The organism is Kistimonas scapharcae (assembly GCF_039540975.1).
Taxonomy (GTDB): Bacteria; Pseudomonadota; Gammaproteobacteria; order Pseudomonadales; family Endozoicomonadaceae; genus Kistimonas; species Kistimonas scapharcae.
Window position 1 is genome coordinate 1 of record NZ_BAABFL010000081.1, and the last position, 110,156, is coordinate 110,156.

General features: G+C 52.6%; 99 protein-coding genes, 1 other RNA gene, 1 pseudogene and 1 riboswitch. Of the genes and pseudogenes, 73 read left to right on the forward strand and 28 right to left on the reverse strand.

The genetic code is table 11. From position 1 onward, the window contains the following. Positions 1 to 89: 89 nt before the first annotated feature. The 11 genes from ABD892_RS04505 (at position 90) to der (ending at position 11,159) form a co-directional block, all read left to right on the forward strand. Positions 90 to 968, forward strand: a complete 879-nt coding sequence (locus ABD892_RS04505; protein ID WP_345194173.1) for a hypothetical protein — start codon at positions 90 to 92, stop codon at positions 966 to 968. Between the two features lie 39 nt (positions 969 to 1,007). Further along, positions 1,008 to 2,027, forward strand: a complete 1,020-nt coding sequence (locus tag ABD892_RS04510; protein ID WP_345194174.1) for a hypothetical protein — start codon at positions 1,008 to 1,010, stop codon at positions 2,025 to 2,027. A gap of 414 nt (positions 2,028 to 2,441) precedes the next feature. After that, entirely contained in the window at positions 2,442 to 2,882 is a 441-nt protein-coding gene (gpt, locus tag ABD892_RS04515; RefSeq protein ID WP_345194175.1) for a xanthine phosphoribosyltransferase, read from the forward strand. 189 nt (positions 2,883 to 3,071) lie between these two features. After that, a complete protein-coding gene (gene ndk, locus ABD892_RS04520; protein WP_345194176.1) occupies positions 3,072 to 3,503 on the forward strand; it encodes a nucleoside-diphosphate kinase in 432 nt (143 codons plus the stop codon). Positions 3,504 to 3,541: 38 nt separating this feature from the next. After that, complete coding sequence (gene rlmN / locus ABD892_RS04525) at positions 3,542 to 4,693, forward strand: dual-specificity RNA methyltransferase RlmN (protein ID WP_345194177.1); 1,152 nt, start codon at positions 3,542 to 3,544, stop codon at positions 4,691 to 4,693. A 10-nt stretch (positions 4,694 to 4,703) separates the two neighbouring features. Further along, positions 4,704 to 5,486 (forward strand): type IV pilus biogenesis/stability protein PilW, encoded by a 783-nt coding sequence (gene pilW / locus ABD892_RS04530; RefSeq protein ID WP_345194179.1) that lies wholly within the window; start codon positions 4,704 to 4,706, stop codon positions 5,484 to 5,486. After that, positions 5,479 to 6,438: a RodZ domain-containing protein gene (locus ABD892_RS04535; RefSeq protein WP_345194180.1), complete on the forward strand. Its 960-nt coding sequence runs from the start codon at positions 5,479 to 5,481 to the stop codon at positions 6,436 to 6,438. Before pilW ends, ABD892_RS04535 begins: the two co-directional genes overlap by 8 nt. Before the next feature lie 57 nt (positions 6,439 to 6,495). Beyond that, positions 6,496 to 7,764: a histidine--tRNA ligase gene (gene hisS / locus ABD892_RS04540; RefSeq protein ID WP_345194181.1), complete on the forward strand. Its 1,269-nt coding sequence runs from the start codon at positions 6,496 to 6,498 to the stop codon at positions 7,762 to 7,764. A 24-nt stretch (positions 7,765 to 7,788) separates the two neighbouring features. Beyond that, the gene (locus tag ABD892_RS04545) at positions 7,789 to 8,472 is read left to right on the forward strand and encodes a YfgM family protein (protein WP_345194182.1); all 684 of its coding nucleotides are present in this window, start codon (positions 7,789 to 7,791) and stop codon (positions 8,470 to 8,472) included. After that, a complete protein-coding gene (gene bamB, locus ABD892_RS04550; RefSeq protein ID WP_345194183.1) occupies positions 8,469 to 9,632 on the forward strand; it encodes an outer membrane protein assembly factor BamB in 1,164 nt (387 codons plus the stop codon). Before ABD892_RS04545 ends, bamB begins: the two co-directional genes overlap by 4 nt. A gap of 108 nt (positions 9,633 to 9,740) precedes the next feature. Beyond that, positions 9,741 to 11,159 (forward strand): ribosome biogenesis GTPase Der, encoded by a 1,419-nt coding sequence (gene der / locus ABD892_RS04555; RefSeq protein WP_345194184.1) that lies wholly within the window; start codon positions 9,741 to 9,743, stop codon positions 11,157 to 11,159. A 43-nt stretch (positions 11,160 to 11,202) separates the two neighbouring features. On the opposite strand, the gene xseA is transcribed toward der, so the two are convergent. Then, positions 11,203 to 12,567, reverse strand: a complete 1,365-nt coding sequence (xseA, locus tag ABD892_RS04560) for an exodeoxyribonuclease VII large subunit (protein ID WP_345194185.1) — start codon at positions 12,565 to 12,567, stop codon at positions 11,203 to 11,205. A gap of 219 nt (positions 12,568 to 12,786) precedes the next feature. On the opposite strand from xseA, the gene guaB reads away from it, so the two are divergent. From guaB to ABD892_RS04625, 13 genes are all read left to right on the forward strand, one after another. After that, entirely contained in the window at positions 12,787 to 14,256 is a 1,470-nt protein-coding gene (gene guaB, locus ABD892_RS04565; RefSeq protein ID WP_345194187.1) for an IMP dehydrogenase, read from the forward strand. Between the two features lie 163 nt (positions 14,257 to 14,419). Next, positions 14,420 to 15,997: a glutamine-hydrolyzing GMP synthase gene (guaA, locus tag ABD892_RS04570; RefSeq protein ID WP_345194188.1), complete on the forward strand. Its 1,578-nt coding sequence runs from the start codon at positions 14,420 to 14,422 to the stop codon at positions 15,995 to 15,997. Between the two features lie 413 nt (positions 15,998 to 16,410). Then, positions 16,411 to 16,923: a ferredoxin-type protein NapF gene (napF, locus tag ABD892_RS04575; protein ID WP_345194286.1), complete on the forward strand. Its 513-nt coding sequence runs from the start codon at positions 16,411 to 16,413 to the stop codon at positions 16,921 to 16,923. Between the two features lies 1 nt (position 16,924). After that, the gene (locus ABD892_RS04580) at positions 16,925 to 17,197 is read left to right on the forward strand and encodes a chaperone NapD (RefSeq protein ID WP_345194190.1); all 273 of its coding nucleotides are present in this window, start codon (positions 16,925 to 16,927) and stop codon (positions 17,195 to 17,197) included. A 2-nt stretch (positions 17,198 to 17,199) separates the two neighbouring features. Continuing rightward, positions 17,200 to 19,692, forward strand: coding sequence for a nitrate reductase catalytic subunit NapA (napA, locus tag ABD892_RS04585; RefSeq protein WP_345194191.1), 2,493 nt, complete (start codon positions 17,200 to 17,202; stop codon positions 19,690 to 19,692). Between the two features lie 4 nt (positions 19,693 to 19,696). Further along, positions 19,697 to 20,482 (forward strand): ferredoxin-type protein NapG, encoded by a 786-nt coding sequence (gene napG / locus ABD892_RS04590; RefSeq protein ID WP_345194192.1) that lies wholly within the window; start codon positions 19,697 to 19,699, stop codon positions 20,480 to 20,482. Further along, positions 20,479 to 21,342: a quinol dehydrogenase ferredoxin subunit NapH gene (napH, locus tag ABD892_RS04595; RefSeq protein WP_345194193.1), complete on the forward strand. Its 864-nt coding sequence runs from the start codon at positions 20,479 to 20,481 to the stop codon at positions 21,340 to 21,342. The genes napG and napH overlap by 4 nt, the downstream gene beginning before the upstream one ends. After that, entirely contained in the window at positions 21,342 to 21,815 is a 474-nt protein-coding gene (locus tag ABD892_RS04600) for a nitrate reductase cytochrome c-type subunit (RefSeq protein ID WP_345194194.1), read from the forward strand. The genes napH and ABD892_RS04600 overlap by 1 nt, the downstream gene beginning before the upstream one ends. Before the next feature lie 22 nt (positions 21,816 to 21,837). Then, positions 21,838 to 22,431 (forward strand): cytochrome c3 family protein, encoded by a 594-nt coding sequence (locus tag ABD892_RS04605; protein WP_345194195.1) that lies wholly within the window; start codon positions 21,838 to 21,840, stop codon positions 22,429 to 22,431. A 26-nt stretch (positions 22,432 to 22,457) separates the two neighbouring features. Then, on the forward strand, positions 22,458 to 22,592 hold the full coding sequence (locus tag ABD892_RS04610; protein ID WP_345194197.1) for a TIGR02808 family protein: 135 nt from the start codon (positions 22,458 to 22,460) through the stop codon (positions 22,590 to 22,592). Positions 22,593 to 22,857: 265 nt separating this feature from the next. Beyond that, a riboswitch (Lysine riboswitch) is annotated at positions 22,858 to 23,117 on the forward strand. Positions 23,118 to 23,242: 125 nt separating this feature from the next. Further along, positions 23,243 to 24,826 (forward strand): Na+/H+ antiporter NhaC family protein, encoded by a 1,584-nt coding sequence (locus ABD892_RS04615; protein WP_345194198.1) that lies wholly within the window; start codon positions 23,243 to 23,245, stop codon positions 24,824 to 24,826. A gap of 146 nt (positions 24,827 to 24,972) precedes the next feature. Further along, positions 24,973 to 25,395 (forward strand): CesT family type III secretion system chaperone, encoded by a 423-nt coding sequence (locus tag ABD892_RS04620; RefSeq protein WP_345194199.1) that lies wholly within the window; start codon positions 24,973 to 24,975, stop codon positions 25,393 to 25,395. 5 nt (positions 25,396 to 25,400) lie between these two features. Beyond that, positions 25,401 to 28,673 carry a glycosyltransferase gene (locus ABD892_RS04625; protein WP_345194201.1) on the forward strand — a complete coding sequence of 1,091 codons (3,273 nt, stop codon included), beginning with the start codon at positions 25,401 to 25,403 and terminating at the stop codon, positions 28,671 to 28,673. Positions 28,674 to 28,687: 14 nt separating this feature from the next. Here the strand turns inward: ABD892_RS04625 and ABD892_RS04630 are convergent, their stop codons facing one another. The 7 genes from ABD892_RS04630 to ABD892_RS04660 all read right to left on the reverse strand — a co-directional run bounded on the left by ABD892_RS04630 (position 28,688) and on the right by ABD892_RS04660 (position 35,781). Beyond that, complete coding sequence (locus ABD892_RS04630; protein ID WP_345194202.1) at positions 28,688 to 29,098, reverse strand: tetratricopeptide repeat protein; 411 nt, start codon at positions 29,096 to 29,098, stop codon at positions 28,688 to 28,690. A gap of 28 nt (positions 29,099 to 29,126) precedes the next feature. Next, on the reverse strand, positions 29,127 to 29,375 hold the full coding sequence (locus ABD892_RS04635) for an EscF/YscF/HrpA family type III secretion system needle major subunit (RefSeq protein ID WP_345194203.1): 249 nt from the start codon (positions 29,373 to 29,375) through the stop codon (positions 29,127 to 29,129). A gap of 88 nt (positions 29,376 to 29,463) precedes the next feature. Continuing rightward, entirely contained in the window at positions 29,464 to 29,715 is a 252-nt protein-coding gene (locus tag ABD892_RS04640) for an EscE/YscE/SsaE family type III secretion system needle protein co-chaperone (protein ID WP_211824706.1), read from the reverse strand. Next, on the reverse strand, positions 29,702 to 31,156 hold the full coding sequence (gene sctD / locus ABD892_RS04645; protein ID WP_345194205.1) for a type III secretion system inner membrane ring subunit SctD: 1,455 nt from the start codon (positions 31,154 to 31,156) through the stop codon (positions 29,702 to 29,704). The genes ABD892_RS04640 and sctD overlap by 14 nt, the downstream gene beginning before the upstream one ends. A 276-nt stretch (positions 31,157 to 31,432) precedes the next feature. Then, a complete protein-coding gene (locus ABD892_RS04650) occupies positions 31,433 to 33,250 on the reverse strand; it encodes a long-chain-acyl-CoA synthetase (RefSeq protein ID WP_345194206.1) in 1,818 nt (605 codons plus the stop codon). 22 nt (positions 33,251 to 33,272) lie between these two features. Further along, entirely contained in the window at positions 33,273 to 34,475 is a 1,203-nt protein-coding gene (locus ABD892_RS04655; RefSeq protein ID WP_345194207.1) for an acyl-CoA dehydrogenase family protein, read from the reverse strand. A 10-nt stretch (positions 34,476 to 34,485) separates the two neighbouring features. Next, positions 34,486 to 35,781: an acyl-CoA dehydrogenase family protein gene (locus ABD892_RS04660; protein ID WP_345194208.1), complete on the reverse strand. Its 1,296-nt coding sequence runs from the start codon at positions 35,779 to 35,781 to the stop codon at positions 34,486 to 34,488. 269 nt (positions 35,782 to 36,050) lie between these two features. On the opposite strand from ABD892_RS04660, the gene ABD892_RS04665 reads away from it, so the two are divergent. Together ABD892_RS04665 and ABD892_RS04670 are read left to right on the forward strand one after the other, a co-directional pair. Continuing rightward, the gene (locus ABD892_RS04665; RefSeq protein WP_345194209.1) at positions 36,051 to 37,766 is read left to right on the forward strand and encodes an AMP-binding protein; all 1,716 of its coding nucleotides are present in this window, start codon (positions 36,051 to 36,053) and stop codon (positions 37,764 to 37,766) included. A 183-nt stretch (positions 37,767 to 37,949) separates the two neighbouring features. Beyond that, positions 37,950 to 39,767, forward strand: a complete 1,818-nt coding sequence (locus tag ABD892_RS04670; protein ID WP_345194210.1) for an acyl-CoA dehydrogenase C-terminal domain-containing protein — start codon at positions 37,950 to 37,952, stop codon at positions 39,765 to 39,767. Positions 39,768 to 39,774: 7 nt separating this feature from the next. Here ABD892_RS04670 and ABD892_RS04675 read toward each other — a convergent pair whose 3' ends face one another. The 5 genes from ABD892_RS04675 to ABD892_RS04695 form a co-directional block, all read right to left on the reverse strand. Then, complete coding sequence (locus ABD892_RS04675; protein WP_345194211.1) at positions 39,775 to 40,491, reverse strand: class I SAM-dependent methyltransferase; 717 nt, start codon at positions 40,489 to 40,491, stop codon at positions 39,775 to 39,777. Next, entirely contained in the window at positions 40,488 to 40,952 is a 465-nt protein-coding gene (locus ABD892_RS04680; protein WP_345194212.1) for a DUF2489 domain-containing protein, read from the reverse strand. The genes ABD892_RS04675 and ABD892_RS04680 overlap by 4 nt, the downstream gene beginning before the upstream one ends. Before the next feature lie 11 nt (positions 40,953 to 40,963). Continuing rightward, positions 40,964 to 41,404 carry a YiiD C-terminal domain-containing protein gene (locus tag ABD892_RS04685; protein ID WP_345194214.1) on the reverse strand — a complete coding sequence of 147 codons (441 nt, stop codon included), beginning with the start codon at positions 41,402 to 41,404 and terminating at the stop codon, positions 40,964 to 40,966. A 311-nt stretch (positions 41,405 to 41,715) separates the two neighbouring features. Continuing rightward, the gene (locus ABD892_RS04690; RefSeq protein ID WP_345194215.1) at positions 41,716 to 42,093 is read right to left on the reverse strand and encodes a hypothetical protein; all 378 of its coding nucleotides are present in this window, start codon (positions 42,091 to 42,093) and stop codon (positions 41,716 to 41,718) included. Between the two features lie 101 nt (positions 42,094 to 42,194). Beyond that, the gene (locus tag ABD892_RS04695; protein ID WP_345194216.1) at positions 42,195 to 42,770 is read right to left on the reverse strand and encodes a DJ-1 family glyoxalase III; all 576 of its coding nucleotides are present in this window, start codon (positions 42,768 to 42,770) and stop codon (positions 42,195 to 42,197) included. Positions 42,771 to 43,024: 254 nt separating this feature from the next. Between ABD892_RS04695 and rplM the strand changes: the two genes are divergently transcribed. The 7 genes from rplM to ABD892_RS04730 all read left to right on the forward strand — a co-directional run bounded on the left by rplM (position 43,025) and on the right by ABD892_RS04730 (position 47,956). Continuing rightward, positions 43,025 to 43,453 (forward strand): 50S ribosomal protein L13, encoded by a 429-nt coding sequence (gene rplM, locus ABD892_RS04700; RefSeq protein WP_345194218.1) that lies wholly within the window; start codon positions 43,025 to 43,027, stop codon positions 43,451 to 43,453. Between the two features lie 12 nt (positions 43,454 to 43,465). Further along, positions 43,466 to 43,858: a 30S ribosomal protein S9 gene (gene rpsI, locus ABD892_RS04705; protein WP_211824684.1), complete on the forward strand. Its 393-nt coding sequence runs from the start codon at positions 43,466 to 43,468 to the stop codon at positions 43,856 to 43,858. A gap of 294 nt (positions 43,859 to 44,152) precedes the next feature. Beyond that, positions 44,153 to 44,746 (forward strand): ubiquinol-cytochrome c reductase iron-sulfur subunit, encoded by a 594-nt coding sequence (gene petA, locus ABD892_RS04710; protein WP_345194219.1) that lies wholly within the window; start codon positions 44,153 to 44,155, stop codon positions 44,744 to 44,746. Continuing rightward, the gene (locus tag ABD892_RS04715) at positions 44,746 to 45,960 is read left to right on the forward strand and encodes a cytochrome b (protein WP_345194221.1); all 1,215 of its coding nucleotides are present in this window, start codon (positions 44,746 to 44,748) and stop codon (positions 45,958 to 45,960) included. Before petA ends, ABD892_RS04715 begins: the two co-directional genes overlap by 1 nt. Continuing rightward, positions 45,960 to 46,715 (forward strand): cytochrome c1, encoded by a 756-nt coding sequence (locus ABD892_RS04720; protein ID WP_345194222.1) that lies wholly within the window; start codon positions 45,960 to 45,962, stop codon positions 46,713 to 46,715. The genes ABD892_RS04715 and ABD892_RS04720 overlap by 1 nt, the downstream gene beginning before the upstream one ends. Before the next feature lie 98 nt (positions 46,716 to 46,813). Next, positions 46,814 to 47,443, forward strand: a complete 630-nt coding sequence (locus tag ABD892_RS04725; RefSeq protein ID WP_345194223.1) for a glutathione S-transferase N-terminal domain-containing protein — start codon at positions 46,814 to 46,816, stop codon at positions 47,441 to 47,443. A gap of 75 nt (positions 47,444 to 47,518) precedes the next feature. After that, on the forward strand, positions 47,519 to 47,956 hold the full coding sequence (locus tag ABD892_RS04730; RefSeq protein ID WP_345194224.1) for a ClpXP protease specificity-enhancing factor: 438 nt from the start codon (positions 47,519 to 47,521) through the stop codon (positions 47,954 to 47,956). A gap of 55 nt (positions 47,957 to 48,011) precedes the next feature. Here ABD892_RS04730 and ABD892_RS04735 read toward each other — a convergent pair whose 3' ends face one another. Genes ABD892_RS04735 through ABD892_RS04750 form a run of 4 tightly spaced genes read right to left on the reverse strand, consistent with a single transcriptional unit; the run spans position 48,012 to position 51,499 of the window. Continuing rightward, positions 48,012 to 48,704 (reverse strand): BON domain-containing protein, encoded by a 693-nt coding sequence (locus ABD892_RS04735; RefSeq protein ID WP_345194225.1) that lies wholly within the window; start codon positions 48,702 to 48,704, stop codon positions 48,012 to 48,014. Continuing rightward, positions 48,673 to 49,260, reverse strand: coding sequence for a phosphoheptose isomerase (locus ABD892_RS04740; RefSeq protein WP_345194226.1), 588 nt, complete (start codon positions 49,258 to 49,260; stop codon positions 48,673 to 48,675). The genes ABD892_RS04735 and ABD892_RS04740 overlap by 32 nt, the downstream gene beginning before the upstream one ends. A 12-nt stretch (positions 49,261 to 49,272) precedes the next feature. After that, a complete protein-coding gene (locus ABD892_RS04745; protein WP_345194227.1) occupies positions 49,273 to 49,665 on the reverse strand; it encodes a YraN family protein in 393 nt (130 codons plus the stop codon). Then, complete coding sequence (locus tag ABD892_RS04750) at positions 49,619 to 51,499, reverse strand: penicillin-binding protein activator (protein WP_345194228.1); 1,881 nt, start codon at positions 51,497 to 51,499, stop codon at positions 49,619 to 49,621. The genes ABD892_RS04745 and ABD892_RS04750 overlap by 47 nt, the downstream gene beginning before the upstream one ends. Positions 51,500 to 51,651: 152 nt before the next feature. On the opposite strand from ABD892_RS04750, the gene rsmI reads away from it, so the two are divergent. The 21 genes from rsmI to argJ all read left to right on the forward strand — a co-directional run bounded on the left by rsmI (position 51,652) and on the right by argJ (position 76,470). Then, positions 51,652 to 52,503, forward strand: coding sequence for a 16S rRNA (cytidine(1402)-2'-O)-methyltransferase (gene rsmI, locus ABD892_RS04755; protein ID WP_345194229.1), 852 nt, complete (start codon positions 51,652 to 51,654; stop codon positions 52,501 to 52,503). Between the two features lie 66 nt (positions 52,504 to 52,569). Next, positions 52,570 to 52,952: RNase P RNA component class A (gene rnpB, locus ABD892_RS04760), an RNA gene on the forward strand. Positions 52,953 to 53,268: 316 nt separating this feature from the next. Then, the gene (mraZ, locus tag ABD892_RS04765) at positions 53,269 to 53,724 is read left to right on the forward strand and encodes a division/cell wall cluster transcriptional repressor MraZ (RefSeq protein WP_345194230.1); all 456 of its coding nucleotides are present in this window, start codon (positions 53,269 to 53,271) and stop codon (positions 53,722 to 53,724) included. A gap of 14 nt (positions 53,725 to 53,738) precedes the next feature. Next, positions 53,739 to 54,671, forward strand: a complete 933-nt coding sequence (gene rsmH, locus ABD892_RS04770; protein ID WP_345194231.1) for a 16S rRNA (cytosine(1402)-N(4))-methyltransferase RsmH — start codon at positions 53,739 to 53,741, stop codon at positions 54,669 to 54,671. Between the two features lie 5 nt (positions 54,672 to 54,676). Beyond that, the gene (gene ftsL / locus ABD892_RS04775; RefSeq protein ID WP_345194232.1) at positions 54,677 to 54,973 is read left to right on the forward strand and encodes a cell division protein FtsL; all 297 of its coding nucleotides are present in this window, start codon (positions 54,677 to 54,679) and stop codon (positions 54,971 to 54,973) included. Beyond that, positions 54,970 to 56,688 (forward strand): peptidoglycan D,D-transpeptidase FtsI family protein, encoded by a 1,719-nt coding sequence (locus tag ABD892_RS04780; RefSeq protein ID WP_345194233.1) that lies wholly within the window; start codon positions 54,970 to 54,972, stop codon positions 56,686 to 56,688. The genes ftsL and ABD892_RS04780 overlap by 4 nt, the downstream gene beginning before the upstream one ends. Beyond that, a complete protein-coding gene (locus tag ABD892_RS04785) occupies positions 56,688 to 58,187 on the forward strand; it encodes a UDP-N-acetylmuramoyl-L-alanyl-D-glutamate--2,6-diaminopimelate ligase (protein ID WP_345194234.1) in 1,500 nt (499 codons plus the stop codon). Before ABD892_RS04780 ends, ABD892_RS04785 begins: the two co-directional genes overlap by 1 nt. Continuing rightward, complete coding sequence (locus tag ABD892_RS04790; RefSeq protein ID WP_345194235.1) at positions 58,184 to 59,557, forward strand: UDP-N-acetylmuramoyl-tripeptide--D-alanyl-D-alanine ligase; 1,374 nt, start codon at positions 58,184 to 58,186, stop codon at positions 59,555 to 59,557. The genes ABD892_RS04785 and ABD892_RS04790 overlap by 4 nt, the downstream gene beginning before the upstream one ends. Then, positions 59,557 to 60,639: a phospho-N-acetylmuramoyl-pentapeptide-transferase gene (gene mraY, locus ABD892_RS04795; protein ID WP_345194236.1), complete on the forward strand. Its 1,083-nt coding sequence runs from the start codon at positions 59,557 to 59,559 to the stop codon at positions 60,637 to 60,639. The genes ABD892_RS04790 and mraY overlap by 1 nt, the downstream gene beginning before the upstream one ends. A gap of 10 nt (positions 60,640 to 60,649) precedes the next feature. Further along, positions 60,650 to 62,008: a UDP-N-acetylmuramoyl-L-alanine--D-glutamate ligase gene (gene murD / locus ABD892_RS04800; protein WP_345194237.1), complete on the forward strand. Its 1,359-nt coding sequence runs from the start codon at positions 60,650 to 60,652 to the stop codon at positions 62,006 to 62,008. Continuing rightward, positions 62,001 to 63,212 carry a putative lipid II flippase FtsW gene (gene ftsW, locus ABD892_RS04805; protein WP_345194238.1) on the forward strand — a complete coding sequence of 404 codons (1,212 nt, stop codon included), beginning with the start codon at positions 62,001 to 62,003 and terminating at the stop codon, positions 63,210 to 63,212. Before murD ends, ftsW begins: the two co-directional genes overlap by 8 nt. Next, positions 63,205 to 64,278: an undecaprenyldiphospho-muramoylpentapeptide beta-N-acetylglucosaminyltransferase gene (gene murG / locus ABD892_RS04810; RefSeq protein ID WP_345194239.1), complete on the forward strand. Its 1,074-nt coding sequence runs from the start codon at positions 63,205 to 63,207 to the stop codon at positions 64,276 to 64,278. Before ftsW ends, murG begins: the two co-directional genes overlap by 8 nt. Before the next feature lie 40 nt (positions 64,279 to 64,318). Beyond that, positions 64,319 to 65,716: a UDP-N-acetylmuramate--L-alanine ligase gene (murC, locus tag ABD892_RS04815; RefSeq protein WP_425559176.1), complete on the forward strand. Its 1,398-nt coding sequence runs from the start codon at positions 64,319 to 64,321 to the stop codon at positions 65,714 to 65,716. Positions 65,717 to 65,722: 6 nt separating this feature from the next. Beyond that, positions 65,723 to 66,718, forward strand: coding sequence for a D-alanine--D-alanine ligase (locus ABD892_RS04820; RefSeq protein WP_345194241.1), 996 nt, complete (start codon positions 65,723 to 65,725; stop codon positions 66,716 to 66,718). Beyond that, positions 66,670 to 67,521: a cell division protein FtsQ/DivIB gene (locus ABD892_RS04825; RefSeq protein WP_345194242.1), complete on the forward strand. Its 852-nt coding sequence runs from the start codon at positions 66,670 to 66,672 to the stop codon at positions 67,519 to 67,521. The genes ABD892_RS04820 and ABD892_RS04825 overlap by 49 nt, the downstream gene beginning before the upstream one ends. Before the next feature lie 37 nt (positions 67,522 to 67,558). Continuing rightward, positions 67,559 to 68,794 (forward strand): cell division protein FtsA, encoded by a 1,236-nt coding sequence (gene ftsA / locus ABD892_RS04830; protein WP_345194243.1) that lies wholly within the window; start codon positions 67,559 to 67,561, stop codon positions 68,792 to 68,794. A gap of 57 nt (positions 68,795 to 68,851) precedes the next feature. Next, positions 68,852 to 70,003: a cell division protein FtsZ gene (gene ftsZ / locus ABD892_RS04835; RefSeq protein WP_345194244.1), complete on the forward strand. Its 1,152-nt coding sequence runs from the start codon at positions 68,852 to 68,854 to the stop codon at positions 70,001 to 70,003. 101 nt (positions 70,004 to 70,104) lie between these two features. After that, on the forward strand, positions 70,105 to 71,019 hold the full coding sequence (gene lpxC / locus ABD892_RS04840; protein WP_345194245.1) for a UDP-3-O-acyl-N-acetylglucosamine deacetylase: 915 nt from the start codon (positions 70,105 to 70,107) through the stop codon (positions 71,017 to 71,019). Positions 71,020 to 71,396: 377 nt separating this feature from the next. Further along, positions 71,397 to 72,332, forward strand: coding sequence for a M23 family metallopeptidase (locus ABD892_RS04845; protein ID WP_345194246.1), 936 nt, complete (start codon positions 71,397 to 71,399; stop codon positions 72,330 to 72,332). 47 nt (positions 72,333 to 72,379) lie between these two features. Beyond that, positions 72,380 to 75,100, forward strand: coding sequence for a preprotein translocase subunit SecA (secA, locus tag ABD892_RS04850; RefSeq protein WP_345194247.1), 2,721 nt, complete (start codon positions 72,380 to 72,382; stop codon positions 75,098 to 75,100). A 146-nt stretch (positions 75,101 to 75,246) separates the two neighbouring features. Beyond that, positions 75,247 to 76,470, forward strand: coding sequence for a bifunctional glutamate N-acetyltransferase/amino-acid acetyltransferase ArgJ (gene argJ / locus ABD892_RS04855; RefSeq protein WP_345194248.1), 1,224 nt, complete (start codon positions 75,247 to 75,249; stop codon positions 76,468 to 76,470). 73 nt (positions 76,471 to 76,543) lie between these two features. Here the strand turns inward: argJ and ABD892_RS04860 are convergent, their stop codons facing one another. From ABD892_RS04860 to ABD892_RS04900, 9 genes are all read right to left on the reverse strand, one after another. Then, positions 76,544 to 77,851: an Arm DNA-binding domain-containing protein gene (locus tag ABD892_RS04860; RefSeq protein ID WP_345194249.1), complete on the reverse strand. Its 1,308-nt coding sequence runs from the start codon at positions 77,849 to 77,851 to the stop codon at positions 76,544 to 76,546. A 288-nt stretch (positions 77,852 to 78,139) separates the two neighbouring features. Then, on the reverse strand, positions 78,140 to 79,525 hold the full coding sequence (locus tag ABD892_RS04865; protein WP_345194251.1) for an Arm DNA-binding domain-containing protein: 1,386 nt from the start codon (positions 79,523 to 79,525) through the stop codon (positions 78,140 to 78,142). 9 nt (positions 79,526 to 79,534) lie between these two features. Continuing rightward, positions 79,535 to 80,251: an Arm DNA-binding domain-containing protein gene (locus ABD892_RS04870; protein ID WP_345194252.1), complete on the reverse strand. Its 717-nt coding sequence runs from the start codon at positions 80,249 to 80,251 to the stop codon at positions 79,535 to 79,537. Continuing rightward, entirely contained in the window at positions 80,220 to 80,570 is a 351-nt protein-coding gene (locus tag ABD892_RS04875; protein WP_345194253.1) for a hypothetical protein, read from the reverse strand. The genes ABD892_RS04870 and ABD892_RS04875 overlap by 32 nt, the downstream gene beginning before the upstream one ends. A gap of 1,530 nt (positions 80,571 to 82,100) precedes the next feature. Then, positions 82,101 to 82,292 (reverse strand): hypothetical protein, encoded by a 192-nt coding sequence (locus ABD892_RS04880; RefSeq protein WP_345194254.1) that lies wholly within the window; start codon positions 82,290 to 82,292, stop codon positions 82,101 to 82,103. Between the two features lie 119 nt (positions 82,293 to 82,411). Further along, positions 82,412 to 84,520 (reverse strand): UvrD-helicase domain-containing protein, encoded by a 2,109-nt coding sequence (locus ABD892_RS04885; RefSeq protein WP_345194256.1) that lies wholly within the window; start codon positions 84,518 to 84,520, stop codon positions 82,412 to 82,414. Then, positions 84,501 to 86,312, reverse strand: a complete 1,812-nt coding sequence (locus ABD892_RS04890) for a DEAD/DEAH box helicase (RefSeq protein ID WP_345194257.1) — start codon at positions 86,310 to 86,312, stop codon at positions 84,501 to 84,503. Before ABD892_RS04890 ends, ABD892_RS04885 begins: the two co-directional genes overlap by 20 nt. Before the next feature lie 218 nt (positions 86,313 to 86,530). Then, on the reverse strand, positions 86,531 to 86,749 hold the full coding sequence (locus tag ABD892_RS04895; protein WP_345194258.1) for a hypothetical protein: 219 nt from the start codon (positions 86,747 to 86,749) through the stop codon (positions 86,531 to 86,533). Between the two features lie 15 nt (positions 86,750 to 86,764). Beyond that, positions 86,765 to 86,956, reverse strand: coding sequence for a hypothetical protein (locus tag ABD892_RS04900; RefSeq protein WP_345194259.1), 192 nt, complete (start codon positions 86,954 to 86,956; stop codon positions 86,765 to 86,767). Between the two features lie 236 nt (positions 86,957 to 87,192). Here ABD892_RS04900 and ABD892_RS04905 point away from each other — a divergent pair, with 236 nt between their 5' ends. The 3 genes from ABD892_RS04905 to ABD892_RS04915 all read left to right on the forward strand — a co-directional run bounded on the left by ABD892_RS04905 (position 87,193) and on the right by ABD892_RS04915 (position 88,548). After that, on the forward strand, positions 87,193 to 87,489 hold the full coding sequence (locus ABD892_RS04905; RefSeq protein WP_345194261.1) for a hypothetical protein: 297 nt from the start codon (positions 87,193 to 87,195) through the stop codon (positions 87,487 to 87,489). After that, a complete protein-coding gene (locus tag ABD892_RS04910; protein WP_345194262.1) occupies positions 87,425 to 88,078 on the forward strand; it encodes a hypothetical protein in 654 nt (217 codons plus the stop codon). Before ABD892_RS04905 ends, ABD892_RS04910 begins: the two co-directional genes overlap by 65 nt. A 308-nt stretch (positions 88,079 to 88,386) precedes the next feature. Further along, on the forward strand, positions 88,387 to 88,548 hold the full coding sequence (locus ABD892_RS04915) for a hypothetical protein (RefSeq protein ID WP_345194263.1): 162 nt from the start codon (positions 88,387 to 88,389) through the stop codon (positions 88,546 to 88,548). On the opposite strand, the gene recD2 is transcribed toward ABD892_RS04915, so the two are convergent. Continuing rightward, positions 88,523 to 90,751 (reverse strand): SF1B family DNA helicase RecD2, encoded by a 2,229-nt coding sequence (gene recD2, locus ABD892_RS04920; protein ID WP_345194265.1) that lies wholly within the window; start codon positions 90,749 to 90,751, stop codon positions 88,523 to 88,525. The two genes, ABD892_RS04915 and recD2, sit on opposite strands and share 26 nt — an antisense overlap. An 87-nt stretch (positions 90,752 to 90,838) precedes the next feature. Between recD2 and ABD892_RS04925 the strand changes: the two genes are divergently transcribed. From ABD892_RS04925 to ABD892_RS04955, 7 genes are all read left to right on the forward strand, one after another. Beyond that, on the forward strand, positions 90,839 to 91,063 hold the full coding sequence (locus ABD892_RS04925; protein WP_345194266.1) for a hypothetical protein: 225 nt from the start codon (positions 90,839 to 90,841) through the stop codon (positions 91,061 to 91,063). Then, positions 91,060 to 91,515, forward strand: coding sequence for a hypothetical protein (locus tag ABD892_RS04930; protein ID WP_345194267.1), 456 nt, complete (start codon positions 91,060 to 91,062; stop codon positions 91,513 to 91,515). Before ABD892_RS04925 ends, ABD892_RS04930 begins: the two co-directional genes overlap by 4 nt. Before the next feature lie 346 nt (positions 91,516 to 91,861). Beyond that, positions 91,862 to 92,614: a hypothetical protein gene (locus ABD892_RS04935; protein ID WP_345194268.1), complete on the forward strand. Its 753-nt coding sequence runs from the start codon at positions 91,862 to 91,864 to the stop codon at positions 92,612 to 92,614. After that, a complete protein-coding gene (locus ABD892_RS04940; RefSeq protein ID WP_345194269.1) occupies positions 92,614 to 93,195 on the forward strand; it encodes a type I-E CRISPR-associated protein Cas6/Cse3/CasE in 582 nt (193 codons plus the stop codon). The genes ABD892_RS04935 and ABD892_RS04940 overlap by 1 nt, the downstream gene beginning before the upstream one ends. A 5-nt stretch (positions 93,196 to 93,200) precedes the next feature. Continuing rightward, positions 93,201 to 95,264 carry a DEAD/DEAH box helicase gene (locus ABD892_RS04945; protein ID WP_345194271.1) on the forward strand — a complete coding sequence of 688 codons (2,064 nt, stop codon included), beginning with the start codon at positions 93,201 to 93,203 and terminating at the stop codon, positions 95,262 to 95,264. Beyond that, positions 95,255 to 95,989, forward strand: coding sequence for a hypothetical protein (locus tag ABD892_RS04950; protein ID WP_345194272.1), 735 nt, complete (start codon positions 95,255 to 95,257; stop codon positions 95,987 to 95,989). The genes ABD892_RS04945 and ABD892_RS04950 overlap by 10 nt, the downstream gene beginning before the upstream one ends. Before the next feature lie 22 nt (positions 95,990 to 96,011). Beyond that, on the forward strand, positions 96,012 to 97,130 hold the full coding sequence (locus ABD892_RS04955) for a hypothetical protein (protein ID WP_345194273.1): 1,119 nt from the start codon (positions 96,012 to 96,014) through the stop codon (positions 97,128 to 97,130). 387 nt (positions 97,131 to 97,517) lie between these two features. On the opposite strand, the gene ABD892_RS04960 is transcribed toward ABD892_RS04955, so the two are convergent. Beyond that, positions 97,518 to 98,030 (reverse strand): hypothetical protein, encoded by a 513-nt coding sequence (locus ABD892_RS04960; protein ID WP_345194274.1) that lies wholly within the window; start codon positions 98,028 to 98,030, stop codon positions 97,518 to 97,520. 312 nt (positions 98,031 to 98,342) lie between these two features. On the opposite strand from ABD892_RS04960, the gene ABD892_RS04965 reads away from it, so the two are divergent. From ABD892_RS04965 to ABD892_RS27040, 9 genes and pseudogenes are all read left to right on the forward strand, one after another. Beyond that, complete coding sequence (locus ABD892_RS04965; RefSeq protein ID WP_345194275.1) at positions 98,343 to 99,593, forward strand: hypothetical protein; 1,251 nt, start codon at positions 98,343 to 98,345, stop codon at positions 99,591 to 99,593. A 100-nt stretch (positions 99,594 to 99,693) separates the two neighbouring features. After that, positions 99,694 to 100,275: a polysaccharide biosynthesis/export family protein gene (locus tag ABD892_RS04970; RefSeq protein WP_345194277.1), complete on the forward strand. Its 582-nt coding sequence runs from the start codon at positions 99,694 to 99,696 to the stop codon at positions 100,273 to 100,275. A gap of 52 nt (positions 100,276 to 100,327) precedes the next feature. Further along, positions 100,328 to 102,523, forward strand: a complete 2,196-nt coding sequence (locus tag ABD892_RS04975; protein ID WP_345194278.1) for a GumC family protein — start codon at positions 100,328 to 100,330, stop codon at positions 102,521 to 102,523. A 392-nt stretch (positions 102,524 to 102,915) separates the two neighbouring features. Beyond that, positions 102,916 to 104,019 (forward strand): sugar transferase, encoded by a 1,104-nt coding sequence (locus ABD892_RS04980; RefSeq protein ID WP_345194279.1) that lies wholly within the window; start codon positions 102,916 to 102,918, stop codon positions 104,017 to 104,019. Beyond that, on the forward strand, positions 104,003 to 104,827 hold the full coding sequence (locus ABD892_RS04985; protein WP_345194281.1) for a glycosyltransferase family 2 protein: 825 nt from the start codon (positions 104,003 to 104,005) through the stop codon (positions 104,825 to 104,827). The genes ABD892_RS04980 and ABD892_RS04985 overlap by 17 nt, the downstream gene beginning before the upstream one ends. A 59-nt stretch (positions 104,828 to 104,886) precedes the next feature. Continuing rightward, the gene (locus ABD892_RS04990; RefSeq protein WP_345194282.1) at positions 104,887 to 106,203 is read left to right on the forward strand and encodes a flippase; all 1,317 of its coding nucleotides are present in this window, start codon (positions 104,887 to 104,889) and stop codon (positions 106,201 to 106,203) included. After that, the gene (locus ABD892_RS04995) at positions 106,181 to 108,514 is read left to right on the forward strand and encodes a polysaccharide pyruvyl transferase family protein (protein WP_345194284.1); all 2,334 of its coding nucleotides are present in this window, start codon (positions 106,181 to 106,183) and stop codon (positions 108,512 to 108,514) included. The genes ABD892_RS04990 and ABD892_RS04995 overlap by 23 nt, the downstream gene beginning before the upstream one ends. Next, positions 108,511 to 109,743, forward strand: a complete 1,233-nt coding sequence (locus ABD892_RS05000) for a glycosyltransferase (protein WP_345194285.1) — start codon at positions 108,511 to 108,513, stop codon at positions 109,741 to 109,743. The genes ABD892_RS04995 and ABD892_RS05000 overlap by 4 nt, the downstream gene beginning before the upstream one ends. A gap of 140 nt (positions 109,744 to 109,883) precedes the next feature. Continuing rightward, positions 109,884 to 109,991: pseudogene (locus tag ABD892_RS27040) on the forward strand (IS1/IS1595 family N-terminal zinc-binding domain-containing protein); the annotation flags it as partial. Positions 109,992 to 110,156 lie beyond the last annotated feature (165 nt).

Here is a 110,156-nt window from a genome sequence, read left to right on the forward strand (position 1 = left end):
GACACGTCTCCTAACCCAAGGAAAACCAGTGTCGTAAGTTTAGACGGGAGAATGGCTTATGTTAGGTGGTAATCAGGAAAAGAGTTGAGGTGTCGGCTTATATTAAAGCATTGCAAGAATTCAGGCAGGTTGCTGTAGAAGCTTGTGAGACAAGTCCAGGTAGCCGAATTCTGTTGGGGGATAAAGGGCCCGATGGGGCTTATAAAGTGTGGGCAGTTTCCAAAAAGAAAGTGGGACGAGGTTTGTCGCGTTCAAAATCAGAAGTGGGCGATGCATCGGCAAGTATGTCTTCTGAATCTGAGAGGGATAACAAAAAAAATGAAGTCGTTAGAAAACATTTGAAGGAATTGTTGGTTAAGTTTTTCCCTGAAGGAACTGCTTCAAGGGCATCGATTAACAACCTCTTACATGATAATGAGAATGCCTATGATCTTACTGCTGGTATGGCAGTTGCCTATATAGATGTCCCCTTTGAAAGGATGCAAGGCTATTTGGGTTCTGGTGATATGGGTTTTAAATTAATAGATATTGAAAAGTTTTATGAGCAGCGCATTTGTCCTAGAATAGAGCGTGTTGCTAAATATTATATGGAACTTCGTGAAAAGGGATTTGCTAAAAATTGTCCTGATCGTGATCGCGAAATCTTTGCAGGTTTTGAACAGATGTTATCCGAGCGAGGGAAGTTTCTGTTTGGGTGTAATAAGTTTGGTGTAATGATTAGTAAGATGACGGGGAGTTGTGAAAGTGCTCGGGGAGGTGTTAAAGATAGTAAGCTGTGCATAAAGTTGACTGATATGGTTGAGGAATTCTCGAAATTAAAGGGCTTGGGTGAGCATATGCACTGCCTATATGAAACAGTATCGAGATTTGAGAAGAATTTTTATGCATATAAGTTCAATGAAGTAGAAGAGGACTCGTCAGGTGGTAGTGATAATCAGCAAGAAGCTGTTGAAACGACAGATATTTAACTGATATCAATTGTTGTTATTTATCTCTGAGGTATTTTGATGATTTCATATCCTGATTCTGGAGTGGCGTCTGATTGTTATAGCGCGTTAGTTGATTTTGTTAAATGTGCCGCTAAGGGTGAGTGCTCCGGGTATCTGGTGCCTGTGTGTGAAGGTTCTGCCTTGATAGGTGTTCGTAATAGCAAGAAATATGATCGATCGATTAAGAGCGCTTTTCCTATTCAGGGATTATTTCATTATAAGGATAAGAGTAAGGCGGTTAGGCAATGTTTGAGATCTTTACTTTTAGCGATTTTTCCTTCTGCACGCCCTTCAATTATTCATTTATTACATGAGAGACAAAATAAGGTTTCGCTAACGGCGCGTGCAGCACTATATGATATCGGTATTGCCTTGGCTAAGGAGAGTGCTGCTTCTGTAGAAGAGGTCAGTGCTCTGCATAGAAGGGTTAAAAATCGATTGTCCAGTTTGCATTCGATTGTTCAGTCCGTAGATGCAGCACTTCTCAAAGGTTGGCAAGGAAGTGCTTATGGAGAAAGTCTGCATGATGATATCAAGCATAAAGCTTGGGATATGCATAGTGTGGCTTTGTCCCAAGGGTTGGCTGAGCTTAAAGGTGGTGTGGAAACGTTGGAGCGCTGTAGAAAGATTTTGCCTCTAGGCGGACTCTGGGCGGATGCTACTAGTACTTTGACGCTATTTGGATCACTTAAGAAGAAGGATGAAGTTTCACGAGAAGAGCATGAGGCTTTTTCAGGGCAGTTAGTTTGTACGTTAGAGTCTGTAGCACATTCTGTTGAGAGCTATAAATCAACGCTCACTGAGGTTGCTAATGCGTTACGCCATAATCAGTCACAGGTTGCTAATGTTACTGCATTATGTGGAATTGTTTGTCCTGAGGTTGTGTTGCCGGAGCCTGATTGGAGTGCGTTAATGATCCAAGCCCATTCTGATTCTGAGACTGAGTCAGAAGAAGGGGGTGGCTCAATGGGCAGTTTGTCGTCTGGAGTACTCGCTGATGTGTTTAGCGAGGAAGATATTAAGCAAGTGTTGGACTGATGTGCAAGTTAGAGGGGGCGGGTCAGTTCGTAGGCGACCCAGTAGACAAATAGCAGTGCCAGTAGTGCAGTCATCGTGATACGTGAAGAGTGTTGAAATATTTTCAGTATTATCTTTTGAGTATCTTGTTTAATAAAAGCGAAATTTTTTTGCTGTCAGCATAACTTTCTTTGTTAGTTGTTTTCCTGAGGCTGGTAAGACTCAGGTTGGGTTTTGCTATTGATATTTCCTCCGTATGTTGTCAGGTTTACCCCTCTTTATTGTTTAGGTGGGTGTTTGACCTGACGGACATTCCTCATGGACTATGTCCTCCTGAATCCCTAGAATCGCCGTTTTTTTTCGCCACGGGCATTCGGGCTTGCAGAAAAGCCAGTCCGCCTGTTGTGGTTTTGGTGGTTACAAGGGTCTACCGCAATGAGTGAACACGGTTATCATCAGGAAATGCACATCAGCTGGGCGGACTTTCACGCTGATACGAAAGCCCTCGCAGAAAAACTGAAGGCTCAGCCCTGGAAAGGGTTGCTGGCGATTACCCGTGGAGGTCTGGCGCCGGCGGCGGTGTTGTCCCGTGAGCTGGATATTGTCCATGTCGAGACGGTCTGCATTGCCAGCTATGACGGCAAGGCCCAGGGTGAGCTGAACCTGCTCAAGGGCGTTGAGCTGGAAAATGAAGGTGAAGGCTGGCTGGTCATTGATGACCTGGTGGATACCGGCAAAACCATCCGCATGATCCGTGAACTGTTGCCCAAGGCCCATGTGGCGGCTATCTATGCCAAACCGGCCGGCAAGGACCTGGCGGATACCTATCTCACCGATGTGAGCCAGGATACCTGGGTCTTTTTCCCCTGGGAGTGATTCTCTGAAGGGCTTCTCGTAGGCTGGGGTGTGCTTGCTCGCAAAAACCGAAGGCTTCGGTTAGAATCGCGCGACCAAGTGGCGGATAGTGGCGGGTTTTCCGCACTGTCCACTGAAAAAGAATAACACCCAGAAGCCGGGCTGATGTCTGGCTTTTTGTCATCGGGAAGTCAATCGGGAGAACCTACCATGGCTATTGAACGTACACTGTCCATCATTAAGCCGGACGCCGTAGCCAAGAATGTGATCGGCGAAATCTACAGCCGCTTTGAGAAAGCAGGCCTTAAGATCATCGGCGCCAAGATGCTGCACCTGAGCCGCACTCAGGCGGAAGGCTTCTATGCCGAGCACAAGGAGCGGCCTTTCTTTGGTGATCTGGTGGCGTTCATGACCTCTGGTCCGGTCGTGGTGTCTGTTCTGGAAGGCGAAAATGCGGTACTGGCCCATCGTGAACTGATGGGTGCGACCAACCCGAAAGAAGCGGCGGCCGGCACTATCCGTGCCGATTTCGCCAGCACGATTGATGAGAATGCCGTCCATGGGTCGGATTCTCCTGTGTCAGCGGAGCGTGAAGTCAGCTATTTCTTCCCTGGTGAAGAGATCTGCCCTCGCACACGCTGAGTGGTTTGATTGTTGTTGTCCCCGGAGTGCCTGTTGAAATGACGGCTGAAACTGTAAAAACCAACCTGCTGGGCCTGACCCAGTCAAAGCTGGAAGAATTTTTCATCAGTATTGGTGAGAAGAAATTCCGCGCCCAGCAGGTGATGAAGTGGATCCATCATTTCGGGGTCGACAACTTTGACGAGATGAGCAACGTCAGCAAGGCCTTGAGAGAGCGTCTCAAGGCCTGTGCAGAAATTCGCGGGCCGGAAGTGGTGTCCTGCGATTTTTCTGCAGACGGTACACGTAAGTGGGTTGTGCGTGTTTCCAGCGGAAGCTGTGTTGAAACTGTTTATATTCCGGACGGTAAGCGCGGCACGCTCTGTGTTTCTTCCCAGGCCGGTTGTGCGCTGGACTGCAGTTTCTGCTCTACTGGCAAGCAAGGCTTTAATTCTGATCTGACCGTGGCTGAAATTATCGGCCAGGTGTGGCTGGCGGCGAAGTCGTTTAACAGTGTGCCGGCCAAAAGTGATCGTGCCATCACCAACGTGGTGATGATGGGCATGGGCGAGCCCCTGCTCAATTTCAACAATGTCATGGATTCCATGAACCTGATGATGGATGACCTGGGGTACGGTTTGTCCAAGCGTCGGGTGACACTGAGTACTTCCGGTGTTGTGCCAGCCATGCGTCGCATGATTGGTCTGACCGATGTGTCTCTGGCAGTTTCACTGCATGCACCGAATGATGCCCTGCGCAATGAGTTGGTGCCCATCAACAAAAAGTACCCGCTGAAAGAATTGCTGGCAGCGATTCACGATTATATGTCTACGCTGTCGGATAAAAGCCGGGTGGTCACCATTGAATATACCCTGCTTAAGGGGATCAACGACCAGCCGGAACACGCCGAGCAGATGATCGCCCTGCTCAGGGATGTACCCTGTAAAATTAACCTGATACCCTTTAATCCATTCCCCGGTTCGGGTTACGAACGTCCAAGTAATAATGCGATACGGCGTTTCCAGGTGATGTTGCTGGAAAAAGGCTTCAATACCACAGTTCGCAAGACGCGCGGTGACGATATCGATGCCGCCTGCGGGCAGTTAGTGGGCCAGGTCCAGGATCGTACTCGTCGCAGCGCCCGGTATCGGGATCAACAACAGCAAAACAGCGAAGCCGAGCCGGTCAAGGTGATGGGCATGGCTTCCTGACGGGATTCGCATGAGAGACCGAAAGGACAATCTGATCAAGGTACTTCTCCGGATATGTGTCAGTGTTGTGGTGCTCCTGCCTTTGGCGGGGTGTGTGAGCACATCGTCTGATACATCGTCGGATGATGACAATTACGAGCAGAAGAACCTTGAGATTGCCTACGGTTTTCTCACGCACGGCTATCCCCAGAAGGCGATTTCCCGCCTGGAAAAAATCCTTGAGCGCAACAGCCGTTCTTCTCGTGCCTATGGTGTATTGGGTGTGGTCTACCAACAGCAGGGCGAATATGCGCTGGCTGAGCAAAACTTTGAAAAAGCGCTCGATTTGAACAGTGAGGACTCCGGTATCCGTAACAACTACGGTACGCTGCTGTTTGAGACGGGCCGTTATGATGAGGCTGAGGAAGCGTTTGAAGAGGTGACCCAGGATATCTACTATGATAACCGCAGTCGGGCCTTTGAGAATCTTGGCTTTGTGGCCCTGAAGCAGGGAGAAAAAGCCGAGGCCAAGGAGCGCTTCAGCCGGGCATTGCGGCTACAGCCTAATCTGTCCGCGTCAAGTTTGGAGTTGGCCAGGATTTATTTCTCTGAAGGCTATTACCCAGAAGCGTTTAAACATTATCAGCAGTTTGATGTTTACGGGCAGCAGACGCCAGACAGTCTCTGGTTGGGAATAAGGGTGGCGCGCGCTGTTGATCAAGTGCCGCTCGCCGTTCAGTATGCGTCGACCTTAAGCAAGCTCTATCCCGGCTCAGATGAGTACCGAGAATACAGGCGTCGTTACAATGACTAACAGAGATAATAATAATCAGGAACCTTCTGAGCCCCCTGTTATCGAAACGGAAGATGTCCGTGAGAGTCTTGGGGATTTGCTGAGGCTGGCCCGTGAAGACAAGGGGCTTGATGTTCGTGAAGTGGCTGAAGCATTAAAGATTTCTGCGGATTTTGTGCGTGCGCTGGAATCCGAGCACTATGAGGTGCTGCCTGGCGAGACGTTTATAAAAGGTTACCTGAAAGGTTATGCCAGGCTGCTGGGACTGGATGAAGGGGATGTACTTGCCCGGTTCTCAGTGATTGATGTGCCTGATATTGATGCAGGTAAAAAGGCTAAGTATGAAGCGGTGGCTGACCGGCACAACCGACGGGCCAAAGCCATGTTTACTGTGCTCTCGTTAGTTTTGCTGGTTGTGGCGGCTGGTGGTGTCTACTGGTGGCAAGGCAGTCAAACGGATGATGTACAAACACCTGTTGTAGAGTCAGCATCAGTGCCGATGTCGGTGCCAGAGCAAGATATATTTTCCCGTGAAGATTCACCCGCTGCCGGTGAAACTTCCGAACAGGATGCAGCGCCAGAAATAATAGAGGCTGAGCCTGAAGTTGTAGAGGCTGCACCGGATGATGAACGGGTTGAGGCCGCTCAGCCCGAGTCATCGCTCCAGATAGCCTCAGCATCAGAGCAGACAAAAAATGTGGTTGCTGCGGAGGTCATCGCTTCTGATGATCATCGCCTTGTTATTCGCTTCAGTGCCGATTGTTGGGTTCAGATCAAGGGGGCGGACAACAAAGTGCTCTTTGCGGATCTGAAGCGGGCTGACTCGGAACTGGACATGACGGCCGATAAAGGGCCGATCAGTATTCTTTTCGGCGATGTGTCCGCCGTTCAGAGTGTATATTTCAACGGAAAGCCGGTCACGCTGGATATGCTTGTCTCTGGCAAGAAGGTGGGACGGTTGAAGCTGGGCTGATCAGCCAGGCTTTGGATGTTGTTTGTTTGATTGAAGCAGTATAGAAGGACAGTCACATTGACTAAACAGCTGCAGGCCATTCGCGGCATGAATGATATTCTTCCTGAACAGACGCCGGTATGGCGTTATGTGGAGGATGCTGTTCGCGGTTTGCTCGGACGTTATGGTTACCAGGAGCTGCGGGTTCCTGTCGTTGAATTCACCAGCCTGTTTGCCCGCGGTATCGGTGAGCATACCGATGTGGTGGAAAAGGAAATGTACACCTTTTCTGACCGGAACAATGAAAGCCTGACCCTGCGACCAGAAGCGACGGCAGGGTGTGTGCGTGCCGGAATTCAGCACGGTCTGTTTTATAACCAGATTCAGCGCCTGTGGACCATGGGGCCCATGTTCCGCTATGAAAAACCCCAGAAAGGCCGTTACCGTCAGTTTCACCAGATCAGTGTGGAAACCTACGGTATGGCAGGGCCGGATATTGATGCAGAACTGATTCTGATGACTGCAGCGCTCTGGCGTGATCTGGGCCTGGCTGACAAGGTCACTTTGGAACTCAATACGCTGGGCAGTTCTGAGGCGCGAGCTCGGTATCGTGATGGGCTGGTGGATTACCTGAAAGCCCATGAGAATGGTCTGGATGAAGACAGTAAGCGCCGTCTGACAACCAACCCTCTGCGCGTTCTGGATTCCAAAGATGAGAGTACCCGCAGGATTCTGGAAGGTGCCCCCCTGTTGCACGACTTCCTGGATGAAGAGTCCCGGGGACAGTTTGAGCAGTTGCGGGCTATCCTTGACCGTGCCGGTATTGAGTATGTCGTGAATCAGAAGCTGGTTCGTGGTCTGGATTACTACAACAAGACTGTTTTCGAATGGGTAACTGATGCGTTGGGTTCCCAGGGAACTGTCTGCGGTGGTGGTCGCTATGATGGACTGGTTGAGCAGTTGGGTGGCAAGGCGGTTCCTGCTTGTGGCTTTGCCATGGGTATTGAGCGACTGGTGTTGCTACTGGAAACCCTGAACCTGGTACCGGATACCGTGCATTCACCGGTAGACGCGATTATTATTCCCATGGGCAATGTTCTGCCCTACGCCATGACTGTGGCAGAGCAGTTGCGTGCCAGTCCGGCCAGGCCGCGGGTGCTGATGAGTTGTGGCGGCGGCAGTCTGAAAAGTCAGATGAAGCGGGCAGACAAGTCCGGTGCGGCTCTGGCGTTGATCGTGGGCGAAGATGAAGCAGAAAAAGGGCTGGTCACGGTGAAGTACCTCCGCGAGGAAAAGGCGCAGGAAGCCTGTACTCCGGAAGATGTTCTCGCGCTGCTGGCTGTATAGGGTTGCGAATACCGGGAGTAAAGTGTGGATAGTTTAAGGACCGAAGAGGAACAGCTGGCCGCTATCAAGGCGTTCTGGAAGAACTATGGTTCTGCCATATTGCTGGGTCTGGTGGTGTCACTGGGTTCTGTGTATGGCTACAGGGCCTGGCAGAATCATCAGAAAGAACAGGCGCAGACCGCTTCCGCGCTTTACCAGGAGTTGCTGGATATTGTTGTGGCCGGTCAGGGACAGCCGCTGACGGATGAGCAGAAGGCGACTTTCGAGCATCTGAGCAAGACTTTGCAGACAGACTTTGAAAGTTCCGTCTATGCTCAGTTTACGGCACTGTTTAAAGCGCGCAATGCAGTGGTGGATGGCGATCTGGGTACGGCCGTTAATGAGCTGGAGTGGTTGCTCCTGCAAAAGCTTGGTCGTGAGATCGAAATTGTTGCACGCATGCGAATGGCGCAGGTGCTGCTTGCCCAGGGTGGTAAAGCGAAGCAGACCGAAGCGTTGGAATTGCTGGATCAGATCACGCAGCCTGGCGCATTCAAGGCAACGTATGGTGAAGTCCGGGGGGATGTGTTGTTGGCCCTGGGGCGTCGAGATGAAGCAAGAGAGGCTTATCAATCAGCAGTTGATGCGGCTGGCGTCGCAGGTTCACAGCGTCCTCTTGCGCAAATGAAACTGGATGATCTCGCCGAGCGGAAGGAAATAAGCAAGTGAAACGCAATCCTGTCGCCAATCTAAAGGCACTGTTGCTCGTTGGAGCTACCATGGGGCTGTCTGCCTGTAGCATGTTTTCCAAGGATGAGGAGACGCTGGCGCCAAATCCATTGCCGGATATCAAAGCCGAAGTGAAAGTGGATGAGGTCTGGAGTCGCAGCATCGGTGATGGTCAGGGTAAAACCTGGCTGAAACTTGAGCCTGCAGTTGATGGCGATACGCTTTACGTGGCTGATGCTGAAGGCTTGGTCATGGCCTTGCGGAGCGATAATGGCAAAGTTTTGTGGCGGCAGGCGCTGGAAACACCGATTGGGGGCGGGGTGACCGCTTCTGATGGTCTGGTTCTGGTGGGAACGCTGGATGGGTATGTGATTGCCCTGAAGCAGGACGATGGTTCGGAGATCTGGCGGGCGCCGGTGAGCAGTGAAGTGCTGGGTGCACCTGCTACGGATGGACGTATTGTTGTCGTACAGACTATTGATGACAAGCTGACAGGCTTTTCCGCTGAAGATGGCCGGAGGTTGTGGCAGCAGGATACCTTGCAGCCTCTGCTGACATTGCGCGGCAGCAGTTCGCCGTTGGTTGTTGATGGTACCGTTTTCGCCGGCTTTGCAAATGGCGAAGCGCGTGCTTACCGGGCGGGTAACGGCTCGCTGGTATGGGAAGGTCGTGTAGCGGTTCCTCAGGGAAGCTCTGAGTTGGAGCGAATGGTCGATGTGGATGGTACCCCTGTGATGACAGGTGGTGCCCTCTATATGGTTAGTTACCAGGGTAATGTGGTAGCGCTGGATCCGGATAGTGGTCGTATTCGCTGGGCGCGTGAAGCCTCCAGTTTCCAGGGCTTGGCTGAAGGATTTGGTAACCTTTACCTGTCTGATGATAAGAGTATCCTGTCTGCCGTTGATCAGCGGACCGGTAGTGTTATCTGGAGTCAGAAAGACCTTGAGCGCCGCCAGTTGAGTGGGCCTGCGACATGGAGCAGCTACGTTCTGGTGGGTGATTTTGAAGGTTACCTGCACGTAGTGTCCCAGCTGGACGGCCAGCTGCTGGGTCGCAAGAAAATTGATTCATCCGGTATCCGGGCCAAGCCCGTGGTATCCGGTGACATGATCTATGTCTATGGTAATGGCGGAGAGTTGTCAGCATTGCAAATTCGCTGATGAGTCACCCATGACCTAGACAGAACATGCCGCGATTGATCGTTAATGTACGGCTGCCCGAGGGCAGCCGTTTGCTATTTCAGTATTTGTAGTATTCGGAACAGACTTATGCTTCCTGTGATTGCCCTTGTCGGGCGACCCAATGTGGGGAAATCCACGTTATTTAACCGGCTGACGCGTTCCCGCGATGCGATTGTGGCTGACTATGAAGGATTGACCCGGGACCGGAAATACGGTGAAGGGCGTCAGGGCGACAGCGCGTATATCGTTATTGATACCGGGGGTATCAGCGGTGACGAGGAAGGGATTGATGCGAAGATGGCCAGTCAGTCGCTGGCAGCCATTGATGAAGCTGATGCGGTCTTCTTTATTGTGGATGCCCGTGCCGGGCTGACCTCTGCGGATGAAATGATTGCAGATCACCTGCGTCGGCAGGGTAAGGCTGCGTGGTTGGTCATGAACAAGGTGGATACGGTTGACCCGGATTCTGCGGCCAGCGAATTTTACAGCCTTGGCCTGGGTGATCCGCACCCCATTGCAGCGGCTCATGGTCGCGGCGTTCGGGCGCTGATCGAAGAGGCCCTGCATGAGTTTCCGGATTCCAGGGTTTCTGAAGAAGAGGTTGATACTGATAAAGGCATCAAGATGGCGGTAGTGGGTCGACCCAACGTGGGTAAATCCACCCTGGTTAACCGGATGCTTGGGGAAGACCGCGTGGTTGTTTACGACCAGGCCGGTACGACCCGTGACAGTGTTTATATCCCTTACGAGCGTTTTGAGCAGCGTTACACCCTGATTGATACGGCCGGTGTACGCCGCCGTGGTAAGGTGTCTGAAGGTGTTGAGAAATTCTCTGTCATCAAAACGCTACAGGCAATGGAAGATGCCAATGTTGTGATTCTGGTGCTGGATGCCCGCGAAGGTATCGTCGATCAGGATCTGCATCTGCTGGGCTTTGTGCTGGATAGCGGTCGTGCGTTGGTCATTGCCCTGAACAAGTGGGACGGTATGACCCAGGATGAGCGCCAGCAAGTGAAAACTGAGCTGGAGCGTCGTCTATCGTTTATCAATTTTGCACGCATTCACTTCATTTCTGCCAAGCACGGTACCGGTGTCGGGCATTTATATGAATCCGTTGAAGAAGCCTATGAGGCGGCAACCTCGCGTTGGTCTACCAACCAGCTGACTCGGATTCTGGAAGATGCGGTGGGTAGTCATCAGCCGCCGCTGGTGCGTGGACACCGGATTAAGCTGCGTTACTGCCATCTGGGTGGTACCAATCCGCCGACACTGGTAATCCATGGTAATCAGACGGGTGATGTCCCCATTTCCTATAAGCGTTATCTGGAAAACACGTTTCGACGTGTGCTCAATATTATGGGAACCCCTGTGCGTATTGAGTTCAAGACCAGTGATAACCCGTTTGCCGGTCGTAAGAACAAGCTGAATGAACGTCAGATCAAGAAGAAGCAGCGTCTGGTGCAGCACATCAAGAAAATCGAGAAAAAGAAGAAAAAGAAACGGTAAATAAAAAAGGAGGGTTTTCCCTCCTTTTTTTATTGCGGTGTACTCAGTGAGTTTCGGTGACTGAGCACAGTAAATGCCCTTTGGCGAGGCTGACCTTGATGTTGTCGCCTTCAGCAATTGCCTGACTGTTGCGGATAATTTTGCCATCAGGTGTCTGAGCCATGGCATAACCGCGGGATAGGGTTGCCAGTGGGCTAAGAGTTTCCAGTTGACCCGTCAGGTGTTCCATTTGTTGCTTCAGTCGTGACAGCAGGCTTTGCATGCTGGTATTTAGTCGAAGATCAAAGTGACGATTCTGGAGCTTGAGCTGTTGCACAAGGTGTAGTGGAGAAACCTGTCGCAAATGCTTGTCAGCGGAGATAAGGGAATTATGCCTCGTCAACAGTTGATGCCGCATGGCGTGTTGCAAACGAATGGAGAGATCATCCAGTCGCTGGCTGTGTTCCTGCAGTTTCTGACCAGGATGACGCAGGCGGTTTCTCAGGGCATTCAGTGTCTGCTGTTGCAGATGGAGGCGGGCATTGGTAAGAGAGGCCAGCTTTCTCTGGTAAATGCGTAGCGTATTTCGCCAGTCATCCTGGTTCTGGGTCAGGATTTCGGCGGCGGCGGAAGGGGTGGGGGCACGATGATCTGCCACAAAATCCGCTATGGTGAAATCAATCTCGTGGCCGACGGCACTCACGATGGGGAGTCGGCAGGCTGCGATGGCTCTTGCCACCACTTCCTCGTTAAAAGGCCAGAGATCTTCCAGTGATCCGCCGCCCCGGCCGACAATAAGCGCATCAATGTTGCTCGCTTTTTCCGCCAGCTGGAGTGCGCGGACGATTTGTCCTGCCGCTTCATTGCCCTGAACGGACGTAGGAATGACTGTGACCCGTGTTGCGGGAAAGCGGCGTTTCATAACGGTCAGGATGTCGCGAATGGCGGCACCAGTCGGTGAAGTGATCACACCCACATGTTCCGGCATGCTGGGAAGTGGCTGTTTCCGGCTGTCATCGAACAGCCCTTCCTGAGCCAGCTTGTTTTTCAGTTCCTCGAATGCACGCCGCAGTGCGCCTTCCCCGGCTTCTTCCATATGGTCGACGATTAGCTGGTAGTCGCCACGCCCTTCATACAGGCTAACCCGTGCACGAACCAGCACCTGAAGCCCTTCTTTGGGCAGGAAGCGAATCCGCTGATTACTGTTTCGAAACATGGCCGCCCGCACTTGGGCGGAAGGATCTTTCAGCGTGAAATACCAGTGGCCGGAGGCCGGACGAGCAAAATTGGAGATTTCGCCCTCAATCCAAATCGAAGGAAAGCTGATTTCCAGTAGCCGCTTGGCCTGGCGGTTGAGCTCGGAAACGCTGATGACCTTGCGCTGGGTGGTGTCGGAGGAGGTGGAAGCGGGAGGGGAAAAGCGATCCATGGGCAGGTCCTTCCGGCAGGTCGACAGGGTGCCTTCGAAATCGAGACACACAAACCCTCCTATTATCCTTTATTTTTTTGAAAAATATAAGAATTGTTGACGCTATGGGGCGCAGTTATAATTGATGGAATTTACCTTTCTGGCAGATGCGGTTCTACTCCGGAAGGGAACCGCCTGACCCCCTTTTCATCCGGCTATATCTTGATTCGGAAGGCAAACATGTTGCGTATTGCTCAGGAAGCTCTCACTTTTGATGATGTTCTTCTCGTTCCCGGCTATTCCGAAGTTCTGCCCAGAGACGTGTCCCTTAAGACGCGGATCACCAAGGGTATCGAACTCAATATCCCGTTGATCTCCTCAGCGATGGATACGGTCACCGAGGCGCGTCTGGCCATTGCCATGGCTCAGGAAGGCGGACTGGGTATTATCCACAAAAACATGACCATAGAGCAACAGGCAGCTGAAGTTCGCAAGGTCAAAAAGCACGAAAGTGGTGTTGTGAAGGATCCTATCACCATCAATACCGGTGCCACGGTTCGCGATCTGCTGGAACTTTACCGTCAGTATGATATCTCTGGTGTACCGGTGATGGATAGCGGTGACCTGGTGGGTATCGTCACCAGCCGTGATGTCCGGTTTGAAGAAGACCTGACCAAGAACGTGGCCGATATCATGACGCCCCGTGAGCGTCTGGTCACTGTGGTTGAAGGCACCAGCCAGGAAGAAGCCCGTAAACTGCTGCAGAAGCACCGAATTGAAAAGGTGCTGGTCGTGAGTGAGCAGGGCAAGCTGGTCGGCATGATGACCGTGAAAGATATCCGTAAGGCCCAGGATTACCCTAACGCGTGTAAAGATGAGCACGGTCAGCTGCGTGTCGGTGCGGCTGTGGGTACCGGTCCGGAAACTCCTGATCGTGTCGCAGCGCTGGTTGCGGCGGGTGTGGATGTCATTGTTGTTGATACTGCTCACGGTCACTCACGTGGCGTTATTGACCGGGTTCGCTGGGTTAAGGAAACCTACCCGAACCTGCAGGTCATTGGTGGCAATATTGCGACGGCTGAAGCTGCCAAAGCGCTGGCTGAAGCCGGTGCCGACGGTGTGAAAGTGGGTATTGGCCCGGGTTCAATCTGCACCACCCGTATCGTAACCGGTATCGGTGTACCGCAGATCTCTGCCGTTGCCAATGTCGTTGAAGCCCTCAAAGATACCGATGTACCAGTTATTGCCGATGGTGGTATCCGTTATTCCGGTGACGTTGCTAAGGCTGTTGTTGCAGGCGCTCATGTCATCATGGTTGGCAGCATGCTGGCCGGTACCGATGAAGCGCCGGGCGAAATCATTCTGTACCAGGGCCGTAGCTACAAGTCTTACCGCGGCATGGGTTCCATGGGCGCTATGGCACAGGCACAGGGTTCCAGCGACCGTTACTTCCAGGATGCCAATGCCGGCGTTGAAAAGCTGGTACCGGAAGGTATTGAAGGCCGTGTTCCTTACAAAGGCACACTCAGTGCGATCGTTCACCAGCTGATGGGCGGTCTGCGTGCAGCGATGGGCTATACCGGCTCCCTCGATATTGAGGCCATGCGTACGCGTCCTGAGTTCGTGCGGGTTACCAATGCGGGCATGAGCGAGTCTCATGTTCACGATGTGACCATCACCAAGGAAGCGCCTAACTACCGGGTTCGCTAATCATCGTATTGGATGGTAGATGTCGGCAGGGTGAAGGTCGCCGTGCCGGCAATGATAAGTATTAAGCCTGTGATGACGGGCCGGGAAACCTTTCCGGCCCAGCATGGTCATCACAATAAGAACTTGCTGATGACGAATACGGCAGGTGTGCACAGGAGTTCTCATGTCCGTTGATATCCATTCACAAAAAATTCTGATACTGGACTTTGGGTCCCAGTATACCCAGCTGATTGCCCGCCGCGTTCGTGAGATTGGCGTTTATTCCGAAATCCACGCCTTCGATATGGATGCGCAGGCGATCCGTGATTTTGCCCCGAAAGCGATTATTCTTTCCGGAGGTCCTGAAACCGTTACGGCGGAAGATACCCCGCGGGCACCGTCCATTGTCTTCGAAATGGGTGTTCCGGTACTGGGCATCTGTTATGGCATGCAGACCATGGCGGAGCAGCTTGGCGGCAAGGTGTCCTGCTCGGATCTGCGTGAGTTCGGGTATGCTGGCGTCAACATCAAGCATGGCAGTGGCCTGCTGACCGGCATTGAAGACCATGTGGCGGATGATGGCACCCTGAGCTTGGATGTTTGGATGAGCCACGGTGACAAGGTAAGCGCCATGCCCGAAGGATTTGTCCTGATGGCGTCCACTGACTCCTGCCCGATTGCCGCGATGGCTGATGACAGCCGTCACTTCTACGGTGTTCAGTTCCATCCGGAAGTCACCCATACCAAGCAGGGCGGTCGTATTCTCGAGCGCTTTGTGATCGATATTGCCGGTTGTGAAAAACTCTGGACACCGGCTCGTATCATTGATGATGCCGTTACCCGAGTCCGTGAACAGGTAGGTGACAAGCGGGTATTGCTGGGATTGTCCGGCGGCGTAGATTCCAGTGTGGTGGCAGCGCTGCTGCACAAGGCGATTGGTGATCAACTGATTTGTGTCTTCGTGGATAATGGCCTGCTGCGCCTGAATGAAGGCGATCAGGTTATGGCGATGTTTGCCGAGAACATGGGCGTGCGTGTCATTCGTGCGGAAGCGGGTGAGCGTTTCCTGAATAACCTGAAAGGCATTGCTGACCCGGAACAGAAGCGCAAGATTATCGGTAATACCTTCATTGATGTGTTTGATGAAGAATCCGGCCGTCTGGACGGTATCGAATTTCTGGCTCAGGGCACGATCTATCCTGACGTGATTGAATCTGCCGCCAGCAAGACCGGTAAGGCGCATGTAATTAAATCTCACCACAATGTAGGTGGCCTGCCTGAAGACATGAAAATGGCGCTGGTGGAACCGCTGCGTGAGCTGTTCAAGGATGAAGTCCGCAAGATTGGTCTTGAGCTTGGTTTGCCTTATGACATGGTTTATCGTCATCCGTTCCCGGGACCGGGTCTGGGTGTACGGATCCTGGGTGAGGTGAAGAAAGAGTATGCAGATACACTACGCAAGGCTGATGCCATCTTCATTGAAGAGCTGCACAAAGCTGATCTCTATCACAAGGTAAGCCAGGCATTTGCGGTATTCCTGCCGGTGAAATCCGTCGGTGTTGTGGGTGATGCCCGTCGCTATGAGTACGTCGTTGCTCTGCGAGCGGTAGAAACCATTGATTTCATGACTGCCCGTTGGGCGCATCTTCCGTATGACTTCCTTGAGCGGGTTTCTGGCCGGATCATTAACGAAATCTCCGGTATTTCCCGGGTAACTTACGATATCTCCAGCAAGCCACCGGCAACAATCGAGTGGGAGTAATTGATAATAATTACTCAATGTAGGCTGTTTCAGTTCTGAAGCTGTCAATTGATGAAAAAACCTCACCTTTTCAGGCGGGGTTTTTTTGTATAGGCATTATCGGGTTGGAGTTTGGGCTTACTTCTCTTTTGCATGGGGCGAAATATCTGATACTTCCTGATTATTCATGGGTTCTATGAACGATCAAACAGGAAGCAGTCAGAATAAGGCTGCTTTGTCCCTATTGGTGCAGTTGTCATCCTGTCTGAATGAAACCTGTTCATCAGGGAAATGCAAAGCTGATAAAACTTTACGCATTACTGACCAAATCAGTGGAATTTGCTTGATTATTGATATAAGTCAAAAGTTTGCGAAGGTTAAGCCGTAACAATCTAATACCCATATAAAAACAAATAATATTAAGGTCGGACATTATTAATTCCAAACGACGGTGGTTTCTCAGGGGGCAGTTCAGTACTGAACACGAAGCGTTACGTCCTCCATGGGCCATTACCGAAGCCGATTTCCTTGACCTCTGCACCCGTTGCGGTGACTGCGTCCGTACCTGTCCGGAACAGATTATCAAGCCTGGTTCAGGCCGTTTTCCCGAAATTGATTTTCACCAGGGTGAATGCACTTTCTGCGCTGAATGCGTAGATGTCTGTCAGCCCGGCGCGTTGCTGCGTTCAGAGGAACGTTCCCCATGGCAGCTGGCACCAGAGATCAGTCAGCGCTGTCTGACCCATAACCGGACAGTATGTCGAACCTGCGGTGAGCAGTGTGAACCGGAAGCCATCACCTTTCGCCCCGTTCTTGGTGGTATCGCCATGCCCCAGGTTGATGAGCAAGCCTGTACCGGTTGTGGCGCCTGCCAGAGCGCCTGTCCGGTTAATGCCATTACGATTCGGCCGATGACTGAAAACGAACAAAGTATAAGGACAGATTGATATGAAGAATCATGATGTTTCCGAAGCCTTAGGCGGCTACAGCATCAGTGGTCTTCTGGTACACACCCGCCCGGAGGTCCGCAGCGATGTGATGGATCGCTTGAGCCAGTTGCAGGGCGTTGAGGTTCATATCGCTGAGGCGTCCGGCAAGCTGATTGTGACGGTGGAAGAAGAGCCCGGTGAACGCACCATGATTGAGGGTATTGAACGTGTCCGGTTAACGGCAGGCGTCGTATCCACCGCCCTGATTTATACCCATACGGAGCAGGCATAGCCATGAAGCAGAATCGAAGGGATTTTATCAAGAGCAGCGCCGTGGCGGCGACAGCGGCAGCAGCCGGTGTCGCCATGCCTGCGGGCGCGACCAACCTGATCACCCGAAGCAGTGAGAGTGATATCCGCTGGGATAAGGCGCCCTGCCGTTTCTGTGGTACGGGGTGCAGTGTGCTGGTCGGCGTCAAGAATGGTCGCATGGTTGCTTCCCAGGGGGATCCGGATGCACCGGTCAACAAAGGGTTGAACTGCATCAAGGGGTATTTCCTGCCCAAGATCATGTACGGTGCAGATCGCCTGACAACACCGCTGCTTCGAATGACGGACGGTAAGTATGACAAGGAAGGGGAATTTACACCGGTCTCCTGGGATGTTGCCTTCGATATCATGGCGGAGAAGTTCAAGGCCACACTGAAGGCCAAGGGGCCGGAAGCGGTTGGGATGTTTGGCTCTGGGCAGTGGACGGTCTGGGAGGGGTATGCCGCCTCCAAATTGATGAAAGCGGGTTTCCGCACGAACAACATTGATCCTAATGCCCGCCATTGTATGGCCTCTGCTGTCGGCGGTTTCATGCGGACATTTGGCATTGATGAGCCCATGGGTTGCTATGACGACCTTGAGCATGCCGATGCCTTCGTGCTCTGGGGTTCCAACATGGCAGAAATGCATCCGATCCTCTGGTCACGTCTGACGGATCGAGCGCTGAGTGCTGAACACGTCAAGGTTGCGGTATTGTCGACCTTCAAGCACCGGTCCTGTGAGCTGGCGGATTATTCGATTATCTTCAAGCCGCAGGCGGATCTCGCCATCGGTAATTTTATTTGTAATTACATTATCCAGAACAACAAGGTCAACAAGGACTTCATCGGTAAACACGTTAACTTCCGGGAGGGTGTGACCGACATTGGCTATGGCCTGCGCCCTGAGCATCCGTTGGAGCAGAAAGCGAAAAATGCCGGTAAGGGCGCCTCAAAGCCGATTGATTTCGATGCCTTTGCCAAGTTCGTCAGTGAATACACGGTTGAGAAGGCGGCGGAACTGTCCGGCGTTTCTGAGGAAGAGCTTCTGGCATTGGCGGAACTCTATGCTGATCCGAACCGCAAGGTCATGTCGTTGTGGACCATGGGAGTCAACCAGCACACCCGTGGTGTCTGGATGAACAACATCATCTACAACATCCACCTGTTGACTGGCAAGATTTCAGAACCCGGCAATAGCCCGTTCTCTCTGACAGGGCAGCCATCTGCCTGCGGTACCGCACGGGAAGTCGGCACCTTTGCGCATCGTCTGCCTGCGGACATGGTGGTCAAGAAAAAGGAACACCGTGACAAGACTGAACAGATCTGGAAGTTGCCGGAAGGCACGATTCCGGCCAAGGTGGGTTACCACGCCGTCCTGCAGAACCGTATGCTGAAAGACGGCAAGCTCAATGCCTACTGGGTCATGTGTAACAACAACATGCAGACGGCCCCCAATATGAATGAAGAGGGGTATCCCGGTTACCGCAATCCGGACAACTTCGTGGTGGTATCCGACCCTTATCCAACCGTGACGGCCCAGGCTGCCGACCTGATCCTTCCTACCGCCATGTGGGTGGAAAAGGAGGGCGCTTATGGTAATGCGGAACGCCGGACCCAGTTCTGGTACCAGCAGGTGAAGGCGCCGGGTGAGGCGAAATCTGATCTTTGGCAGCTGATGGAATTTTCCAAGCGTTTCAAGGTAGAAGAGGTCTGGCCCGAAGAGCTCTTGGCCAAAAAGCCGGAATACCGTGGAAAAACGCTGTTTGAGATCCTGTATGCCAATGGTCAGGTGAATCGGTATCCGCTGAATGAGGTCAACCCAGAACGGGATAACGACGAAGCGAAGCACTTCGGCTTTTATGTCCAGAAAGGGCTGTTTGAAGAATATGCCATCTTTGGTCGCGGTAAGGCACACGACCTGGCGCCGTTTGAGATGTACCACAAGGCCCGCGGTTTGCGCTGGCCGGTGGTGGATGGCAAGGAAACCCTCTGGCGTTTCCGTGAAGGCTATGACGCCTATGTGAAAAAAGGGGAAGGCGTGCGTTTCTATGGCAAACCGGATGGCAAAGCCTGGATCTTTGCCCTGCCCTATGAGCCGCCGGCAGAAATCCCGGATGACGAATACGACCTCTGGCTGTCGACCGGTCGGGTGCTGGAACACTGGCATTCAGGCACCATGACGCGTCGGGTGCCGGAACTGTATCGCGCCTTCCCGGATGCCGTTGTCTTCATGCACCCGGATGACGCTCAGCAGCGTGGATTGCGCCGGGGTATGGAGGTTAAAGTGGTGTCACGGCGGGGTGAGATGCGCTCCCGGGTTGAAACCCGTGGTCGTAATCGTCCGCCGAAAGGGTTGATCTTCATCCCTTTCTTCGACGCAGCTCAGCTGGTCAACAAGCTGACCCTGGATGCGACGGATCCGCTTTCCAAGGAAACGGATTACAAGAAGTGTGCGGTCAAGGTCATGAAGGCCTGACACCATGACAGGCGCACCCCGCGACCCGGACAGCCATCATGCGAGTGTCCAGCGACGGACCTTGAGCCGGCGCCGGTTCCTGGCGGGAAGCGCGCAGGCTGCCTGCGCCGCGGGGATCGCGGGGCTGGGTTTGACGTTGCTGGTCAGTCCCGGCCGCAGTCAGGGTGCACAGGCTTTACCGCCACCCGGCGCCCTGCCGGAGCCGGACTTCCTGGGGGCTTGCTTGCGCTGTGGGTTGTGCGTTGAAGCGTGTCCCTGGGACATCCTGACGCTGGCGACGTTTTCAGAGCCTGCTGTGACGGGAACGCCTTACTTTGAGGCTCGGGAAAATCCCTGCCTGATGTGCGATGACATTCCCTGTGTCCCAGCCTGCCCCAGCGGGGCGCTGGATCATGCACTAACCGATATCAATGAAGCCCGGATGGGGCTGGCTGTCCTGATTGATCGACAGAACTGTCTCAATCTGCAGGGGCTTCGCTGTGATGTTTGTTACCGGGTCTGTCCGCTATTGGATGAGGCCATCTCGCTAGTGGTTTCACGTAACAGTAGAACTGGCCGACACGCGGTCTTTGAACCCGTGGTTAACCCAGACAGTTGCACGGGGTGCGGCCAGTGTGAGAAAGCCTGTGTGCTGGAGACTGCAGCCATAAAGGTGTTGCCGCGGGAGTTGGCGCTGGGTGAAGTGGGGAACCACTACCGGTTGGGCTGGGAAGAGAAGGACAAAGCCGGGGAATCGCTGATTCCCGAGGCTCTGGATCTGCCGGACCGGTTGCCGGGAGGTGGCTTATGAATACCTGGCCAGGTAAGGAAGCCATTGTCGTCAAAGGCTGGTTGAAGGCGCATCAGTGGTTGCTGTTACGTCGGCTGTCACAGTTGGCCGTCATGGGACTCTTTTTACTTGGCCCTCTGGCCGGTGTCTGGTGGCTGAAAGGAAACCTGAGTGCCAGTGTGGTTCTTGATACGGTTCCCCTGGCGGATCCGCTGGCTGTGCTGCAAAGCCTGTTGGGTGGGCATGTTCCGGAATGGGCTGCATTGACCGGGGCCGTCATTGTGGGCGGATTTTATGCCTTGGCTGGGGGGCGGGTGTTCTGCAGCTGGGTGTGTCCGGTCAATATGATCACCGATGCTGCAGCCAGCCTGCGCCGGAAACTGGGTATTCGAACCAGTCATAAGTTATCCCGCAATGCGCGTCTCTGGTTGTTGGGGACCGTCTTACTGACGCCTGTGGCGACGGGGCTGCTTGCCTGGGAATGGATTAATCCTGTTTCGCAGCTGAGTCGCGGACTGTTGTTCGGCATGGGAACGGGATGGTTCCTGGTAATGGCGGTTTTTCTGCTGGATTTGCTGGTCACGCGGCATGGCTGGTGTGGTCACCTGTGTCCTTTGGGGGCTTTCTATGCCCAGCTGGGGCGCATCAGCCCCCTGCGTGTTTCGGCAACACGGCGACAGCAGTGTGATGACTGCATGGACTGTTATGCCGTCTGCCCGGAAGCACAGATCCTGCCTCCGGCATTGAAAGGTGAGGCCAAAGGTTTGGGCCCCGAGCTTATCGCAACCGATTGCACCCGGTGCGGACGTTGTATCGACGTTTGCGCCAGGGACGTTTTTGAATTCAGAACACGATTTTCCAGACAGGCGGAGAAGCACTAATGCATAACATATTGAATGAAAAAAAGAATGGATTCCGTGCCGTGCTGCTTGCCGGCCTGCTCTCTATTCTGGGTGTTACCGGAATGGCCCTCGCCGAAGATGTGCACTCGCTGCGTGGCGCCCCTGAACTGGATGTGGTGCCAAAAGCGGAACCGATGAAAAAAATACACCGGGATCAGGAGACGATTGCCAGGGATTATGTGCTGCAGCCTCCCCTGATTCCTCACCAGATCCGCGGTTACCGGATCGACAAGAACAGCAATAAATGCCTGAGCTGCCATAGCTGGAAGAATTACAAGCAGACCGGGGCCACCAAGATCAGCATCACCCACTTCGAAACCCGGGACAGCAAGCAGCTGGCGGATGTTTCACCACTGCGGTATTTCTGCACCCAGTGCCATGTGACACAGGCAGATGCCAAACCCCTGATCAAGAACCGCTTCAAGTCTGTTGAAACCTTGAACAACGAATAAGATCCGGACGGAAGGCTGACATATGAAAATACCTGCAGTGATAACGCGCTACTGGCGCATATTGACCCGGCCCGCCGCCATCGCTCTCTGGGCCGTCCTGGCCTTTGGCTTTGTCGCCGGCATTGTTTTCTGGGGCGGATTCAATACCGGTCTGGAAATGACAAACCAGGAAGAGTTCTGCATCGGTTGTCACGAGATGAAGAACAATGTGTACGAGGAGTACAAGGATACCATCCATTACAGCAATCGCTCTGGTGTGCGCGCCAGCTGCCCTGATTGTCATGTACCCAAAGAGTGGGGACCCAAGATTGTCCGGAAAATCCAGGCCAGCAAGGAGCTTTGGGGTAAGATGACGGGCAAGATTGACACCCGTGAGAAATATGAGGCGCATCGACTGGAGATGGCGACCCGGGAATGGGCCAGGATGAAAGCCAATGACTCCCAGGAGTGCCGTAACTGCCATAACTTTGAGTATATGGATTTCTCTGAGCAGGGGCAGCGTTCCATGAAGATGCATAGCTCCGCGTTGGCGTCAGGTGAGAAAACCTGTATTGACTGCCATAAGGGGATTGCCCATCAGCTGCCGGATATGAGCGGCATTGAAGGCTGGCAGTAAGCCGGATAACACCAAGGAGTTTACCCATGAGCACACTGGAAGCGATTATCTGGAATATTCTTGGCTACTCGGCAATGCCCCTGATTTTTCTCGGTGGTTTTGCGGCCACGGCAGTTGTCGCCTGTTTCCTGATTGACAAGCTGGGAAAGAAAGAGCACTGACGGACACGTGATAAGCCGTCATCGTCTCCGTTGACACCGTGAGCGCCTGTTTCTGTACCCCCTGTCTTTGCAGGCAAGGGGGATGACATGGCGCAAGCGGTTACCTTTCTGCTGTCTTCTGCTTTTTCATTTCTGATACTCCATACCTGCTAACCGCTACCTGTCAGCAAGACTGACGGCGAAGTAAGTGTAAGTGGCAAAAGCGGGTGGAATGTACGTGTTTCGTTGTCGCGAAGTTTTCTGTGGGGCATACTGCGGGGGTCTTCCTCTTGGTAGAGGCGCGGTGCTTAAGAGTAACAGGAAGTAGGGTGACGCCCGAGATCTCCTGTGAAAGGAAACACCGCCGAAGCCGGTTCAGCGTGTCAGTGCCATCGGCTGGTGTGTCGTTTAAGAGACGCCACACTGTCACGGTGTATTCCGCAGGCAATTGTCTGCGGTACACATGCCATTAGGTGTAATCCGTCATCGTCTGCTTGTCGCGATGAGAGCGGATGGATGCCGGGTCCGTGGAGTGCTACCGCTGTGGGAAAAGTGAATGTACTGACTTTTTGGGTGCAGGCCTTTTTGCAGCATCAATCGCGCTCCTGATCGTCTATCACCAGGGTGACTGTTTTGGACTACAGTTGTACCTGTTCAAGAGATCAGAAGTTATGGAATTAGCGAGTTTCGAGTTTTCGTCCCTTTCTCTGGCGGCGCCCGCCGTCGCCATTGGTCTGGCAGTGATTACCCGCAAGGTATTGCTGTCATTGGCGGCCGGTATTGTTTGCGGCGCTCTGCTGCTGACCAGTTTTGACCCTGCCCTGTTTGTGAAATACCTCTCTTCCGCCTTTCTGAAAGTGTTCTGGGATGATGGCTTGAATAAGTGGAATGTGTTTATTCTGCTGTTTCTGGTCATTCTTGGTGTCATGACCAGCCTGATTACGCTGGCCGGGGGCACACGTGCGTTTGGGGAGTGGGCGCGTAAGCGTATACAGACCCGGAAAGGCTCTCAGTTACTGACTGTTATGCTCGGTATTATCATTTTTATTGATGATTACTTTAACAGTCTGGCCGTGGGTAATATCAGCCGGCCTCTGTCGGACAGGCATCGGATTTCCCGGGCCAAGTTGGCTTACCTCCTGGATTCTACTGCCGCGCCGGTCTGTGTCATTACACCGATCTCCAGCTGGGGGGCTTACATCATTGCTTTGATTGGTTCTGTCATGTTGACCCATGGCGTGACCGATATTACCCCGTTTGCTGCTTTTGTCTCCATGGTGCCGATGAACCTGTATGCCATTTTTGCACTGGCGCTGGTTGTTCTGGCTGCCTGGATGGATCTCAATGTTGGCCCCATGAAGCGGCATGAACTGCTGGCGCAGGAAGGTCAGCTGTATGATCCGTCGAAGGGGGAACCGCCCGGTGCAATTGAAATCACCGAGTGTGATAAGGGGCATGTGGGGGATTTGGTGATTCCCATCATCGTACTGGTGATTGCCACGGTATTTTCGATCCTGTGGACCGGAGCGCAGGCTCAGGCCGCAGCTGGACAAAGCTTTACTGTACTGGGCGCCTTTGAGCATACCGATGTGGCAACGTCGCTGGTGATGGGCGGTAGTGTCGGCCTACTGGTATCCATCCTGATGCTGTTACGTCACAAGCTGCCGTCAGGCATGGTGACAGAGGCATTTGTCGATGGTGCCAAGTCCATGCTGGATGCCATATATATTCTGGTGCTGGCCTGGGTGTTGATTGATGTCATTAGTAACCTGGATACTGGCAAGTATCTCGCAGGGTTGGTGAGCGGTTCCATTGATGCGTCCATGATCCCGGCGTTGCTGTTCGTGATCTCAGGCATCATGGCGTTTGCGACCGGCACTAGTTGGGGTACGTTTGGTATCATGCTGCCCATTGCCGGTGATATGGCGGCCGGTACTGAGATCGCACAGTTGTTGCCGATTATGTCCGCCGTTCTGGCCGGGGCGGTCTTTGGGGATCACTGCTCGCCGATTTCTGATACCACTATCCTTTCTTCGACAGGGGCATCTTGTCATCATATTGACCATGTTATGACCCAGTTGCCCTACAGTGGCGGCGTTGCGCTGGTGGCATTTTTTGGCTATCTGGCGATGGGAATGACTGATTCCATGACTGTGGGCTTCATTACATCACTGGTAGCATTTGTCCTGTTAATTCTCTGCTTTAAAAAACTTTCGGTAGATCTTGTGCCCAACGGGGTACGTCAGTTTGCCTGATATCGCAGAGTGTTAGCAACGAGAAAACCGATCCTTAAGGATCGGTTTTTTTATGTCTGAATGCCGAATAACAGACGCTTGCTAGACTGTTGTAAATAACACGCAATTATCGAACAGCATCAGCCACTGACAGGGATGGTCGAACCATGAGTCTGACTGCATTGATGGATGAGTTAACCCACGTGAACCAGCTTGACCCGATCACGCCGGAAGAGGGGTGCTATACCCTCAAAATGAATGGGTTTGATGTCCTTTGCTATACCCGTGCCGGGCGTGTCTATCTGGAAGCCCAGCTTGCAGCGTTACCTGAAGGGGATGATAAACGGCGGGAGCTGGCAATGAAACTGGCAGAAAAAAGCCTGCCTTTGATTCGTGCTCAACGTGCGTGCCTCAGCATCAATGAAGATGATGATCATTACTGGCTCCACAGACGTTTGCAGGAGTCTGGATTGCAACTGGACCAGTTTCAGGAAGCCTTGGAGAGCTTTGGCAGCTGTTTCCTGTATGTGCGGGATATTATCAATGAGCCTGGCGGTGGCGGTGGTATTAACCTCATGATGATGCCTTGACCGGCATGGCTAAAACAATGCTACGGTTTGCCACCATCCTTTCTCCGGCGGAGTCAGGAAGAGAGGGATATCAAAACGGCTTACGGGTGGCGAATATAGGCTTTCTTCAGGCGCTGGTGCGATACAGTGACTTCTCTGAGTATCACTTTTTCATGGTAGCCGATGACTGTCCTGACGTAGATGCTTATTGGACGCAATACCTTCATGTTTATGGGCTGGAAGCTGGGATTCAGGTTTACCCATTGCACCTGCTACCGATGTGCTTGTCTGAGTATGACTACTCTGTATTTCATTGTGGCGATCATTATATTGCACCATTGCTGGAATTAAGGGAGGCTTATGCATCCCGATTGTTTCCTGTAACGGGGCGGGTTCATTCCTTGTGTCAGGATGTTGCTCTGTCGACCACAAGAAACCTGTGCCTCTCTCCCCAAAAATCCTGTGATGCCCTGCTGTGCGCCAGCAATGCAGCTCTGCAGGCAATGGAAAAACTGATGCGTGATGTTCAGCAGCAGCTGGCTGATCGGCATAGTGTAACCATCAGAGAGCATTGCAGTATTGAGTTTTTGCCTCTGGGGGTTGAACTGTCGGACTTTCCGTCCATCAATAAAACGTTGGCGAGAGACGTGCTAGAACTGCCTCAAAACGCCATTATTATTCTGTACCTTGGCAGGATTGATGCCGGGAACAAAATGGATCTTCATCCATTGATTCTCGCGCTTAACGAGATTGTGAGTGAGGAAGCGATAAAGCATTCTCAGGATGTTGTGTTGTATATCAGTGGCCAGTCATCAGCCAGTGATGATTATGTGGTGTCCCTGGCGCGGACCGCGGGGCAACTGGCGATAGAGGATCGGGTTCTCTTCAACTTTGATATGGCGCCTGATGAACGCAGTACCATTTACGCAGCAGCAGATATCTTTGTTTCTCTGGCTGATAATCCCCAGGAAACCTTTGGTCTTGCCCCCTTGGAAGCTATGGCTGCTGGTTTGCCCGTGGTGTTATCTGACTGGGATGGCTATCGGGATCTGGTTGAGCATGGGCATTCCGGCTATCTCATCCCGACGAGCTGGGGCGATATTGATGCCCTGGTCGCTCCCACAGCTTACTATGAACCTGAGCGTAACCTGCTGGCGTCAGCACAGACAGTGGCGGTTGATGTGGCAGCTTTGTCACAGGTTTTGATGGTACTGGTAGCAGACAATGAGCAGAGAGAAGAGATTGGGGCTGCCGGACAATGTCGGGTCGAGAGGCAGTTTTCCTGGTCAGCTTCTGTAGATCGTTATATGGCATTAGTGGAGAGATTGGGGCGGCAGGCTGATCGCATCACATTTCAGCCGTCTGGTCATTATCCGGGTTTATCAATGGCCACTGTTTTCGGGCATTATGCGTCAAACCTGCTGGACGACGCTGTGGTCATTGAAACCCTCCCACGTGGGCGCAGGGTGCTGATGGGGTCTGAAGCTGCTGTTTGCTTCGATGGTATCAACCACCTGGTCGATGCCCAACTTCAGACTGCGGTGCTGGAAGGTGCACTGTTGGGCGCAGGTGTAGATCAGCTCTGTACCAATATTGCCTTGGCTCGGCCTCTGGTGATGTTCAATATCCTGTGGGGGTTGAAGCATCACTTGCTGAAGAAAACGACCAGACAACCGGTGATTCAGCCGAGGCGTTATCTGCAGCTATCGGATGCGGGTAAAGTGACAGCGTCGCTTTCAAAAAAGAGAATTTGGCAGATTCTGCAGACCACCGAATATCCAGATGAATGGACAGCGGGACTGATTCAGCCAGTTCTCAATCGTTATTTGTATCCGCTGTTAGACAGTAGGCTCACAGCTGACCGATGGCAGATAGACGAGGTTATACCGACACTGACAGCGCCGATTGTTGCCAAGCTCAGTGAGCAACTGAATCAGCTTCAGGCCATCTGTTCGAAATCAGCCATTTCCATTGATCCCTGCAAAATGCCGGCACAGGCGTTGCTGGATCATTTTCCGTTGTGGGGGCGGCAGCTAAAAGCAGGCTTGGTTGCTGATCTTCAGGCAATAAAAACATTGTTGCGACGATTGAATAACGATAGCCAGTCACTGATTGAAACCGTCCTGAATTCTGGTAATCAGGATGATCTGCGAATTGCAGGCCTTGAACCGCTAACGGATCAAAGCTTTCAGGGAACGACACGTGTTCGATTCAGCCATGAAGAGTCAATTTTATACAAACCCAGAGACCTGCGTATTGAAACCCTGCTGGTGAACAGTCACCAGAAGAATGAAACGTTGAGTCTGACAGAATTATTTAATCAATGGGCTGGTGAACCAGTATTCGGTTGCTTGAAACAAGTCGCTAAAGTCGAAACTGTGCGTCATTCAGAATGCCATTATGGATATTCTGAGTATCTGGACGTCAATACACCTCGCAATGAGTGGTCTGAATCGTTTTATCGCCGATTAGGGTGGTTGTCGGCCTTCCTGCTGGTAACTGGGCAGGGAGATGCTCACCACAACAATATTCTTGTTAAGAATGAGATGCCGTATCTGGTAGATGCAAAGCGGAGCTTTACTCAGTCGGTTGTGGCAGGTTTCGCTGAAGATGTGGCCAATGTCGGTGGTTTGATATGGGAAATATCATCACTGTCTAAAACCAGAATTGGTGTGTTCTGGGAGGAAAGTGATGATATCGCTGACGATCCTCATCAGCACAGCCAATACGCTTCCGTTGTGGCAGAAGGGTTTCGGCAGGCGCTGCAGTTGGTTATGGCTAAATCAGGCTTGATTACCCGCTTTCTTAACGGACTCACTGGATTACCCGTCAGCTCCCCTGTGCTGACACATCACCAGCATAGGCAGCAAATATCTGATATCAACAAGTTACATGTGTTCTGTGAGCCTTCCTTGAAGGCACTCTATAAAACCGAAAACAGCATGGCTGATCGGATGATCAGAGAGCATGGGAAAACAGAAGGCCCTGGTGAACCGATAACACGTCATCGAGATGACATCGTTCGTGCCTGGACGAGGGGAGATATTCCGGTTTTTTACTGTTTACCGGATTCTATTGAACTGCTCGCGGCCCCCAATAACAGGGAAGGTCGATATGTGATGCTGGATTCTGATTATTTCACAACGCCTGTAATGCCTGAGTTAGTGAATGTTATCGAAAGGCTGGACCAAGTGGCTTGTGATCAATTAGTCGAAGTGTATGAAAACTGGCTGCTGAGTCTAGAGGCAGATGAGCCGCTGGAGGCAAATCTATTGCAGTGGCTGCAAAAGGAACAGTAAAGCCCCGGTACTGCTCAATGCGGGGCTTTTGGCGGTGCGCTTTTCTTGTCAGCGTGATGCTTGAGTTCCTGCAGCAGGTTCTCTGCCAGGTTGGCAGCCAGCGGATCATCGGATGATGTCAGCGGTGTCAGGAACTTTTCACTTTCGCTGTTGCGACCCATCAACATCAGTGACATACCAATAAAGGCACGAACGGTAGGATTGTCTGGCTCGATCTTCAGGGCTTTCTTTTCAAGCACATCCAATGCATCCTGAAACTGGTTCAGGTTGAGATGGTTCAGTGCCATGCCAATGTGTGGCAGAACACTGTTGGGGCGAATGTGACCGATGGCCTTGAAAATAGACTTGGCCTGGCCTGACATCCCATTGCTGGTAGCCATAAACCCGATATCGGCCAGCAGTCTTAAGGTTTCTACGGTGACCATGTCCCTGGTTCCCCCCTAAATCCCTGAATCAGTTGATCTTTTGAATAATGCCCTGCGCGGTATCCTTGACGGCTTTGACGACCGAGCTGTCTACGCTGTAGAGCATGGTGAGTTTATTCACATCCTGCTGCAGTTTGATCATGTCGGCCAGGTTACTGGGGTCAAGATCCTGCATGGACGTTTCCAGCTTGCTTTCAAATTCAGACAACTTATTGGACAGGCGATCCGTTGCCTGATCAAAGCTGATGCTGTTTGTTCCGTTATTCAAAATCGACATAAGAACCTCTCCCTGTTCCCCGCGACTCTATTAAGTCTAGTCCACAGACGTGCAAGCATTCGGCCTGATCGCAGTGGATAAATCCATCTTAATGCGTGCCTGAGGCCTTGTGGTATTTGAGCCAGGTCAGTTCGATCACCTTGACGGCGTCATCCAGCGCTTTGATCAGCGCATCGGTCTGCTCAAACTCTTCGGGAGAGAGACCGCCTTGCTTGCTGCTCTTGAGCTGCGCGGCCTCTGCATTCAGGCTGTCAATCAGTTCCTGTCTGTACTGACCGTCCGTATCGGTACTGAGACGGTCTTCTGTCAGCGACAGGGAGACGTTATCAGCTTCCGCCATGGTTGCCTCCTATGTAGTATTTTATTCTTTCCTGGCCTAGCCGAAGCGTCAGATATTCCAGGGTGATACTTTCAAGTATATATCCGTTTTTCAGCCTGGCGCCTTTCAGGTACTTCTCACCGTTATCCAGAATCACAAAGGGCTCTTTGCCGATGGTGACGCTCTTGATATTGATGATGGGCTGCAGGGTGGCCAGATCGGCAGATGGCAGGGTGACATCAATAACCAGCTCAGGACGCTTGCCGTATTTTTCACGGAAGTTCCGGACCACTTCCTTCAGATGATACCCCTGAGAGATGTCCATGAGACGCCCCTTCATGATCACCTTGCCGGGCTGATCCAGTAGCTTAATGCGCTGGCTCAGCGCCTTTTCTTTCAGCATGGAGCGTAGCGTCTTGATGCGGGTATTCTGGAATTCAAGCTGATCAATGATGGTTTGAAGCCCATGCACTTCCTGATGCAGTAATTCACGGACTTTCGTCAAATCTCTGACGGTGTGCAGGTAACCTCTGAGAATCAGAGTGCCAGGGAGTGTGTCCAGCGCAACGGTCAGTGATTTGTAACCGTGCATTTTCAGCACCGCCATGGCATTTTCCTGCATTTCATCCAGGGCGATGATTTGATTATTGAAAAGGACTGACTTCTCTGTGAGCGCATCCAGATAGGCTTGCTTGGTCGTGCCATTGACAATATAACCTGTCAGTAAGACAGAACCGTCAGGCAATGTCTTGAGGGTGATATCTTCAAGGTTTTGCAGTACCCGCAGTTTTTCGGCTTCAACAATATGGGAAATGGGTTTTTCATTTTCGGCCAGGGCGGGATCAGTGAGTTGCCATAGCCAGGAAAAAACACTGATAAATCCGACCAGCAGTGCAGCTGCGGCTGCCACAATCACAACGTTTTTCCCGGAAGCCGGCAGGAAAGCACGCAGCCGTTCCATAAGGCCGGGACCGGATGAATGTTGCTCTTCGAGCTCCGACAGTTCATCGTCAGACAATCTATCGTCAAGAACCGGAATGTCTTCGCCATCCTGTGGCTCTTGGAACGTATCCGAATGGGCGGGTTCTTCTGCGGTATGAGTGGAAGGCGCTGGTGCCGGTGCCGTCAGGTCTGGCATGGTCAGCTCTGGCCATGTGGCACCTTCAGGTGCCATGGCAAAATGCAGGTTGCCCGCGGTCACGATCACAAAGGGCTGAAGCGTAAATTGGTTTTCCTGAGCCTGACCATTCAGGTAGACACCTTGGCCTTCAGCCAGGTTCCGAATATCAACGCTATCCTCAGAAACGAGGATTTCCAGCTGATAATCGGCGAGGGTGTTATCGGTGAGCACCAGGTCGCACTCTTCGTGCCGGCCCAGTGAGTACTGGCCTGCATCCAGAGTGATTTCTGCGCCGACATGGGGGCCGGACAGAATCTTTAAAACCCAGACCTGGTCTGCCATAAATTGTTGTCCATTACCTGCAGTGGCAGAGCGCCGCCATATTCATTGAAAGTGATGACTGGCGGGGCTTTCGTCCGCACATGATCCAATCCCTGGCGCGCGGCTGAAAATGGCGTAGACGTTGAAACACTGACTACTAAAAAAAGCGTATGTGATGGTGGGGGATATTTCCACCGGATAGCCTGAGCTGCCCGAAAAAACAATGGGTTATCGTATTTTTAACGTGGGCTGGTGTAATTATTTGACAGATTCCGGCCTGCTCGCTTCTGACATAAGTCAGAAGCGTACTTTTCCGGCACGAATTTTTTCCAGCTCATGGGTTTGCAGGGGCTGATACTGCTGGCTTCCTGGCAGTAATGCCAGCACAGGATCATTGAACTGGCTGGAATCGAACCCTTCCTTTTTTAAGGTGGTCTTCTGGTATTTGAAGGTTGTCGTCATCTGTTGTGAATTACAGATTCTGAGAAACAGTGGGACGGCATAGCCGGGTAGCTGTCTTCGAACATGTTGTGTCAGCGCTTCCAGGTCGAGGGCATTTTTTGCTTCTGAGACGACCAGAGCCGTCATTCCGGCCCGGCCATCCGTTCCCGGTAGGCTGATGCCGTATGTGACTGCATGGTCAATAGCAGGAAAGTTGGTAAACGCCGCTTCAACCTCGGATGTGGCGACATTTTCCCCTTTCCAGCGAAAGGTGTCGCCAATCCGGTCAGAAAATGCAATGTGTCGCCAGCCTTGGCGGACTACAAGATCGCCAGTATTGATGTAACAATCACCGGCTTGAAAAACGTCGCGATACAGTTTTTTCTGTGATGCTTCCTGATCCGTATAACCATCAAATGGCATACGACGGGTCACCTTTGTCAGCAAAAGACCGCTTTCGCCTTTCTTGACTTTTTCCATGAATCCTTTGGGGGTGCGAACGGGGCAGTCGTTTTGAACATCGTAACGGACAACGGCATAAGTCATCGGACAGGTGCCTGCGGTTTTGTCCAGATTCAGGGCATTGGAAAACACCAGGTTGACTTCGCTGGCGCCATAAAACTCGATAATGGATGGGATTCTGAAGCGTTCCTTGAAGGCTTCCCAGATATCCGGTCGCAGCCCGTTGCCGATGATGGTTCTTACCGGATTGTCAGCGTCATTGGGTCTTGCAGGGTGATTCAGCAGGTATCGACAGAATTCACCGATATAACAGAAGCTGGTAGCGCCATAATGACGTATATCGTCCCAGAACCGGTTAACACTGAATTTTCGGGCAATCGCTAACGATGCGCCGTTTCCCATGACAGCACTCAGTGAAACGGTCAGTGCGTTGTTGTGATAGAGGGGCAGTGCGCAATAGAGAGTATCTGTTGGTTTGAGTCGCAGGGACATCATGCCTATGCCTGCCATGGCTTTGAACCAGCGGAAATGCGACATCACTGAGGCTTTGGGAAGACCGGTGGTGCCGGAGGTGAAAATATACAGTGCTGGAGAAGACAGCTTCAGGGTGCGGGTGATATCAGGATTCGTATCGGGCATGTTCGCCGAGGCTTCAACAAAATTTTCGTAGCCATCAGGTGTGGGATTATTGCTGTTATCGTTAACGAAGTAATGGGGGGGCTCTGGTCGTTCGGACAACGTGTGTTTAATACCGTCAAAGACTTCAATTAATTCTTCACCCACAATACATAATGCTGGTTTTGTAATAGTGAGGCTGTGCAATAAGGCGTTATTACGCTGACTGGTATTCAGCATGGTCGCAATGGCGCCAAGCTTTATGACGGCCAGTGTGGCCAGCAGTGTTTCAGGGCGGTTTTCCATCAGTATGGCAACACGGTCACCTGGAAGGATGCCTGCCTGTGCCAGTGCATGACTGAAGCGGTTGACCTGTCGATTGGCTGCGTCGTATGACCAGGTTTTTTCCTGGTATTTAAGAAAAGGACGTTTACCGTATCGCTGCGCCTGCTTTTCCAGCAGCCGACCAATGGATAACCGGCGTTCCGGGTGCAACGATACCAGCTTCACCAGACCGGTTGCTATTTGTGGAAGCTCTGGTGTCAGGGCAAGGCCTGAACGAAGGATATTGGCAAAGCTGACTGTGCGTGTTGGCATTATTGTTATTATTAGATGTTTGTTACTTCAATTCTGAGGATGATTTATTCAATAGTCGTCGTGCAATGATCAATTGCTGAATCTGCTGGGTACCTTCAAAAATATCAAGGATTTTTGAGTCCCGGGCCCACTTTTCCAGCAGCTCATCTTCTGTATATCCGCGTACGGTGCAAATTTCAGCACATTTCAGGGTGATGGCATTGGCCGTACGACCTGCCTTGGCTTTAGCCATGGAGGCTTCCTTGGAATTGGGTTGGCCGTTATCAGCCATCCATGCAGCTCTGAGTGTAAGCAACCGGGCAGACTCCAGCTCGGCTTCCATGACCAGAAGTTCCTTCTCTAGCGCGGGTCGCTGATAAAGCCCCCCCTTGTAGGAGGGTTCAATACCTTGTGCTTTGAGTAATTCCTGCGTGCGTTCGAGGGCGGCGCGGGCAAGACCAACGGCCATGGCGGCAACGACAGGGCGGGTATTGTCGAAGGTTTGCATAACGCCACCAAACCCTCGTTGTACGTCAATATTCGGATTGCCCAGCAGGTGTGAAGCAGGCACACGACAATTGGTAAAGGTAATCGCTGCGGTATCGGACGCTTTGATGCCAAGTTTTTTCTCCAGCCTTACCACTTCCATGCCGGGCGTGCCTTTTTCAACGACAAAGGATTTAATCGCTGCACGACCGAGGCTCGGATCAAGACTTGCCCATACCACTACAGCATCAGCCCGCTCACCACTGGTTACATAGATCTTTTCACCATTGATGATGTAGTCGTCGCCATCTTGTTTGGCTGTCGCTCGGATCGCCGCTGAATCAGAACCTGCCTGGGGTTCAGTAATGGCCATTGCCGCCCACAGATGACCGAATTTTTTCATTTGCTCATCGTCTGCGACCGCAGCAATAGCGGCATTTCCCAGTCCTTGCCTGGGAAGACTAAGAGACAGGCCGACATCTCCCCAGCAGAGTTCCGTTAAGCCCAGTACGGTCGAGAGATTGCTGCCATTAACTACCGTTTGACTGTCGCCTTTGGCAGTATTAAGGCGGCCAGCGCCAGTCCCGCTACCCGCACCATCATTCATGGCATCCAGAAGGGATGCCAGCATGTCGAGTTCGACGGGGTAGTCGTGTTCCCTGCTGTCATACTTACGCGAAATAGGGCGCAATACAGCTCTGGCAACCTGGTTGGCCTGGTTCACCAGACCTCTGAATTTTCTTGGTGTTTCCAGATACATACAGCGTCCCTTATGCCAGCAGCGAACCGGAGAGGAGTGAAATAGCACGTAAATCGCGATACCAGCGCTCGACGGGATACTCTTTCACAAATCCGTGGCCGCCGAGTAGCTGCACACCATGAGTACCAATCATCATGCCTTTATCGCTGCACTGGGTGTGGGCCAGCCAGGCTTCCCGGTTATAAGAAAGCTGATGGTCACAGCGGCTGGCGGCTCGCCAGCTCATCAGTCGCATGCCATCCAGTTCCGTAGCCATGTCTGCCAGCAGAAAGGCGACACCTTGTCGATGGCTGATGGGCTCACCAAAAGCCTGGCGCTCGTTGCAGTAGGGAATGGTGAAATCAACCACTGCCTGGGAGGTGCCGCAGGCAAGGGCGGAGGCTGCGATACGGGAGCGGGAAAGCCAGCCATCAGTCTGAAAATTGTGATCAAGGCAGGCATCAGGGCTGAGCTGTACATTGGATAGTGTAAGCGTCCCAAATCCCGCCGACCTCAGCCCCATAGCCGGCGCGGTGTCAATCTGAAGACCCTTCGTCTCGCGTTCAACCAGAAACAGGGCTGGCGTGTTCTTGTTTATCCTGGCGCTGACAAGAAAGAACTCCGCGGTTTGTGCCAATGGAACCAGTGTTTTTTGGCCGTTCAGGCGATAGCCTTTGCGGTGACGGGTTGCCGTACAGCGGGCTTGTTCTGGGGAGAAATCAATGTTGTTCTCATGAATTGCCATGGCGGCAGGAAGAAACTGGCCTTCAGCAAATCGGGGTAGCCATTGCGCCTGCAAAGACGCACCTCCCCAGCGGCTGATTGCAGATAGGCATGCGGTTGGTGCCAGCAGTGCCATCGCCTGACCCATGTCACCCCATGCCAGCTGTTCAGTGATAAGAGTCATGGTTTCAGCCGGTGCCTCGGAGCTAATCCCGCCCCAGGCTTCAGGGAGTACAAAGAGATTCAGTCCCAGAGCCTCCGACTCGGCTAAGACGTCTTTGGTTGGATAACCGGCGTTTTCTGCCTGACCTGCCTGTTCTCTCAGCGTGTGGGCAAGTCTTTGGGTGTTTTCAATGATGAGACGCTGCTCTTCTGAAAGAGAGAGATCGAACAGCTGTCGATTGTTGCTGTCTGTTGCTGAAGTGATGGTGCGACGTTTTTTGGAAAGCGTCTGCTGGCCGGATGCCACCAGTCGAAAACCGGTTCGCGTCACGTGGTAGGCCAGTCGTTCCGCGGGTTTGCGCAGTTTGTAGCGGCTGGCAAGTGTTGAACCTGCGAACCGGTTGACCAGGGAAAGGGCTATCCCTGTGGCATTCAGTGTCATGGTGTACTCCCCCGGGAAGCTGTCTGCCGTGATAGCGGTTTCTTCAACCTGTCTTCACGAAATACAACAACTTACCCATGAACTGTGTCGCAAATCAGGCTATGATAGGCCGTCGTTGTCTGATTCATCAGGCTGACAAAGAGTCAGGGGACAACCAATGGCTGTCGAACTCGGGGGAGTCGGCAGATATGTCAATGCCGTGACATGTCTGGGCATGGACAGTAATGTCAGGTTGTCGCATAACTACATAACAAAAAAGTGATAAAAATATGGAAGCGAGTTTCTGGCATGGTAAGCGCGCACCCGGTGTGCCCGATATCATCAACCCGGACGAGTACGGTTCCATACTGGCAGTCTTTGAAGAATCCGTCAGTAAGTATGCCCAACGACCTGCATTCACCGGTATCGGCCATACCCTGACCTTTCAGGATATCGACGACTACAGTACCCGTTTCGCCACCTATCTTCAGATCCAGACCGATCTTAAACCCGGTGACCGCATCGCCATCCAGATGCCGAACCTTCTGCAGTTTCCCATTGCTGTTTATGGTGCGCTCAAGGCTGGTCTGGTTATTGTTAATACCAACCCGCTCTACACTGCTCGTGAAATGCATCACCAGTTCAATGATTCCGGTGCCCGTGCACTGGTTTTCATGGATGTATTCGGGCATTTGGTGGAAGAGATCATCAGTGATACGCCGGTTGAACACCTGATTGTCACCAGTATTGCCGATATGCTGCCAGCGCCGAAGCGTCAGCTGATCAATGTGGCAGCCAAATACGTCAAGAAGATGGTTCAACCCTATAAGCTGTCTGGTGTCGTCCGTTTCCGGCAGGCGCTGGCAAAAGGGGATGCGGGCAAATACCGGAAGCCGCCTGCACCGCGGCCGGATGATGTGGCAATTCTGCAATATACCGGTGGCACAACCGGTGTTGCAAAAGGGGCCATGCTGACCCACCGGAATATGATTTCTAATATGTTGCAGGCGCAGGCTATGCTGAGTCAGCAGGATGAGGCTGGCAATCCTATGCATGAGGCTGGCAAGGAAACCATCGTTGCCCCCCTGCCGCTCTACCACATTTATGCCTTTACCGTGCATTTGATGGCGATGGTGGAAATGGGGAACCACAGCATCCTTATTGCCAATCCGCGCGACACGGCCATGTTTATCAAGATGATCAAGCCCTGGCGTTTTACGGCATTCATTGGTTTGAATACATTGTTTGTCAGCCTGCTGAATCACCCGGAATTCGCCAAGTGTGATTTCAGTGGATTAAAACTGACCCTGTCGGGCGGCACGGCTCTGCAGGCAGATACAGGGCGTCGCTGGAAAGAGTTTACCGGTTGTGGAGTTTCTGAGGCTTATGGGCTGACAGAGTGCTCACCGGCTGTTTGTATGAACCCGGCAGGCGATCTCGCACAGACTGGAACGGTCGGTTTGCCTGTACCCAACACCCTGCTGAAGACGGTTGCCGATGATGGCACTGAAACGGCGGTGGGTGAGCGTGGCGAACTCTGCGTGAAAGGTCCCCAGGTCATGAAGGGCTACTGGAAGCGCCCGGATGCCACGGCGGAAATCTTTGATGAAGATGGCTGGCTCAAGACCGGCGATGTGGCTGTCATCAACGAAGACGGTTTTGTAGCCATTGTTGATCGGATCAAGGATATGGTGCTGGTATCGGGCTTCAACGTTTATCCCAATGAGATTGAGGATGTTGTAGCTCAGCATGAGAAGGTTGAGAACTGTGCAGTCATCGGTGTACCTGACAGCAAAACCGGCGAGGCGGTGAAGCTGTTTGTCATTCCCAGTGACAGCTCCTTGAGTCAGGATGAGATGAAAGAATACTGCCGTATGAACCTGACCGCCTATAAGGTACCCAAGCAGATTGAGTTCCGTGAAGAACTGCCAATGACGCCTGTTGGCAAAATTCTGCGTAAGGACCTGCGGGCTGAAGAGCTGGAAAAGCGCGAAGCCGTTAGCTGATACCTTCCGGATTTAATATCAAAATCAATGCCACCGCACCGGTTAACGGGCGGTGGTATTTTTTTTTGTTGTCACTGAGCTGGCTGAAAAGTGCTTGCCGAGTGACTTTACTGCCAATCTCAGTTCCTTTCCCTTTCGACAGAATGCACAGCGTCTAACCACGTTCTCATCAGGAGATGGTCTATGCCTGAGTACAAGGCGCCTGTCAGGGATATGAGATTTCTGGCAGAAGATGTTCTGGATATGCAGGCCCATTATCAAACGTTGCCCAATGGTGAAGAGGCGACGCCTGATCTGGTCGATGCCATTATCAGCGAAGGGGCGAAGTTTGCCGAGAATGTTCTGGCTCCGCTGAACCGCTCGGGTGATGAAGAAGGGTGTCACTGGCTGGATGGCGAAGTGATAACGCCAAAAGGCTTCAAAGCAGCTTATCAGCAATATGTGGCGGGTGGCTGGCAGTCGCTTTCCCATCCTCCGGAGTATGGTGGTCAGGGGTTGCCGATGTCCCTTGGGGTCATGATTTCGGAAATGGCTGGTACGGCTAACTGGTCCTGGGGTATGTATCCCGGCCTGACGCTTGGTGCCATGAACACCCTGTTTTTACATGGCACCGAAGCGCAGAAACAGACCTGGCTGATGCGCATGACCAGCGGTGAGTGGAGCGGCACCATGTGTCTTACTGAGCCACAGTGCGGTACGGATCTGGGGCAGGTGAAAACCCGCGCAATACCGAATGGTGATGAGACTTACAGCCTTTCCGGCACCAAGATTTTTATCTCTGCCGGAGAGCATGATCTTACCGAGAATATTGTCCACATTGTGCTCGCCAGGCTTCCGGACGCGCCTGAAGGAACGCGGGGCATTTCGCTCTTTATTGTGCCCAAGTTCAAGGTGAATCCGGATGGTTCGCTGGGGGAGCGAAACGGCGTCTCCTGTGGATCCCTGGAACATAAAATGGGGATCAAGGCCTCTGCGACCTGCGTCATGAATTTTGATGAGGCGGAAGGCTATCTGATCGGGCCTGAGAATAAAGGTTTGCAGTGTATGTTTACCTTTATGAATACCGCGCGGATTGGCACAGGAATACAGGGGCTCGCTTCCGCCGAGCTGGCCTACCAGGGGGCGCTTCCCTATGCCCGGGAACGATTGTCCATGCGTTCACTGTCGGGTACCAAGCAGCCTGACAATGTGGCGGATTCACTGATTGTTCATCCTGATGTCCGTCGCATGTTGTTGACCATGAAAGCGTTTGCCGAGGGCGGTCGTGCGATGCTGTATGATGCGGCCAAGCTGGCTGACCGGATGATTACGGCGGAAACCGAATCCGAGCGTAACCGGCTTGATGATGAGCTGGGCATGCTGACGCCAATCCTCAAAGGCTTCCTGACGGAAGCGGGTCTCGAATCTGCGAATCTTGGTGTGCAGGTTTACGGTGGGCACGGTTATATCCGTGAACACGGTATGGAGCAGATAATTCGGGATGCTCGGATATCCACCCTGTATGAAGGTACAACAGGCATACAGTCGCTGGATTTGTTAGGGCGTAAAGTGTTGTTGTCCAAAGGGAAGGACCTGAATCGACTGGCGGGTCAAATACTCAAATATTGTAAGTCTGTGTTGACCGATGACAGTGTGCCACGTCTGAAAGTCTTGCCATTTGTTGGAAAGGTTTCTGCGTTGACGCTGAGGTGGCAGTACTTGAGTTATCGTCTGGCATTTCGGGCGGCTCGCAACCGTGATGCGGTAGGTTCGGCGTCAGTCGATTACTTGATGTTTTCCGGTTATGTCGTGATGGCGTATTACTGGTTGCAAATGTTGGTGGCGGCACAACGTAAGCTGATGGAAGCCACCAGTGAAGTGGCTTTTTACAAAGCCAAGGTGCAAACGGCAGAATTCTATTTTTCCCGTATTCTTCCCCGTGCTGAAACGCACGCAAAAACGATGCTCGCCTGCCCGCGGACATTGACACGCATGAAAGAAGAGAGTTTTGCGTTTCTATAGTGATTGTTTAAACCGGTAGGGGTTCCTGGCTGGCAGGAACCCGACAGTCCGTTCGAATAGGCCGGTTACAGTAGAAGTTGATGTTGTTGAAGTCACGGGTTTCATCCAGATCTGGGACCGTACTGCACTCACGGCTGGAAAATCCACGATAGGGCGGAAAATCAAACTGTTTGATGCGTGAATCAGCCACCAGTACTTCGGTGGCCATGGAGTGAAACTGCTCCAGGAGTGGCAGGTTGTTTCTGTCGTACAGGACGTCGGCTGCGATTAGCAGGTCCAGTGGTTCATCAAAGCTGAACAGATCGTTATGGAGTCGAAAGCTGACCTGATTGATGTGTGCATTGATTTGGCAGGCCAACAGTGCCTCCGGGTCAATATCGCAGGCAATCACTTCGCGGGCTCCCGCAAGGCAGGCGGCAATCGCAACGACACCGGAACCTGCGCCAAAATCCATTACTGTTTTTCCGGCCACCAGGCCAGGATTGTCGAGTATTTGAGCCGCCAGAGCCTGGCCGCTTCCCCAGCAAAATGCCCAGTAAGCCGGGTAATCCTGGATAGTTTTGATTTCTTCTTCAGTGAATGGGCGATGCTTCATCGGTGTTGGATCAAGCAACGCCAACTGTATTTGAGGGCAGTCTGGCAGTGATTGAACCAGCACCCGTGCGTCCGGGTGCATTTTGGTCAGGTTTTGATTGAGGGGGGTGATGTTGAACGCTGGTTTCATGCTTCTTTGAAGATACTATCTGGATTAAATTGTGTCAGCAGGGCTTGAGCTGCCTGCTTTATGCGTTCCTGGTGGTGTTGTTCCAGCAGTTCGCGTTCTGTATCCAGGCGGTTGCGTTCGCTCAGTTTCAGAGTTTTTCGTGCTTCACCAATGGGCATATGCGTGGTTGCGTCATAGATCGTTGTGAATACCTGGTATTCCTCGGTTTTGCCCAGGGCAGGGTCGAGCATATCAAGAATGGTTTTGATCCGGATGCAGCCTTCTGTTGGGTTAACCTGTTCATGCACCAAGCTTCTGGCCAAAATGGTCAGGCTGGAGCAAAGAAACTGACGATGTTGTTCGTTGGATTTCCGGATGCTGGCACGGTTTCTAAACACTTCAATCCAGAGTTTGATTGCCCATGCAGAGAGGCCGGCAATCGCAAGAATGGCGGCAGCCAGTAAGATAACGGTTATATCCATTCCATTGTTTCCTATGTGGGTACAGCGACATAGCGTCCGTTGAAATTGGCAACACACTGACCATCTGAGTGCAGTGACACCGTCAGGTCAAGGCGCGCCCGGCGGCCTGCCTGCAGGCGGCTGGTGAAGGTTTCAGGAATCGTGCACTCACAGGTTGCGGTCAGTTCGCTGCGGGCGGGTGTCAGAAATTGCAGGTTTTGTTCTGCAATAACCGCATCACAATTGACGCCGGCTTCCAAGGCTTTCAGGCTGGTCATGGTCCAGCCGCAAATGGTGGCCAGTGCGCTGATGCTGCCGCCAAAGAAGGTGCCTTTGTCATTGATGTTGGGTGACAGTGGACAGGCAATCTGCAACTGTTTGCCATCGTAAAGCCGGTAGTCAACTTCCATGGCGCGAAGCATTGGAATCTTGTTGAGCTTTTCCTGAAGTGCGAGGGGGAATGGCGATGTCATCAGTTTTTAGGTTTTTTACTGCTGTCGTGTGGGTAACTATCCGCATTGGTTATTAGTCTGTCAATTTTATCAAGAGATACTGCTGAAGGAAGTCAGGGGATGACTGACTCGATTGCGCTTGCTCATAAGTTGCCCGTGCTGAATGCCTCGCTTTCCTCCAGGTATGAATTGTATTCAGGTCAAGATGTGCAGAGAAAAAGAGAGGGTTACTGGATTTAAACAGGGCAGGATTGGTGGTGTTATCGTCTATCAGGTCGCAGGGTATAGGAGGAAATGAGGTGTCAGCCTGAGCTGACACCTCTGGAAGAGAATTAACTTTTCTCTTCGCGACAGGTGCCCGTCTCGTCTTCGTCCATGGCTTCCAGGGCCGCTTCAATGGAGACAGGATTGATTTCTGTATGCACCAGTTTCATGTTCTTGATCTGGGCGTGATACCAGAACCAGTGGTTGTCTTCTGTCTGGCACAGGGCCTTGATGTCATGGTCGAGAGAGGGGAAAAGTGGCATGAAGACATGCCCTATATGCTTCTTGCGATGAATGATGGCGGTCTTGCCGCAATAGGTCTTGCCGTTACGGGTTTCAGAGACCTGATCGAAGGCTTCCCCGGCCATGCGATCAGCAATCTGGTCCTGATAACGGTCAAGCCAGTAGAGGGCTATTGCACCGGTCAGTAGCCAAACAAGTTCCATAGATACCTCTTTATTGTTGTCTGCCTTGTGCGCGTTGTGAGATATATCGGCTTGTCATTACTATTTTTTATACGGTGCCAATAACCCGGTTGCAAGTGCTTTCAGAGTGCCCAATGGGCGACCATGGCTGTGGCCAGCTCCCGGAAAACGATTTCCCCATACAGTATCTTGGCCAGGTTCAGTGAAAAATACATGGCAGTACCCGGTCCCTGGCTGGTGATGATTTTGGCCTCTTCATCAATGACGAGCGGTTCGTTGATGGCTACGGCGCCGGTTAACTGCGACTGAAAGCTGGGGTGCGCTGTTGCCCGGATGTCTTCCAGCAGGCCGTGATGCGCCAGAACAATGGCGGGCGAAGCGCAGATGGCAGCAATCCAGTGCCCCATCTGCTTCTGACTGATTAGTAAATCGGTCAGCGTCTGACAATCTCTCAGGTGTTCTGCACCGGGCATGCCGCCGGGCAGGGCGATGATGTCGTAATGAGCGTCAGTGCACTCGCTGATGGGGCAGTCGGCCAGTAGGCGCACGCCCCGGGAGGCCTCCACATTAATGGAACCATCCGCATTGCAGCTTGCTACCGTGACTGAGGTGCCTGCTCGGCGGAGGGTATCAATGATCGTGACGGCTTCTATCTCTTCGATGCTGTGCGCGACAGGCACAAGGACGCTCTTGGACATGGTGGGACTCAATTGTTCACTCAGTCTGTGTGAAACATTTTAGCCGTAAAAAACTGGTGGATAGCCGCAATTGACCGTTGGCGGGGTTTTTTTCCTGTTCGAACTGGCTATAATACCGCTCCCGTTTCCCATAATGAGTGCCCAATGTTTGAACCGCGGTGGTTTTAAAGCCCTTGCATTGGTTCGTGGGCTGGCTAAACAGCCGTGATGTTTGAATTCAACTCGCGTTAGCGAGCATTGAGGCGGATAGATAGATGAAAACCTTTAGCGCTAAACCAGAAACCGCTAAGCGCGACTGGTATGTTGTAGATGCTTCCGGGCTGACGCTCGGTCGTTTGGCTACAGAAATTGCCAGTCGCCTGCGTGGTAAGCACAAGCCTGAGTACACTCCTCACGTTGATACCGGCGATTACATCGTTGTCATCAACGCCGAGCAAGTGCGTGTGACCGGTCGTAAGGCATCTGACAAGATGTATCACCGCCACACCGGCTTCCCGGGTGGACTGAAGTCAATGAGTTTTGAGAAGCTGATTGCTCACAAGCCTGAACGTGTCATCGAGCTGGCAGTTAAAGGCATGATGCCCCGTAACCCGCTGGGTCGCGCTATGCAGCGTAAGCTGAAAGTTTATGCCGGATCTGCGCATCCGCATGCTGCACAGCAACCTCAGCAACTGACTATTTAATCGGGGGTCAACATGTCAGTAACTCAGAACTACGGCACAGGTCGTCGCAAAACCTCTACCGCTCGTGTCTTCCTGCGTAAGGGAACTGGCAGCATTTCTATCAACGGCCGTACGCTTCAGGACTACTTTGGTCGTGAAACGTCCCGCATGATTGTTATGCAGCCGCTTGAGCTGGTTGAGATGACAGAAAATTTCGACATCATGATCACCGTAAAAGGTGGTGGTGCTAACGGTCAGGCCGGTGCGATCCGTCACGGTATCACCCGCGCTCTGATGGAATATGACGAAACTTTGCGTCCTTCTCTGCGCAAGGCTGGCTATGTCACCCGTGATGCCCGTATGGTTGAGCGGAAGAAAGTCGGTCTGCACAAGGCTCGTAAGCGTCCCCAGTTCTCCAAGCGTTAATTCGTTTTTGGATTACTGCAAAAGCGCTGGTCTCCGGACCGGCGCTTTTTTTATGTCTGCTATTTTTGTGTCTGAAAAAATGGGCATTTTTGTCGGCAAAGGCCATGAAAGTGCGCCAGTATGGATCTCATCCATTTAATTTAAGGGGTAAACCCTATATCATTGCGGATTGTTGGTGGGGTGCTAAGGGGAATTGCGGTTGCTTGTCAGCAATTCCGAGTTTAACTAATATGCCCACCGCTTTGCCTGGCATGCAGAATAAATGAGCTAACGCTCTGATGGGGAGAAAGCCGAATGAGTCAAGACGGCGTAAATGTGGGCCGGCGCCGCTTTCTGGTTGCAGCTACTTCGGTAGTTGGTGCAGTGGGGGCTGCGGGAGTTGCGACACCGTTTATCAAATCCTGGAATCCAAGCGCCAAGGCCAAGGCGGCGGGCGCACCTGTCAAAGTCAATATATCGAAGCTGGAGCCTGGTCAGCAGGTGATTGTGGAGTGGCGTGGCAAGCCTGTGTTTGTCGTGCGGCGTTCGCAGGCGATGCTCGATAATATCCGCAAGGTAGATGACAAGGTGAGAGATCCGAGCTCTCAGGAGTCGGAGCAGCCTGGTTATGCGCAGAATGAATTCCGCTCCAGTCGGGAGGATATCCTGGTCCTGGTGGGTCTCTGCACACATCTGGGGTGTTCGCCAAAATTCACACCTGAAGTGAAACCAATGGACTTTGATGCGAATTGGGTGGGTGGATACTACTGCCCCTGTCACGGTTCCAGGTTTGACCTGGCGGGTCGTGTGTTCAAGGGGGTGCCGGCGCCAACCAATCTGGAAGTGCCGCCTTATTCCTTTGAAGGGGACGACATCCTGACTGTAGGTGTTGATGAGGAGGCTGCCTGATGGGAAGCAAATTACTGACCTGGGTGGATGAGCGTTTTCCGCTGACGAAGATGTGGGAAGAGCATCTCAGCAAATACTACGCACCCAAGAACTTCAATTTCTGGTATTTCTTTGGTTCTCTGGCGCTTCTGGTTCTGGTGAATCAGCTGCTGACCGGTGTCTGGCTGACTATGAGCTATGTGCCTAGTGCAGAGGGTGCTTTTGCCTCTGTTGAGTACATCATGAGGGATGTCGAATACGGTTGGCTGATTCGTTATCTCCACTCTACAGGCGCCTCGGCCTTCTTTGTGGTGGTTTACTGTCATATGTTCCGCGCCCTGTTGTATGGGTCATACCGAAAGCCTCGTGAGTTGGTCTGGATTTTCGGTATGGCGATCTACCTGGCGCTGATGGCTGAAGCCTTCATGGGTTATCTGTTGCCTTGGGGGCAGATGTCCTACTGGGGGGCACAGGTTATCATTTCCCTGTTCGGTGCTATTCCGGTGATTGGTCCTGATCTGCAGCAGTGGATTCGTGGTGATTACCTGATCTCCGGTATTACCCTGAACCGCTTCTTTGCCTTGCATGTGGTGGCGTTGCCGATCGTTATTCTTGGTCTGGTTGTCATGCACATCATTGCGCTGCACGAAGTGGGTTCCAATAACCCGGATGGCGTGGAAATCAAGAAAAACAAGAATACTGATGGCGTACCGGTTGATGGCATTCCTTTCCACCCCTACTACACCGTTAAGGATATCGTGGGTGTGGTTGTCTTCCTGTTTGTGTTCTGTGGTGTAGTGTTCTTCTTCCCTGAAATGGGCGGGTTCTTCCTTGAGCATGCCAACTTTGAGCAGGCGAATAGTCTCAAGACGCCAGAGCATATCGCACCAGTCTGGTATTTCGGTGCGTTCTACGCCATCTTGCGGGCAGTTCCGGATAAGTTGCTGGGCGTTGTTGCCATGGGGGCCGCCATTGCGATTCTGTTTGTTTTGCCATGGCTGGACAGAAGTCCTGTGAAATCCTGGCGTTATAAGGGGTTGATCAGTAAGGCTTGTATCGTTGTCTTTGGTCTCAATTATATTCTGCTGACCTGGCTAGGAACGCAGCCGGCGACAGGCTTGCTGACCAATATTGCGCGTGTGGCAACCCTGTTCTACTTTGCGTTCTTCCTGCTGATGCCTTTTTACACCCGTTTTGAGAAGACTAAAACTGTACCGGAGAGGGTGACCGGCTAATGAAAAAAATATTCATTACATGGCTGTTTGTGTTGCTGCCGGTGGCTGCGTTCGCTGCTGGCGGTGGGGGCTATCCGCTGGATCACATTGAGACGGATGTCAGTGACAAGGCATCGCTGCAGCGGGGGGCAAAGTTTTACATGAATTACTGTGCCGGCTGTCATGCAACACAGTTTCAGCGCTATGAGCGGGTGGCTGATGATCTGGGTATCCCTCATGATCTTATGTTGGATAATCTGGTATTCACGGATGCCAAGATTGGCGATCTGATGAAAAACGGCATGATAGAAGGGGAGGCCAAGCAGTGGTTTGGTGCGGCACCGCCAGATCTGACTATGGTTGCGCGTGTTCGCGGTACCGATTGGCTCTACACCTATCTGCGTACTTTTTACCTGGATCCGAAGCGTCCTTGGGGTGTTAACAACAAAGTCTTCCCGGATGTGGCCATGCCTCACGTGCTGCTGGAGTTGCAGGGTGGTCTGATTGATACCTGTGCGGGTGATTCTGAAGGTCAGGTTGATACCCTTACCGGTGAGAAGTTGTGCGGACTGGTACCCGATCCAGAATATAAGGGAAGTATGAGTCCGGAAGAGTACGATCAGGCGATGTACGATCTGGTTAATTTTCTGGACTACAGTGGTGAGCCGATGCAGCTGGAGCGTCAGAAGATCGGTGTTTACGTGCTGTTATTCCTGGCCTTTTTCTTCGTCGTAGCCTATTTGCTGAAGCGGGAGTACTGGAAGGACGTTCACTAACTTCTATAATCTGGTAAAATTCGTAATCTGGCGCGTAGTCACTCTTGTGGCTGCGCGCGTTTTTGGTTTCATGTATGACCTCAGGTGGGGGTAGATCAATGGGCGTAGTCGCCAAAAGATCCTCAATGACATTTTTTTCTGACCCGGCTGATCACTACTGCCATCGTGTTCGTATTGTGTTGGCGGAAAAAGGCGTCGCTGTCGATATTCAGGATGTCAATCCAGATTCCAGACCTCAGGAACTGGCTGATATCAATCCCTACAATACGCTGCCGACCCTGCTGGATCGTGATCTGGTGCTCTATGAGCCCAATGTCATGATGGAGTATCTGGATGAGCGTTTTCCGCATCCGCCATTGCTGCCGGTTTATCCGGTGACCCGGGCCCAGAGCCGCCTGATGATGCACCGTATTCAGAAAGACTGGTGTGCACTGGCGGATGTGATTCTGGATCCCAAGACCAAAGATACGGTTGCAGCTAAGGCGCGTAAGGAGCTGCGGGAAAGTCTGATCAGCATTGCGCCCATCTTTGCTGAAAAGCCCTTCTTCATGAGTGAAGAATTTACGCTGGTGGATTGCTGTGTGGCTCCGATTCTCTGGCGTCTGGAGGCGATGGATATTCAGCTGCCACCTCAGGCAAAGGCAATCACGGAGTATGCTGAGCGTTTGTTTGAGCGCGAATCTTTCCGTGAAAGTCTGTCTGATGTTGAGAAGGAAATGCGTATCTGATCGCTGAGATTGGCATACACTAAAGGGGGCAAGCCCCCTTTTTTGCGTGTTTGGAAATGAAGCTGGAGTCCTTCAATGAGTATGACCAGCAGTCGCCCTTACATTATCAGGGCACTGTATGAATGGATTGTTGATAACGACTGTACACCCTACCTGCTTGTCGATACGACGGTGCCCGGTGTTGATGTTCCCGATCAGTTTGCGGGTGAGGAACAGGTTGTGCTTAATCTGGCGCCAATGGCTATTCGGGATCTGGATGTTTCTAATGAGGCAGTGATGTTTCTGGCTCGTTTCGGTGGCAGGACGTTTCAGGTTTGTGTGCCAGTGGGGGCTGTCATGGCAATCTATGCCAAGGAAAATGGACAGGGCATGGTCTTTGAGGTTGAAGCTCAGCCAGAAGGAGTGCACTTGGTAGATTCTGGTGTGAATGAAGAAGAGCCTTCGCTAGAGCCTGATCCGAAAGGGCCTGGCAGACCGCCAAAGGGGCGCCCCAGTCTCAAAGTGGTCAAGTAGTGATTGCCCCATAAAAAAACCGCCGGAATGGCGGTTTTTTTATGGGGGTTCAGAATTATATGTATTCGAAAACCTTCACAATTTTTTGAACGCCATAAGACTGCTTTACAATGTTGACCGCTGTGGTTGCCTGTTCAGGTGTTACAAGTCCCATCAGGTATACCGTACCGTTTTCGGTAATGACTTTAACATTGCCTGAAGGGAAGTCTTTTTCTGCAACCATGCGGGCCTTGATTTTTGATGTGATCCAGCTGTCGCCTGAGCGAACCAGCATGGTGGTTGGGCCGGAGATCTCAAGTTCGTTATAAACTTTACGGACTTTTTGTACGTTTCTGACAGTCTTTCCTGCCAGTTCCTTAAGGGGGGCTGAGCCTGTTTGTCCTACCAAAAGCACAATGCCGTTGTGGCTGATCACGACAATATGGCTGTTGGCAAACGCGGGATCGGCTTTTTTGATATTAACGCTGGCCACTGTTTCGATGGTTTGGTCGTCAATCCAGGCGCCCCAGGAGCGTGAGGATGGATCCTGTTGGATGGGCTCACTATTGATTGCTGTCAGCGTGGTGGTGCAGCCTGCCAGGAGTGCGGTCAGCAGAATAGAGATTGTGAAATCTCGTAATCCACGAGCCCTTGTTCTTTGCATGGTCAGGATCCCTTGTGTTTTTACAATGACATGTCGGGTGAAGCGGTTAGTTGATACGTGAATAATCGGCAGTTTATTCGACGGCTCCAAAAAGGCACTCGTCAATCAGATCGCACAGGCAGTGAACAACCAGCAGGTGAACCTCCTGAATGCGCGCAGTGATGGTGCTGGGAGCGCGAATTTCGATATCTTCAGGGTGCAGCAATCTGGCCATGTTGCCGCCATCTTTTCCTGTCAATGCGATGACGGTCATTTCGCGATCATGGGCAGCCTGTATTGCTTGCACGATATTCGGCGATTTGCCGCTGGTGGAGATGGCCAGAAGTACATCGCCTGCCTGGCCCAGTGCGCGTATCTGCTTGGCAAAGACTTCATTGTAGCTGTAGTCGTTGGCGATGGAGGTGAGGGTTGAAGAGTCTGTTGTCAGGGCAATGGCTGGTAGTGAGGGTCTTTCCCGTTCGAAACGGTTTAGCAATTCTGAGGAAAAGTGTTGGGCATCGGCGGCAGAACCGCCATTGCCACAGGTCAGGATCTTTCCCTCATTGACCAGGGCGTTCACGATCAGTTCTGCAGCCTGGGCGATCAGCGGTGGCAGTGTTTCCGCAGCACGGATTTTTGCATCAATGCTGTCGGAGAAGTGTGAGGTGATGCGTTCAAGCATGGGTTAGTCCTGTCAGGCGCTGAAAGCGTTTTTGATCCACCCGATTTGCAGTGTCCCTTGACGGGATGAATCAGGTTTTGCGGTGATTATATCAAAGCGACAGGCCGACTTGTCAGTCAGTCTGTGCTGTTGAAGAAAATGTTGTGCTGTTTTGATCAGTTTCTGTTGTTTCTGCCAGGTGATACTTTCAGCTGAGCTGCCGAATTCATCCTGAGTCCGGTAGCGAACTTCAATGAAAACCAGGGTGTCGGTGTCCTTCATGACAAGATCCAGTTCACCGCCGCGCCAGGCGTAATTCCTGGCGATCAGGGTTAGTCCTTGTTTCATCAGGAATCGCTGGGCGGCCTGTTCAGCCCGGTTACCCTGTGGGTTCCTGATCGTTGCTATCCAGGACGTGTATGGCATGCGTTTTTCTCGTGCTGTATTCGCGGGTGAGCGGTCTGGGCCGGCCGTTATCAAAATACTGCCAGATCAGGTGTCGTTCCACGTAGCCTTGTGTGTTGATGCTCAGTGTTCCGGTAGCGCCGAACATCTGTGCACCGGCTGAGCGGCTCATCTGCTCCATTCTGGGATACAGGCGCCAGACGTCTGCGCCCAGTGCGTACAGGCTGCCGTATTGCCCGGTGCTTGATGGCCATTCCTGGGTGATGACATCTTTCAGGGCGGAATCCCGGTTCAGGTACCAGGGCATGACCGGGAAGCGAATGCCGCTCAGATCACGATCTTTCGCGGGATCCTGATGGCCACTGTATATGCCGGATGTTGTGTAAACCGGCAGGTCATAGGCAAAGTAAAAGTCGAGCGCAGGTTTTAACTGTCGTCCATTGGCTGCCGTAGCAGCCATGAAAATCATATCGGCATCCTGGCGGCGGCGGGGGGTGAAATCCAGTTTTTTGCCAAGAATGCGTCGAAGATTGTTGGCTCGCTGTTGGCTTTCGTTGACCAGTAGCAGCTTGGATGCTGCCTGGTTGAAATCGCCATTTCCGGTATAGCGAACAGTCGTTAGTACCTCGCCACCCAGTTCTTGCCATTCCCGACTGAAGGCGTTGGCAATACGTTGGCCCCAGTCGCTGTCAGGGATCAGGATGACAGGGTGTCGGAAGCCATCTTTCCAGGCTCTGTCTGCCCCTTGTCTGGCTTCGTCCTCAGCAGCCAGCCCGATCTGGTAGATTGGGGAAAGGCTCTGTGCGGTATCTGCGTAATTGAGGGTTAATTGCGGGATGGTCAGTTGGCTATTGGAGGTTGCACTTTCTACCGCGTTACGGCCGAGGGGGCCGATCACCAGCCCAGCTCCGTCATCTTCAGCTTTTTGTGCCAGCTCTACAGGGTTGCCGGAGGCGGAGTCGTAGAATTCGATTTCCGGCACCTGCAGTTTCTTTTTGGCTGCTTCATAGTAAGCTGCCATGAAGCCTTCCCTGACGGCTTCGCCAGCCTGTGCCAGTGGGCCGCTCAGCGGTAAAAGTAGGGCTATCTTTGCGGGCTGATAGGGTTTGGCATTCTTCAGGTCGGTGATGCTTTGTGGTAAATGGCGTACTGCATCACTGGTAGGCCAGCGCAGTTCCCAGCTCTGCAATTCGGTCAGCTGGTTTTCCAGTTCGCCGGGTGTGCGGTAGATCACGGCAAGCTCAATCCAGGGTTTGAGCGTCTCAGGAGGTGTTGCCATCAGGATATCCAGCAGCTGACTTTCATTCAGCATCAGCAGGTTGTTCCATAATGTCTGGTACAGTGCCGGGTGATCTTCTTTGGGCAGGTATTGTAAGACTTGTCCCAGTTGTTCAATGTTCAGGCTGAAGTTGCCATCCAGCTCAAAGGTTCTGGCTTTGATTTGGTGGTATTTAATCCGTTGAGCGCGCTTCAGGTTATAGGTGCTGACGGTTGATAGCCATTCCAGTGCTGAGCGGCTGTCATGGGTCAGGATGGCGTAATCCGCTTCCAGAAGGCTGTAGTTATTCCGGTTGTTGCCATCCAGGCGGTTGGGTTCAATGCGGTCAAGCGTATTTCTTGCGCGCTCGAGGTTGTCTTCATCCAGTAATGTGCCGGCAGCCAAAAGCAAGAGCTGCCCTTTGGCCGGGTAAGTGGATTTCTGAGCCTTTAACAGCATGCCGTCGACCGTCATGCGGGAGGTGTCCGGCATGGTACCGTCATAAGTCGTCTGGCGAGGAGCGGTCGAACAGGCTGCCAGTATCAGGGTCAGTGCAAGTACGCCAATGGATAATCCTGGCCGGGATATGAAACTCACTTATGGGCCACCTTCTGGCAAAAAATGGACAGATTGAACGCGTCACGATGTTTGGGTTGGCAGATTATGGTTCTCACCTGTACCCTTCGTGGATTTTAACCAAGTGCCGGACGCATCTCTAGCGATCCCGGTTAATAGTTTGAGTAAACCCGATGAATGAAGCCTGTCTGTACATAGTATCCACGCCCATTGGTAATCTGGGGGATATTACCGCCAGGGCTGTCGAAGTGCTGGGTTCGGTCGATGTTATCGCGGCGGAGGATACGCGGCACACGGCGCGGTTGCTCAATCATCTGGGAATCCGAAAGCCCCTGTTGGCCTGTCATGAGCATAATGAGCGTGATCGCAGTGCACAGATTGTTGCAAAAATGGCGGCCGGCGAGTCGGTGGCGCTGGTATCGGATGCTGGTACGCCGTTGATTTCTGATCCGGGTTACTTCCTGGTGGCGACAGTGCGTGAAGCTGGGTATCGCGTAGTGCCGGTGCCCGGAGCCTGTGCGTTGATTGCTGCGCTGAGTGTGTCTGGCCTGCCTTCTGATCGATTCTTCTTTGAAGGGTTTCTACCAGCAAAATCCGTTGCACGCCGAAAGCGGTTACAGGCGTTGTCCGGGTTTGAGCATACCTGGATCTTCTATGAATCAACGCACCGGATTGAAGAAGCTCTGTCTGATATGTCGGAGGTTCTGGGAGCTGAGCGCGATATCGTTATTGCTCGTGAGTTGACGAAGACATTTGAAACAGTTCTTGCCGGGCAGGTTCAAGAATGCTTGTTACAACTAAGAGCAGATGCCAATCAGAAAAAAGGTGAATTCGTTGTATTGGTGCGTGGTGCTGAGTCATCAAAAGAGGATGGTGTTGATGAAAGCAGTGCAAACCTTATGCATATTTTGCTGGGTGAGTTGTCACTGAAACAGGCCAGCCAGCTAGCATCCAAAATTACAGGCATTAAGAAAAAAACACTCTACGAATACGGGTTAACCCTCAAAAATGATGAGCGCGACTAGTAATTGATGAATGACTGATGAAATTCGCTTGAGTGTCCGGGGGGTTTTGATTATTCTGCGCCGTCGCGAGCTGGCCGGGCAGTCGCTGTCTCATTTCTCTGAAATGGGGTGGAGGAAAGTCCGGGCTCCATAGGGTAAGGCGCCAGGTAACGCCTGGGGGGCGTGAGCCTACGGAAAGTGCAGCAGAGAGTAGACCGCCTAAGTCAACTCCGGCAACGGAGCAGACCGGTAAGGGTGAAAGGGTGCGGTAAGAGCGCACCGCGTGACTGGTAACAGTTCACGGCACGGTAAACCCCGCCTGGAGCAAGGCCAAATAGGGATTCGATGGTGTGACCCGCACTGAATCCGGGTAGGCTGCTAGAGGTGCATGGTGACATGCATCCCAGATGAATGACTGTCAGACCTGTTTGCAGGTACTACAGAACCCGGCTTACAGGCCAGCTCGCCACTTATGTTGAAAATCCTCTCGTCGATTTGTCGGTGAGAGGATTTTTTTTGAGCAGCGGTTTTATCTCAGCGTTTCTGAGAGGGTGCTGCTATCTTTTTCTGTCCTCCGGATGGTGGATGTCAGCGTTTCCCCACTTTTTCAGGTTGAGTATCAATATCTGAATAGCTGTCTAAGGCCTTAATATTTATAGGTTTTCTAGGTGATTCCCTGCCTTGACCCGGATTTTGGGGGTTTCTATAGTGTGGCACTGTGGGATAAAGTGGCTAAAAGTGGGATAATCTGGTATTCGGTTCAGGGAATAAAAAGAGGACAGCTGAGTGTTCCGGGGCGTCAACGCGATCAATATGGATGCGAAAGGGCGGTTGGCCATTCCAACACGCTACCGTTCCGTATTGTCGATGCGCTGTGAAGGGCACCTGGTCGCCACTATTGATACGGAAGAGCGTTGCCTGCTGATCTACCCCGTTGATGAATGGGAGATCATTCAGGCCAAGATTGAGTCCCTGCCCAGTTTTCATCCCTTGAGTCGACGGATTCAACGACTCCTGATTGGTCATGCGACGGATCTGGAAATGGATGGCAGTGGCAGGATTTTGATTCCCCCGCTGCTGCGTGATTACGCCGGACTAGGCAAGAAAACCGTATTGCTGGGGCAGGGGAAAAAATTTGAACTCTGGGATGAGGTCTGCTGGAACGAACGCCGTGATGCTTATTTGCAGGAAACCGGCGGTGCAGACCAGGTCCCGGAGGAGTTGCAGACACTGTCGTTGTGAGTCCGTTGGAAAGTATGAACGAACAATTCAGGCATCAGACCGTTTTACTGTCTGAAGCCGTTGAGGCGCTGGTCAGTTCGCCGGAAGGGCTGTATGTCGACGGTACCTTTGGTCGTGGCGGTCATAGTCGCGCGGTTTTGGAAAAGTTGTCCAGCGATGGTCGGCTGATTGGTATCGATAAGGATCTGGAAGCGGTTGCAGTGGGGCAAGCGTTGACGCAGGCCGATAGTCGGTTCCAGATCTGCCATGGCTCGTTTGCTGAACTGGAGCAGTTTGTCGGTCAACAGCAGGTCGACGGTGTGTTGCTGGATCTTGGGGTTTCATCCCCGCAGCTTGACAATCCGGAGCGAGGTTTCAGCTTCCTTCAGGATGGTCCGCTGGATATGCGCATGAACACCGAGCATGGCATCAGCGCAGCTGACTGGATTGCCGAAGCGGGTGAAGCTGAAATTGCCGATGTACTGAAGCGGTTTGGTGAAGAACGTTTTGGCCGACGGATGGCGCGTGCGATCGTGCAGGCAAGAGAGATCGAACCGATTGTGACCACCGGACGGTTGGCGCATATCATCTCGGAAGCCAATCCGTCCTGGGAAAAAGGTAAGCACCCGGCGACTCGTGCTTTTCAGGGTATCCGGATTTTTGTCAACAGCGAGCTGGATGACCTGAACCGTGTACTGGAGCAGGCGCTTGAGGCACTGAAGCCCGGCGGAAAACTGGTGGTGATCAGTTTCCATTCGCTGGAAGACCGGATCGTGAAGCGCTTCATCCGTAAGCATGAGAAGGGCGACACGGACATTCCCAGCTGGGTGCCGCTGACAGAAGACCAGCTGAATGCTTCGCGTCGTCTTAAAAGCTGCGGCAAGGCTGTCAAATCAGGCAAGGAAGAGCTGGATGTTAATCCGCGGGCGCGCAGTGCGGTCATGCGTGTGGCAGTGAAGCTGGGATAGGCGGTATGGACTGGTTACCGCTGAAAGCTGTACTGGCGAGTATCCGACCAGGGCTGATGGCTCTGGTTTTTGCCGTATTTTGTTCAGCAGTAGCCGTAGCGTACGTGGCACATTTGAACCGTCAGGCGTTTAACCAGTACCAGGCGGAATTGAATCGGAAAAACAAGACGCAGGAGGAGTGGGGACAGCTACTGTTGCAGTACAGCACCTTGACTGCCCATGGCCAGATCGAACGGCAGGCGGTTAAGCAGCTGGGAATGGAGATGCCTCACAAGGACAAGGTGATCCTGGTAGAACCATGAACCGGCGCAGGAAAACAACCCCCTATAAAGGGCGCTTCCGTTTTGTCGAAGGCCTGATCGTGCTGCTGATTACCGTCACCATCTGGCGGGTCGCCGAGCTGCAGGTCGTGGATCGTCCTTTTCTCCAGAATGAGGGCGACAAGCGTAGTGTGCGTCATGAAACCATTCCGGCACATAGGGGTATTATTTTTGACCGGAATGGCAAGCCTATTGCTGTGAGTACACCGGTGGTTTCCATTTGGGCGAATCCTGAAGAACTGATCACAGCCGGTGCCGATGTGTCCGCACTTGCGACAGCCCTGGATGTGAATGCCAAGGATCTACGTAAAAAGCTCAGAGCCAACGCGAAGCGTGAGTTTATCTACCTCAAGCGGCAGATTGAGCCGGCAGAAGCCAAAAAGATCATGGCGTTGAAAGTGCCGGGTGTCTATTCCATTGATGAATACCGTCGTTACTATCCGGCTGGCTCTGTCGCTGCCCAGCTGGTGGGGCTGACCAATATTGATGACCAGGGGCAGGAAGGGATTGAATTAGCCTTCGATGACTGGTTATCGGGTGAGCCGGGTAAGTGGCGTGTCCTGAAAGATCGCAGAGGTCACTTGGTTCGTGCAGCTGAAGTGGTCAGCAGCGCCAGTCCGGGTAAGGAACTGATGCTGAGCATCGACCTTAGGCTGCAATACCTTGCCAATAAAGAACTGCAAAAAGCGGTACAGAGCCTGAAGGCCCGTGCCGCCTCCCTCGTAATGCTGGATGTCAAAACCGGTGAAATTCTGGCCATGGCCAACCAGCCGACGTTCAATCCGAATAATCGCAGTCGACTGAACCCAGCTGGCGTGCGAAATCGTGCGATTACTGACCAGATTGAGCCCGGTTCGGTGATTAAACCCCTGACGATAGCAGCAGCACTGGAATCCGGCCGCTATAGTGCACACACACCGATTGATACCACGCCGGGAAAAATGCGTATTGGAAAAGATACCGTCAGCGATGTCAGAAATTATGGCAAGCTCGACGTGACTGGTGTGATTACCAAGTCCAGTAATATCGGTGTCAGCAAGATTGCTCTGGATTTGGGGCCGGAGACGATTCTCTCCCTGTTCCAGAAGGTCGGGTTCGGACAATCCACCGGCGTGGCCTTTCCCGGAGAAAGCACCGGCCTGTTGCCCTATCGCATGAAATGGCGGCCGATTGAAACCGCAACGCTCGCCTATGGTTATGGCCTTACCGTTTCCCCCCTGCAGCTGGCACAGGCTTATATGGTCTTGGCCAATGGTGGTGTATTTCAGCCAGTGACTCTTTTGAAGCGTGATATACCACCTGAAGGTACCCGGGTTATGCGAGCTGACGTGGCGCATGAGGTATTAACCATGATGGAAACCGTGGTTGCCAAGGGCGGAACCGGAACGCGAGCTAAGCTGGATGGCTACTCGGTTGCAGGCAAGACGGGTACAGTGCGAAAGCTGGGGAAAGAAGGTTACACCGATTCGCGGCATATCGGTTCGTTTGTCGGCATTGCTCCGGCCGATGCACCGCGGATCGTTATGGTGGTAGTGATTGACAGCCCTGCCAATGGCAAATATTACGGTGGACTGGTCGCAGCGCCAGTGTTTTCCCGTGTGGCAGGCGAGTCTCTCCGGGTGTTGGGCGTTGCGCCAGATGAGTCGGGTGTAAAGACGTTGGCTGACGTTCAGAAGTACTCCAGGATCAAAGGTTGATGAACAGTATGCAGCATGAACAGGTGACACTGAATCGATTACTGGAATGGCTGGATCTGCCGCCGGTGGAGGCGGATGTCGCTGTCCGTGATTTGGTGCTCGATAGCCGCAAGGTGACGGCGGGAGATCTGTTCCTAGCGCTACCAGGATTGAGTAATGATGGCCGACAGTATATCGAGCAGGCTGTAGCTGCCGGTGCCTGCGCTGTGCTTGCGGAAGCTGATGAGACTTTGCCAGCGACTATTGTGCCGCTTGTAGCGGTTACCAATATCAAAGATCATCTCAGTGGGTTGGTGAGTCGGTTTTACCGGAATCCCTCTGAGCATGTGAAAGTCATCGGTGTAACAGGCACTAATGGTAAAAGCAGCTGCTGCCACTTTATTGCGCAGTTACTGAGTCGTCTTAATGCATCATGCGGTGTGATGGGCACGCTGGGCAATGGTGTTTTTCCTGACTTGGTGCCTGCCGGAAATACCACGTCTGATAATCTGTCGGTGCAGCGATTTTTGGCTGGGTTGGTGGATAGGTCAGTACCCTGGTTGACGATGGAAGTGTCGTCGCACGGCCTTCATCAAGGGCGAGTCAGTGGTATTGCCTTTAATACGGCGGTGTATACCAACCTGAGTCGCGATCATCTGGATTATCACCAGACGATGGAAGCTTATGCCGCAGCAAAGGCAGCGCTTTTCCGTTCGCCAGGTTTGCAGCACGCTGTGATTAATATTGATGATGAGTGGGCAAGTCTGATGCTGGACGCGGCGGCAGAGAATCAGGTTAACTGCATCACCTACTCAACCAGTTCAGATCAAGCAGATATCCATCTGTCAGATATCGGTTTTTCTCATGAAGGGATGGTTGCCAATCTGCATACCCCTTGGGGAGAAGGGCGTTTGTCTACTGCATTGCTGGGTAAATTCAATCTGAGCAATCTGTTGTCTGTGATTGGCGTATTGTGTCTGCAGGGATTTGCGCTGGAGCGTATTCTTACTCTCATTCCCGAGCTGGATAATGTGCCAGGACGTTTGGAAACGCTCAGTGGTGCGGCTCAGCCAACGGTTGTCGTGGATTATGCGCACACGCCTGATGCACTTCGCAGTGTGCTGGGGGCGCTTCGTGATCATGGCGGTCAGACCGTCACCTGTGTCTTTGGCTGCGGTGGCGATCGTGACAGTGGCAAGCGGCCGCTGATGACAGAAGCTGCTCTGGCTGGTGCTGATCGTGTTGTGCTGACCAGCGACAACCCCCGCACCGAAGATCCTCTGAAAATCATTGAAGATGCCGTGCGTGGTATCCCGGCTGAACTGCGTGAGCAAAAGCTGAAAGTGGTGCCGGATCGTGCCGAGGCGATTGCCACTGCCGTGGCTGAGGCCGGTAATGACGATATTGTCCTGGTCGCGGGCAAGGGGCATGAGGATTATCAGGAGATTCACGGGGTTCGTCATCCGTTCAGTGATATGCGCGAAGTCAGGCAGGCGTTGGACAGGAGGGCGGCCTCATGATTCATACTGCATTATCTGACCTTGTACAGCCACTGGCTGCTGAGCTAATGGGGGATGATGCCTGTTTCTCTGATGTCAGCATTGATACGCGGACGCTCAAGCCCGGACAACTGTTCGTAGCCATTTCCGGACCGAATTTTGATGGCCATGACTATGTTGCCGCAGCGCTAGATAAAGGGGCTGCGGGCGCTGTGGTGTCCTGTCAGCCTGAAGGTGTCAAAGGACCGTTGCTGCGGGTTGCTGATACCCGTATTGCCTTGGGACAGATTGGCGCCTTTAATCGTCAGCGCTTTAATGGTGTAGTCATGGGGATTACGGGTAGTAGTGGCAAGACATCTACCCGTGAAATGATTGCTGCCATCTGTTGCGAAGCCGGTGAAACACTGGCAACGGAAGGCAATCTGAATAATGACTTTGGCGTGCCGGTTATTCTCAGTCGCCTGGAAGAACGCCATCAGTATGCCGTGATTGAGATGGGAACGAATCATCCGGGTGAAATTGATTATGTCGCCAGGCTTGCAGCAGCAGATATCGCCCTGATCACGAATGCCAGCGAAGCCCATCTTTCTGGTCTTGGGAGCCTTGCCGGCGTTGTGGTCGAGAAAGGAGCTATTTTCGATAGTTTGCCTGCCGATGGAACAGCGATTCTCAATACTGATGATCCAGCCTGTGGCGAATGGTTAGAGCGTGTTCAGCAGCAGCCTGCACGGAAAGTTCTACGTTTCAGTCTTACGAATCAACAAGCCGATTGCTATGCCAGTGAGATTCGTTCGCTCGATGACGGCATGCATTTCACCCTCCATATGGGAAGTGAGTCGGCGAACGTACATTTGCATTTCTGGGGAGAGCACCAGGTCGCCAACGCCTGTGCGGCGGCTGCGGTTGCCCTGTCGGCTGGATTGTCACTCAGTATCATTGTTCAGGGCCTTGAAACAGCACAGCCCTATCTGCGACGTGGTCAACGCTTCCGTGGCCAGAAAGGCGCATTGGTCATTGATGAAAGCTACAATGCCAACCCCGCCTCAACCCGTGCCGCGATTGATGTTCTAGCGGCCTGCCAGGGTGAAAAAATCCTGGTGCTGGGTGATATGGCAGAGCTGGGTGATCAGGCTGAATCCGAACATCACTTGATGGGGCAGTACGCCCGTGAAGCCGGCATCGATGTGCTGATGACATATGGTGAGCAGTCCCGATTGATTCAGGAAGGCTGGGGTGGCGCAGGCGCACATTTTCCTGCAAAAACGTTGCTGATTGATGAGCTTTTGCCTCGTTTGGGGGCTGAAGTGGCTGTTTTGGTGAAAGGATCCATGTCCATGGGAATGAATGAAGTGGTCAGGGCTTGTAAAAAGCCGGAAGAGGGGAATCGCTGATGCTGCTATGGCTGGCGGACTATCTCACGCAGTTTTACAGTGGGTTTTCAGTCTTTAAATACCTGACCCTGCGGGGCATTCTGGGCGTTCTCACGGCGTTGGGGATTTCCCTGTACCTCGGTCCTGTGATGATTCGCAAGCTGAGCTTTTACCAGATCGGTCAGGCTGTACGTGATGATGGCCCCCAGTCGCACCTGAGCAAGGCGGGCACCCCGACCATGGGTGGGGCGCTGATCCTGATTGCTATAGCGATCAGTACGCTGCTGTGGAGTAACCTGCAAAACCAGTACGTGTGGCTGGTGCTGGCAGTCACACTGGGTTTTGGTGTGATTGGCTGGGTGGATGACTATCGCAAGGTGGTGGAAAAGAACTCCCGCGGATTGCCGGCGCGCTGGAAATACTTCTGGCAGTCTGTGCTGGGTGCGGGCGCAGCCATCTACCTCTATTCGCTTGCGTCTACGCCGTTGGAAACTGCGTTGATTGTCCCCTTCTTCAAGACAGTTGCCTTGAATATGGGGCCGTTCTTCATTCTGTTTGCCTATCTGGTCATTGTGGGAACCAGTAATGCGGTCAATCTCACCGATGGACTTGATGGCCTGGCAATCATGCCGACGGTACTTGTTGGTTCTGCATTAGGCATCTTCGCATACCTCAGTGGTCATGTTGAATTCGCACGATACCTGCATATTCCCTACATCAGTGGTGCCGGTGAGTTGGTGATCTTTACGGGAGCTCTGGCGGGCGCCGGGCTGGGGTTCCTCTGGTTTAACACCTATCCGGCCCAGGTATTTATGGGGGATGTCGGTGCTCTGGCGCTGGGCGCTGCGCTGGGTATTATCGCCGTTATCGTCCGGCAGGAGATTGTGCTGTTCATCATGGGCGGTGTGTTTGTGATGGAAACCGTCTCGGTCATTCTGCAGGTGGCTTCTTACAAACTGACAGGGCGCCGTATCTTTCGCATGGCGCCATTGCACCATCACTATGAATTGAAGGGCTGGCCAGAGCCCCGAGTGATTGTCCGTTTCTGGATTATTACCCTGATTCTGGTGTTGATTGGTCTTGCAACTCTGAAAATTCGTTAAGGATAGTGCGTTGAACGGGCAGCTGATAGGCAGTGACAAGCGTCGGATCATCATAGGTCTTGGAAAGACCGGGGTAGCCTGTGCCCGCTACCTGGCTGCCAGGCAGTTGCCTTTCAGTGTGGTGGATTCCCGTGAATCGCCCCCCGGCCTTGATGCGTTTCGTCAGGAGTTCCCCGATGTAACGGTCATCACAGGTTCATTTGATGCAGAATTGCTTGCCTGTGCGGATGAACTGATTGTCAGTCCTGGCGTTTCCCTTAAGGAAGCGGCAATTGCAGCGGCCATTGCCGTCGGTGTTGAAGTCGTCGGCGATATTGAACTGTTTTGCCGAGATGCCGCTGCACCGGTAATAGCGATCACCGGCTCCAACGGCAAGAGCACGGTAACGACGCTGGTGGGTTTGATGGCTGAAGCGGCCGGTATCAATGTCGGTGTCGGCGGAAACATCGGCGTGCCTGTTCTGGAACTTCTGGAGAATGGGGGGAAATCACTCTATGTGCTTGAGCTCTCCAGTTTTCAGTTAGAAACCACGTACTCATTGCGTGCGCAGGTAGCGGTAATGCTAAACCTGACGCCGGATCATATGGATCGCTACAGCAGTGTGGCGGACTATCATCAGGCCAAGCAGGTGATATACCGAGGTTGCCAGTCTGCGGTGTATAACCGCGATGATGCCCTGAGTTATCCACTGGTGCCTGACTCTGTACCACAAATCGCTTTCACACTGAAAGAGCCGGATTTGAACCAGTTTGGGCTGCGTCATGAGCAGGGGCAGACTTGGCTGGCACATGGTTTCGAATGCTTGATGCCGGTCAGTGAAATCCGTATTCGTGGCAGACATAACCATGCCAATGCGCTGGCGGCACTGGCCATCGGGCATCAGGCAGGTTTTCCTTTGCCTGCAATGTTGGAGGTGCTCCGCACTTTTCCTGGCTTGGCTCATCGGTGCCAGTGGGTGTCAGAAAAGGATGGCGTCAGCTGGTTTAATGATTCCAAGGCCACTAATACCGGTGCAGCCATTGCTGCCATTGAAGGCTTAGGTGCAGATATTGAAGGCAAGTTGGTATTGATTGCCGGAGGCGACGGGAAAGGCGCTGACTTTTCAGAATTATGTGATCCTGTCAATCAATACGTCAAAGCTGTGATTGCGATCGGAGCCGATGGCCCTCGGCTTGCGGAATGCTTGAATGGCTCTACGACACTGTATGCAGCTGAATCCATGTATGACGCAGTGACAATGGCCGGTGAAATAGCAGAAGCGGGAGACGCAGTACTCCTGGCACCCGCGTGCGCCAGTTTCGATATGTTCCGTAGTTTTGAAGAGCGAGGTGAAGTCTTCGCGCACCTGGTGGAGGCTGCCCATGGTTGAGTGGCTTCAGGGTGACTGGATCAAGCGTCTGCGATTCCCACAGCTGGAGCCGTCTTGCCTGGTGGCCGGCAAGGATCGGCAGGTGCTGGATTATCCCTTGATTGCCTGTGTTTTGACGCTGTTGCTAATTGGTCTGGTGATGGTCGGATCGGCATCGACTGGTATATCCAGTGCGCATTACGGTTCTGCGTTTCACTTTTTCCTCAGGCAATGTGTGTTCATGGCCGGCGCCATTGGTGTGATGGGGATGGTACAGGTATTCCCGATTGAGCTCTGGCAGCGCTGGAGCGTGTTGCTGTTGGCGCTGGGTTTTTCCCTGTTAGTGCTGGTGTTGTTTGTTGGTCGGGAAATCAATGGCAGTGTTCGCTGGATCCCGCTGGGATTCTTTAACCTGCAGGCCTCCGAAGTCGCCAAGATTTGCATTGTGATTTATATGGCATCGTACTTGTCCCGCCGCCAGGATGAAGTGCGTGATGGCTGGTGGGGGTTTCTTAAACCGCTGATTATTTTGCTCTTCGCCATGGTGTTACTGCTGGCTGAACCTGATTTTGGTGCAGTGGTTGTGCTTATGGGGGCTGTGCTGGGCATGGTCTTTTTGGCGGGCGCAAAATTAAGGCAGTACTTTGTTTTGATCTTGGCTTCTCTGGCCGGTATTGCACTTATCGCAATCAGTCAGCCATACCGGATGCGCCGATTGACGACGTACATGGACCCTTGGGCTTACCAGTTTGAAAGTGGCTACCAGTTGACGCAATCACTGATAGCCTTCGGCCGCGGCGGTTGGTTTGGTGAAGGGCTGGGCAACAGTATCCAGAAACAGTTTTACCTGCCGGAAGCGCATACAGACTTTATTTTTGCCGTGATTGCGGAAGAGTTCGGATTGCTGGGCAGTGTCTTAGTGATTATGCTGCTCGCTTTTGTCAGCTGGCGGGCCATGCGCATAGGTTACCTGGCGGAAAAGGCCGGACAGGTGTTTTCAGGGTATATGGCTTACGGTATCGGGTTACTGCTCGGTATTCAGGTCTTTATCAATATTGGTGTAAGCACCGGACTATTGCCGACCAAGGGGCTGGCGTTACCGTTTTTGAGTTATGGCGGCAGCAGCCTGTTGATCAGTTGTCTGGCCGTGGGGTTGCTGGTGCGGATTGATTATGAACGACGGATCTTTGCCTCCGGGGCAGTCAAGGAGGTCAAACATGATTGAGCAGCGTAAACCGGTTTTTATCATTATGGCCGGCGGCACTGGTGGCCATATTTTTCCTGCGCTGGCTGTGGCAGAAGCGCTACAGGCTCAGGGTTATGGTATTCACTGGCTAGGTACCCGTGATGGCATGGAGTCTACTCTCGTGCCTGCCCATGGCTTTGATATTTCCTACATGCCGGTAAAAGGGATTATGGGGAACGGGATGCGTGCCATGTTGCAGGCACCCTTTAGAGTCACGGCTTCTGTGCTGAAAGCCATCAAAGTCATGCGCAGCATGAACGTGGTTGGTGTGCTGGGTATGGGCGGTTTTGCGTCGGGACCGGGTGGTGTTGCGGCGAAATTGCTGGGTATCCCGCTGGTTATTCATGAGCAGAATGCGGTTCCCGGTTTTACTAATCGTATTGCTTCGCGGTTTGCCTCGCGAGTGCTGGAAGCGTTTCCGGGTACCTTTGATCCCAATGACAAAGCCATTTTTACCGGTAACCCGGTACGTAATACGATTCTGGCTGAATCTGAAGATGACTCCGAAGCAGGATCATTAAAACTGCTGGTATTAGGGGGGAGTCGTGGCGCGCTGGCGATCAACGAATGTATCCCTGCAGCGCTGGCATTAGCCAAGGAGTCGGTCGAGGTCTGGCATCAGACGGGTGCCGGAAAGGTGGATGAAACTCAGGCTATTTATGAACGTTGTGGTGTGACCGGGCGTGTTGAGCCCTTTATCGACGATATGGGGGCGGCTTATCGTTGGGCGGACCTTATTGTCTGCCGTTCCGGCGCACTGACTGTGGCTGAGCTGGCGAATGCCGGCAAACCGGCCATCCTGGTGCCGTATCCCTGGCACAAAGATCAACAGCAGCTGCGTAATGCCCGTTACCTGGTGGACAGGGGCGCGGCCGTCCTGCTGGAACAAAGCGAATTAAGTGACGTGAAGTTAGCAGAATTACTGGATAAATATGCGCAGGCGCGTGAACTCCTGCGCGATATGCGTCAGGCAGCCTTGGGCTGCGCACGCCCTGAAGCGACCGAAACCGTGGCACAGCAGTGTCGGGAGGTGGCGCTTGGCTGATCTTAACGGCCGGTCAGTGCCGGTATTTGCTATCCCCGAGATGCGCCGCATTCGCCGTATTCACTTCATCGGTATTGGAGGTGTTGGCATGTGCGGTATTGCGGAGGTATTGAAAAACCAGGGTTACGATATCTCAGGTTCCGATCTGCGGGAGTCCCGTGTGACGGCACGCTTGCGTGATCTCGGTATTGAGGTCTTTATCGGGCACGAACGTGAGCATGTGCAGAAGGCGGATGTCGTGGTGGTGTCGTCAGCGGTACAGGAAGACAATCCCGAGTTGGTGACTGCTCGCGAACAGCGTATCCCGGTAGTGCCCAGGGCGGAAATGCTCTCTGAATTGATGCGTTATCGCCATGGTATTGCCGTAGCCGGCACTCATGGGAAGACGACAACAACCAGCTTGATTGCTTCGGTATTGGGGCAGGGCGGACTGGATCCGACCTTTATTATTGGCGGAAAGTTGAACTCGGCTGGCACCAATGCACGGTTGGGTGGTAGTCGCTACCTGGTAGCTGAGGCCGATGAAAGTGATGCATCGTTTCTGCATCTGCAGCCGATGGTGGCGGTTGTCACCAATATCGATGCTGATCATATGATGACTTACGACGGTGACTTCAGCCGCCTGAAAAAGACCTTTGTCGATTTTCTGCATAATCTGCCGTTTTATGGGTTGGCGGTCATGTGTATTGATGACCCGGTCATCCGTGAATTGCTTCCGGAGATCAAGCGACAGGTGATCACTTACGGAATGTCTGAAGATGCAGACTTCCGAGCCATCGATATCGATCAGAACGGGATGGAAAACCGTTTTCGTCTGGTGCGTAAGGACCGTGACGATGTGCTCGATATCCATCTGAATATTCCCGGTGAGCACAACGTCCTGAATGCACTGGCGACCATAGCGGTGGCCAGTGAAGAAGGCGTTAGCGATGAGCAGATCCGTGAAGGTCTGATGCAGTTCCAGGGTGTAGGGCGTCGTTTCCAGGTTTATGGTCACTATGAGACTGGCGTCGGCAATGTCATGTTTGTCGATGATTACGGCCATCATCCCCGCGAAGTAGCTGCCACTATTGCTGCGATTCGCAAGGGCTGGCCGGATAAACGACTGGTCATGGTGTACCAGCCGCATCGCTTCTCCAGAACCCGGGATCTGTATGATGACTTCGTCGAGGTGCTCTCACAGGTGGATGTGCTGCTGTTGATGGATGTTTATCCTGCCGGTGAAGAGCCGGTGCCGGGTGCCGATGGTAGAAGTCTGTGTCGCAGTATCCGACAGCGGGGACGTGTCGATCCGGTGTTTATCCCCAGGGGGGAGCCTGTAGAGCCGGTATTGGCAGATTTGTTGCGCGATGATGACCTGCTGATCACCCAGGGGGCGGGTGATATCGGTGTGTTGGCGGCTGACCTTGCGGAGAACGCATTAAAACTGAAGGCGTGAAACTGAATGAGTGAACAATTTGACAGGGATGAACAAGGGGGCGGTATGGATGCACTGGGGCGTGTGGCCGTTCTTTATGGCGGTACGTCGGCTGAAAGGCAGGTATCGTTGCATTCCGGTGGTCGGATTCACGCAGCGCTTCAGAGTCTTGGTGTTGACAGTATCCTTATCGATACTGAGGACGGCCTGATCAGCCAGCTGCAGACGATCAAGCCGGATCGCGTATTTCTGGCGTTGCATGGCGGTGATGGTGAAGATGGCACGGTGCAGGGTGTGCTGGAGTATATGGGGATTCCGTATACCGGCAGTGGCGTGAAAGCGTCTGCACTGGCCATGGACAAGTATCGCAGCAAGTTGATCTGGCAGAGCATTGGTCTGCCGACCCCGGAATACCAGCTGGTGACGGGCGATGTTGATATTGATGATTTGCCTGTTCCCTGTTTTGTAAAGCCGAATCAGGAAGGCTCCAGTATCGGTATGACCCGGGTGAATACCCGTGATCAACTGGCCGATGCCATTCGCAAAGCAGCGGATCATGGTGAGCAAGTGCTGGTTGAGCGTCTCATCGAAGGTGCTGAGTTTACCGTTGCCATTCTTAACGGTAGCGCCTTGCCAGCCATACGGCTTGAGACTGACAACGTGTTCTATGACTACGAGGCCAAGTACCTCTCGGATGGAACTCGTTATCATCTCCCTTGCGGCCTCAGCGAGGAGAAGGAGTGCGAGTTGCGAGAGTTGGCGCTCCGGGCGTTCAATAGTCTCGGCTGTCGTGGGTGGGGACGTGTGGACGTGATGCAGGATGGCGAGGGTCAGTTCTGGCTGCTGGAAGTGAATACGATCCCTGGTATGACGGACCATAGTCTTGTACCCATGGCGGCCCGCGCGTCAGGGCTGGAGTTTGAAGATCTGGTGCTGGCCTTGTTGCAGGCATCCGGTCAGCAGGAGAACGGGACATGGAAACCCGGTTATACGCCCCGGATCGAGATGGCCGTGACCGACTGAAAAGTCGGGTAGCGGGCAGGCCAGCCAGGAAAATCCATGGTGCCAGCCGGTTGGAAGACCGGCAGGCGTCTGTCAGGCGCTGGACTCAGCGAGGCGCACAGGCCGCCAAGCTGTTGTTGGCTGGAATGGTGATTGGCGCGTTTGTCTGGTCATTGCCCTGGCTCTGGAATTGGCTCGACAGACCGATAGTAAGTGTGAAAGTAGAAGGCGAATTTCGCTATCTACCGAAAGAAACGGTACAGGAGCAGGTTACACCGTTTTTGGCAGAGCGGTTTTTCCGCCTGAATGTGGCGGGCCTGCAAACCGCTTTGCAGAGCGTGCCGTGGATTAGTCGGGCAAAAGTCCGGAAAGTCTGGCCGGAGACCTTGAGTATCCGGATTCAGGAACAGGTACCGGTAGCTCGCTGGAAGCGGGGCGGTGTTTTGAATGGCGATGGTGAAGTGTTTCGGGCGAATGATCTGAGCCGCTTTAGTGATTTGCCATTGCTCTATGGTAAAGAGGCTGCTGCGCCACAGGTGATGCAGCAGTATATGACATTGAACCAGCAGATTCGCCCTTTAGGTCTGGCAATGACAGCTCTGGGGCAGCGAGAGACGGGAAGCTGGTGGTTTCAGATTGGTGATGTTGAGGTCAACCTTGGGCATCGCGATCTGGTGAAGCGAATGCAACGATTTGTGCGTTTTTATCATGTATTGCTGCAGAAACAGTGGCAAGATGTGCGGCGCGTGGACTTGCGCTATCGCGATGGTATAGCGGTTTCCTGGAACACGAATGACGGAAGCAGAGTAAATCGCAGTAACTGATGAACAGGTAAACGTTGAAGCAACAGGCAGGTTACGCATGACGGCGACGGGAAATGGAAGAATGATTGTCGGTCTGGATATCGGGACTTCCAAGGTGGTGGCGCTTGTGGGCGAAATCACGGATAGCGGTGATATCGAGGTGATCGGCATTGGCTCGCACCCTTCGCGGGGATTGCGGCGAGGCGTCGTGGTCAATATTGAGTCAACGGTACAGTCTATCCAGCGCGCGATTGAAGAGGCGGAGTTGATGGCGGGCTGCCAGATTCACTCTGTTTATGCCGGTATTGCGGGCAGTCATATCCGTAGTCTCAACTCCCACGGGATTGTGGCCATTCGTGAGCGTGAAGTGACCCGAGCCGATATGGATAGGGTGATTGATGCGGCACAGGCTGTGGCTATCCCGGCAGATCAGCGCATTCTGCATATCCTGCCTCAAGAGTATGTGATTGATACGCAGGAGGGGGTCAAGGAGCCTCTGGGAATGTCGGGCGTGCGACTGGAGGCCAAGGTGCATCTGGTCACCTGTGCTGTGAATGCTGCGCAGAATATTGAGAAGTGTATCCGTCGCTGTGGTCTGGAAGTTGAGGATATTATTCTTGAACAGCTGGCTTCCAGTTACTCGGTGCTGACTGAAGATGAGAAAGAGCTGGGTGTCTGCCTGGTTGATATCGGTGGTGGTACGACCGATATTGCGATCTTTACCGAAGGTGCGATCCGCCATACTGCCGTGATCCCCATCGCCGGCGATCAGGTCACTAATGATATCGCTATGGCGTTGCGTACCCCGACGCAATTTGCTGAAGAGATCAAAATTAAGTACGCCTGCGCTCTCACCCAGCTCGCGGGTGCCGATGAAACTATCAATGTACCCAGTGTCGGTGAGCGTCCTCCGAGGGAGCTGTCCAGACAGGCCCTGGCTGAAGTGGTTGAGCCCCGTTATGACGAGCTCTTTACCTTGATTCAGGCGGAGCTGCGTCGTAGCGGTTTTGAAGAATTAATTGCAGCCGGCATCGTGCTGACCGGCGGCACGTCCAAGATGGAAGGTGTGGTTGAACTGGCCGAGGAAATCTTCCATATGCCAGTTAGGCTCGGCGTTCCCCAGAGTGTTCGGGGGATGTCTGATGTTGTGCGCAATCCGATTTATGCCACAGGTGTTGGTCTTCTTCACTATGGTCTGAAAATGCAGGGTGAAGGGGATATGGCCTTTGGTTCAAAGAAGCAGGAAGAGCCCGTTCTGGCGAAGATAAAACGCTGGTTTCAGGGGAACTTCTGATTGTTTTAGGGAAGTAATTCTATAAAAATGGACAGTTAAGAGAGAAGGAGATTTGTCATGTTCGAACTGGTCGATAATGTACCGCAAAATGCGGTCATAAAAGTGGTCGGTGTCGGCGGTGGCGGCGGTAACGCTGTCAATCACATGCTCAACAGTCAGGTTGAGGGTGTGGACTTTATTGTGGCCAATACAGATGCGCAGGCGTTAAAGCATCTCAATGCTCGAACCTTGTTGCAGTTGGGTACAGGTATTACTAAAGGTCTTGGTGCTGGTGCAAACCCGGAAATCGGGCGTCAGGCGGCATTGGAGGATCGTGAGCGGCTGGCAGAAGTGCTGTCGGGTGCGGATATGGTTTTCATTACTGCCGGTATGGGCGGTGGTACCGGCACGGGTGCTGCGCCTGTTGTGGCTGAAGTTGCGAGGGAGCTCGGTATTCTGACAGTCGCCGTGGTCACGCGTCCCTTCCCTTTCGAAGGTCGAAAGCGGATGACTATTGCGGACCAGGGTTTGAAAGAGTTGGCTGAGCATGTGGACTCCCTGATCACCATCCCCAATGAAAAGTTGCTGCCCGTGTTGGGTAAGGATGCAAGCCTGTTATCTGCGTTCTGTGCCGCAAATGACGTACTTCAGGGGGCGGTACAGGGTATTGCAGACCTGATCATTCGTCCCGGCATGATCAATGTCGACTTTGCGGACGTGCGGACAGTGATGTCTGAGATGGGCATGGCGATGATGGGTACCGGTAATGCGACTGGCTCGAATCGTGCGGTGGAAGCTGCAGAAGCGGCGATTCGCAGTCCTCTGCTGGAAGATGTGGATTTGCAGGGTGCGCGGGGTATTCTCGTGAACATTACTGCAGGCTTGGATTTCTCCATTGGTGAATTCACAGAAGTGGGCAGTACTGTTGAGCAGTTTGCTTCTGATGATGCTACGGTGGTAGTGGGTACTGTTATTGATCCGGAAATGTCGGATGAAATCCGTGTTACAGTGGTAGCAACGGGGCTTGGTAAGCCAGAGCAGAAAGTCAAGAAAGTGGTTGATAATGCCTCTAAGACTGCTGATGGCAACGTGAACTACAGCGAGCTTGATCGTCCTACCATTCTGCGTAAGAAAGCAGTTGCCGGTAGTGATGTTGATGGATCGCCGAGTGCTAAGACGGATACGGACTATCTGGATATTCCGGCATTTTTACGCCGCCAGGCTGATTAAAGCCTGTGCGGTCAAGATGTAACACTTTGTAAGGCGAGATTACTCTGCTAGAATGGCCGATTATTGACTATTTTGTGCAGATGCAAGCTAACGGCTGGGTCATGATTAGACAGCGAACGCTCAAAAATATTATTCGTGCTACAGGAGTAGGGCTTCATTCCGGTGAGAAGGTTTACCTGACGCTGAAGCCTGCGCCTGTCGATACCGGCATTGTATTCTGTCGTACCGATCTGGATCCTGTAGTTGAAATTCCGGCGCGTGCCGAGAATGTAGGGCAGACGACACTCTGCACATCTCTGGAAAAAGACGGTGTGAGAGTTGATACCGTTGAACACCTTCTGTCTGCGATGGCGGGCCTGGGTATTGATAATGCTTACGTTGAAGTGACAGCGCATGAAGTGCCTATCATGGATGGCAGTGCGGGTCCCTTCGTCTTTCTGATTCAGTCTGCGGGTATTGAAGAGCAGTCAGCGGCGAAGAAATTTATTCGCATCAAGAAGAAAGTCACTGTAGAAGAGGATGGCAAGACCGCCACCTTCGTTCCCTTTGATGGTTTCAAAGTGACGTTCAGTATTGATTTTGATCATCCAGTCTTCAAGGGGTTGGTGCAGCGCTCCAGCATCGACTTCTCCAGTACCTCCTTCGTTAAAGAGGTGAGTCGAGCCCGTACGTTTGGCTTCATGAAAGATATTGAGTTTTTGCGTTCACAGAATCTGGCGCTCGGTGGTAGCGTTGATAATGCCATCGTTGTTGATGAGTACCGCATTCTCAATGAGGATGGCCTTCGCTATGATGATGAGTTTGTAAAGCATAAGATGTTGGATGCGATTGGCGATCTGTATCTTCTGGGTACCAGTCTGATTGGTGAATTTATTGGGCATAAGTCTGGTCATTCACTGAATAACAAGTTGTTGCGTGCACTGATTGCTGATGAGTCTGCTTGGGAAATGGTGACGTTCGAAGATGCGGCCAGTGCGCCTATTTCCTATGCCCGACCTACGTTGGTTGTGGCTTGATATTGTTCTGCTTCTCTCTTTTTAAGCCACCTTTCAGGGTGGCTTTTCTTTTTCCTGCTTATGTGAATAAAGCTTTTGAAGTGGCGGAAATTGGCTATGGTGTTCTAGATTTTAAGTGGTAGCCGTCAGTTTTTTTGAGTAAGTGTGTTCGTTTTTTTTTTTTTTTTGAATGGGCAGCTGCTTAGTGTTTCTGAAGTGATGTTTGCTTGTTGAATTCTGTCCGCGACGTGCTTCAGTTGCGGGGGGGGGTGGCTAATGCTAGAGTTGGCCGGCTTGATGTTTTATTTGGAACGGTTCCACCGGTTTGGCTGTATACAGGGCTGGGCAGAACTGAACAATATAACTGTGAAACAGGTATAGACCCGGTTAATGTGACAATGAAGATAATTGTTGTCAGCCAGCAGCATGGCAAGAGCCAGACCATCAATTTAAAGCCACGAAGATTGGCGGTCTTCGGGGTTTTTATTGCGGCTGTTATTTTGGCTTCTGGTTATTTTTTGGCCTGGTCGATGGTCAACGTTAATGTCGGTGGCTCACTGACAGCGAGAGAGTTGTCTCAGTGGCAAAAGACTATTGCGCTTCAGCAGAGTGAAATCGAAAAAGTTCGTGGCAACGCTAGCCTTGAGATTGATGCGCTGGCCGTTCAGTTAGCCCAGATTCAAGGTCAGATTCTCCGTCTGGATGCGTTGGGTGAACGTCTCACCGCTATGGCAAAGCTGGATGCAGGGGAGTTTGACTTCAGTTCACCAGCCGCTCAAGGTGGGCCTGACGAGATGACAGAGTCTGGCATCAGTTATCAGCCACCAGATTTTGTATCGTTAATTGATCAACTTGCCATGCAGGTTGATAAGCGTGAAGAACAGCTCAATATCCTCGAAAACCTGTTGCTTGACCGAAAGCTGCAAGATGATGTCTATATAGCAGGGCGTCCTATCAAGAAAGGCTGGATGTCTTCTCCGTTTGGCCGTAGAACTGATCCGTTCAGTGGGCGGCCTGCCTGGCATAAAGGTGTTGATTTCGCGGGTAAAGATGGCTCAGATGTCATAGCCGTTGGCTCTGGTGTTGTGACCTGGGCGGGTAAGCGAAGTGGTTACGGCAATCTTGTTGAGATTAATCATGGTAATGGCTATGTCACCCGCTATGGTCACAACAAGGACATTCTGGTTAATGTTGGCGATATTATCAGCAAGGGGCAGACCATAAGCCTGATGGGTAGCACGGGGCGTTCAACAGGCCCTCATGTACATTTTGAAGTGCTGGTGAATGGTCGTCAGGTAAACCCGGCTCGTTATATATACCGTGCCAGCCGTTAATTCATTATTTTTTTCGGGATTCGATCAGTTTAGGCATTACTGAAATTATGTTGGCACCCCTAATTAAGAAAGTTTTTGGCAGTAAAAACGACCGACAACTCAAAAAAATGGGCAAGGTGGTCAAAGCCATTAATGCCCAGGAAGACGGACTTTCGCAGCTGACTGATGAGCAGTTGCAGGCTAAGACCGCTGAGTTCAAGGCGCGCATAGAGAAGGGGGAAACCCTGGACCGCATCATGCCTGAGGCATTTGCTGTATGTCGTGAGGCGAGTAAGCGTGTCATGGGTATGCGCCACTTTGATGTACAGATGATTGGTGGTCTTACCCTGCATGAAGGTCGCATTGCAGAAATGCGTACTGGGGAAGGTAAAACCCTGGTTGCAACATTGCCTGCTTATCTCAATGCACTGTCCGGCAAAGGGGTTCATGTTGTTACGGTCAACGACTACCTGGCAACCCGTGACGCCAACTGGATGCGCCCTCTGTATGAGTTTCTGGGGCTAACGGTTGGTGTTGTGGTTCCGATGCAGGGGCCGGAAGACAAACGCGCTGCCTATCAAGCGGATATCACTTACGGAACCAATAACGAATTTGGTTTTGATTTCCTGCGTGACAATATGGCTTTCAGTGCAGAGGATAAGTTCCAGCGCCCTCTGAATTTTGCCATTGTGGACGAAGTTGACTCCATTCTAATTGATGAGGCGAGAACCCCGCTCATCATCTCAGGTCCTGCAGAAGACAGTTCTGAGCTTTATAAGCGTATTAATCGTCTGATTCCGAAGTTGACGCGTCACTATGAAGAGGGTGAAGAACAAGGTCACTATCAGGTTGACGAGAAAACACGGCAAGTTGAATTGACCGAAGAGGGACATCAGTTCATTGAGGAGCTGTTGACTCAGGAGAGTCTGCTGCCAGAAGGTGAGAGCCTCTATGCGTCCAATAACCTGAACCTGTTGCATCATGTGAATGCCGCACTAAAGGCGCATGTACTGTTCCACAAAAACGTTGATTATATTGTCAGCGGTAGTGACATCCTGCTGGTGGATGAGCATACAGGTAGAACCATGCATGGTCGTCGCCTGTCAGAAGGTTTGCATCAGGCATTGGAGGCAAAGGAAGGGGTATCCATTCAGGCAGAAAGCCAGACGTTGGCTTCCACGACCTTCCAAAACTACTTCCGTTTGTATGAAACGCTATCTGGTATGACCGGTACCGCCGACACGGAAGCCTATGAATTCCGCCAGATTTATGGACTGGACGTAGTCGTGATTCCGACCAATAAGCCGATGTCGCGCAACGATCTCAATGACCTTGTTTTCCTGTCAATTCAGGAAAAGTACGATGCGATCATTGAGGACATCACAACGGCCATGAACGAAGGTCGGCCGATTCTGGTGGGTACGGCGTCCATTGAATCTTCTGAACTGCTGTCTGCGGCGCTGAAAAAGGCCAAGATCAACCATCAGGTTCTCAACGCCAAATACCACGAAAAGGAAGCGGAAATTATTGCCCAGGCAGGGCGTCCCGGTACGGTGACTATTGCCACAAACATGGCTGGTCGTGGTACGGATATCATTCTTGGTGGTAACTGGGAAGCCGAAGTGGCAGCGTTTGATAACGCCACTCAGGATGACGTTGATCGAATAAAGACGGAATGGAAAAAGCGCCATCAGCAGGTGCTGGATTCAGGTGGTTTGCATATTATCGGCACCGAGCGTCACGAGTCCCGTCGTATTGATAACCAGTTGCGCGGCCGAGCCGGTCGTCAGGGTGACCCCGGTATTTCCCGTTTTTACTTGTCGCTAGAAGATAACCTGATGCGTATTTTCGCTTCAGACAGAGTTAAGAACTTTATGAAAGCGATGGGGATGGAGAAAGGTGAAGCGATTGAGCATCGCATGGTCACTAACGCCATTGAGAAGGCCCAGAGAAAGGTCGAAGGGCGTAACTTCGACATTCGTAAGCAGTTGCTGGAATATGATGATGTAGCTAATGACCAGCGTAAGGTCGTTTATGCCCAGCGGGATGAGTTGCTTGAAGCGGAAAATGTGGCAGATAGTATTGCAAATATCCGTGAAGAAGTGATTGAAGAAATCATCAATGAATATATTCCACCACAAACTTTAGAAGAACAGTGGGATATTTCAGGGCTGGAAACCCGGATTGCTTCCGAGTTTGCCGAAAAGCTGCCAATTGCTGAGTGGTTGGAAGCAGAAGACCACCTGGAAGAGGAAGGGCTGCGGCAGAGGATTCTCGAAAAAGTCGTTGCTTCTTACCAGCGGAAAGAGGAAATGGCTGGTGCTGAAGCGCTGAGGGCATTCGAGAAGCATATCCTTCTACGGATTCTGGATGATAAGTGGAAGGAGCACTTGGCGACCATGGATCATTTACGTCAGGGGATCCACTTGCGTGGCTTTGCAGCGAAGAACCCGAAACAGGAATATAAGCGTGAGGCGTTCGAGCTGTTCCAGCAGATGCTTACTGATATCAAGCATGAAGTGATTCGCATTCTGTCTCATGTCCAGGTTCAGGATAATGACCAGACAGAAGAAATGGAGCGCCAGCGTCGTGAAGAGTTGGCGCGTAGGATGCAATTCCAGCATGAACAGGCCGCTGCTATTGAGGCGCCATCCGGCGAAGTGCAGTCCGCAGGTGAGCAGCAGCCTGCGCAGCCGTTTGTCAGGGATAGTAAGAAGGTTGGTCGTAATGAGCCATGCCCTTGTGGCTCAGGCAAAAAGTACAAGCAGTGTCATGGCAAGATTGTCTAACAAATAAATTGCCAGGCGATGGATCGCAATGCCTCCCAGGATGGGGGGCATTGTTTTATGTGGCCAGGATGCCAAAGAACAATAATCAGTGACTCATTTTGTGGTTGCCAAGTGGTACAAGGCAGTTATTACGAGGACTATCTGTGATGGCGTCAGAACAACCCCTTATCCATGCAATGTATCCTGTGAAAGGCTTTCGGCTGGGTACAGTGGAAGCCGGTATACGGTACCCGAACCGTAAAGACCTTGTGGTCATGACCTGGCCCGAAGAGGCCTCTGTAGCTGGCGTGTTTACCCGGAATCGCTTTTGTGCCGCGCCCGTTGAGTTGTCCCGACAACGCTTGGCAGGCGCTCCTTGCGCATTGGTTGTCAATACTGGCAATGCCAATGCTGGAACCGGAAAGCAAGGCCTTGAGGATGCTGAAACCTGTACGGCGAGGTTGGCAGAAGTGTTGGGCTGTTTGCCGGAGCAGGTGCTGGCATTTTCCACAGGTGTGATTGGCGAGTATATGCCGGTACCGACGTTACTGAGTGGGCTGCCTGCCTGTGTTGAGCGCTTGGCGGAGTCGGAAGTTGCCTGGTATCAGGCCGCTGAGGGGATCATGACAACGGATACGCGTCCGAAAGGTGAATCTGTCTGCTTTGAGCATGAAGGTGCTGTTTACACACTGACGGGAATTGCCAAGGGGGCAGGTATGATCCGGCCGGATATGGCAACCATGCTGGCCTTTATTGCCACTGATGTATCTATTGAGGAAGCACTCCTCCAGCAGGTTTTAAATGAAGCCACCAATCGTTCTTTTAATCGTATAACGGTCGATGGAGATACATCGACGAACGATGCCTGTCTGCTGGTTGCCACAGGGTCTGCTGGTAATGAACACATTGTAAATACAGAACAGCCACTTTATCGTGTTTTGAGCGAGCAGGTAGCCATGCTGTGCCAGCGTTTAGCGCAGTCGCTGGTTCGTGATGCCGAAGGAGCGACGAAGTTTGTCAGTGTTGTCGTTGAGCAGGCTGGTTCACGTCAAGAGGCGTTGGAAGTAGCTTACACTGTCGCCCATTCTCCGTTGGTGAAAACGGCTCTTTTTGCCAGCGATCCTAACTGGGGTCGTATTTTGGCAGCCGTCGGTCGCGCAAACATTAATGATCTGGATGTGGCAAGCATCTCTATCTTCCTTGGTGATGTCTGCATTGTGACCGATGGCGGTGTTGAGCCTGATTACCGGGAGGCTGCTGGTCAAGCGGTTATGGATCAGGTGGAAATCGTAATCAGAATAGTGTTGTCGCGTGGAGGGGCCACAGAAACGGTCTGGACATCTGACCTTTCGCATGACTATGTCTCTATCAATGCCGAATACCGGACATAGCTTAATAAATTTATTGAAATCAAACAGTTAAAAATCAGTCTTCCTGTGTGGGGCAAATTTGGGACATAGCCGTTTATGTCGCTATTGCATCGCTCAGGAAGCCCGTCATCCGCTGGTTCATTTTCCGTTGCTCTGACGCGCTCGCCTCAGGCATCCAGACGGCGTAAGTCCGTTCCAGTTCGCGGACGCTCTGGTGTCCCATCTGCCGGGCCAGGTAGCTGCGATCCATCCCGAGGCTGACGTTCCAGCTGGCGTAGGTATGGCGAAGCTGGTACAGCGGACGGTAACGAAACGCCGGATCCTTTTTCTTGGCCCGCTCTGTCCATAATCCCCATTTGCGCCTCAGGGTATCCGGTCGGTAGCCGTCCCGGTTACGGCCGCGCCGCTGGGCCTTCTGGGTAAACAGCAGCCGCAGTATGAAATCACTTTCCTGCCGGTTGTCGCCGTTGAGCTTCGTCACGGTGACCGGTTCCAGCATGCTGACCCTGTGCAGCTGATCCTCCAGGCAGGCAATGGCTTCCGGGTAGAGGTCGATCACCCGCTCCCTGTTGGTCTTTGGCAGTTTGTGTAGCCCCTGGTTGGTGACACTCCGCTGAATCCTCAGTGTGCCCTGCGCCAGATCCACATCCTCCACGGCCAGCGCGCAGAGTTCGCCCGGACGCAGGCCGGTCAGCACCATCAGGTTGAGAATGTTGCGGTCCTGGGGATTCTGGCAGCACGAGAGCAGCAGCTGAAACTCCGCCAGGGAAAAAGGATCCGGATCCCGGCTCACTTCCCGCAGCCGTTTGGCTTCACCGGGGAGCCGCTCACCACAGGGGTTGTAATCATTGGTGACCATGAAGGACAGGAATTGTCGCAGCACCTGCATGGTGGTGTTCAGGGTGCGCACGGTGTACTGCTCCGCCATGGCGGCCCGTACCCTGGCGACATCCTCGGGGCGCAGGGTGTGGGTGAGGCGTTCCTCCCCGAGCAGGCGGGTGCAACGCTGGAGCAGAAAGCGCTGGGTGACACGGGTCTGGGGGGAGAGGGTGGCCTGCTTGATCTCGAAAAACAGCCTCGCCAGTTCCGCTACCGATGTGTCGGGACGGGTCAGGCCCAGGGTTACCGCCCGGATGCTGCCGGGGAAAAAATGGGCATAGTCGAAGGTGTTGGTGGCGATCGCATAAAGGATGGCGTTACGTTTGTTCTCCGCAAAGCGGATGTTCTTCTCTGTCGGTGGCAGCTTTACCGTTTCCCGGTACCGTTTGCCGCGCCACATGAAACTGATGCGCAGGCTGCTTTTGCGAATCTCGATGCCCCTGGGGGCCGGGCTTCCGGCCGCCAGCCCGGTATGGGCGTGCCGCCGTTGCCGGGTTTTCTGTGATTGACGTTGTCGTGTCATCGCATGACTCCTCAATGATGCCGTAATGACCGGAGCCGGCGTTGTGTCCGCCAGGCTTCGGGCCTGTCCGCCCGGCTCTGTGACCGGGCCGTATCACCACCCCGAACCCGGACGGCGCAGTCTGGTCACTGGTGCCCGGTGCGGGGGTGTGATAGTAAGACGGAAAAGACGTGCCGGCAGTTCCCCGGGATCATCGGTGCAAAAGGGGGGATGGCTGTGGGTGGCAGGGCGGGAGGCGGGACCTGCCCCGCAGGCGTCAGGGCATCCTGCGGGGCGGCGGTTTCAGCCTCATTGGCAGGGGGATGATTCCTGAGGCTGGCGATTGCTACCCTCGGCCTGCGCGCCGGCCCATGGTGTCAGCCAGGCGTCTGGCTCGTCAGTGTTCGCCTCAGGTAAGGGGGATAAGAGTACCAGGCCATCCGGTTCCGCCACTGACACTGCGTCCGGCTCGGGGGCGATCCAGCGGGCATAGGTGCTTTCCAGCTGGGTCAGGGAGGTATGGCCCAGCTGGTCGCGCACCTTGATCAGGGGCGCGTTGGCGGACAGCTGCCAGCTGGCAAAGGTATGGCGCAGCTGGTAGAGGGGACGGTAACGGAATGCCGGGTATTGCCGGGTGACCCGTTTCAGCAGCTCCCGCCAGCGCGATGCCAGGCTGTCCGGCAGGTAGCCGGCAAGGTTCGGATTACGCTGCCGGTGCAGCCTGGGGGAGAAGAGCAGGTGCAGTGTCTGCCGTTCCGTCCGGTGCCGGCCGAGGTCTGTGGTCAGGGTGCTCGGGGACAGGTGTCCGGTCAGCGCCTTCTGGGCCAGCAGGCAGGCGATTGCCTCCGGACAGAGAGAGACAGTGCGGGTGTGGTTGGTTTTGGGCAGCTTGTACTCCTTCTTCGTGGTCACGCTGCGCCGGACGTGGAGGCGCTTTTCCAGCCAGTCGATATCCTCCAGGGCCAGGGCGCAGAGTTCGCCGGGACGCAGGCCGGTCAGTACCATCAGGGTCAGGATGTTTCGGTCCTGTTCAGTGGTGCAGCAGGACAGCAGTTGCCTGAACTCTTTCCGGCTAAAGGGATCGGCCGGATGCTCCCGGGTCTCGCGCACCGGGCCGGCGGCCTCCGCCAGCGCCCGGTCGGTGGCGCCGTTGTCGCGGGCGAAGCGCAGCAGGGCGCTGAGCTTTGACAGGGTCTGGTTGACGGTGGAGGTGGTGTAGCCGCCACGGATAAGACGGCTCCGGGCCTTCTGGATATCCACCGGCCAGAGGTTGCCCACCGGAGTGTCGGCTCCCAGCAGGGAGAGGCTGCGGTTCAGTGTCAGCCGGTAGTTCTCCAGGGTGCGGCCGGTGACCTCCGCCTGGCGGATCGCCAGGAACTCTTCGGCCAGTCGATCCAGGGGGGTGTTCGGGGACAGGGCGGTGCTGGTCGTGAATTTTTTGCTTTTGGGAAAGTAGCGGCTGCCGTCAAAGCAGCCCTGCCTGAGCTCCCGCAGGATGCGCCGGCGCAGGGCCACCGCCTCAAGGATGTTGTCCCCGGAGGGTTCTATGTAGAGACTTTCCCGGCACCGTTTGCCCTGGTATGTAAAGCTCAGGCGGATATTGGTTGTCCGAACCTCGACTCCGGTGTAGGGGGTATAACTGGTTTGCGAACCCTTCCGCTGGCTTTTTTTACCGCGTACTTTTTTCTTGCTCATGGCGTTACCTTATCCTTGGTAGTGGCTGGGACTGTTGGAGGCGGGGCGCCGACGTTCCGGTGTGGTGAATGCCTCGCCTGTCATTCCGGTCAGGGTTGGGGTTCGAGTTGAATGATTGTCATGATCGCCCGCTGTCCGTGCGCAGGGTTTGCAGCGGGTTCGCTGGCAGTGCCCGGATTTTCCGCTGTCCGAACAATGGCCGGTGAGACCCGCGGTGTTGTTTGTGATCTCTTTCAGGATGGACCTGTGCAGAGAGCCAGTCCCGGTGATGCTGTCCTCCGTCTGGGGCAGGCAGAGGGTTATCCGGTAGCGTTTGCCATGGTAATGGATATTCAGGCGGATACCTGATGCCCGCCTTTCAACCACGGGATGTCGGGGGATACGTTTCTTGCGATATGTGTTGCCGTTTTGGCATTGTTTGCAGATGGTTCTGACACGCCTTTTGTCATGGCCCATGGCGCGATCTTCTGTCTGCAGTAGCGGCTGGTGGCTGATAGCCGTTTTAGTGTTCTCAGTCATGGTTTCTCCGTAGATCTGTGACTGGTTTCTTCCGGGTATCCGTAATCCCGGGGCTCCCTGTTGTGGCCGGAAACGCCGATTCAGCACGGTAGCGCCCTGTTCCGTGTAGCCGGAACAGGGCGAACTGCGAACTGCGAACTGCGAACTGCGAACTGCGGAATCCATCAGGCGAGTGTTACCGTCTCTTCTTTTTGACGGGTTCGTCATACGCCTGTTTCTTCTCTGCCCAGCGCATGAATTGCCGGAGGTTGATCATCACGCTGTTGTCAGGATCACGGGTCCAGACCAGGTTCTCCTGCAGTTTGTTGTCCTCGATTTTTCGCGCCAGTGCCTTTTCGGTATACCCGGTCAGTTCGGCCGTGCGTTTGAGGGTGATCCAGCGTGACAGGTTTTCAGTGTCAGTGTGCATTGATCGCAGTTCTCCTTGATGCGATGTTCTCCGGAACGGGTTGATGCCATGGTGTGCAGGGATGGCGTGCGCCTGATAGCCGTCGCCGATCTCCGCAATCAACCGGTTTTGTTTCATCCTGTTTCTCCCCGACAGACAGGCTACGACAACGGATTTCCGATTACCCACAGTTCAGCGAAAAAAGTGTTGAACCCGGCCTGTGAGCTTTACCGTTGCTAAACGGAAAGAAATGTGCTGGCCGTCTTATCGTGCGGGTAGTCACTGAATACCCTGACCGTTCCATGGTTTGTGAGCGGCAGTCATGGTTGTGGTTCGGGCGCTGTATTACCGGCAGCCTGCGCTGTGCGAACGTTCGCTTCGACTTTTTGTCGGGTAACCGGTGTCCGGTACAGGTCAACATGAATCTCAACCCTCCGTGGTTGCGTGTTATCAGATCCTGCAGGGTGCTTTGCGTGCCTATCCCATCGGTGACGGCAGCGGGTCCACAGGTTGTTTCCATCTTTTTTTCTCCCGGGCAGACAGGCTACGACAACGGATTTCAGATTACCCACAGTTCAGCGAAAAAAGTGTTGAACCCGGCCTGTGAGCTTTACCGTTGCTAAACGGAAAGAAATGTGATTGCCGTCTTATCGTGCGGGTAGTCACTGAATACCCTGACCGTTCCATGGTTTGTGAGCGGCAGTCATGGTTGTGGTTCGGGTGCTGTATTGCAGGCATCCTGCACTGTGCGAACGTTCGCTTCGCTTTTTTGTCTCCGGTACAGGTCAACATGAATCTCAGCCCTCCGTGGTTGTGTGTTATCAGATCCTGCAGGGTGCTTTGCGTGCGTATCCCATCGGTGACGGCAGCGGGTCCACAGGTTGTTTTCATCTTTTTTCTCCCGGGCAGACAGGCTACGACAATGGATTTCAGATTACCCACAGTTCAACGAAAAAAGTGTGGATGCGAACCTGCGGGCATTGGCCGTTGCAAAACGGCAAGCGATGTGTTTGCCGTCTTATCGTGTTGGTCGTGACTGAATACCCTGACCGTTCCGTGGTGTGTGACCGACAGTCATGCTTGTGATTCAGGCGCGGTAGTTCAGGCAGCCTGCGCTGTGCGGTACAGGTCAACATGAACCTCAACCCTCCGTGGTTGTGTGTTATCAGAACCGGCATGGTGTTTTGCGTGTGTATCCGGTCAGTGACGGCAGCAGGTCAGCAACTCAGAAGGTTTGTGTCATCTTTTTTCGCCTGCACTCACAGGCTACGGCAATGAAATCTGTATTACCCACAGTTGAAAGAAAAATGTGCTTTCGTGGAGCGGATGACTGCTTCCGTTGCAAGTGCGAGTGGAATGTGGTTGGCAGATTTTCGTGGTGATGCCGGCTGTGTGGAGGGGGTTGTAATCGTCAGGGTGTCTTCCCTTTTCGCCAGAGGTGGCAGGCTACAACAGGGGGGGATGGCCTCAGCCTGAAAATGCGGACCTTGTTACGGATGGGTAAATCTTGCGTTGCAACAGGGTTGTTACTGTGGTTGCTGTTTTCAGGTTCAGGCCTTGCTGGTAGACGAATTGCAAGAGTGGTTTTGAATGAGGACGCAGCCGGGAAGGGGCAAAAGGTACCCCCTCAAAGGCTTGACCGGGAAAGAGGGTGCCCTTTTCCCGGAGTCATGACTCGATCCACTGGTTCAGTGCTTCCATGTTGATCATCAGGTGGTGATCCGGCGCCTTGATCCAGTGGACGCCTTCCTGAAGCTTACCCCGGCGGATTTTGCCGTGCAGGGCACGGGTGGTGTAACCGGTCATGGCAGACGCTTTCTTCAGCAGAACCCACAGTTTGAAATCATTCTCTTCATTCATTGCCTTGCTCCTTTTAGCAGTCAGGGCCTCCATGGCGCCCATGTGATCATGAGATTACATAAAATCCGGTGATTAGCAACGAACGCAGAAATCAGGGTGTTTCGTTGCTAAGGTAGAAGTTATGTGTTACAGGCTGTCAGGTGTTGGCTGTTGTTCCCGTTGCAATCAGGTTCTGTATGTGTTTGTCGGGGGAATAGTGACGCTGCCAATGGTTCTGGCATACTGGCATTCGGCCAGGTAATCGCCAGCTTCTGCCCGGCACGGGTCATGGCCATGTAGATTTTTCGCGTGTTTTCTTCAACCAGTTCGGCTCGTTCATCATCCGTGAGTTCCAGGGCAGATTCCTTATCCAGTAATCCCTGCAAGCCAAGAAGAAACACAATGGGACTTTCTAGCCCTGTTGCAGCACCTAAAGGGCATAACCTGACAGCCTGTTCGTTATCCTTGGCCATCGAGGTCATGAGCCAGTAGCATTTTTTTCCTAATGCCTGTTCAAATACATCCGTCAGGGGTTGTTGACGGATCCCATCGGCATAGACAACAAGAATATCCCGCCCCGGTATACCGGCATTCAGTAAAGACTTGATCTCTCCGGCTGTCCGAAGAATTTCATCATTGGGGGAGTCTGTCAGAATCAGGCGTGGACTGTCGCCAACGGGCATATTTGTGAAGGCAGGCTCTACATACTGTTCCGGATCATCACTCAGGCGTAACTTCCTGAAGCGTGTAGCGGCCTGGAGTATGCCAGTGGTTGTCCTGTAGCTTCGATCCAGCCTATGTGTTCGTCCCCGGACTTCCAGTCCAGCCTGAACCCAGCTGAGTCGTCGTTTAAGGAATCCTTGAGAAGGATCGGCGGCGAGAAACAGTTGGCCCGTTCCCTTGCTGGTAATCATTTTGACCAGCTCAAACCACACGGGTGCGAAGAACTGGGCTTCATCAATTAAAACATGCTCGTACTGAGGGACACTGACGGTACCGCTTTGAAACTGTTGCCAGACAATGCGAGGCAGGTCGGCCCAGTCAAAACGATGCGGTATAGCGGTGACCTTGCGGTCATAGGCTTCCAGTGCCCTGTACACGAGCGCTCGCTCACTTTCCCTCAGGGCAAATCCACGGCCTGTGCGATCGGCATTCAGGTAATCAGTTTCCGAAAAAATCAGGCGATCTTTAATGAACGTGAACTCATCTCCCAGCTGGGATGCTGTCAGGCGGGACTGACTGAGAAATTCCCGATGGATACCACTGATCAGAGAATGGCGAATATGGGGCTGTAATGGTTTGCCTTGCGGGTAGAACTGCTTGCACCAGGCCATGAAGGTCAGCCAGAGTACGCCATGGTCATCGTTGGTCAGGATGCGGTAGCGTCGCTCCATTTCACGGGTAACAGGGCGGTTGTGTATCAGGCAGAGTATACGGCTGTCTGGAAACAGTTGACGAAGCAGGCGGGCACGGTAAAGGAGAATTAAGGATTTTCCACCTCCTGCCACGCCATTGAGCAGGCGAAGGGAAAAGTCGCGGCTCATTTGCACATGCTCTTCCGGTGGGGCCAGATCGATCTTGCTGGCCCACTCCTGTTGATAGTCCAGAAAGAACCCGGTCTGGCGTTCACGGTTGTCCTGCCGCTGGATACGTCGCGTTGTGATGGACGTGGGAACCATGGTTTCCGGGCTGAATGTCCTGCGCAGTGATTCAGGCAACAGCTTGCCGGCGTTCAGGCCCAGGTGGCGTTCAATCCATACAGCACCTTTTTCTCCTTTCAGTTGTTCACCATAAGTTACGGGGGTTGTTTTAAGGAGAGTGGTCGGGCTATCGAGCAGGTCCTTGATATCAGCCTGTCGCAAATTAAAAAAGACCACGGCGACAGGGGCAACGGTTCTGATCAGGCCCGTCGGCATCGACCCCGTGAGATCCTGCTGAATCCGTGTATAGAAACTTTCAAGGTGCTGTTGTTCACCGGTACCAAAAGGGGCGGTTGTTTTGGCACTGCCAAATAAGTCTGGCGTGTTGCTGGTGGCCAGCTTCGTAATCTCTCCGGCTTTAACCGGAGAAACGACCAGGAACAGATGTCGGCCGCTGTCGTGTTCTATCCAGAATGTCGGCGCCCAGTCTTCACCGGGGATGCGTTGGCGCAGAATGTACTTGTCGTCCAGCGAGCGTTTCAGCAGATTGAAGAGTCGTACGGCTTCGGTACTGTCGTTTAAAGCCTTATCAGGAATGCAGCGTGCCATGAGACATCCTGTTAACGTCAATGTCATGGGTTGGCCAGTCTGTTTTAAGACAGGCAGCGTGAAGAGCACGAAACCCTGAGATCCATCGTGCCAGTAAAGGGTTATCAGGTGTCCAGTCAAGGAGTTCGGCACAGCCGAGAATAATCAGCTTTGAGCGAGCCCGTGTTACCGATACATTCAATCTCTCTGGTTGATACCAGAACTCTGCGATGGCTCTGACGAAGTTGCTGTCAGTACTGGTCAGTGACAACAGAATGACGTCCCGTTCCTGTCCCTGCATTCGTTCTACCGTGTCAGTCACGATGCTTTCGGCTTGTCTCCCCAGTAGTGTGTGCAGCACATTGCGTATTTGCCTGCCCTGGGAACGAAATGGGGCAACAACACCGATCTCATCCGGGCTGACGCCACCTTTTATCAGGGCACGGCAGAGGTTGGCAATCCGTTCTGCTTCAGTGGCATTGACAGATTGTGCGGTGCCGAGTGGCTGGTCAAGCCAGACCATTGGGGCGTCAGGGCTCAGGATATTCGCCAGCGGTGTATCGTTGCAGTGAAGTGATAACTGACGTGTGCGGGACAGTGGAGAAGCGGTTAACCGATTGTCATAGAACAGTGTGCTGGGCCAGCGAGTGAGGGGTGCATTCATACGCCAGGTTTCGGTCAGCATGACGGATTCCCGGTTGTGAATCAGTTGCTCAAACACTGATGCTTCGCGGTCATGCAGCCTTGATCGAGACTGTAACACCGGCGGTAGCTGTTGATGGTCGCCAAAAAACAGATAACGTTTGCCGCTTAACATCGCCATCAACGCCAGCGGGATTGTCGCCTGGCTGGCTTCATCAAAAATGACGGTATCAAAGGTAAGATTCGCCAGTCGGGAACTTCGACAGGCAAAAGGCGTAGCGCCGACGACGTAATGACTGGCAGTTGAAGCCTGTTCCCACAGGTTGAAACGATCAACACGATCAATAGCGGGATTCAGGGCTTTTCTGCCGCTGGCAACACTGACTTTGACGATGGGAAGCTCAGGCGCGAGTTCGTGTATCTTGTTCAGTGCGTTATTGATCGCCATATGCGTATGGGCGGTGACCAGTACCCGTTCACCCTTTTCTACGAGCAAGCTGACAAGATGGGCCAGGGTGCGAGTCTTGCCTGTACCAGGCGGCCCCTGGGTGCAGAAATCGAGGGCTGTCGCATATCCACTGGCAATGGCATCGGCCTGATCATCGTTGCATTCACTTTGCAGGGCGTACTCGTGGGCAAACTGGTAGTCGTCCGCATCCATGGCATTATCGGCTTGACCGAGCAGTAGAGGCAGGACCCGCTCACGACCGATACGGGTTTTACCGAGATCATCAATGGCGTTCAGGTAGTAAGCCGTCAGATCCATCGTATCGGTATCGAGAGTCCAGAGCTGCTGGTGGCTCTGGCAGAAGGCCAGAATGTCTGGTGCCTGCTTATTGCTGACAAGGAGGCTTGAACTGTTTTCTTCTTCAATGAGAAGCTCATGCCAGCAGGGTTGCTCAAACGGATCACCGGGATTAAGACAAACCAGATCCCCCTCACGGAAACGGGACAGATTTTCTTTAAAGTGAAGAATTAGCTGGTAGGGCAATGGGCCTGGCTGTATGCGGCTCAATGGAAGGCACCAGCCTTTCTCTATCCGCTCAATCAGGGGACGGCGCCAGATTTCACGAAGGTGGGCACCTGCAGCTTCTTTTTCGTCAAGCACCAGATTGCGTAACCTGTCCAGCAGTGATATTGCCTGCAGGTGGCCGGGGTTAAAGCTGTTCATCAACGACTTGCCTTGGTGAAACGAACGGGATGAGCAGCATTACAACAACTCTTGCCATGGTGTGATCAGACTTATAAATAAATTGTCGTTTATTAGTGGTGTCGCTATTTAAGCAGAACCGAAGCACGCTGACCATTGTGCTGTAATAAAGGGATTATGGTGCTGTTGGAAAGGACGTGGGGCCCCCTTTGCCGTAACAACCGGCAAGGGGATTGGACTCAGTATTTCAGGCGGCCCTGCAGCCAGAGCATGAACCTGGGCAGGTGGATTTGACGTCGCCGGCCGGGGCCGATTTTCCAGACCAGCCCCTGGGGCAGCTGTCCCTTGTCAATTTTATGTTGCAGGGCCTTTACCGAGTAGCCGGTCAGTGCGGCTGTTCTGTGCAGGCTGACCCAGTCGGGTAATGCGGGTGTGCGGGTGGTTGCTGTCGTCATCATGTTTCCCTCCCTCGTTCATGATGCCAGCCACTGGCTGAATGCATCCAGGTCCATCAGAAGATGACCGTCAGGTGCCCGGATATAGTGCAGGCCTTCTGTCAGCTGGCCGCGATGGATTTTTCCCTGAAGGCTTTTCTCGCTGTGTCCGGTCAGCTCTGCGACCCTGTTCAGTCTCACCCACAGTATGAAGCGTTCCTGTTCTGCCATGTTTCGTTCCCTCTTGTGGCAGGGTGCCGTCATGGCGCCCCGTGCCCCCGAGAGTATCTCAACCCCGTCCTGTTGCAACGGCAAATTTCAGGAGGCATGTCTGAGGCGATGACCGTTGCAACCCTGGTCTGCTTGTGGTTGGCGGATGCGCTGCCATGATGGTGTTTTGCGTTTGCGGGGGATATCGGGTCTGTTACTCTCCGGCTGTCTGACAGGGGCAGGGAGCGTCCATTATCATGAGCAGCTGGAAAGCATTACAGGCGGAGCTGGATCAGCGCTATCTTGAACAGGGTATGACCCTGAAAGACTTTTGTCGTCTGAAAGGCATCAATTACAAAACCGGCTGGCGCCACCTGATTTCCCCCTTGTCCCGATCGCCTGAGCGGGAGTGGGTTGCCTCACCACGGAAAGCGCCCTGCAGGGCAGGGTACACTGCCAGTAGGTCAGGGTCGGCGTCGGGTGCCATCAATGAACACCGGCACAGAACGTCCCGCAGCCTCAGGCTTGAAAAAAACGCGGCGGCAGAGGGCTGAAACGGGTTGTGAATTGGGTGACACCCTGCCGGCCCGCCCCGTCTGCGGTGCCCGTGCAAAAAGCACCGGCCGCGCCTGCCGTAATGCGGCCGGCTACAAGACGGGGCATCCCGGCGAAGGGCGCTGCCATTTGCACGGAGGCATCGCGGGTGGGGCGCCGGCAGGTAATCTCAATGCCATGTACTATGGCCTCGGCAGTCGCGTTGCCGGGGAATATTTCATTAAATTCACCCCGGAGGAGTTCATGGCGATGACCGCTGAGACCGTTCCCTGCCGGCAGCATGTCGCTTTCGCCAGGGCGGACTATCATGCCCTCCACCGCTATCAGCAGATTTTGATCCGTTACTATGAGGCCCGTGGCGAGTTTGATGCCAGCTGGGATGTCCTGAATGTGCTGACGCTGGAGATGAACCGTGTCCTGAGAACGATCAGCAAGCTGAAAATGCGGGCGCAGTATCACCGTTATGGCGAGCATTATGACGTCGGCGTTCGGGTGACAAAATACCTGGCAGGCATCGGGGTGCATGACGAAGACAGCTTTGTCCCGATGGAGCTGCTATATCGTCGTACTCGCTGGCCGGATAACTGACACCGGTTGTTGATATCCCCTTTCCACCCGTTAACCATCGAATCCGTGCCGGAGCCGCTATTGCCGGGTCTCACGACAGGGTTTGTAACCTCACCTCTGTCCCGTTTGCACCGTACGCCAGACAATCTTTTCTGAAGGATTATTCCTGACAGGTATGCGTGAGCCGTTGCGCATCCGGCATGTGCCCTGCATTTTATCATCCCTGATAACGCCCTGAGATGAGGTTTCGGGTATAGGCGCGCGCGCAGAGGGGATGCAGTTGGCGTCCGGCAGGGTGAAATACAAAAACAACCCCATGGAGCTGTCCATTGGCAACCGCCAAAATCAACGCCATGTGCCAAAATCAATGCCAGACGCCAGACGCCAGACGCCAGACGCCAGACGCCAGACGCCAGACGCCAGACGCCAGACGCCAGACGCCAGACGCCAGACGCCGGTCCAGTATTACCGGCAGGATTCACCTTGCCTGAGGCGTGACCGGAGCAGGGTGAGCCTTTGTGATGATTTTCTGATATGGGTAGCCATTGTCACTGCCTGAGGCTGGCCGATGAGAACCACCCGTTGTCTGCCGCGGGTAATGCCGGTGTAAAGCAGGTTGCGTTCCAGCAGCGGGTAGTGTTGCGTGGTGACGGGAATGACCACACAGGGATATTCCGACCCCTGGCTTTTATGGATGGTAATGGCGTAGGCCAGGGACAGTTCGTCCAGCTCGCCGAACGGATAGCTTACCTCGTTCTCCTCGAACCGGATGATGATCGCTTCGTTGACACTGTCAGTGGTGATGACCGTGCCGATGTCGCCGTTGAAGACATCACGTTCATAGTTGTTCACGGTCTGTATGACTTTGTCGCCGGGCGCGAAAGCGGGTTGGCCAGGGAGGCCACTGTCCGGGAGGTTGTGGTTGAGGCGATGCTGCAGGAGGCGGTTAAGACTCTCTGTACCCAGTGTGCCTTTCCTGCCGGGTGTCAGTACCTGGATATCCCTGACCGGATCCAGGCCGAACTGCTGTGGCAGCCACTGGCTGACAATGGTCTGCAGTGTCTCCAGAACCTGTTCAGGATCCTCCTCGGGAAAAAAGTGGCAGTCGGTCAGGGTATCGGGCGATGTGGGTTCGGGAGGGCGCCCCCGGTTGATCCCGTGGGCACAGGTGACAATCGCTGAAGTGGCTGCCTGACGGTGGATCTCCGTCAGCCGTGCGACCGGTATGCAGCCGGCGTGAATCAGGTCGGTCAAAACCGCGCCCGGCCCGACCGAGGGAAGCTGGTCGGTGTCGCCGACCAGCAGGACTGCGGCGTGTGACGGAATGGCTTGCAGCAGGCGGTTCATGAGAACGATATCCACCATCGACGCCTCGTCTACCACGAGCATGTCGGTTGCGAGCGGGTTGCTGGCAGAATATTTGTAGCCTGAGCCGGACGGATCAATTTCCAGCAGGCGGTGAATGGTCTTCGCCGGTCGACCTGTGGATTCTGACAGGCGCCGGGCGGCCCGGCCGGTGGGCGCGCAGAGGCTGATATGGCCGCTTTTGGCTGCCACAATGCTGACAATGCAATTGACGACGGTTGTTTTGCCGACACCGGGGCCGCCGGTGAGAATGCAGACTTTGTTCTGTACGCTCAGGGTTACGGCCTGTTGCTGTGATGGTGACAGTTTGATCCCCTTTCGGGTCTCAGCCCAGGGAATGGCGCGGCTCAGGTTAATGGCCGCCCAGGTCGTGGCGCCTTTCCGCAGGCGATGAACCTGGCGGGCCACGCCACACTCGGCATGATACAGCGATGCTGTAAACAGACAGGGAGTGTCGTCAATCGTTTCCGGTATCAGGTGCTTCGCTCTGATTTCCGCCTCAATGGCAGCGGTGATGACCGTTGCCGGGATGTCGCCCAGTAGTTTGAGAGCATCCCTGATCAGTTTGTTGCGCGCGCGGGCGCAGTGTCCGCGTCCGGTGAATGTCTGCAGGCAGTGGCGTACACCGGCCCTCGCGCGCATGAGGCTGTCCGGCGCGATGCCCAGCAGGTTGGCCAGGGCGTCCGCTGTCTTGAACCCGATGCCACGAATGTCCACAGCCAGCTGGTAGGGATTTTGCTGAACGGTATGGATTGCCTCCTCGCCGTAGTGTTTATGAAGGCGGGTTGCCAGTGTGGCGCTGATATTGTGCTCCCGGAGAAAGTGCATGAGCGTGCGAATGGCCTTTTTTTCCGGCCATGTGGTGATCAGCCGTTCCTTGAGCTTGTTGCCGATGCCTTTGACTTCAGTCAGGCGCTCGGGTGTCTGTTCCAGAATACTGAAAAACGCCGTGCCGAAATGGGCGACGATGGTGTTAGCAAGGCACGGGCCAATATGCCTGAATTCGGAGGCCAGGAAGCGCCGGATGCCTTCCGGTGAGTCCGGCAGCGTGGTGCTGACATGCGCCACCTCAAACTGCCAGCCGTGCAGTGGGTGGTTGTTCCAGTGACCTGTGGCCATAATCGACTCCCCCTCAGCGAGGCCGGGTGCGGTACCGATCATCTTCACCGGTGCGCTTCGCCCATTGCACCGAACCCACATGGCAAAAAATCCGTTGTCATCGTTCCGGTTAAAAATGCGCTCTATGGTACCTTCCAGCTCTACCGGTGCAGGCGGTTGCCGGAAATGGCGGGACGTTGACTCGACGGTGTATTCGGCGATCTTTTCCATAAGCAAGGTTCCCTGTTTTTATGAACGCCTGGAATGCTAACAGCTTCAGATTTTGGAGTGGCACCCCGGAGTGGAAGAAAAAATGGTGTGGGTTCTGAGAGCGGCCATCAGGAGGTCAGTGCGTTGCCTGTGGCAGATCGGGAAGAGTGGTTACTGATCCGTTCTACAGGAGTACTATGCCCACCGCACTGGATTATCCCTGGTCGTTTTTTTCAGGTGTCAGGTGACGCAGGTTTTCCGGTGCTTATACCGTTTACGGATATGGAACTGAATCGTGATGAAACGACTGACCTTAAGGTTGCAACGCCATGACTAACGACAAACGCCAGTTACTGGAAAAACAGATGCCGCAAATGTGTAAGGCCGTCGATAGTCTGGCATGGTCACTGAAGCGGTGTTTGCCATTGCCGATTGCATCACTGGATGCCGCGGGACAAGAAAAAATTGAAGCGCTGACCGTTCGTTTTGTTCGTGTGAGTGACATACTGATCCAGAAAATCTTCCGGCTGGTGGATGATCTGGAAATGAATCATTCCGGCACCATTCGTGACCGCATTAACCGGATGGAAGAAAAAGGCCTTATCGGTTCTGCCCGCGACTTTATCGAAATCCGCGAACTCCGCAACGCCATCGCTCAGGCCGGTGACGATGATGCCTCTGGCACACTGTACCGTGACGTGATCCGGCTTTCTCCGCTATTGATCTGTACACCGGATAACGTTCGACATTACCTGGGCAGCCGTGTTGCATCTGCAGGTATGTAGTCGTCGTTTTTCGCCCGTTTGTCCCTGGCGGGCACCTTCAGAAAACGCTGAGAATCCGGTACAATGCGCGATTGCTGCTCAGCAGAGCGTGCCCCGGTAACAACCCCTGCCATCAATACTGCAACTGATTCAAGCGGTTTCCCGAAGCTGCACCAAAAACATCAGCACTGCACTGATCATGGCCACGTATATTTGATCCACGGCTAACCTCTTCAGCATACGTAGCGGTAAGCCGTTGGCCATGCCATGGGTGACATTTTTGCCATGACCCACCCTGTACGATTGAAATTGTTGCGAGACTATCATGGATGCGATTGATTTTTTGTGGACGCAGGTCACCCATAAAATGGCCGACGAAATGCGCCTTGAGACAGTCGCTGCCGGTAAAGTGGTCACCTGCTATTGCTGTGGCAGGGCCTCTGGCCGGTGGAGCACGCCGCTGTTTGAAATGAGGGTGGATAGTTACACCAAACTGGATGTGGCCATCTGCGCGCCCTGTAATGCGCTGTTTCATGGTAGCTATAAGTATCTGGGTATAGAAAAGGGAACCATTGCGAAGCCGGCGACCCCCGGAAAGCTGGGAATGCTGGTTGGCTGTGGCATGATCGTCACGCAGAAGCAGTCGATACTGTTGACCAACCCCGGTTGGCATAGCCGGTTAAGCGCTGCATCTGAGCCGATTTTCCAGACCGTTCAGGAGAGCGGTAAATCCGCCATGGAGTTTGTACTCCGATACACCCGTGAACTCGATGAAGACGCATTTCCTCTGCTCTATGTGAGTGATTTAGGCAGGAAGAAAACCGAACTGGTTGAGAATCTGCAGCTGACATATCATTGGGATGAGCTGTACGCCTGTACGGCCAACCAGACCCATCGTATCAATCTTATTCTGCTTGATCAGATCCGGGCGCTGTCCACAACGGACAAAACCGCCTGTAAGAAGCTTGTAAAGCTTGTCAGGGGATCATGCCTGGGGCATATACCACCCAATGCACCTGAAATTACGGCATTTCTGACCTCCCATCCCGAGGCGCTGGACATCGCCAGAAAACTGCCCTGTGATCCGCACGAGAAGCTGCACCTTTTGAGTATTGCATAATGGTCTTTGAGTTTGTTTACCGATCGCCACACGCCCCCGCCGATGTCTACACGCTTCACCAGGAAGTCATGGATATCGTGTTTGCAGGTGGTGACGCCTTGAATAAAGAAGAGACGCGTCCGTTGTGGCGCGCCATAAAAAGTGATTCGGGGTCCATTGTCCTGGTAAGAACATCCGTTCCACCTCTGGGGGAGGTCGAGTACAGAGAGCATTGTGCAGAATTCAGTGTGGGCGCTATGCGTCGATTTAACTGTCGGTTAAATCTGTCAAGGCGTCTGCGACAGGGGCAAGCCGGTCATGACAAACCGTCCGGGACAAGAGAAATTGCACTGACCGTGAAGGAAGACATTGATGAATGGTTGAGGTTGCTCCTGGACCATAACGGCATGGCATTGCAGAACGCGGCGATAGTCTCCAGGGGCCGTCTTAAAGTGACACCGCACCACTACATCAACACGGCCGATCTTGTTTTCAACGTACGCATCACGGATGCGGAGCGTGCACGGGTCGCTTACAACCGTGGCCTGGGCCGAAAAAAAGCCTTTGGCATGGGGTTGTTGCTCAGTGGTGATCTGTCGTGAATGGCATGTCTGACCTCGCCCATGCTGTCGATCAGGTATTCCGCGCTGGCGGAATCCTTGTCCGTGATTTCAGCATGGACTACCGGGAGCAGCAGCACCGGTATGCCATGAGCGTGGCGGAGTGGCTGGATGGCAAGACCGTGGCTGTCAGCATGCTGGAAGGTGAGACGGGAATAGGAAAAAGCCTCGCTTATCTCCTGCCCGTAGCCATACACATCGCCATGAAACCGGGGAAATGCCGGTGCCTGATATCGACCTATACGGTGCATTTGATGCATCAGCTCAAATCAGATGCAAACGTGATTAACCGGGTGCTTGATGCCCTTGATCTCAGGCCGGTGACGATTGTCACCCGGCTGGGGCGGTCGCAGTACGTGTCTGCAGGCAGGGTGCTCTCTCTGGCTGAACGGACTGCGGATGCCAGGTGCAAAGAGCGGTTGTTGGGTTGGTATGACCTGGTGACCAGGCGATATGGCGAGCATGTCTACACAAAATACGGGACAGGCCCGGAAAGCCTGTCGGCTATTGAATCCCTGGAGTCGTCCGTCTCACTGACAGAGCATTGCAGTCGCGAGGATGCCCGCTGGTATCTCTCTGACTGTGAGGCTGCCACCAAAGCTGACATCGTATTGACCTCGCACACGGTAACGATGTTGTTTGCCAGGGGGGTGAGTATTTTCGGTTCGGACGCTTCAATGCCCTTCACCCATGTTGTCGCCGATGAAGCGGATCGCATTGCCGATGCGGCAGAGAGCATTTTCAGATTGCGCAGCTCACCAACAAGAATCGCGCGCATCATCACAGAGATTGGCAATACGCAAAACTGGAAAAAAGCGGATATCAAGGCGGCTTGCCAGGCGCTCACCGAGCTGCAGGTTGTTCTCGATGAACTCGGCCTGCTTTACCATGAAAAAACCTGCGTACTGACAAAGGAGTTGCCCCTCAATGCCGGCGCGAGGTTCCACGCCGTTGCCGAGATGGCACGGGTTCGCCTTAAACCATTGGCCAAATCCATCTCTGCGGATAATGAGGTTCAATATGAAAAACTCACCGCCATTATCGGGTTGTACAAGTCCATAAAGAAAACGCTTGGCGATAAATCACGCGCCAGCTGTATTGCGTGGTCACCCGTTCACCGCAAGGGGAGCATTGCCACAGACAACCCGTTTGCCGCGTTAAACTTCAGCACTTATCTCAGGGGGATTGGTGATTATCAGCCGCCGGTGTCCGTACTGTTGACCAGTGGCACCCTGGCCGTTTCCGGCAAACATGGCAGGGAGCGGTTTACTCCCATTCGATCGACCCTGGGCATCAAAGACCCGGATGTGAAATTTGTGGGTCAATTCGCCCCCGGGGACTATGGCAGAATTGCCTTTGTGCTTGCCGGTGCTGTAGCCAAGCCTTTTTATGCGTGCCGTGATGGTGAGGATGCCCCCTACAATCCGGACTGGCTGGGTTACACCGCAAGAATGCTGGCGGCATGCACCGACCAGGGCGCCACGCTCTGCCTGTGTCCCTCCTTTCTGGAAGTGGAGGAGCTGCGGTCTTTGCTTGAGCACCGCCATGATATTGGCTTTCATCAGGCGGGAACGCGGCTCGATGTATTGATCAGGCAGCTCCAGGCCGGTGATATCCGGTCGATTGTCACGCCGTCCGCCTGGGAGGGGGTCAGTATACGGGGGCCGGGAGGTGCTCAGCTGCTGAAAAATATCATGGTCACCCGAATCCCTGTGCAACCGCCCAGCGCTGTCATGGAAAGTACGTTCATTGCCGGTTACCTGGAACAGGGTCGCAGTCGGCAAATGGCGATCAGGGTGCTCTACAGCCGGGTGAGGGAACGTGCCCTCAGAAAATTCAAGCAAGGGTTGATCGGTCGGGGCATCAGGGATTCCGGGGATTGCATAACGGCGTATTGTGCCGATCCCCGGATCGGTCCCGGCAGACAACATAATCTCACGGGGGTGATACCTGAGCGCTTCATGCACAGCTTTACCCATGCAGCGTATTTTGAGAGCGAGGCATGCAGCCCGCCGCCACGGCGTGTTCAGGAGATAGTCGCATGGCTTTAACCCCCTTTGAACTGGTGTTTGAAACCGGTTCACCCGTCACCTTGCGGCGACATGCCCTGCACCTGGATGGGCTGTTGTCCGCCCTATGTTTCAGGCATACCGGTTGTCCTGAAAAAGCGCTTGGGATGCTTAAGGAACTGCTGCTCTGGAACGAACATGGTTTTTACCATGCCAGCGCCATGGCGTTTGGTGTGACACCTGAACAGACCATCACGGCGCAGACACGGCACTCTGTTGGTCGAATGCGGCATGGGACGTTATTGCATGAAAGCCTGCTGGCACCCATAAAAATCAACAGGCATGGTGAAAACGTATACCGGAAGGTGAACATCAATGGCGGGCCTGAGCGAAACCGCCTGAACAGGTGGAATGCCTGCCATGCTCCATACCTCGTGTTCCATGGTGTCGGGGATGTCGATCATATCGGGGCGCTGACCGCATTTTATTGCTCCCGGGTTGGTGTTAACAGCAACGCCGGAAGCGGAACGGTGCAGGGTGTCTATGCCAGGGCCATTGATGATGATCTTTCGTGCATTGATGGCGGAGGGGGCGTTGCCAGGAACCTGCCGGTCTCATGGTTTAACGATAATGGCATCAATATACCGGTTGCCCGTACACGGTATTTGCCGGTCACCGCCCCGTACTGGAGCAACCATAATGCCTGCAAGGCCGTCGAGGCGGTTCCTGTCGAAAAAATCCGGCGTGTCATTTTTTCAGATCGTTAATCTTTCGGATTGAAGTCGTTTTATGCTTAATCTCAACAACAGGCGTCGTGCCATCTATTTCCGGGGCTACACAACAGCGGTCTCGGCGCTGGCCGTCAACAGGCCGGAAGACAATTTTGCCAGCACGACAGGCTCAAAGGATCTTCAGCGCCTTCCCCGGCTTGGTCCCAAGACTGACCGGTCACCGGTTTTTTTCCCGGGTACACAACTCCGGCACCTGATCAGGGAAGCGCTGCTTGTCGGTGCATGCAGGGCGTCGGGCGGGAAGCTGCCGTTACAGGACCACTTCATGCTGATGCAGGGGGTGCCTATCGGGGAGCTGGCCAAAGAGTTATCGTCATTTTCCATGGATGGCGTGGTTGAGCGGGAGGATGGCTTACGCGCCAAAAATCCCATTATCGGTCTCGGCGGGTTCTGGAAATTCAGCGGCACGTTGGGCGTGAATGACTGGATTCCGGAATCGCAGGACGAGCCCTGCTACTACATCCACAAAAAAATGCGTGCAATGCCCTTTAAGCGCAATGAGGAATTGGTCCGCCTCGTTGCGGACAATGATATCGAAAAACTGAAACGCATCATGTCAGAAGATATGGATATTGCGCGGAAGGCCCGTGATATCGACACCCAGATCAAGGACCTGAAAAAAGCCTATGCGACGGCATCCAGCGCAGAAAAGAAAAACATCGGTGAACAGATCAGTGATCTTGAAGCCACTAAAGCGCATATAAAAAACAGTAAAGAAGGCGCGACAGAAACCCTTGAGCGCCCGGTTGAAGGGTATGAGGCGATTGTGCCCAGCACTCGTATGCGCAGTGGGATTGACATTGCCCGTGCTAACGAAATGGATCTGGGCTTTGTGCTTTATGCCCTGAGGCATATCAGCTTGCATCCCTATGTGGGTGGTCATTACGCTGACGGCAAGGGGGAGTTTGCACTCGACTGGACGGTGAGGACGTGGGGAGATGATCTGATGGAGCCTGTTACGTTGGGCACCGTGAAAGTATCGCTGCTTGATTTCAGTATCACTGACCATCCCGGTAGCACGGTGCTGTCCGATGCCTTGCGTCGGGCAGAGGATGCGTTCGCCAACCCCCAAAAACACGGGCTTGATTTCAGCGTGTTCAATCCCTCTGCGCGTTAGAACCGTCGCCGGCAATCGTCCTGTGGGTGGTGAGCCGTATCGTGAAGGCGGCCTTGAATCACACATTATGCAGGTTGTGATTCAAGGCCACTGAACCCCCGGAAAGCGGGGAATATGTCAACAAAGACAATAAAAACGCGAGCGTAAAACGATAACCCCAGAAGGTGTCAAACCCAGGGAATAAAAGGCATCTGCAGTATGATCAGGCCCTGCCGTGCATTGTTGATGCGTATTGGCAGGAGCTTTCAGCCTGCGACACATTACCATAGTTTTTCGGGCCGGGACATCCTGTCAGGGCATGCAGGCACGATCCCCGTATTCACCCTTCAAATAAAAACGCCCACGTCTGGAGGGTGGGCGTTTTCTGCTGTTGTTGCCTGTTGCTGATCAGTTCGGGCTGACCACCGGTGGCTTGTCAGGCGTGGAAGGACGGGCAGGCGGGGGCGGCGGTGGAGTCGGTGCCGTTTCCTGTACCTGGGCTTCCTGTGTCTGGTTCTGGGTCTGGTTGTCAACGACCTGCTGGGCAGCGTCATTGGCGGCCTGATTTACCGCGTCCTGTGCGTCAGGGTTGTCCTGCAGCTGGGCGATGGCGGCGCTGGTGATGGCGGTCTGTTGGGCAGGCGCCTGGCTCACGGCTACCTGGACGATGGCGGCAGCCTGGTCCGGGTAGGCCTTGACGGCTTCTCCCACCAGGGCGGACAGCAGGGCAGGGTTGTCTTTCAGCTGGGCGGCAGCGTCAGCGATCAGTGCCTCTATGGAGACGGTTTGATCCACGGTGGCCTTGGCAAGCGCATCGGCCGGTGACATGGTGGCCATGTCCGCGGCGAGATCCGCCTGCGCGACACCCGCCATTGCTGCTGAAAGCGCACAGGCTGCGGCAACAAGTTTCAATGGTTTCATCTGGGTTCCTTTGGGTTCTTCAGACAGCCTGCCAGCCTGCATAAATACAAGACACTGGTTTTCCGGCTACTCCTGACGTTCCATACACTTACATTGATTAAAGGCTGACCAGCGGACGGCCTTAAACCAATTTCTTATAAATGCACAGTAAGCGGTGGAAATTATATTGACCGTATCTATATAATACAACGCACTTTTATACCGGTGCCGTCAACTTATACGACGGCACCAGTAAAACAGCTGTCGTTTTTCTGGCCGGTATAACCTTCACAACCGTCACACAACACTGCAACCCAAGGCGTAGAACGTTTAATGAAAGGGATAAGCAAGCTCAGCCTGGCGATCGCCATGGCTGGATACGGCATGAGCGCGGTCGCGGCCGTCGAAGATCCGGGCCACATCCGCTGGAACGGCATCGACATCACCCCGCAACTGAAGACTGACATCGGTTACGATGACAACGTCTTCCGTGAAGGTTCCGGCGACCTGAAGAAAAAAGGCTCTTCCTTCTACAGCATTGATCCCTCCGTTGAGTTCAAGGCTCAGACCGGCCTGAGCACCTACGCCATAACCCTGGCTGCCAAGGACATGAACTTCACCAGCGAGAGCGACGCCGGCTTTACCGATTACGGCATCCTCGGTGACATCCACCAGGAATTCAACAGCCGCAACCGTCTGGATGTGGACTGGGATTACGGTGTGTACCACGACAGCGGTTCCACCGTGAACGGCGTGGATGACAAGAACGCCCCTGAGTACGTGCGTAAGAAAGGTGGCCTGAAGTACGGCTTCGGTTCCATGGACGCCATGGCCCGTGTTGACCTGTTCGGCAGCATTGACAAGCGCGACTACGAGAAAACCCGAGGCATCCGTGAAGGTGAAAACCGTGAGACCAAGGAATACGGTGCGACCTTCTTCTATCGCCTGATGCCCAAGACCGACGCTCTGTTCGAGGTCAAGAAGCGTGACCTGGAATACGAACGCAAGCTGACCGGTTTCAACGCGGGCAAGAGCCCCGCCTATGACATCACCAGTTACCTGGTGGGTCTGAACTGGGAAGCCACCGCCAAGACCACCGGTTACGCCAAGATCGGTCGCCGCTACCGTGAAACCGACCTGCGTGATGGCAACAACCAGAAGATCGACAAGGAAGGCTACACCGGTTGGGAAGTGGGCGTGAGCTACATGCCGGTTGACCACTCCGTGTTCCAGCTGAGCACCACCCGTGACTACGGCCTGGAATACGACGAGCCGAGCGAGCAGAACTTCACCAAGGGCACCACCACCACGGTGGCGTGGATGCACGACTGGACCTCCCGCATCGGTACCAACGTGAACTACAGCTACACCGATGAAGAAGTGCAGTCCGCCCTGGCCACCAACGAGAAAGACCGCAAGGTGAAAACCTTCGGCGTTTCCGTTGACTGGAAAGTGCGTCGTTTCGTCACCCTGTCCCTGGGCTACCAGAACACGGACCGTGACGAGAGCAACATCGGTGTTGGCGCAAGCGACGACAGCTACCGCCGCAACGTCTACACACTGTCTGCGGAACTGGCGATCTAAACCGCCGGGCGACAGTCGCCTATAAAAGCAGCAGGCCGGGGGAGACAACATCGCCCGGCCTGCGTTTTTATGGGACGAAAGTATTACGAGGTAATTACGGATGTATGTTTCGACAAGGCGCAATGCAACCCGCGCCATGCGACAGACCCTGCTGGTATTGCTGGCCGCCAGCCTGGCCATGCTGGCGGTGATCGGCACTGCCAGGGCGGATGATATGAGTTTTTCCCGCTACGGCCTGAACTCCGGCGACAAGGTCAAGATCACCGTGTTCGGTGAAGAGGACATGGAAGTGGAGACCCGCCTGAGCGATGCCGGCACCATCTCTTACCCGTTCCTGGGGGAGATCCGCGTGAAGGGCAAGACCGTGGGCCAGTTGCAGAATTTCCTGACCCAAAAGCTGACGGGGGATTATTTTATTGACCCGAAAGTCAGTGTGGCGATCACCGAATACCGCAAGTTCTTCGTCAGTGGTGAAGTGAAAGACCCTGGCGGATTCTCCTTCGAACCCGGCCTGACCCTGGAAAAAGCCGTGGCCCTGGCCGGTGGCTTCACTCAGCGCGCCTCGCGCAAGGACATCATTGTCAGCCGCGAAGAGAAGGGCAAGCTGGTGGAGCGTGCCATGAAGCTGGATGAGTCCGTATTGCCCGGCGACATCATCAACGTGAAGGAAAGCTTCTTCTGACCTGTGCCCCCGGAGAAACTCCCGAGCCCCGCAACCCTTCAGAACCCTATCCATGACGAATGAATCGAACCCAACCGCCTTGCCAAAAATGCTGCAGGGCAACGATGTGATCTCCCTTCGGGAGATTGTTCACATCCTGATGACTTACCGCTGGGCGATCGCCGGCTTCACCCTGGCCGTGACGCTACTGGCGACGTTGGTCGTCTTCACCATGACGCCCATCTACCAGGCCACCGCCGTGCTGCAGATTGAGCAGGAGCAGGCCAAGGTGGTCTCCATCGAGGAGATGTATGGCATTGATGGCGGTGGCGACAGCTACCTCAACACCCAGTTCGAGGTGCTGAAATCCCGCAGCGTGCTGGAAAAAGTCGTCAACAAGCTGAACCTGCTGGATGACCCCGAATTCAACACCACGCTGCGTGAAAAGCCCTGGTATGCCGGGCTGCTGAACTGGCGCGGCTGGTTCGGGCTGGCAACGCCGTCCGACGAGGATGAAGAGCAGCGGATACTGCGTGACACGATCAATCAGTTGGATGCACACGTCACTATTGAACCTGTGCGAAAAACCCAGATCGTCCGCATCCACGTGACCTCGGATAACCCGAAGATGGCGGCGAAGATCGCCAACGCCATCGCCAGCGCCTACATCGAATCCTACATGGAGGCAAAGCTCTCGCTGACCCTGAGCGCCACCGGCTGGATGCAGGGCCGGTTGACCGAGCTCTCCGAAAAGCTGCGCCTTGCGGAAGTGAACCTGCAGGACTATCGCGAGAAAGAAGACCTGGTGGATCTTGAGGGCGTGCTGACCATTTCCAGTAACGAGCTGAAGGCGCTGACGGAATCCCTGGTGGAAGTGCGCCGCAAGCTGGCGATTTCCGAGAACATCAACCGCCAGCTGAAATCCGGCGCGCTGAAAACCGCGCGGGATTATGAATCCCTGCAGGCGGTGCTGGAGCATCCGCTGATCCAGGGGCTGAAACAGGAAGAAGCCAAGGTGCAGCGGCAGGTGATGGATATGTCCCGCCGTTACGGGCCGAAGCACCCGAAGATGATCTCCGCCCGCAGTGAAATGCAGAGCATTCAGCAGAACATCCGCGACCAGATCCGTAACATCGTCGATGGCGTGCAGCGGGACTACCAGATCGACAAGGCCAACGAACAGAGCTTGAGCGAGGCCGTGGCCCTGGCCAAGAAACAGGTGCAGCAGATCAACCGCAAGCAGTTCCGCCTGCGGGCGCTGGAGCGGGAAGTGCGCACCAACAAGGACCTGTACGACGCCTTCTTCAAGCGCATCCAGGAGACCAGCGCCACCAGTGATTTGCAGACCGCCAATGCCCGAATCGTGGATGAAGCCTTCCCGCCGAAGGTGCCGGTGAAGCCGAAGAAAAAGCTGATCATCGTGCTGTCGGCCCTGCTGGGGCTGATGCTGTCCAGCGGTGTGGCATTCCTGCTGGAGATGCTGAACAACACCATCCGCAGTACCCGGGATGTGGAGGACAAGCTCAACCTGCCGGTGCTGGGCGTGCTGCCGAAGCTGACGGACAAGACACTGGAAGGCAAGGTGCAGAAACTGTTCCTCGACAAGAGCCAGCACGGCTTTGGCGAGGCGGTGCGCACCATCCGTACCAGCATCAACCTGACCGCGCTGGACAAGGACCACCGCCTGTTCGCGGTGACCTCCACCATGCCGGGCGAGGGCAAGTCCTCCACGGCGGCGAACCTGGCGTTATCGCTGGGCCAGCTGGGCAAGACCCTGATCATCGACTGTGACCTGCGCCGACCGACGGTGGGCAAAACCTTCGACGTCAAGGGCGGTTCCGCCGGGTTGGCTAACCTGCTGGCAGGAACGGCGGAGAAAGCGGAATGTGTGCACCAGGTGGACGGCATCGACGTCATCCCCTGCGGCCAGGTACCGCCCAACCCGCAGGAGCTGCTCTCCACTGAGGCGTTCAATAAGCTTATCACCACCCTCAAGCAGGATTACGAATACGTGGTGGTGGACTGCCCGCCGGTGCAGAACGTCAGCGATGCGCTGATGATCTCCCGGTTGTGCGATGGGCTGCTGTACGTGATTGAGGCGGGCCGTGCCCAGGTGGGCGCCATCCAGAACACCGTGGGCCGCCTGTTGCAGGCGAAAGCGCCGCTGACGGGTGTGGTGCTGAACAAGATCGACCCGACCAAGAAAGACGCCTACGGCTACAGCCAGGGCTATTACGACTACGAAGGCTACCACTCCAAGGAAGCCTGACCCGAATAGCCCCAAAACCGGAACAACGGTTTTGGGGCTTTTTACGTATAGGGATTGTCAAAAAGGTCAATATAATTTGCACGCCTTTTAAGGCAGGATTACCCACCTGACCGAATGGTCAGACAACCAGGAGCACCAGGCAAAAGCCAGACGAAAACAAACGACATATAACCCCTATCGCAGTTGCGGCAAATGCGTAATGAAGCCGTCGGGCGGTAGCGTGTCTTTTGATTAGTTAGAGCCACTGACTGCTTTTGCTTCGCCTTTGTCTACGTCCACAATCGATGGATTGTATGAGTACGAAAATGCAATACTTAACCCAACAACATTCCGCAGCTAATGTGCAGAAAAGTTTGGTATCACACGATTCAGATAAAAACAAAAAAGTGATTATGGAATTTGCAGTTGATAACAGGAAAGTCAGGTGTGAAGAACAGTGGCTTCAGAATGAGGAGCAATCTGATTATGTCACTCTGAAACCCGAAGCAGTACTGGGCGAGGGTGGGTTATTTGCTAGCGTTCAGTACCACATAAATTGCGAAAGCACAGCTAAGTCACCTGAAAACAAAATTTGGCGTAGAACCGACTTCAGTACTGAACAGCCTCTATACGTCTATACGCCGAAAGAAAAAATTGCACTGGTGCGTTATGTGCTGGAAGAGAAAAAAATCAATTACATCCTGAATGATTATTCCCTGACGGCAGCTGAAGCGAAAGGGAAAACCCTATGCCACTACTACACAAGGGCACTGAGTGTTGCCCATCGTGAGTTTCTGGTCAAAAAGCTGAAGTATGGTGCAAAAGTAGAGAGCCTGGTGGAAGAGATTGAAAATCGATTCCACTATACCGAAGTCCGGTTGCTGAATTCAGACTTCTACATTCACAGCAAGAAATTCTCGGTACTGAGAAGAAAGCATCACACCATCCCCAAGCGGATTGTGGATATTCTGTTTGTCTTTCTTCTAGCGCCTGTTGCTATTCCGATCTGCCTGATTACCGCGTTACTGATCAAACTCGAATCCAGAGGGCCGGTTCTGTTCAGGCAAGAGCGTACTGGTTTGTTTAACCAGCTATATACCGTGATCAAATTCCGTTCTATGGCCGCTGATGCCGAAAAGCACGGTGCCCAGTGGGCCAGTAAAAATGATATGCGGATTACACGCGTGGGCAAGATTATCCGCAAAACCCGGATTGATGAACTGCCCCAGCTGATCAATGTATTAAAAGGCGAGATGTCCATGGTGGGCCCCCGCCCGGAACGGGAAGTATTTATTGATCTGCTGGAGAAGGAGATACCCTATTATCGCTTTCGTCATGCTGTCAGGCCGGGTGTGACCGGTTATGCGCAAGTCTATTACCCCTATGGTGCATCGGTAGAAGATGCGGTTTGGAAGCATAAATACGATATGTATTACATCAAGCACCAGACCTTGTGGTTAGATTTGAAGGTGCTGGCAAAGACGGTGACAACTGTGCTGTTTGGCAAAGGTACCTGATATCCCTGCTTCAAATTTATTGTTTCATGCTCTGGAAGATATTATGGATTTTACGGTCATCACAGTTAGCTACAACGCTGAAAAAACGATAGCAGAAACCATTAACTCGGTTCTTTCTCAACAGAATATAAGCTTCGAATATCTAATCATTGATGGTGCCTCAAAAGACAACACCGCCAACATTGTCAGGAATTTTACCGATAGCAGAATCAATTTTACCAGTGAACCCGATCGAGGGCTTTATGATGCCATGAACAAAGGCATATTAAAGGCTAAAGGAAAATACATCGCCATATTAAACTCTGATGATATCTATTCTGACGAAACAGTACTGTATCGGGTAAAAATGAACTTTGTCCAGGATAATGCCGATATCGTTTATGGCAATCTTGCCTATTTTTCAGATAAAGACCGAAAAATCAAAAGACGCTGGCGTGCGGTGCTGCCAAAATGCGACAAACGTTTTGAAGCATTGTGGACAAATGGCTGGCAGTGCCCACACCCGAGTACGTTTGTAAAAAAAGAAGTTTATGATGAGGTAGGAACATTTAAAGCGGATTATAAAATATCAGCTGATTATGATTTTCTTGTGCGCACAGCTGTTCAACATAAAAAGAAGTTCTCCTATATTGATGATGTTCTTGTAAAAATGCGTTTAGGAGGAGAAAGCACACGGGGCTTTAAAAGCATTATCGAAGGTAATCGTGAGGTTCTAAAAACTTGGCAGAGCATAGATATAAAGCCAAGCTTTACCATTATTCCACGAAAATTACTTTATAAAGTTTATTTCAGTATTTCTAGTCGCTAATAGTGATAATGGTTTCATATTTATTAGCGATAAAGTAATGCTTGCATTGGAGACAGTATTTGATTATTACTAATGCGTTATGGATGATATTTGAAAAAGCAAGTAGGCTGGTAATTGGTGTTGCTGTTAGCGCAATGTTGGCTCGTTACTTGGGGCCCAACGGTTTTGGGTGTTTGAATTATTCTATTGCCTTGCTTTCCATAGCAACAGTGTTAAGTTCTCTTGGGCTAAATAGACTTATTGTTAGAGAAGTCGTAAACCACTTAAATGACAAATACTTTTGCCAGGTTACAGTGGCTTCCTGCTTTTATATGCGTCTCGCTGTGTCATTATTAATATTGCTAAGCATAATTCTCATTGCTTTTATATCAGTAGATGAACAAATATTGTATACGGCTGTTATTTTTGTATCATTACTCTTTATTTCGTTTGATGTTTTTGATTTTTATGCTCAAGGGTTATCAGAGTTCCGAATAATAAGCATTTGTCGGTTATCTTCATTTATTATCACATCTTTGCTCAAAGTTGCCTTTGTATTTTATGGGGGCACACTATTGGGGTTTATCGGTTTGGTAGTATTAGAATATGCTTTGACTGCACTATTTTTCTATGTTTTCTTTGTTCATTCGAAAAAAATAAATTGGCGAATTAATAACGATTACAAACAACGTGCCGAAATACTTGTATCAGAGTCGTGGCCTGAAATCGTAGCTGGGTTTGGTGCTATCCTATTCATGCGCCTTGATCAAATATTTTTACAACTTATAGCTGGCTCCGAGAGTGTTGGCATATATTCAGCAGCAACTCGAATTACGGAGGCTTGGTACTTTTTGCCAACGGCTATTGTCTCTGCAACATTCCCAAAGCTCCTTGATATTAAAAAAGTCTCTTACAAAAAGTACTATGATGGTATCCAGCTTTTAACATCAATACTAGTCATGCTATCTTTATTAGTTGCTGGTTTTTTTACCCTGTCAGCAAGCTGGATAGTAAACCTACTATTTGGAGGTGAATATTCTCAAAGTGCGAGTGTCATTGTGCTTCACACGTGGGGCGCAATATTCCTTTGTATGGGAATTTCATCTGGTTCTTGGTTAGTGGCTGAAAAAAAACTTAAGCTAAATTTATTACGTAATATATTTGGTTTGGGGGTTAGTGCAACAGCTAATTACTTGCTAATTCCTAAATATGGTGTAACCGGGTCAGCTGTATCCACTGTTTTAGGGCTTAGTGCTGCTTTCTATTTTTTCGACTTACTGCACCCCGAACTTAGGCAAATGTTCTTTCTGAAGTGCAGGGCATTTTCCCCTTTTAATCTTTATCATTTAATTAATTCCAGAAGCAATCTTTTGAATGAAAGTAAAATCAATATATAAACACCTGAGCAACTCTTTCTTAAGCAATAAAAAAAGGCTTGAGAAACCAACGGTAGTTCAGTTTCCTGTTAATGACATTTGCAATTCTCGGTGTCAAATGTGCCGTATCTGGGAAAATAAACAGGGCACTGATATTTCTGTTGAACAACTGCGAACGGGGTTGAGTAATGAACTTTTTTCAGAGGTTGAAGGTATTGGATTTAATGGTGGGGAACCCACGTTACGTAAAGATTTATATGAAATAGTAGAGGTGGCATTAAAAAAGCTTCCAAAGCTACAGCATGTCTCGCTTATTACTAACGGCTTCAAATATAAACAAGTCATAGAACAAATTGACAGAGTAGGCCGTTTAGTTAAGGCAAATAATAAATACTTTGATGTTATGGTGTCACTAGACGGCTTCGGTGACATGCATGACAAGGTTCGTGGACGAAGTGGTAACTTTGAGAATGCCAAGAAAGTACTCTCTTTCTTAGCAGGTTTTGACGCCGTTGATAATGTGCGCATAGGTTGTACTGTCATTAGAGAAAATGTATTTCATTTAGCAGATCTGCTTGAGTATTGTATTAGTCAAAACCTCTATATCAAGTACCGGCAAGGTGTACCCCATCAACGTCTTTATACTGAGAATTTGCTTGACCCTTATGCTTTAACTTTCGAAGAAAAATATGAATTTGTCGAATTTTTGGAAGGACTGATTGAGCACTATGAACCAAGCCCGTTGCAGCGATTGTTTTATCGCTCATTAATTGACCAGATACTGTATAACAAACCACGCTTGGCTGGCTGTGACTGGCAACATCGAGGTGCAACCATTACAGCTAAGGGTGAACTTGCCTACTGTGCGGTGAAGAGTAATGCCCTGATGAAAAATATTGCTGAAGGGAGTCCGATACAGGCTTATTTTGGTAATCAGACCCATCTTCAAGAGATTATTAATAAGGAATGTGCCAATTGCCATCATGACTATGTTGGAATACCAGCTCCTTCACAATATCGTCGCCTTATGTTTTCTCAAATTGACGAAAAGTTGAGAGTTAAAGCTACATTACGAAAAATACCTGGTTTTTCTCAACTAAATAGACTTCGGCATAAACATTACTACCGCAAATTGCTGAATTACTTCATTGAACAGCCTGAATGTATCAATCAAGCCAATAAAACTGTTAAGCAAGTGCTTATCTGTGGCTGGTATGGTACAGAAACATTGGGAGATAAAGGTATCATTGGTGGTGTTATACACACCCTGCGTCAACACCTTGGTAACGATGTCCAATTCACTATTGTTGCACTTTACCCCTATATCAGTGAAATGACACGGGGCCAGATGCCAGAGCTCCACGGTGCTCGAATTGTTCCTCCTGAAGATGGAGTTGGTTTAGCTAATCATATGGACTATGTAGTATTTGGCGGAGGGCCGCTAATGGCAATCGATTCATTGGCACCTATGCAAGCAATTTTTGAGCGGGCAAAATCAGGTAAGGCATGTACTATAGTTGCAGGTTGTGGCGTCGGACCTCTGGGAGAAACTTGGCATAACCATAGCATTTCGAGGATTCTTCAATTATCGGATATCCGTGTATACCGTGATGCTCGTTCACGTGACTATGCAGAACAGATAGGTACTGACACAACCCTGGATGCGGTAGCCGAAGACCCCGCATTCACTTGGTTGGCCACTGTATCTGACCAGCTACCTAAGCAACAAAAGCGCACTGAAAAACAGATATTACTGCTTGGATTGCGTGATTTCCCATATCGAGAGTATGCACGCCATATACCGGAGAAAGCAGCCTTAGCAATTAAGAACAACTATGAGCAAGTGGTTATTGATGGGTTAACCAAATTGGTCGCTCAACGACCAGACCTTGTGATTAGGCCTCTTCCAATGTGTACCAACCACTTTGGCTCCGATGATCGCTGGTTCTATCGACGTCTTTTCCGTAACCAACACCAACTAGCTGATGCACTTGATTATTCTCTGTTGGGGCCTGAGCTGCCTCCAATAGATTACTGTAAAGAATTTCGTAATGCTGATGCCTTGCTTGCTATGCGCTTTCACTCATTGGTCTTTGGTCTTGGGCTAGGCATTAACGCTGTAGGCCTCGACTACACTCTTGGTAAAGGTAAGGTTCGCTCTTTAGCTGAACGTTTTGGAGCCCCTTTACTGGCGATGACAGATCTGGATGTTGATACTTTTACCACTGCGATAGAAAAAGCTTTGGATGCACCGTTAGCACAATCAATAACCAAGGAAAACCTGCTATTTGAGCCTCAATTATTAGCAAAATTGCAGGAGTTTAATGCATGAAGATCCTGCACTTGTGTTATAGCGATCTTGATGGTGGTGCAGCACGTGCAGCCTATCGACTTCACTGCGCCCAACGCAGTGAGGGGATGGACAGTTATATGCTGGTCATCAATAAATGCTCTGATGACCCATTCGTTCATACGGTCAATGGTTATAGAAAGCTACGCATCAAAGTGGCGTCTTTCATTGCCCAACGAATATTACGGTTACAGAAAAGTACAAATTCAGTTCATCATTCACTCAACCTCTTTCCTTCGGGTTTGCTAAAGGACATTCAAAGAATAGGCCCAGACATCATAAACCTACATTGGCTGGGTGGCGAAATGCTTTCAATCAGTGAGATAGCTCGCTTAAAGCAACCGGTTGTTTGGACATTACATGATATGTGGCCCTTCAGTGGTTGTGAACATTACGATGATGACCTTCCGTCAGAACGGTATCTCGCAGGTTACACTGCAGAAAGTCGCCATTCCCACCATAAAGGATTCGATCTGGACCGATGGGTATTTCATAGAAAGAAAAAGGCATGGGCAAATAAGAGCTTTCATATTGTAACCCCCAGTCATTGGCTTGGTGATTGCGCTAAAAAAAGCACACTTTTTTCTCGTCATTCAATTCAGGTAATTAGTAATTGCATTGATCATAATAGGTATAAAGCTTTGCCAACAGAGTTAGCACGGAGTGTGCTTGGACTACCACCGGAAAAAAAACTATTGCTATTTGGTGCTATGTCAAGTACATCGGATCCTCGTAAGGGGTATCACTTGTTAATTCCGGCCTTGCAGAAGCTAAAAAGCGAGGGTAAAGCTGACAATCTGGAATTAATTATTTTTGGTGCTAGCCATGGGGAAGCAGAAGAAGAAACGGGTATCATTACACATTATATGGGGCGTTTGAACGACGATTTCAGTTTATGTTTATTGTATAATTCTGCAAATATTTTTATTGCTCCATCTTTGCAAGATAATTTGCCGAATACTGTAGTTGAATCTTTATCTTGTGGTACACCATGCATTACATTTGATATTGGCGGGATGAAAGATTTGCTTTGTGATCCAATGTTAGGGACGAAATGCCAGTCGATTGATTTTAATTGTCTAGCTGAGGTTGTTAAAAAAGAGATATCTAGGGAAGAAAAAAAAGACATGATTTCAGGATTTAGTTTAAAAAAGCATTCTCAAAAAAAAATAGCGGAAGCCTATAGAAAAACTTATCATCTTCTATTATAGAAATATAATTAATGGTCCTGAATCAGATGCGTTGACGCCGTATATTTCATGAGCAGGTTTTACTGATATTCCGCTCATTTTCCTATGGCTGTAGTTGAAGTTGTATGTGTACACTATGATCCCATAGATGGGATTGTAAAAACGGTAAAGCACCCTCAGGTAAGCAACACTATCTGTGCCGTAGCTGTGGAAAAAGCTTCCAGCTTGAGTCCATCTATAATGCCAACAAGCCCAGTACTCACGAGTGAACTAAATAAAAATGGTTATTAATGGCTCTGGCGCCAGGGATATAGGCCTTGTTTTTGGAATTAGTCAAACGACGGTTATCAGTTACGGTGTTTGTCAACATAGTTGTCGCCCCAACTCAAGCCGCTTTCTTAAGTTGATCAGCTGAAGATCTGTCGGGATTAAGC

Excerpts from the sequence above, each read along its gene's own strand:
- ABD892_RS04845 (WP_345194246.1), top strand. The coding sequence starts at position 71,397 with ATGAAGATAATTGTTGTCAGCCAGCAGCATGGCAAGAGCCAGACCATC.
- ABD892_RS04895 (WP_345194258.1), bottom strand. The coding sequence starts at position 86,749 with ATGATGACGACAGCAACCACCCGCACACCCGCATTACCCGACTGGGTC.
- secA (WP_345194247.1), top strand. The coding sequence starts at position 72,380 with ATGTTGGCACCCCTAATTAAGAAAGTTTTTGGCAGTAAAAACGACCGA.
- guaB (WP_345194187.1), top strand. The coding sequence starts at position 12,787 with ATGTTGCGTATTGCTCAGGAAGCTCTCACTTTTGATGATGTTCTTCTC.
- ABD892_RS04965 (WP_345194275.1), top strand. The coding sequence starts at position 98,343 with ATGAAAGGGATAAGCAAGCTCAGCCTGGCGATCGCCATGGCTGGATAC.
- ABD892_RS04660 (WP_345194208.1), bottom strand. The coding sequence starts at position 35,781 with ATGACACTGAATGCCACAGGGATAGCCCTTTCCCTGGTCAACCGGTTC.
- ABD892_RS04890 (WP_345194257.1), bottom strand. The coding sequence starts at position 86,312 with ATGAACAGCTTTAACCCCGGCCACCTGCAGGCAATATCACTGCTGGAC.
- ABD892_RS04680 (WP_345194212.1), bottom strand. The coding sequence starts at position 40,952 with ATGGATATAACCGTTATCTTACTGGCTGCCGCCATTCTTGCGATTGCC.
- xseA (WP_345194185.1), bottom strand. The coding sequence starts at position 12,567 with ATGGATCGCTTTTCCCCTCCCGCTTCCACCTCCTCCGACACCACCCAG.
- ABD892_RS04615 (WP_345194198.1), top strand. The coding sequence starts at position 23,243 with ATGGAATTAGCGAGTTTCGAGTTTTCGTCCCTTTCTCTGGCGGCGCCC.
- guaA (WP_345194188.1), top strand. The coding sequence starts at position 14,420 with ATGTCCGTTGATATCCATTCACAAAAAATTCTGATACTGGACTTTGGG.
- ABD892_RS04865 (WP_345194251.1), bottom strand. The coding sequence starts at position 79,525 with ATGAGCAAGAAAAAAGTACGCGGTAAAAAAAGCCAGCGGAAGGGTTCG.
- ABD892_RS04900 (WP_345194259.1), bottom strand. The coding sequence starts at position 86,956 with ATGGCAGAACAGGAACGCTTCATACTGTGGGTGAGACTGAACAGGGTC.
- napH (WP_345194193.1), top strand. The coding sequence starts at position 20,479 with ATGAATACCTGGCCAGGTAAGGAAGCCATTGTCGTCAAAGGCTGGTTG.
- ABD892_RS04630 (WP_345194202.1), bottom strand. The coding sequence starts at position 29,098 with ATGGTCACCGTAGAAACCTTAAGACTGCTGGCCGATATCGGGTTTATG.
- ABD892_RS04785 (WP_345194234.1), top strand. The coding sequence starts at position 56,688 with ATGAACAGTATGCAGCATGAACAGGTGACACTGAATCGATTACTGGAA.
- ABD892_RS04675 (WP_345194211.1), bottom strand. The coding sequence starts at position 40,491 with ATGAAACCAGCGTTCAACATCACCCCCCTCAATCAAAACCTGACCAAA.
- rsmH (WP_345194231.1), top strand. The coding sequence starts at position 53,739 with ATGAACGAACAATTCAGGCATCAGACCGTTTTACTGTCTGAAGCCGTT.
- ABD892_RS04745 (WP_345194227.1), bottom strand. The coding sequence starts at position 49,665 with ATGCCATACACGTCCTGGATAGCAACGATCAGGAACCCACAGGGTAAC.
- ABD892_RS04935 (WP_345194268.1), top strand. The coding sequence starts at position 91,862 with ATGGCCGACGAAATGCGCCTTGAGACAGTCGCTGCCGGTAAAGTGGTC.
- petA (WP_345194219.1), top strand. The coding sequence starts at position 44,153 with ATGAGTCAAGACGGCGTAAATGTGGGCCGGCGCCGCTTTCTGGTTGCA.
- pilW (WP_345194179.1), top strand. The coding sequence starts at position 4,704 with ATGAGAGACCGAAAGGACAATCTGATCAAGGTACTTCTCCGGATATGT.
- ABD892_RS04715 (WP_345194221.1), top strand. The coding sequence starts at position 44,746 with ATGGGAAGCAAATTACTGACCTGGGTGGATGAGCGTTTTCCGCTGACG.
- ABD892_RS04625 (WP_345194201.1), top strand. The coding sequence starts at position 25,401 with ATGGCTAAAACAATGCTACGGTTTGCCACCATCCTTTCTCCGGCGGAG.
- ABD892_RS04650 (WP_345194206.1), bottom strand. The coding sequence starts at position 33,250 with ATGCCAACACGCACAGTCAGCTTTGCCAATATCCTTCGTTCAGGCCTT.
- ABD892_RS04870 (WP_345194252.1), bottom strand. The coding sequence starts at position 80,251 with ATGACGAACCCGTCAAAAAGAAGAGACGGTAACACTCGCCTGATGGAT.
- ABD892_RS04600 (WP_345194194.1), top strand. The coding sequence starts at position 21,342 with ATGCATAACATATTGAATGAAAAAAAGAATGGATTCCGTGCCGTGCTG.
- ABD892_RS04960 (WP_345194274.1), bottom strand. The coding sequence starts at position 98,030 with ATGAAACCATTGAAACTTGTTGCCGCAGCCTGTGCGCTTTCAGCAGCA.
- ABD892_RS05000 (WP_345194285.1), top strand. The coding sequence starts at position 108,511 with ATGAAGATCCTGCACTTGTGTTATAGCGATCTTGATGGTGGTGCAGCA.
- ABD892_RS04580 (WP_345194190.1), top strand. The coding sequence starts at position 16,925 with ATGAAGAATCATGATGTTTCCGAAGCCTTAGGCGGCTACAGCATCAGT.
- ABD892_RS04685 (WP_345194214.1), bottom strand. The coding sequence starts at position 41,404 with ATGACATCGCCATTCCCCCTCGCACTTCAGGAAAAGCTCAACAAGATT.
- ABD892_RS04950 (WP_345194272.1), top strand. The coding sequence starts at position 95,255 with ATGGCTTTAACCCCCTTTGAACTGGTGTTTGAAACCGGTTCACCCGTC.
- murG (WP_345194239.1), top strand. The coding sequence starts at position 63,205 with ATGATTGAGCAGCGTAAACCGGTTTTTATCATTATGGCCGGCGGCACT.
- ABD892_RS04695 (WP_345194216.1), bottom strand. The coding sequence starts at position 42,770 with ATGTCCAAGAGCGTCCTTGTGCCTGTCGCGCACAGCATCGAAGAGATA.
- ABD892_RS04620 (WP_345194199.1), top strand. The coding sequence starts at position 24,973 with ATGAGTCTGACTGCATTGATGGATGAGTTAACCCACGTGAACCAGCTT.
- ABD892_RS04665 (WP_345194209.1), top strand. The coding sequence starts at position 36,051 with ATGGAAGCGAGTTTCTGGCATGGTAAGCGCGCACCCGGTGTGCCCGAT.
- gpt (WP_345194175.1), top strand. The coding sequence starts at position 2,442 with ATGAGTGAACACGGTTATCATCAGGAAATGCACATCAGCTGGGCGGAC.
- ABD892_RS04740 (WP_345194226.1), bottom strand. The coding sequence starts at position 49,260 with ATGCTTGAACGCATCACCTCACACTTCTCCGACAGCATTGATGCAAAA.
- ABD892_RS04690 (WP_345194215.1), bottom strand. The coding sequence starts at position 42,093 with ATGGAACTTGTTTGGCTACTGACCGGTGCAATAGCCCTCTACTGGCTT.
- ABD892_RS04780 (WP_345194233.1), top strand. The coding sequence starts at position 54,970 with ATGAACCGGCGCAGGAAAACAACCCCCTATAAAGGGCGCTTCCGTTTT.
- ABD892_RS04790 (WP_345194235.1), top strand. The coding sequence starts at position 58,184 with ATGATTCATACTGCATTATCTGACCTTGTACAGCCACTGGCTGCTGAG.
- ABD892_RS04635 (WP_345194203.1), bottom strand. The coding sequence starts at position 29,375 with ATGTCGATTTTGAATAACGGAACAAACAGCATCAGCTTTGATCAGGCA.
- ABD892_RS04820 (WP_345194241.1), top strand. The coding sequence starts at position 65,723 with ATGAGTGAACAATTTGACAGGGATGAACAAGGGGGCGGTATGGATGCA.
- der (WP_345194184.1), top strand. The coding sequence starts at position 9,741 with ATGCTTCCTGTGATTGCCCTTGTCGGGCGACCCAATGTGGGGAAATCC.
- ftsA (WP_345194243.1), top strand. The coding sequence starts at position 67,559 with ATGACGGCGACGGGAAATGGAAGAATGATTGTCGGTCTGGATATCGGG.
- ABD892_RS04640 (WP_211824706.1), bottom strand. The coding sequence starts at position 29,715 with ATGGCGGAAGCTGATAACGTCTCCCTGTCGCTGACAGAAGACCGTCTC.
- ABD892_RS04825 (WP_345194242.1), top strand. The coding sequence starts at position 66,670 with ATGGAAACCCGGTTATACGCCCCGGATCGAGATGGCCGTGACCGACTG.
- ndk (WP_345194176.1), top strand. The coding sequence starts at position 3,072 with ATGGCTATTGAACGTACACTGTCCATCATTAAGCCGGACGCCGTAGCC.
- ABD892_RS04610 (WP_345194197.1), top strand. The coding sequence starts at position 22,458 with ATGAGCACACTGGAAGCGATTATCTGGAATATTCTTGGCTACTCGGCA.
- ABD892_RS04880 (WP_345194254.1), bottom strand. The coding sequence starts at position 82,292 with ATGAATGAAGAGAATGATTTCAAACTGTGGGTTCTGCTGAAGAAAGCG.
- ABD892_RS04945 (WP_345194271.1), top strand. The coding sequence starts at position 93,201 with ATGTCTGACCTCGCCCATGCTGTCGATCAGGTATTCCGCGCTGGCGGA.
- recD2 (WP_345194265.1), bottom strand. The coding sequence starts at position 90,751 with ATGGAAAAGATCGCCGAATACACCGTCGAGTCAACGTCCCGCCATTTC.
- ABD892_RS04885 (WP_345194256.1), bottom strand. The coding sequence starts at position 84,520 with ATGGCACGCTGCATTCCTGATAAGGCTTTAAACGACAGTACCGAAGCC.
- rsmI (WP_345194229.1), top strand. The coding sequence starts at position 51,652 with ATGAATGAAGCCTGTCTGTACATAGTATCCACGCCCATTGGTAATCTG.
- lpxC (WP_345194245.1), top strand. The coding sequence starts at position 70,105 with ATGATTAGACAGCGAACGCTCAAAAATATTATTCGTGCTACAGGAGTA.
- ftsZ (WP_345194244.1), top strand. The coding sequence starts at position 68,852 with ATGTTCGAACTGGTCGATAATGTACCGCAAAATGCGGTCATAAAAGTG.
- ABD892_RS04980 (WP_345194279.1), top strand. The coding sequence starts at position 102,916 with ATGGAATTTGCAGTTGATAACAGGAAAGTCAGGTGTGAAGAACAGTGG.
- rlmN (WP_345194177.1), top strand. The coding sequence starts at position 3,542 with ATGACGGCTGAAACTGTAAAAACCAACCTGCTGGGCCTGACCCAGTCA.
- ABD892_RS04970 (WP_345194277.1), top strand. The coding sequence starts at position 99,694 with ATGTATGTTTCGACAAGGCGCAATGCAACCCGCGCCATGCGACAGACC.
- napA (WP_345194191.1), top strand. The coding sequence starts at position 17,200 with ATGAAGCAGAATCGAAGGGATTTTATCAAGAGCAGCGCCGTGGCGGCG.
- rplM (WP_345194218.1), top strand. The coding sequence starts at position 43,025 with ATGAAAACCTTTAGCGCTAAACCAGAAACCGCTAAGCGCGACTGGTAT.
- ABD892_RS04535 (WP_345194180.1), top strand. The coding sequence starts at position 5,479 with ATGACTAACAGAGATAATAATAATCAGGAACCTTCTGAGCCCCCTGTT.
- ABD892_RS04730 (WP_345194224.1), top strand. The coding sequence starts at position 47,519 with ATGAGTATGACCAGCAGTCGCCCTTACATTATCAGGGCACTGTATGAA.
- murC (WP_425559176.1), top strand. The coding sequence starts at position 64,319 with ATGCGCCGCATTCGCCGTATTCACTTCATCGGTATTGGAGGTGTTGGC.
- ABD892_RS04605 (WP_345194195.1), top strand. The coding sequence starts at position 21,838 with ATGAAAATACCTGCAGTGATAACGCGCTACTGGCGCATATTGACCCGG.
- ftsL (WP_345194232.1), top strand. The coding sequence starts at position 54,677 with ATGGACTGGTTACCGCTGAAAGCTGTACTGGCGAGTATCCGACCAGGG.
- ABD892_RS04720 (WP_345194222.1), top strand. The coding sequence starts at position 45,960 with ATGAAAAAAATATTCATTACATGGCTGTTTGTGTTGCTGCCGGTGGCT.
- ABD892_RS04655 (WP_345194207.1), bottom strand. The coding sequence starts at position 34,475 with ATGTATCTGGAAACACCAAGAAAATTCAGAGGTCTGGTGAACCAGGCC.
- ABD892_RS04930 (WP_345194267.1), top strand. The coding sequence starts at position 91,060 with ATGACTAACGACAAACGCCAGTTACTGGAAAAACAGATGCCGCAAATG.
- ABD892_RS04975 (WP_345194278.1), top strand. The coding sequence starts at position 100,328 with ATGACGAATGAATCGAACCCAACCGCCTTGCCAAAAATGCTGCAGGGC.
- ABD892_RS04725 (WP_345194223.1), top strand. The coding sequence starts at position 46,814 with ATGGGCGTAGTCGCCAAAAGATCCTCAATGACATTTTTTTCTGACCCG.
- ftsW (WP_345194238.1), top strand. The coding sequence starts at position 62,001 with ATGGTTGAGTGGCTTCAGGGTGACTGGATCAAGCGTCTGCGATTCCCA.
- argJ (WP_345194248.1), top strand. The coding sequence starts at position 75,247 with ATGGCGTCAGAACAACCCCTTATCCATGCAATGTATCCTGTGAAAGGC.
- ABD892_RS04905 (WP_345194261.1), top strand. The coding sequence starts at position 87,193 with ATGAGCAGCTGGAAAGCATTACAGGCGGAGCTGGATCAGCGCTATCTT.
- ABD892_RS04910 (WP_345194262.1), top strand. The coding sequence starts at position 87,425 with ATGAACACCGGCACAGAACGTCCCGCAGCCTCAGGCTTGAAAAAAACG.
- rpsI (WP_211824684.1), top strand. The coding sequence starts at position 43,466 with ATGTCAGTAACTCAGAACTACGGCACAGGTCGTCGCAAAACCTCTACC.
- ABD892_RS04995 (WP_345194284.1), top strand. The coding sequence starts at position 106,181 with ATGAAAGTAAAATCAATATATAAACACCTGAGCAACTCTTTCTTAAGC.
- ABD892_RS04670 (WP_345194210.1), top strand. The coding sequence starts at position 37,950 with ATGCCTGAGTACAAGGCGCCTGTCAGGGATATGAGATTTCTGGCAGAA.
- ABD892_RS04510 (WP_345194174.1), top strand. The coding sequence starts at position 1,008 with ATGATTTCATATCCTGATTCTGGAGTGGCGTCTGATTGTTATAGCGCG.
- ABD892_RS04875 (WP_345194253.1), bottom strand. The coding sequence starts at position 80,570 with ATGAAACAAAACCGGTTGATTGCGGAGATCGGCGACGGCTATCAGGCG.
- mraY (WP_345194236.1), top strand. The coding sequence starts at position 59,557 with ATGCTGCTATGGCTGGCGGACTATCTCACGCAGTTTTACAGTGGGTTT.
- napG (WP_345194192.1), top strand. The coding sequence starts at position 19,697 with ATGACAGGCGCACCCCGCGACCCGGACAGCCATCATGCGAGTGTCCAG.
- ABD892_RS04940 (WP_345194269.1), top strand. The coding sequence starts at position 92,614 with ATGGTCTTTGAGTTTGTTTACCGATCGCCACACGCCCCCGCCGATGTC.
- ABD892_RS04955 (WP_345194273.1), top strand. The coding sequence starts at position 96,012 with ATGCTTAATCTCAACAACAGGCGTCGTGCCATCTATTTCCGGGGCTAC.
- sctD (WP_345194205.1), bottom strand. The coding sequence starts at position 31,156 with ATGGCAGACCAGGTCTGGGTTTTAAAGATTCTGTCCGGCCCCCATGTC.
- ABD892_RS04860 (WP_345194249.1), bottom strand. The coding sequence starts at position 77,851 with ATGACACGACAACGTCAATCACAGAAAACCCGGCAACGGCGGCACGCC.